Below are 115,343 nucleotides of genomic sequence, written 5' to 3'. Positions count from 1 at the left end.
GAAGATTATCATCAGAACGCTTGAGAAAATTGCGTTATACATGGAACTTAAAGGGGAAAACCCGTTTAAAGTATCGGCTTTCCGAAAAGCCGCACAGGCGCTTGAACTGGATCAGCGCAGTCTGGACGAAATCGAAGATGTCACCAAGCTGAAAGGCATCGGCAAAGGAACAGGGGACGTCATTCTGGAACTGATCAACGACGGCAAGTCCACGGTGCTGGAAGAACTTCAGGAAGAAGTACCGAAAGGCCTTGTCCCGATGATGAAGCTTCAGGGAATGGGCGGCAAGAAGATTGCCAAACTTTACAAGGAACTGGGCATCGATTCGATGGAAGCCTTAAAGGCCGCTTGTTTGAATGGAGAAATCCAGAAACTACCGGGATTTGGCCCGAAATCCGAAGAGAAGATCCTGAAAGAATTGAATGACTTCGAAACCAAGCCGGACCGCCAGCCAATCTGGAAAACAGAAGAAACGGTGGCGTTCATCGAAGATGTTCTGATTACCATTGCAGAAGTCACCGAGTTTTCTGTTGCCGGAAGTTTCCGCCGCACAAAAGAAACCAGCAAAGATCTGGACTTCATCATCGCGACAGCTGAACCCGCACGCGTAAAAGAGCAATTGCTGGCAGCCTTGCCGGTACAGGAAACGATTGCGTCGGGAGACACGAAAGTTTCAGTGACCGTGGATGTGCTGGAGCCGATTGACGTCGATTTCCGTTTAGTGGCACCTGAAGAATTCGTCACCGCGCTGCATCATTTCACCGGATCGAAGGATCATAACGTGAGAATGCGGCAGCTGGCGAAATCGCAGAACAAGAAAATTTCCGAGTACGGCGTCGAGCAGGAAGATGGTACGGTCACGACATTTACATCCGAACCCGATTTCTTCGCACATTTCGGCCTGCCTTTCATTCCGCCATCGGTGCGTGAAGACGGACGGGAACTTGACCGATTGGAAGAATTGCCTGACCTTGTGACGATTGAAGACATCAAAGGCGATCTGCATATGCATACAACCTGGTCGGATGGAGCCAATTCATTGAAGGAAATGGTTGAAGCTTGCGTAGCGAAATCCTATCAATTTATGGTCATTACCGACCATTCACAGTATTTGAAGGTTGCAAACGGCCTGACGCCGGAACGGTTGACCGAGCAGCATGGACTGATCCGTGAAATTAATGGGCAATACCCGACAATCGAAGTGCTGTCAGGTACCGAAATGGATATTTTGCCGGATGCCACATTGGATTTTGATGATGACATGTTGAAACAATTGGACTTTGTCATTGCCAGCATCCATTCAAGTTTCCAGCAACCGCAGGAACAGATCATGGATCGCATTTTGACGGCCATGAAAAATCCGCATGTCCACATGATTGCACATCCGACAGGCAGAATCGTCGGACAGCGCGAAGGCTATGATCCGGATGTCGAACAGATACTGGATTGGGCAAAGGAGTACGGCAAAATTGTTGAATTGAACGCCAGTCCGTACCGCTTGGATCTTGCAGTACCGTATTTGGTCATGGCACAGGAAAAAGGTGTGCCTGTCGCCATCGATACGGATGCCCATGCGATCGAAGGCCTGGAAGTCATGGAAACCGGTGTCAAGCATGCCCAAAAAGCCTGGCTGAAAAAAGACACCATCGTCAATACATGGTCGCTGGAAAAATTCAAAGCATTTTTGAATAAGAAAAAATAAAAATATATAAGTTGGACTAATAATTTAAATAGAATCGTTTCTGTTTTGGATATTCCATAAACCAGCTCCGCTTTCCTATGAGCTTGCACCGAACTAACTCGGGCTAAACGCCCGAGTGGATTTCTTGTATGTCGTTGCACTGCTCCCGCGGGAGTCTCCGCTGGTTTGCTTCATATTCTGTTGATCTGTTAGTGAAGACGATTAGAAGAAAGGGTGCAAGGCGGTGAAGGGCAGAGATGTGCTCCTGCATCGCTGCGCTAGCTTCGTCGCAAAGACTTGGTCTCAGCAGGCTTCGACCAATGCCTTTCCTGCGGAAGAGCTGAGTGATGAGACCCCGCAGGAGCTTGCGACGAGGAGGCTCAGCGCTTCGTCCGCGGAAAGCATCAGCCTTGAGCACTTTCTTCGTTAATTCACTCTTATTAAGTTAAAAAGAAAATTCATAAGTTCAACTTATATCGCTTCGTCTAATTGAAGCAGAGTTATCTTTTGCAATATCATTATCAATTTATCTGAAACGTTAGGAGGTTCTTCAATGATCGCAGAGCGCGCATTAAGAACACTTGAATTTTATAAAATCCGCGATGAAGTGGCACGTTTCTGTACTTCGTCACTCGGAAAAGCCCATGTGGATAAGCTTTTGCCATCCACAGACATCAATGAAGTCAACCGGCTGCTCGAAGAGATGGACGAAGGCGCCCAAGTATTGCGTGTTAAAAACAATGTGCCGATGGGCGGGATCTTCGATATCCGCCTGCATGCACGAAGAGCACAAATCGGCGGAAGCCTAAGCCCAATGGAATTGATGGAAGTTTCATCGACCATCCGAGCGAGCCGCATCCTGCGCCAGTTTTTCGAAAGTATTCAGGAAGAAGCGGTGATTCAGATTCCGCATTTTCTGGAGAAGAAAGAATCGATGCCGATTCTGACAGCTCTTGAACACGCCATCAATGTCTGTATTGATGACAATGGTGGGGTCTTGGACAGCGCCAGTTCAGAACTGCGCTCGATCCGTCAGCAATTGCGGACACAGGAGAGCCGCGTACGGGAACGCCTGGAAAGTCTGGTGCGTGGAAAAAATGCATCGAAAATGTTGTCGGATTCGATTGTCACGATACGCAATGACCGTTTCGTCATCCCGGTCAAACAGGAATACCGCAACCATTACGGCGGTATCGTGCATGACCAATCTTCTTCAGGGCAGACCTTGTTCATCGAACCGGATGCAGTTGTACAGGCAAACAATGAAGTGCGCCGCCTGAAGATGAAGGAAAAAGAAGAAATCGATCGGATCCTGCTCATGCTTTCAGCGCAAGTGCAGGAAGTTGCCCATGAATTATTCAATTTGGTTGAAGTGCTGGGTGAAATCGATTTGATCCTGGCAAAAGCAAAATACGGTGCAGCCCATAGAGGCACTAAGCCGACGATGAACACAGAAGGCTATATCAACTTGCGGAAAGCCCGCCATCCATTGATTCCGAAAGACGAAGTCGTGCCGAATGACATCGAATTCGGTGGAGATATTACCGCAATCGTCATAACGGGGCCGAATACAGGTGGGAAGACGGTAACCTTGAAGACTGTGGGACTGTCGACATTGATGGCTCAATCCGGACTTCCAGTACCTGCACTCGACGGTTCGGAGTTGGCGGTATTCGATCAGATTTTCGCAGATATCGGAGACGAACAGTCAATTGAGCAAAGCCTTAGTACTTTTTCTTCCCATATGGTCAACATCGTTGACATCCTGACCAAGTTCGATGAGAATTCACTGGTTATCTTCGATGAACTGGGAGCGGGAACGGATCCGCAGGAAGGTGCAGCGCTGGCCATTTCGTTATTGGATGAAGTCCATGGCAGAGGTGCACGCGTCATTGCGACGACGCATTATCCTGAATTGAAGGCATATGGCTTTAACCGGCCGGGCGTGGCGAATGCCAGCGTGGAATTTGATGTGGAGACATTGAGCCCGACCTATCGTCTATTGATCGGTGTTCCTGGCCGAAGCAATGCCTTCGAAATCTCCAAACGCCTCGGTTTGCCGGAGCATATCATCAAACATGCCAAGAGCTTTACGGGAACTGACAGCAAAGCCGTCGATTCGATGATCGCCTCGCTCGAGAAGAGCCGCCGTGAAGCAGAGCAGGACGCCGAGCGGACCAAAGAGGTTCTATCCCAATCGGAACAGCTGAAAAAAGAGCTGGCTCAGCAATTAGTAGAATATGAGCAGCAAAAAGAACGGCTGGAAGAAAAAGCGAAAGAAAAGGCGCGTAAAATTGTCGAAGAAGCCAGAGCAGAAGCAGAAGCTGTCATCTCGGATCTGCGTAAAATGCAGCTGAATCAAAGTTCTTCCGTAAAAGAACATGAACTGATCGACGCGAAGAAACGCCTCGAAAACGCCATGCCGGAAAACCGCATCCTGAAAAAAGCGGCGAAAGACAATGCGGCGAAGCCCTTGAAAGCCAATGACGAAGTCAAAGTGATTTCATTCGGCCAAAAAGGGACCTTGGTCGAGAAAGTTTCCAAAAATGAGTGGATTGTTCAAATCGGCATTTTGAAGATGAAATTGCCTGAATCCGACTTGTCTTATACCAAACCGGAAAAGCAGAAAGAAACGCGGACCATGGCGACATTGAAAGACCGGGACAGCCATGTGAAGATGGAACTCGATTTACGTGGTGAACGCTATGAAGATGCACTTGCACGTGTTGAAAAATACCTTGATGATGCGTTATTATCAAACTATCATCAAGTTTCGATCATTCATGGAAAAGGGACGGGTGCACTGCGCCAAGGCGTCCAGCAGTATTTGAAAAAACATCCACGAGTGAAAAATTATCGTTTTGGTGAAGCAGGTGAAGGCGGCTCGGGTGTGACCGTCGCCGAATTAAAGTAAGTTTCCGCAGAGGAGCATAAGAAATGACAGAGACTGGATTTTGGACACACCCGCTGGTGGAGTCAGCCGGCTATTTCAGTGTGGTGGTATTGTGCTTGATCGTCGCCATGGTGATTTTTGAAATGGTGACAAAATATAATAACTGGGAACAAATCAAAAAAGGGAATCTTGCAGTGGCGATGGCGACAGGCGGAAAGATTTTTGGCGTGACCAATATCTTCCGGTTTTCCATCGAACAGCATAACTCTTTGTTTGAAATGATCGGTTGGGGATTATTCGGTTTTACCTTACTGATTTTCGCCTATATTCTGTTTGAGTTCCTGACACCTAAATTTAAAGTGGATGATGAAATTGAACAGGATAACCGTTCTGTCGGTTTTATCTCAATGACCATCTCTGTCGGTTTGTCGTTTGTCATCGGAGCCAGTATTCAATAGGAGTTGGATGTCGTGGAAAACCTTATTAAGATTCTTTTCGTCTTTTGTGCAATCTTTTTGATTGTGGGAGTCATCTTTCTGTTCATTTTCTAATGGACAGAGCCAGCCTTTGAGCTGGCTTTTTTGTTGGAGTAAATTTATATTCTTATCGATCGCCAGGAAATGAAAAGGAAAGTTCTTGAATTTAAGACACATACAATCCATCTTTTAAAATTTATATTCAACTTATAAAAATAAAGTTTGAAAGCGGTATCATTTAACTCTATAATTAAAAATAGGAATATTCGCACGATTCTAAAAAAAAATAGGAGGTCTAAAGAATGACAGAAAAGCCTTGGCTTGCACATTATCCACCGGAAGTTCCGCATACGCTCGAATACCCAAGTATGCCTGTACAGGAATATTTAACAAAAGCTTATGAAAAATTCCCACAAAAAGTGGCGATCCATTTTATGGGGAAGGAACTTTCATATGAAGAACTTTATCAATCTTCCATGAAGTTCGCCAACTACCTTCAAAAACTGGGCATCAAGAAAGGCGATAGAGTTTCGATCATGCTGCCGAACTGTCCTCAGGCGGTTATCAGCTTTTACGGAATCCTTTATGCGGGAGGCGTTGTCGTCATGACAAACCCGTTATATACGGAGCGAGAGATCGCCTACCAGATGAAGGATTCAGGTGCAAAAGCTATTATCGGCTTGGACATTTTATTCCCTCGGATTTCGAAGGTATTGAAGGAAACGGATCTGGAAAATGTCATCGTCACGGGCATCAAGGATTACCTGACATTCCCGAAAAATCTGGTCTATCCATTCATTCAGAAAAAACAGTATGGCATGACCGTAAAAGTCGAGCACAGAGGCATTAATCACCTGTTCACTGAAATCATGAAAACTGCTCAACCGACTGTTAAGGAAACTCCATTTGACTTTGAAGAAGACTTGGCTTTGCTGCAATATACAGGAGGCACTACAGGCTCGCCGAAAGGCGTTATGCTGACGCATAAGAACATCATTTCAAATGCGACGATGTGCGACAGCTGGCTGTATAAAACCACAGACGGCGAAGAGACCATCATCGGAATCATCCCGTTATTCCATGTCTATGGTTTAACGACGGTGTTGATCCTATCCGTTATGCAAGGCAATAAGATGGTGCTGTTGCCGAAGTTCGATCCGGAAACGGCCTTGAAGACCATCAACAAACAAAAACCGACTCTTTTCCCGGGAGCCCCAACTCTATATATCGGATTGATGAACCACCCCGATATCGGCAAATATGACTTGTCTTCAATTGAAGCATGCCTAAGCGGTTCGGCGCCTCTTCCAGCGGAAGTACAGGAAAAGTTCGAAAAGCTGACTGGCGGAAAACTGGTGGAAGGCTATGGATTAACGGAAACGTCTCCGGTTACCCATTCGAATTTGGTATGGGGAGAGCGGACGAAAGGTTCGATCGGCTTACCGTATCCGGATACCGACTGCAAGATTTTCCAGACAGGTACGACGAATCCCGTGCCGAACGGTGAAATCGGTGAAATTGCCATTAAAGGCCCTCAAGTGATGAAAGGCTATTGGAATAAACCCGAAGAAACCGCTGCTACAATTGTAGATGGCTGGTTGCTGACTGGTGACCTTGGCTATATGGATGATGAAGGCCATTTCTTTATCGTCGACCGCAAAAAAGATATGATCATCGCAGGTGGTTTCAATATTTATCCGCGCGAAATCGAAGAAGTGTTGTATGAGCACGAAGCCGTGCAGGAATGTGTAGTTGCCGGTATCCCGGATCCGTATCGCGGTGAAACGGTAAAAGCATACATTGTGCTGAAAGAAGGCTATAATGTAACAGAAGAAGAATTCAATACGTACTGCCGGGAGCATTTAGCTTCATTTAAAGTGCCGCGTATTTATGAGTTCCGCAAAGAACTGCCGAAAACTGCAGTCGGAAAAATCCTGCGCCGTTCGTTGGTGGATGAAGAGATCGCTAAGCAAGACGAAGCAATCACATCGTAATCGGATAAAAACTTGACACTTTAACGAATAAACTATAATATGAAAATATGAATGAATCGCCATTCATATTTTCATATTTTTTTGGGTGGTGACAACTTGGTAAAAAAAGATAAGCCGAAATATAAGCAAATCATTGATGCGGCAGTTATTGTCATCGCTGAAAATGGCTACCATCAGGCGCAGGTCTCGAAAATAGCCAAACAGGCAGGTGTGGCCGACGGAACGATCTATTTGTATTTCAAAAACAAAGAAGACATCCTGATCTCTGTATTTCAGGAAAAGATGGGCGTGTTCGTCAGTAAGCTGGAACAAATCATCTCCCGCGACCTGGATGCATCGACCAAGCTCGGCCTTATGATTGAAAGCCACTTTGAATTATTGGCCAGTGACATCCATCTGGCGATCGTCACACAGCTTGAATTACGGCAGTCAAATTACGAAATTCGTATGAAGATCAATAATGTACTGCGTGAATATTTGAAGTTGATGGACAAGATTCTGGTCAAAGGCATGGAAGATGGCGAATTTGATGCAGCAATGGATATTCGTTTAGCCAGACAGATGGTTTTTGGTACAATGGATGAGACCATCACTACATGGGTCATGAATGATCATAAATATGATTTAGTCGAACTCGCACCACAAGTTCAGCGTTTGCTGCTGAAAGGTATGCAGGCTTAAGGGAAGGGGCTCATTGGATGGAATTTATCAGTTGGAAAAAAGAAGATGGAGTAGCTGTCGCGACGATTAATCGTCCACCGGCAAATGCACTGTCGCGTTCACTCATTTTGGAAGTCGATGAATTGTTGAACCAAGTGGAGAATGATGAAGAGGTTCGCGTCATCGTCCTGCACGGAGAAGGAAGGTTCTTTTCTGCAGGGGCTGACATCAAGGAGTTTACGCAAGTATCTTCAGGAGAAGAATTTTCAAAATTATCAGCGAGTGGCCAGGAAGTATTTGAACGAGTCGAAACTTTCCATAAGCCAGTCATCGCGGCGATCCATGGAGCGGCTTTAGGCGGCGGCTTGGAATTGGCAATGAGTTGCCACATGCGATTTGTTACTGAAAATGCTAAACTGGGATTACCGGAGCTTCAACTAGGGTTGATTCCCGGTTTTGCTGGAACACAGCGCCTGCCGAGATATGTAGGGGCAGCGAAGGCAGCAGAGATGCTGTTGACGAGCGATCCGATCTCCGGAACGGAAGCTGCTCAATATGGTTTGGCTAACCGTGCTTATGCAGAAGAAGACCTACTTTCGGAAACGCTTTCAATCGCGCGCAAGATTGCGAAGAAAAGTCCAGTTTCTGTGAAGGCGGCTATTCAGATGCTGCAGTACACAAAGCCTGCGTCTTATCATGAAGGTGTAGATGCTGAAGCTGCATCTTTTGGAACTGTTTTTGTTTCGGAGGATGCAAAAGAAGGAATCCAGGCATTTCTGGAAAAACGTGAAGCACAATTTAAAGGGAAATAATACTTGGGAGGTTTACGTTCATGAACATTTATGTATTGGTAAAACGTACGTTTGACACAGAAGAGAAAATTGTCGTTTCAGGTGGACAAATCCAGGAAGACGGCGCGGAATTCATCATCAATCCATACGATGAATACGCAATTGAAGAAGCAATCACAGTCCGTGATGCACACGGCGGCGAAGTGACAGTAGTCACAATCGGCAGCGACGAGGCTGAGAAGCAGCTTCGTACAGCTCTTGCAATGGGCGCTGACAAAGCGGTCTTGATCAACACGGAAGACGATATAGAAGAAATGGACCAGTTTACTTCTGCGTACATACTGGCTGAATATTTAAAAGACAAAGAAGCTGATTTGATTTTAGCGGGTAACGTAGCAATCGACGGCGGATCCGGCCAAGTCGGACCACGTGTTGCTGATTTGCTTGGCATCAACTATGTCACAACGATCACCAGCCTGAGCATTGAAGGCGAAACGGTTACCATCGTCCGCGATATCGAAGGGGATGCGGAAGAATTGGAAACATCATTGCCGCTTCTGGTAACAGCTCAGCAGGGCTTGAACGAGCCGCGTTATCCATCACTTCCAGGAATCATGAAAGCGAAGAAAAAGCCGCTTGAAGAATTGGAACTGGATGATTTGGATATCGAAGAAGACGATGTAGAAGCGAAAACAGAAACAATCGAAATCTACCTGCCACCGAAAAAAGCGGCTGGCCGTATTCTTGAAGGCGACATCTCCAACCAGGTAACAGAACTGGTAGGATTGCTGCGCAACGAAGCGAAGGTTATTTAAAGAAGTTTTAGTTTATTTATTTTTGCATAGGAGTCATAGGAAGAACTCGCTCCAGGCGGACGCTTTCCGCGGGCGGTCCGTGAGCCTCCTCAGGCTAGCGCCTTCTGGGGTCTCACCTGGACGCGCTTTCCCGCAGGAGTCGCCGCCTTCCACTCCTTCTTCTATGATGCTTTATAAATTAGAGCAATAAAAAATTAGATTGTTAAATTACTAGGATATGGAGCAAATCAGTGTAGACTCCCGCGGGATAGCGAAGTACCGAAATCCACTCGGGCCAGCCCGAGTTAGTTCGGTGCAAGCCCGCAGGAAAGCGGAGCTGTTTGCGGAATATCCGTAATAAAATTTGAATTGAAAAAATATTAGTTCAGTATAAATATTAAGTAAACCTTCATGATTTCTAGGAGTTATCTAACCCGTAAAGGCGGGAACATTTTTCACATCTACTTAGGGGGTAAACGGACTATGGCGAAAAAAGTATTGGTTTTAGGAGAAACGCGCGAAGGCGCTTTGCGTAATGTCTCATTTGAAGCAATTGCAGCAGCTAAGAAAATTTCTGGCGGCGGAGAAGTAGTAGGTGTTCTGATCGGTGATTCGGTTGCAGATTTCGGCGCTGAACTGATTGCATACGGTGCTGACCGCGTCGTAACGGTTGAACATCCGCATTTGAAATCGTATACATCGGACGGCTACGGCCAAGCATTCATGGCAGTCGTTGAACAGGAAAATCCGGAAGGTCTTGTCTTCGGCCATACGGCAGTCGGCAAAGATTTGGCTCCGAAAATCGCTTCCAAATTACAGTCCGGATTGATTTCGGATGTAACGGACATTGAAGGCGAAGGCGATGAGGCGGTATTCATCCGCCCGATCTTCTCTGGTAAAGCATTTGAAAAAGTGAAGCTGAAAGAAGGCATCGTTTTCATCACCGTGCGTTCGAACAACATTGCACCGCTTGAAAGACAGGAACGTTCAGGCGATGTCAGTTCGTTGTCGGTTGATATTACAAACCTTCGCACAATCATCAAAAACGTAGTGCGCAAATCATCTGAAGGCGTCGATCTTTCGGAAGCGAAAGTCATCGTAGCCGGAGGCCGTGGAGTTAAGAGTGCTGATGGATTTGAGCCGTTGCAGGAATTGGCGAATCTTCTTGGCGGCGCTGTTGGGGCATCACGCGGAGCTTGTGACGCGGATTATTGCGATTACTCGCTTCAAATCGGTCAGACAGGCAAAGTGGTTACACCTGACCTGTATATCGCAGCTGGTATTTCTGGCGCAATCCAGCACATGGCCGGTATGTCCAACTCGAAAGTGATCGTGGCGATCAACAAAGATCCGGAAGCGAACATCTTCAAAGTAGCGGATTACGGCATTGTCGGAGACTTGTTCGAAGTCATCCCGATGCTGACAGAAGAATTCAAGAAAGTAATGTAATTTTGAATGGCGGCGGGTCCACTGGGCCAGCCGCCGTTTTCTGTTTAACGCCCTCAGTTGCCGGGTATTGGAAGAGTAGGCAAAAAAATAGCTAGTGTTTTTAGCACATGCTATACTCTGTATATAGTTTGGTTCAATCATAAGGAGGAATTATTCATGGCAATCGTACACGGAACAGATCAGAACTTTTCACAAGAAGTATCAGAAGGACTCGTTTTAGTAGATTTTTGGGCAACTTGGTGCGGACCATGTAAAATGATCGCTCCAGTGCTGGAAGAATTAGACGCTGAAATGAGCGATAAAGTTAAAATCGTAAAAGTTGATGTGGATCAAAACCAGGAAACAGCTGGAAACTACGGCATCATGTCCATTCCGACTTTGTTGTTGATGAAAGACGGAGAAACAGTTGACAAAGTGGTTGGTTTCAGACCGAAAGAAGCTTTAGCTGAATTGGTTGAAAAACACGCATAATTCTTAACCGGGTCCAGCGATGGTGCCCGGTTTTTTAATAGGGTGAGATAAAAGATGGCTAACGAATTGATTCAGCATAAATTGGCAGTATTGCCTGGTCAACCAGGCTGCTATTTGATGAAGGATCGCCAGAATACCGTCATTTATGTCGGTAAGGCGAAAGTTTTGAAAAACCGCGTGCGCTCGTATTTCACGGGCAGCCACGATGCAAAAACACAGCGTTTGGTCAATGAAATCGAGGATTTCGAATATATCGTCACTTCTTCAGATAAAGAAGCGTTGATTCTCGAATTGAATTTGATCAAAAAATATGACCCTAAATACAATATTATGCTGAAGGATGACAAAAGCTATCCGTACTTGAAAATCACGGGAGAGCGCCATCCGAAGCTGATTACAACCAGACAGGTGAAAAAAGACAAAGGAAAATACTTTGGCCCTTACCCGAATGCTTACGCGGCAGCGGAGACGAAAAAGCTGTTGGATCGTCTGTATCCATTGCGGAAATGCCATACCATGCCGGATCGGGTTTGTTTGTACTATCATTTAGGGCAATGTTTGGCTCCTTGCGTCAAGCCTGTCGAAAAGGAAACCTATCAGGAAATGATCGACGGCATCACCAGATTCCTGAACGGCGGATTCCGGGAAGTGAAGCAGCAATTGGTCGAGAAGATGTCCGAAGCTTCAGAGAACCTGGAATTTGAACGTGCCAAGGAATACCGCGACCAAATTTCCATGATTGAAACCGTGATGGAAAAACAGAAGATGGCGATGAACGATTTCACCAATCGCGACGTCTTTGCCTATGCAGTCGATAAGGGCTGGATGTGCGTACAAGTCTTTTTTGTGCGTCAAGGCAAACTGATTGAACGCGACGTTTCGCTGTTTCCGCTCTACCGGGATCCAGAAGAAGAGTTTTTGACGTTTCTGGGGCAATTTTATGAAAAGGCCAACCATGTCAAGCCGAGTGAAATTCTGTTGCCGGAAGCGGATGATCCGGAGATGTTAAAAGAATGGCTTGGAGTCCGGGTACTGGTTCCCCAGCGCGGCAAGAAAAAAGATTTGGTGGCGCTGGCTAAGAAAAATGCCGAAATTGCCATCAAAGAGAAATTCCAGCTGCTCGAGCGCCAGGAAGAACGGACAATCGGTGCCTGCGTAGACCTGGGAGAAGCAATGAACATCGAAACGCCTTTGCGCATCGAAGCATTCGACAACTCCCACATTCAAGGAGCCGATGCGGTATCTGCGATGATTACGTTCATCGACGGCAAGCCTTCCAAAAAGGATTACCGGAAATACAAAACACGCAATGCTTCCAAGCCCGATGATTATGCAGCAATGCGCGAAGTTATCCGCCGCCGCTATTCACGAGTCCTGAAAGACGGTCTGCCTTTGCCGGATCTGATCGTCATCGATGGAGGAAAAGGCCAGATGGAGTCGGCGCGCGAAATCCTGGAGGACGAACTCGGTTTATCGATACCGATTGCGGGACTGGCGAAAGATGCAAAGCACCAAACTTCCCAATTGCTGTATGGGTCACCTGCTGAAGTTGTGCCGCTCAAGCGGACCAGTGAAGCTTTCTATCTGATGCAGCGGATTCAAGATGAGGTCCACCGTTTTGTCATCACTTTCCACCGTCAGCTGCGCGGCAAGAATTCGATCCAGTCGGCGCTCGACGGTCTTGAAGGAGTCGGACCGAAACGCAAACAGCAGCTGCTGAAGCATTTTGGATCTGTCAAGAAACTCAAAGAAGCCTCTGTCGAAGAAATCAAAGAGGCGGGAATGCCGGAAGCGCTGGCGTTGTCCATCAGTCAGCATTTTGGGGAAGACACATTGCCAAGCGAATCTTAACGTGTTATCGTAATAGAATAATTGAATCACTTGGAAAAGTGATGATAGAGGCGCGAACGTCAATAGTAAGCATTCGGAGATTTGCAGAATCTGAGATGAATGGTGAAAGGGGCGGTCGCCGAAGTGTGCGTGTTACTGCTGTTGCGCATGCTGGTTCTGCATTTAAGAAATGCAGAGCTGTCAGAGTCAATCTCTGGAGGGCTATCTCACATGGACGTTTTTCGTACATGATGAAAGAGGTAGTTTGCCGTGGTTGCGGTGAACTGCCTTTTTTTGTGGCCGGCTTTGCTGCCGGTCATAGTGAGGGCCACATACTAAATGTGGGAGTGGATGAAATGGAAACAATCGTCATGAAATTTGGAGGGACGTCTGTCGCAACTCCGGAAAAGATCATCGGAGTGGCTGAACGGGCCATCCGTGAAAAAGAAAAAGGCAAACGGGTTGTCATTGTCGTTTCGGCTATGGGCAAGACGACCGATACGCTGCTCGGGCTGGCCGGGGAAATTTCTTCTGAACCGCCAAAGCGGGAAATGGACATGCTGCTGGCCACTGGTGAGCAGATCACCATTTCGCTCTTGGCGATGGCCTTCAAAAAGCTGGGTCATGAAGCCTTATCTTTTACCGGTTGGCAGGCGGGAATCGAAACAGAATCCGTGCCCCGCAATGCACGCATTGAACAAATCCATACAGAGCGTCTTGAACGTGTATTGGAAAATGGCTATTTTTGTGTGGTGGCCGGTTTTCAAGGAGTCGATAAAATCGGCAATATCACCACGCTCGGCCGAGGTGGATCTGATACGACGGCTGTTGCACTGGCCGCAGCTTTAAAAGCGGAGAAATGCGAAATTTATACAGATGTCAACGGTGTCTATACATCGGATCCCCGGTTTGTCACAGGTGCACGCAAGCTGGAACAGATTTCCTATGACGAAATGCTGGAGCTCGCCAATTTGGGGGCAGGGGTCCTGCATCCACGCGCCGTCGAGTTCGCAAAAAACAATCATGTACCATTATCCGTCAGAGCAAGTTATTCAAATGAGCCTGGCACAATCATACAAGAGGTGATCACTGTGGAGAAAAACTTAATCGTCAGAGGTGTTGCATTTGAACCCGGAATCGCGCGTGTGACCGTCACTTATAAAAAACCATTCAACGGTTCCCTCGCCAATATATTTACAAAACTTGCTGAAAATCAGATTGATGTGGACATCATCGTCCAAAGCATCAGTGATGAATTTCCGCCATCGGTTTCATTTTCCATCTCTCAGGAAAGCCTGGAAGAAACGCGCCGTGTCCTCACAGACGCAAAAGATGAAATCGGCTTCCTGTCGCTGAACGTCGAGGTCGGTTTGTCGAAAGTGTCGATTGTGGGATCGGGAATGGTATCCAATCCGGGCGTAGCTGCACGGATGTTCGATATTTTAAGAAGCCAGGAGATTCCAGTGAAAATGGTCAGCACCTCCGAAATCAAAATTTCAGTAGTGGTGCAGGAATCAGATATGAGAAAATCGGCGAATGCTTTACATGATGCCTATGGTCTGTCTGAAGTCCAGTCTTCTTAATGCACAGCTCTTCAAGTAAAAAGGCAACATCCGCCAAATAATAATAGTAAGTGATAAAATTCACAATTTGTTCAAATTCTCAATAGCAATAGTGCAATAATGCTGTTATCACTACAATACGATGAATTAGGGTCAAAAAGCGATTCTCAATTAGAGAATCGCTTTTTGTCAGAATTCTATTAAAACGGTTACATTCCAAGCTGTTTTATTGCAGATAGGGCGTAATTCATCAATAAAATACTTAGTAACTATCTGTTCAAAAGAGTTTCGGTACCTTGACGCTCCTAAAGGGGGAGAGTACAATAAATATGTCATATTAATGTATCATGATGGTGTGCGGCTTCAGGTGCTTTCGTAATATATCGTTAGCTTTGAAAGTTGCCAATCAATGTTTTGAGGGGGGTAAAATTTTGGATAACAATCGTGAATTTTTAATGCGCAGGCTGCACTCATTGTTGGGGATCATTCCTATCGGTTTATTCTTAACGCAGCACTTAATCGTCAACCATTTTGCTACACAAGGGGTAGAGGCATTCAATAATGCATCTCACTTCATGGCAAATCTTCCATTCGTTATTTTCCTGGAGATATTTGTCATTTATTTACCGCTCATGTATCACGCATTCTACGGTCTATACATAGCGTTTACTTCGAAGAACAATCCTGGGCATTATAGCTATATGCGCAACATTTTGTTTGTCGCACAACGTTATACAGGGGTCTTCCTGGTAGTCTTCATCGCTTGGCACGTCTTTGAAACAAGATTCCAAGTCGCGATCGGAGCAGCAGCAGAAGCTGATTTCAATATGATGGAAAACATTTTAAGCAATCCATTCATGTTGGCCTTCTACATCGTCGGTGTGTTGGCAGCAGTTTTCCATTTCTCGAACGGAATTTGGTCATTCCTTGTTACATGGGGAATTACACAGTCCGAAGCATCACAGCGAAACGCAACTTATTTCACGCTTCTAGTATTTATTGTATTATCGATCATTGGTATCAGAGCATTGTTTGCATTCGTTTAAGAATGTTTCAATCATTGGTGAACTAAAAGAGGAGTGAATACTAACATGGCGAAGGGCAAAATTTCTATCGTCGGTGGTGGCCTTGCCGGCTTGATGGCAGCAATTAAAGTTGCAGAGGCAGGTTCTCCCGTCGATTTATTTTCAATCGTTCCCGTTAAACGGTCCCACTCAGTATGTGCACAAGGCGGGATCAACGGAGCGGTCAATACAAAAGGTGAAGGGGATTCCCCGGATATTCACTTTGATGATACTGTTTACGGAGGCGACTTCCTTGCGAATCAGCGTCCCGTAAAAGCAATGGCGGATGCAGCACCCGGAATTATCCGCATGTTCGACCGTATGGGCGTAATGTTCAACCGTACACCGGAAGGCCTTTTGGATTTCCGTCGTTTCGGTGGAACGATGTACCATAGAACAGCATTTGCCGGCGCTACAACTGGGCAGCAATTGTTGTATGCATTGGACGAGCAGGTTCGCCGCTATGAAGTGAGCGGACTGATCACTAAATATGAAGGCTGGGAATTCCTTGGTCTTGTTCTTGATGAGCAGGGCGTCGGTAAAGGAATCACGGCTCAAAATATGACGACCATGGAAATTAATTCGTTCCGTGCGGATGCTGTCATCATGGCAACCGGTGGACCGGGAATCATTTTCGGGAAATCGACGAACTCCGTCATCAACACAGGTTCAGCGGCTTCCATCGTCTATCAACAAGGGGCATACTACGCAAACGGCGAATTTATCCAAATTCACCCGACAGCGATTCCGGGAGACGATAAACTGCGCTTAATGTCAGAATCGGCTCGTGGGGAAGGCGGACGTATTTGGACTTACAAAGACGGCAAGCCTTGGTATTTCCTTGAAGAAAAATATCCGGCATACGGAAACCTGGTTCCACGTGATATCGCAACACGTGAAATCTTCGATGTCTGCGTTAACCAGAAGCTCGGCATTAACGGCGAGAACATGGTTTACTTGGATCTTTCACACAAAGATCCAAAAGAATTGGATATCAAATTAGGTGGAATCATCGAGATCTACGAGAAATTCACAGGTGATGACCCTCGTAAAGTACCGATGAAAATCTTCCCGGCTGTCCATTATTCAATGGGTGGATTATGGGTCGATGACCACCAAATGACAAGCATCCCTGGCGTTTTGGCAGCGGGTGAATGTGATTACTCTCAGCACGGTGGTAACCGTCTGGGCGCGAACTCATTGCTTTCAGCAATTTACGGCGGTATGGTCGCAGGACCGAACGCTCTTGAATATGTTAAAGGCCTTGAAGTATTGGCAGAAGACCTTCCTTCAGCTATTTTCGACAAAGCTGAAGCAGAAGAGCAACGCAAATGGGAAGAAATTCTGGCATTGGACGGCACAGAAAACGCTTACGTTCTTCACAAAGAATTAGGCGAATGGATGACCGACAATGTAACAGTGGTACGCTATAACGATCGTTTGCAGAAGACGGATGAAAAACTCCAGGAACTGCTTGAGCGCTTCAACCATATCAGCATCACCGATACTCAGCTTTGGAGCAACCAAGGCGCAATGTTCACACGTCAATTGCGAAATATGCTACATTTAGCACGAGTGATCACAATCGGGGCACTTAACCGTAACGAAAGCCGTGGCGCTCATTACAAACCCGATTTCCCGGAACGTAATGATGAAGAGTTCTTGAAAACAACGATGGCGAAATTTAATGGCTTTGATGCACCTATCTTCCATTATGAAGAAGTCGACACCTCGTTGATTCCGCCGCGTAAACGTGATTATTCAGCAAAAGCATAATATAGAAGGGAGCTAATTTACCATGGGTGAAGCAGCAAAAACGGTACTATTTGAAATCGAACGCAGAAACTCTACGGATGAAGATTCGTATTGGGAAAAGTTCGAATTGCCATATAAGGCGAATATGAATGTCATTTCGGCATTGATGGAAATTCGCCGTAACCCTGTCAACATGGAAGGGAAGAAAACCACTCCTGTAAACTGGGACATGAACTGTCTGGAAGAGGTTTGTGGCGCATGTTCAATGGTCATCAACGGCAAAGCGCGTCAATCGTGTACTGCTCTCGTCGACCAATTGGAACAGCCGATCCGTCTTCAGCCGATGAAAACATTCCCTGTTGTCCGTGACCTTGTCATTGACCGCAGCCGTATGTTCGACTCGTTGAAGAAAGTTAAAGCATGGGTGCCGATCGATGGTACGCATGACCTTGGAGATGGACCACGTATGCCTGAGCGCAAACGCCAGTGGGCTTACGAACTATCTAAATGTATGACTTGCGGCGTATGTCTTGAAGCATGCCCGAACGTCAACGATAAGTCCGATTTCATCGGAGCTGCACCACTTTCACAGGTTCGTTTGATGAACGCTCATCCGACTGGTTCTATGAACCGCGATGCACGTTTGAACGCGATCATGGGTGAAGGCGGATTAGCAAGCTGCGGTAACTCTCAAAACTGTGTAGAATCTTGTCCTAAAGGAATTCCTTTGACAACTTCAATCGCAGCCTTGAACCGCGACACTACTGTTCAAATGTTCCGCAACTTCTTCGGAAGCGACAGAATGGTTGACTAGTATTTAATGGAAACCCCGCTGCGGCGGGGTTTTTATTTTTGTCTATTGTTAGTGAGTAGGAAGAGCAGCGTAGTAAAGTCTACATAATTTCCTGCCCTTTCCTGAAGTTTTTGATATACTAAGAAAATGAAGAGTTTGAATTAGTGGAGGTTTCCTATGAAAGCGAGTTATATTGAGAATTTTGATCAATGGAGGCGGGAATTTACTTTTTCTGCTCCGGTGCAGGTGCGTTTCTCTGAAACGGACATGTTCGGGCATGTCAACAACACGGTGCCCATCGCTTATTTTGAGTTTGCGCGGATCGAGTTCATGAAAGAGATGGGCATGATGCAACGCTGGCTTGAGGAAGGTAACGAATTGTTTCCGGTCGTAGCCGATATGCAGGTGGATTTTGTCCAGCAAGTATTTTTCGATGAAAAACTGGATGTCCATGTCAAAATTGCGCGCGTCGGCACGTCTTCGGTTGATGTTCATTACTGGACGGTCAATGAAAAAGGGGAAACCTGCTTTACCGGAAGAGGGGCGATTGTCCAGATCTCAAAACAGACCGGCAAAGGGCATCCGTGGACAGAACAGGACATTGAAATGCTCCGGGCAGAGCAATTGGCTGCTGCAAAAAAGTAAGGGAGCTCTTGCTATATCAATAAAAAACCTTCACTATAGAAAGAAGAAGGTTTTTCAAGGAGTGGTAACTGGAAATGAATGATGACAAGCAAGGCTTCAGCCATGAATTAGAACGCATCGCCTTTATGGAAAAGGAACTGCGCTATATTTCTGGAATCATCAAGCAAAAAGGCCGGGAAATTTTGAATTCCTATACAATTACGCCGCCTCAATTCATCGCGCTGCAATGGCTGTTCGAACATGGAGACATGACCATCGGCGACCTGTCGAATAAAATGTATCTGGCGTTCAGCACCACAACCGATCTGGTTGACCGCATGGAGAAAAATGAGCTGGTTGTGCGCATCCGTGAAGAACAGGACCGCCGCGTCGTCCGGATCAAATTATTAAAAGAAGGCGAACGGGTTATCGAAGAAGTTATCCAAAAACGCCAGGAATACCTGCAGACCGTGTTAGCGGACTTTACAAAAGAAGAAGCGGAACAATTTGCAGCTTTACTTGAGAAATTGCATAAAAACATGAAATAGGATAGAGGCGATGACGTTGAATGCGCCAATTGGAGTAATTGATTCAGGAGTCGGTGGACTTACCGTCGCAAAAGAAATTATGAAACTATTGCCGAATGAGCAGATTTACTATATCGGTGATAATGCCAGATGCCCGTATGGACCGCGTCCGCTGTCGGAAGTGCGGACCTATACATGGCAAATGGCCGATGCATTGATGAAAAAGAATATTAAAATGCTGGTCATCGCCTGCAATACCGCAACAGCCGCAGCGCTATACTCCCTGCAGAGAAATCTGCCGATCCCCGTGATCGGGGTTATTTTTCCAGGGGCACGGGCTGCGATCAAATCTTCAACGACGAAAAAAATCGCCGTTTTGGGCACACTGGGAACAGTCGAGAGTGGAGCATACGAAAAAGCCATCCTGTCATTGGTTTCTTCATCGCACGTCGTGCAGTTGGCATGCCCGCGCTTTGTCCCTTTGGTCGAGAGTGATGAATATGAAGGCGAGTTCGCTCACCGGATCGTTCAGGATACGCTTGCGACGATTGCCCATGAGGATTTCGATACAGCGATTCTGGGCTGTACGCATTACCCGTTGCTGCAGGGCTTCATCGAAGAAGTCTTAGGCGACACAGTACATGTGCTGTCATCTGCAGAAGAAACGGCAAAGGATGTAGAGCGTTACTTGAGCTATAAAAAACAATTCGCAGAATGGAAGCAGCCGCCGGTGCATCATTTCTATACATCGGGATCAACGCAGATTTTCGGCTCCATCATCCACAAATGGCTGGGGATCGATGAACCGATCATCCATTCGATTCGATTTCCAAAAACCTGAGGGCTCACAGCCCTCAGGTTTTTGTCGTTATCACTGAAATATGGTAAGCTATTTGAGCATATACAAGGAGGAAATTTTATGACACGCATAGATAGTAGACAAACGAACGAACTGCGTCCCGTATCAGTGGACGTCGATTATTTGATTCACCCGGAAGGCTCGGTATTGATCACAGTAGGGCAGACGAAAGTCATCTGTACCGCTACCATTGAAGATAAAGTTCCAGGATTCCTTAGAGGGCAGGGCAAGGGCTGGATCACCGCAGAATATTCCATGCTGCCCCGTGCCACCAACAGCCGGAACCGCCGCGAGGCATCTGCCGGTAAAATCGGAGGACGCACAATGGAGATCCAGCGTTTGATCGGCCGCGCATTGCGTGCTGTGGTTGACCTGGAGAAGCTCGGTGAGCGTACTTTATGGATCGACTGCGACGTTATCCAGGCAGACGGCGGAACACGTACAGCATCGATTACAGGTGCATTCATCGCCATGACGATGGCTATCGGCAAATTAGATCTTCCGGCATTCCCGGTAACGGATTTTCTTGCGGCGACAAGTGTCGGTATATCTGCTGAAAACGGACCGATCCTCGACTTGAATTATGTCGAAGATTCAAGTGCGGAAGTGGATATGAACCTGGTCATGACAGGGGCAGGTCATTTTGTGGAATTGCAGGGAACAGGGGAAGAGTCGACTTTCACACGCGCTCAGCTTACTGAATTGCTGGACCTTGGGGAAGCGGGGATCAGCCAATTGATCGACATGCAGCGTGATGCCTTGGGCGATATTGCTGCTCGCGTTGGTGAAAAGGTGCCTGCACAACTATGAAAAGAATAGTAATTGCAACTCAAAACAAAGGCAAAGCCAAGGATTTCGAAACCTTGCTGGCACCTCTGGGTTATGAAGTGCTGACCCTTTTGGACGTGGCAGCGGATATGGATGTGGAAGAAACAGGTGTGACGTTTGAAGAGAACGCCATCCTGAAAGCGGAAGCGGTATCCAAAGCACTCGGCATTCCCGTCATCTCGGATGACAGCGGGCTGGAAATCGATGCCTTGAACGGCGAACCGGGTGTCTACTCAGCGCGCTATGCAGGCGCCGCTAAGAGCGACGATGCAAATATCGATAAAGCACTTGAAAAATTGAGTGGCGTGCCTGACAGCGAACGTACAGCGCGTTTCCGCTGTGTGCTCGCAGTAGCAGCTCCTGGACAAAAAACCGAAACCTTTTCCGGATCTTGTGAAGGGGCGATTCTTCATGAGCGCCGGGGCGACAATGGTTTTGGCTATGATCCGATTTTCTACGTGCCGGATCTGGACAAAGCAATGGCCGAACTCCAGCCTCACGAAAAAGCGGCAATCTCACACCGGGGGAATGCATTGCGCCAATTGAAAGAAAGCATGCCCGACTGGCTGAACGAACAGAAATAAATCAGCTGAAATTAATTTTAATGTTTTTTTAAAATAGCATTGACTTTTCTTTAAATCATTTCTATAATTAAAATTGTCTTTCGTTAGAAAAGCAAAGCCGTCCGCAACAGCAGGCGCCACCGTCTGGACTCTAAGAAAGCTTTGGTCTCAGTAGCTCAGCTGGATAGAGCAACGCCCTTCTAAGGCGTCGGTCGGGGGTTCGAATCCCTCCTGGGACATTATAGGAATGTACATAGTACAAAGAGAACCCTCTCCATCGTTCAGTGAACGGCGGGGAGGGTTCTTTTTTCTTTTTACGAATAGAAGTGGATATTCGGGAGCAACTTGCTTCTTCATCCAAATTGGTTGGGAAGAAGTAATTCCGCTTTAAATAAATGCAATTTACAGAAAATAAAGCAGAAAATTATAAATATGATACCATTATATCTATGTGTTTATAAAAGGCAAGGAGTTGCAGAATTACATGGAAACTAAAAGGCGTATCCGACCCGAACTGGAAGGCTTGCGTACAATCGCAGCGATATTAGTGGCAATTTATCATATATGGTTTAATCGGGTATCGGGCGGAGTGGATGTTTTCTTCGTGGTATCAGGCTTTTTAATCACTACATCGTTACTGTCGATGTATCGGAAAAACGGAAAGGTCTTGTACTTTTCCTATATTGTAAAGTTGTTGAAGCGGTTGTTGCCTACGGCTTGGCTGATCGGTATAACGGTTTTAATCGCCAGTCTATACATAATGCCGGCTTTCACAAAACAGCAAAACTTGAATGAGTTTTTAGCTTCTGTATTTTATTTTCAGAACTGGCGGCTTGCGGTCGATTCGGTCGATTATTTGGCACAGAACAATACGGCCTCACCGTATCAGCATTTTTGGGCATTGAGTATTCAATTCCAGTTTTATTTAGTTTGGCTGTTGGTCTTTTTTGTGGCCATCAACTTATTGCGGATTTTCTCAGGTACTCACATAAAACGTATGCTGATCCTGGTGATTTCGGTAATTGCGGTCGTATCCTTCGGCTATTCAGTTTATCTGACCACGGTCAATCAGCCATTCGCTTACTATCATACCTTTACACGGGTATGGGAATTCGGGATTGGCGGCATTTTGGCATTGACGATCCATAGGTTAGTGATTTCCCCACGGCTTGCCTGGATTTTCGGCTGGCTTGGGTTGATTGGACTGATCAGCTGTGCCATTATCCTGCAGGTATCCCAGCTGTTCCCGGGCTACGCGGCGCTATGGCCGGTATTATCCGCTGTCCTGATCATTGTGGCAGGGAATTACTCCACGAACTTCAGCGCTTTCAATTTGCTCAGCTGGAAGCCTTTAGTAAAATTCGGAAGCATCTCCTATGCGTTTTATCTATGGCATTGGCCGCTCCTAATTTTCTATTACGCTTTGTTTGAAGCAGAAACGGTTTCGCTAGCTCACGGCTTGCTGATCATGCTGGTCGCGTCGATTTTTGCTTACCTGACAATTTACGGCTTCGAGTTGCCGATTCGAAAGATCCAGTTGTCCGTTTGGAAGACAGCCAGCATCATCGTCGTTTTTTCCGGCCTTATCTGGATTACAGCCACTATGTACGAAGAGCAGGCTTTGGCGCTGCCGGAAATCAATTCAGAGCTGTTAAGTGAGAGTGCTGACACGCATCCAGGGGCAGTCACATATATGCAGGACGGCCGCTTGACACCTCTTTCAGAATTTGATGAGCCGTACCTTCCGAGCTTAGAGGTAGCGGAAATAGACAGATCAGTGATTTATGAAGAACGCTGCATGGTGGGGAAAGTGACCACTAAGGCGAAGGTTTGTGAATACGGCAGCCTGACGGATTATGATTATACGGTGGCACTTGTCGGCGGATCCCATTCTGCCCACTGGCAGCCGATGCTTGATGAACTAGGGAAAACGCATAATTTGAAAATCGTCACTTACCTGAAGAGCAGCTGCCGCTTTACGGAGGAAGTGGATCCGGATTTCCCTGAATGTGAGGAATGGTTCGCAAACATGAAGGCCGAAATAGCGGAAAATAAACCCGATCTATTGTTTACTGTAGGGAATGTCGGAAGCCAACAGGAAGAATTTGATGAAGTATCTGATGGATTCATTGAAGCTTGGAAGTATTTTGAAGACCAGGACATTCCGTTATTTATTGTGCGGGATACGCCCTGGTATAAACAGCACGTTTTGACGTGCCTTAGTGAAAACGAAAACGAACCGGAAAATTGCAAAGCCAAGCAAGCAGATATCATGCGAGAGGTGAACCCGATATCCGAGGTGGACTATATGCCGGAAAATGCCACAACGATGGATGTGACGGATTATTTCTGTGATGGGGAATACTGTCATTATGTAGTCGGTAATGTCGTCACGCATTTTGACGCCAATCATATGACCGCTACATTTTCCCGGAGTTTTGCCCCCGTGTTCGAAAAGCCGATTCTCGAGGCGCTGGAAAATATAGAATAGTATTTTTTAGCTGAACCAATGACCTGAAGGGGTTTCTTGGTTCGGCTTTTTTTATTTTCGTGTAAAGGTGAGACCAGAGGCACTCGCAGCAGCCAATCCTCTCATCCGACAACGCTGATTCAAGAAACGCTGAAACTAAACGCCACCCGTTACGTACTATAACTAAGGAGGCGTTTCTATGCCAATATGCAAAAGCTGTGGAACCCGGTGGACCCGGAAGCAATCATTCAAAGCCTCGTGGAAAATCAGAGGAGCGATGCGCTGTCCCCATTGCGGAAGCGATCAATACGCTACTGCAAAATCAAGGCAGCGTCTGACTCTCTTGAACTGGATCATTTTATTGCCGTTGCCGTTCGCTGCAATCTTCGACCTTCCCATGGTTTACACAATCGGAATGATTCTTGTGCTGTTTGCTGTGGCAATGGCGCTCATCCCAAAATCCTTGGAGCTGAGCAACGAACATAAACCCATGTGGTGAGCGGAAACATTATCCATGCAATAAGGTTTTTATTTTAGGTCAAAAGGGAATATGTTATGATTATGAGATACAAAAGAGGTGGTAGGATGCGAAAGAAATACAGAGATTTGAAACGCAAGGGGAACGTGATTGTCTTTCCGACGACAGTGAATCGGCTGCTGGCTGAAGGAATGACTTTTCTGAAAGAAGAAAAGTACGAGGACGCGCGGGATAGCCTGTATCAGGTGCTGTCGTATGAACCTGAGCACGCAGCTGCTTTAGGCGGCTACACTTATTGTCTGTATGAACTTGGGGAATTTGAAGAAGCCCTGGAAGTATGCAGGGAGTTATTGAAGGTCGGTCCGATCCATTACCTGGAGACGATGGAGCTATACATAAGTATTTTAATGCAAGTCCGCGAATTTGAAGAAGCGGAAAAGATGATCGAGGTATTAATAGAAGAAAAAGTATTGCCGGAAGAACGGCTTGAGCAGTTCCAGCAATTGCGTGACTTGAACGAGCGCATCGCAGCGAATGCATCATCCGAGAAGGTGGATGCATCCCTTTATGCCATTGATACGTTTCTGGCGCTGCACCCGGCTGAACAGGAGCAGTTGATCCTGGATCTGCCAACGACTTCCTATCAAGCTTTAAAGAAGAGGCTTCTGGCGATCATCGAGCATCCGGAAGCCGATTTGTTGACGAAGACATACATATTATTCATGCTGTTTCAGGAAAAGATTGAAGCGGAAGTTAAGGTTCAGAAATTCCATTACACCGGCACGTTCAACATCAGTGAACTGCCGGATCCTGTCAATAACGTCCGCATCCGAAAAATAACGGCTATTATTGAAGATGCATTGGCGAAAGATCCGACGCGCCTGGAACTGGTGAAGGAATTGTTCGAACGCCATATTTACTTGCTGTATCCGTTCATTTGGGATGATTACAGTGAAGCGGAAGTGGCACAGGGCTACATGGATTACACGGAAGGCCTGTTCAGTGGATTGACTTCATTTCATGAAGAAGAAAAGCTGCTGGAGTTGATCCAGCAGGCTGAACTATGGTTTGAAATGCGCAATGGGTAGAAATAGTTGAACCTGTGGACATGTGTGCTATAATATTGAAGTTGTCAAAATTCGTATAAAACGTAAAATGACTTTGTAGAAAATGTTTGGAGGGCTTATAATATGTCAGCAAAATGGGAAAAACAAGAAGGTAACACAGGGATTCTTACAATCGAAGTTCCTGCAGAAGAAGTAAACGCCGGTCTTGATAAAGCGTTTAAGAAAGTCGTTAAAGAAATCAACGTACCAGGATTCCGTAAAGGGAAAATGCCTCGTCAAATGTTCGAAAAACGTTTTGGCGTTGAATCACTTTACCAGGACGCTTTAGACTTCATCCTGCCTGACGCTTATGCGAATGCAGTTGAAGAAGCAGGGATCAACCCAGTTGACCGCCCTGAAATCGACATCGAAACAATCGAAAAAAATCAGCCGCTTGTATTTACAGCGAAAGTGATCGTAAAACCTGAAGTTGAGCTTGGCGAATACAAAGGTCTTGAAGCATCAAAACCTGATACTGATGTATCTGATGAAGATATCGAAAACCAGTTGAAAGAGCAGCAGGAACGTTTGGCTGAGTTGACTGTTAAAGAAGACGAAGCAATCGTTGAAGGCGATACAGCTGTTATCGATTTCGAAGGATTTGTAGATGGAGAAGCATTTGAAGGCGGACAAGGCAGTGACTACTCTCTTGAAATCGGTTCAAACTCATTCATCCCAGGATTCGAAGAACAATTGGTCGGCGTGAAATCTGGAGAAGAAAAAGACGTAGAAGTGACTTTCCCGGAAGAATACCACGCTGCTGAACTTGCAGGTAAAGCTGCAACGTTCAAAGTGAAAGTAAACGAAGTTAAAGGCAAGGAACTTCCAGAATTGAACGACGAGTTGGCTAAAGAAATCGACCCTGAAGTTGAAAGCCTGGAAGCACTTCGCACGAAGATGAAAGATAGCCTGATTGCTGAGAAGAAATCTGCTGCTGACGCAACACTTCGCGACGAATTGGTACAAAAAGCTGCTGAAAACGCAACAATCGACATTCCTCATGCAATGATCCATTCAGAAATGGACCGCATGATGAGCGATTTCGAACAGCGTTTGACTCAACAAGGGATGAACCTTGAATTGTACTTCCAGTTCTCTGGACAAGACGAAGCTGCACTTCGTGAGCAAATGCACGGTGATGCTGAAACACGCGTACGCGTTTCATTGACACTTGAAGCAATTGCTGAAGCTGAAAACATGCAAGTCACTTCAGAAGACATCGACAAAGAGCTTGAAAAAATGGCTGGTCAATTCAACATGGACATTGAACAGATCAAAACAGCTTTAGGTGGAACTGAAATGCTTGAAAATGATATCCGCATGCAGAACACAGTCGAATTCCTAGTGGAAAACGCTAAAATCTCTGAATAACACATAAGCAACATCATAACAAATAAGAAAACAAGGTGCGGAAACGCACCTTGTTTTCCACTACATAGAACATAGATTTTGGACCTACATTGCCGAAGAATTGACGGTGAATCTAATTAGTTGCTACAATTACGATAATCTTGTAAGATAATGGCTTGAATAGGGGTGAATACATTGTTCAAATTCAATGACGAGAAAGAGCATTTAAAATGTTCGTTTTGTGGCAAACCACAAGAGCAGGTTCGTAAACTGGTCGCAGGACCGGGTGTTTATATTTGTGACGAATGTATTGAGCTTTGTACGGAAATCGTAGAAGAAGAGCTTGGTACGGACGAAGAAGTAGAATTTAAAGAAGTGCCTAAGCCAAAAGAAATTCTGGACATTCTGAACGGTTATGTAATCGGTCAGGAAAAAGCCAAAAAATCATTGGCTGTAGCAGTTTATAACCACTACAAACGCGTCAACTCAAACAGCAAGATCGATGATGTTGAGTTGTCGAAATCCAATATCGTCCTAATCGGACCAACAGGAAGCGGTAAAACGTTACTTGCTCAAACTTTGGCCCGTATTCTGAACGTACCGTTTGCCATTGCAGACGCAACTTCATTGACGGAGGCCGGCTATGTCGGTGAAGACGTGGAGAACATCCTATTGAAGCTGATCCAAGCTGCAGATTATGATGTGGAGCGCGCAGAAAAAGGAATTATCTATATTGATGAAATCGATAAAGTGGCTCGTAAATCCGAGAATCCATCGATTACACGTGATGTTTCCGGTGAAGGCGTACAGCAGGCCCTTCTGAAGATTTTGGAAGGCACTACTGCAAGCGTACCACCTCAGGGCGGACGCAAGCATCCTCATCAGGAATTCATCCAAATCGATACGACGAACGTTTTGTTCATCGTAGGTGGAGCTTTCGATGGAGTGGACCAAATCATTAAGCGCCGTCTCGGCAATAAAATCATCGGTTTTGGTGCAGATCCGAACAAAGAAGAATTGGACGACAAATCATTGCTTAGCCAATTGATTCCGGAAGATCTTCTGAAATTCGGTTTGATTCCAGAGTTCATCGGCCGTTTGCCTGTATTGGCAAGCCTTGAGCAATTGGATGAAAAGGCATTAGTCGAAATTTTGACTGAACCTAAAAATGCATTGATCAAGCAATACCAGAAGATGATGGAGCTTGATGGCGTCAAATTGACTTTCGAACCTGAGGCATTGGTTGAGATTGCAAAACTGGCAATCGAACGCAAAACTGGTGCCCGCGGACTGCGGTCAATCATCGAGAACACGATGCTAGAAGTCATGTTTGACTTGCCGTCACGTGAAGATATTGTTGAATGTGTCATTACAAAAGAAACCGTTGCGGATAGCGTGCAGCCGAAATTGATCTTAGAAGATGGCTCAGAATACGTTAAAGGCAATAATGAGAAAACATCCGCGTAAATGAGTGGAACTTCACCCAGTGGAAAAAATCTCACTGAGTGGCAGTTGAACCAATCAAAAGGATGATACGGGCTGACTCTGATCGTGCGCATCCGCGCGTTCTGGAGTTGGTCCGTTTTTATTAGAAAAGCGGAAGCGGCCTTTTAGCTCCGACAAGCGCTGGAAGCCTTGCCGGTAATGGCGTTCTTCAGCCATTGCTGGAAAGGCTGACGCGACTCGAGGAGCTGGCCGCTGGAGCTGGACAAAAAGAAAAGCGGACGCGGCCGTTTAGCTCCGACAAGCGCTGGAAGCCTTGGCGGTACTGGCTTTCTTCAGCCATTGCGGCCAAGGCTGAAGCGACTCGAGGAGCTGGCCGCTGGAGCTGGACAAAAAGAAAAGCGGAAGCGGCCGTTTAGCTCCGACAGGTGTAAGACGATCTGGCGAAGCGGCGTTTCTTCAGCCGCACAGCCGGAGTGGCTTACATCCCGAGGAGCTGGTCGCTGCAGCTGGACAAAGAAAAGCGGAAGCGCCTGTTTAGAACCGACAGGCTTAAGGCAGTTTGTCGAAGCGGCGTTTCTTCAGCCGCACAGCCGGAGTGGCTTACATCCCGAGGAGCTGGTCGCTGCAGCTGGACAACGAAAAGCGGAAGCGCCTGTTTAGAACCGACAGGCTTAAGGCAGTTTGTCGAAGCGGCGTTTCTTCAGCCGCACAGGCAAGCGGACTTAAGACCCCGGGGTTCTAGGCGCTAGAGCTGGACAAAGAAAAGCGAAAGCACCTGTCAAGGCTCGACAATTCAAGTGCGGAAGCGAAAAAAGCAGTGCTTAAGGTTATATACATAGCTGGGCGCTGCAGATTCATGTTGAAAATATTCCCGGAGGTGACTTCCATATGGCTAAGAAAAAAGTAACTAAAAATGTACCTTTATTACCGTTGAGAGGGCTTCTTGTATTTCCGACGATGGTGTTGCATATAGATGTCGGCCGTGAACGGTCCATCGCAGCGCTGGAACAGGCGTTGCTGGAAGACAATATTATCTTTTTGGCAACTCAAAAAGACATGAGCACAGAACAGCCGGAAAAAGGAGATCTCCATAAAATCGGTACCTTGGCCTACGTCAAACAGATGCTGAAATTGCCGAACGGCACAATCCGTGTACTGGTTGAAGGTTTGGAACGCGGACAAATGAACAATTATGAGGAAGCCGAAAACTTTACCGTTGTTGAAGTGACTTCATTCCCGGATGAAACAGAAAGAGACGCAGAACAGGATGCCCTGATGCGTCTATTGCTGGAGCATTTTGAGAATTATGGCAAGAGTTCGAAAAAAGTCAGCACGGAAACCTACAATACGGTGGCGGATATTGAAGAACCGGGCCGCTTGGCGGACATGGTCGCTTCCCATCTTTCCATGAAAGTGGCTGCCAAACAGGAAGTATTGGAAACTTTTGATATCAGCAAACGCTTAGAATTGCTGATTACGCGCCTGCACAGTGAACAGGAAGTAGTGGATCTGGAAAAACGAATCAACCAGCGTGTCAAAAAAGCAATGGAACAAACTCAAAAAGAATTTTATTTGCGCGAGCAGATGAAGGCGATTCAAACTGAACTTGGCGACAAAGACGGCAAATCAGCTGAAGTAGTCGATCTGAAAAAACGGATTGAAGATGCGAAAATGCCGGAGTCCACCCAAAAAGTGGCGTTCAAGGAATTGGAGCGTTACGAAAAATTGCCTTCGGCAGCTGCGGAAAGCGGCATTATCCGTAACTACATCGAGTGGCTAGTGACGATTCCGTGGTCAGAAGCGACAGAAGACCGCCTTGATATTAAATACGCTGAAGAAGTGTTGGACCGGGACCATGATGGACTGGAAAGCGTCAAAGAACGCGTGTTGGAATATCTGGCTGTTCAGCAGATGACCAACTCACTTCGCGGACCGATTCTTTGCCTTGTCGGACCTCCTGGTGTGGGTAAAACCTCTCTGGCGAAATCGATTGCTGAATCATTGGACCGCAATTTCGTCCGTGTTTCACTCGGCGGCGTCCGTGATGAATCGGAAATCCGCGGCCATCGCCGGACGTATGTCGGTGCAATGCCGGGCCGGATCATTCAAGGGATGAAAAAAGCGGGTACTGTGAATCCAGTTTTCCTGCTGGATGAAATCGACAAGATGTCGAATGATTTCCGCGGCGATCCATCTTCTGCGATGCTGGAAGTGTTGGACCCGGAACAGAATAATTCGTTCAGTGACCATTACATTGAAGAAACCTACGATCTCTCCAATGTGCTTTTCATCGCGACTGCCAATGATCTTGGGTCCATTCCAGGACCATTGCGCGACCGCATGGAAGTCATTTCGATTGCCGGCTATACCGAAGTCGAAAAACAGATGATCGCAAAAAATCATTTAGCACCGAAACAATTGAAAGAACATGGATTAACGGACGAGCAGCTGCAGTTCAACGACGAAGCTTTGCTTAATATCGTCCGTTACTACACGCGTGAAGCCGGTGTCCGTGGCCTTGAACGCCAAATCGCTTCCATCTGCCGCAAAGTGACCAAGCAGATCATCTCGAAAGAGAAAGAGCAGGTTCATGTCGGTGCAGCGGAAGTGGAAGAATATCTTGGCAAACGCAAATTCCGTTACGGCATGGCTGAAACGGAAAACCAGATCGGCGTCGCAACAGGACTCGCCTATACAACGGTCGGGGGAGATACGCTTCAAATCGAAGTGTCCCTATCAGCTGGTAAAGGCAAACTGCAATTGACCGGTAAATTGGGCGATGTCATGAAGGAATCTGCGCAGACGGCTTTATCGTTTGTCCGCGCCCGTGCCGAATCTCTTGGAATCGATCCGAATTTCCATGAGTCGCACGATATTCACATCCATGTCCCTGAAGGCGCAGTTCCAAAAGACGGCCCTTCAGCGGGGATCACCATTGCTACAGCGCTGGTATCTGCCTTGACGAAACGTCCGATCCGCCGCGAAGTCGGCATGACCGGTGAAATTACGCTGCGCGGACGCGTTCTGCCAATCGGTGGAATTAAAGAAAAAACCTTGAGTGCCCACCGTGCAGGCCTCAAGACCATCATCCTGCCGCTTGATAACGAGCGTGACCTGGAAGATATCCCAGAAACAATCCGCGAAGAGTTGACCTTTAAACTGGTCTCTCAAGCAGATGAGGCATTGGAAATTGCCTTAGAAGGAGAAATTGAATGAAGGTTAACAATGTAGAACTAGTAATCAGTGCCGTCCGTCCGGATCAATATCCGGAAGACGGCCTGCCGGAATTCGCTTTAGCCGGACGCTCGAACGTCGGTAAATCGTCTTTCATCAACAAAATGATCGGCCGTAAAAGCATGGCCCGCATTTCATCCAAACCCGGCAAGACACAGACCTTGAACTTCTATAAAATCGAAGAAAAGCTGTTCTATGTCGATGTTCCAGGATACGGCTATGCCAAAGTATCGAAAAGCGAACGTGAAGCATGGGGCAAGATGATCGAACGCTATATCACAGACCGCGAACCCTTGCGCGCTGTCATCCAAATCGTCGACTTGCGCCACCCGCCAAGCCGAGACGATATCGCCATGTATGATTTCATGAAGCACTTTGAAATCCCATGCATCATCATCGCCACCAAAGCGGATAAAATCCCTAAAGGCAAGTGGGACAAGCACAAGAAAATTGTCCGCACTGCGCTCGACATGGACAAATCCGATCCATTGATCATCTTCTCATCCGAAACTGGACTGGGCAAAGACGAAGCATGGAAAGAAATCGAAAGCAGAATGTAACGAAACAAAGCGCAGCCTCCGGGCTGCGCTTTTTTGTAAGATATATTAATTTGATATGATATACTCCGCAAACTAACTTTTGAAAACCATATTTGTTCATCAATGCATTAGCTTCGTGAAGTGGCTGTTGGAGATTGCCATGCTGCTTTTGCGGGAGTCTCCGCTGATTTGCTCCAGATGCTTAGCGTACCAACGAGAAAGAGAATGGCTAATGATAGAAAAGCGTCCGCCTGGAGCGAATTTTTCCCGCTAAACAAAAGAATTCCCCATTATTAATCCTCTGAGTTAACAGGTAATTCCGACTAAGAGCGTTATACTTGTAGACAACAAAAGCCTTTGCTACTATTAGTTTATAATAATTATAAATAAGCCTTATATTCATGCCTTGTTCACAATTTCAAAAGCATAATAAACAAAATAAGTGGTATACTAAATTTATAGGAAATATTGAACGTGAAAGGTGTTTTGTACCCATGCATACATTAGTAGTCGGGGTGAATTATCGCTCTGCACCCGTGGAGATCCGCGAAAAGCTTTCATTCATAGAACATGAGCTGCCACAGGCGATGCAGGCGCTAAAAGAACAAAAAAGCATATTGGAGAACGTGATCGTTTCCACCTGTAACCGGACGGAAATCTATGCGGTCGTGGACCAGCTTCACACAGGAAAGTATTATGTGAAGCAATTTCTTGCTGATTATTTTGGCCTGCCCCAAGAAGCCATTTCTCAGTATTTATTTGTCTATGAACAGGACGAAGCGGTTGAACATTTGTTCCGTGTAACGGCTGGTATCGACTCAATGGTATTGGGCGAAACGCAGATTCTTGGGCAAGTGAAAAGCAGTTTCCTTGCTGGCCAAGAATATGGCACGACAGGAACCGTGTTTAACCAACTGTTCAAACAGGCCGTAACGTTGGCGAAAAAAGCGCATTCTGAGACAGCCATTGGCGAAAATGCAGTTTCTGTATCTTACGCGGCGGTTGAACTCGGCAAGAAGATTTTTGGCACGCTTAAAAACAAACATGTTGTTATTTTAGGCGCCGGAAAAATGGGCGAATTGGCCATCAAGAACCTTCAGGGAAGCGGGGCTGACCGCGTAACGGTCATCAACCGGACATTCGAGAAGGCAGAATTGCTTGCCGGCAAATTCGGCGGCAAAGCGAAGCCCTTGAACCAATTGCAATGTGCCTTGCTTGAAGCGGATATCCTGATTTCCTCAACGGGATCAGCAGACTTTGTCATCGACCTTGAGTTGATGCAGTTTGTAGAGAAGCTTCGCAAAGGCAAACCGTTATTCATGGTGGATATCGCAGTTCCACGTGATATGGATCCCCGCATCGGCGAATTGCCGAATGTGTTCCTGTATGATATCGATGACATGCAGGGGATTGTGGAAGCGAATCTGGCAGAGCGTGAACGCGCAGCTGGCCAAATTATGACCATGATCGATCAGGAAGCTCTTCAGTTCAATGACTGGCTGACAACGCTTGGCGTCGTACCGGTAATTTCTGCGCTTCGTCAAAAAGCACTTGGCATACAGGCTGAGACAATGGCGAGCATTGAAAACAAAATGCCGGATTTGACTGACCGTGAAAAGAAAATTCTCAACAAACATACCAAATCGATCATCAATCAGTTGTTGAAAGATCCGATTCTGCAGGCGAAGGAAATGGGTGGAGCGCCTAAATCACGTGAGCAATTGGAATTATTCATGCAAATTTTCGGTATTGAAGATGAAGTTGAGCAAGAGATAGAAAAACAATCGAAAGCACCACAAAAGAAAACGGATAAAGCCGTTCTTCAAACCCAGCAATCAACAACTGAAACTCCCAAATATTCATTTTAAGCTTTCTAAAAGAGGCGTTTTCGGATCTATATGTTAAAATGTAGAGACGGAACGCCTTTAACTATGGAAACGAAGGGGAATGGGATGGCTGATATAACAATGGCAAGGCTGCACGAAGCTATGGTTATACTATATGCTGTCAGCCTTGTTTTTTATTTTATAGACTACTTATATAAAGAGAAGAGAGCCAGCCGGATCGCCATGAGCTTGCTCGGCATTGTCTGGGTACTGCAAACGATCTTCCTGGGCTTGTATATCTTCGAGACCCAGCGATTCCCGATATTGACTTTGTTTGAAGGCATTTACTTTTATGCCTGGCTCTTAGTGACGCTGTCGCTCGTTCTGAGGATTTTCTACCGCTTTGATTTTGCTGTATTTTTCATCAATATCATCGGGTTCATCTTCATGACGATCCATACGTTCGCACCGGTCCAGATTGAACGGTCGCCTGTAGGGGAAGCATTGGTATCGGAATTATTGTTCATCCACATCAGCTTCGCGATTCTTTCCTATGTGGCTTTCTCCCTGTCGTTCGTTTTTTCGGCGCTTCACATGATTCTCTATAGAATGCTGAAGCAGAAAAAATGGACCAAGCAATGGGCAAATTTGCCATCACTTGGCCAAACGCAGCAATTCATGACGATTTCAATCCTCGTCGGAATTTCGCTGCTGTTCGTGTCGTTGGTGCTGGGGCTGCAATGGGCATTTATTTCGCTTGCTACGTTCTCCATATTCGACATGAAGATCGTTGGATCATTCATCTTGCTGGTGGTCTACAGCTTCGTGCTGTGGTGGCACCGCAAAGGTTCATTGAATGGGATGAATTACGCTCTGGCCCATACGTATGCATTTTTACTGCTGCTGATCAATTTCTTTTTAGGCAGCCGATTATCTGAATTTCATTTTTGGTATTAAAGAAGGGTAGGATTCATTTGAGAAAAATTATTGTAGGTTCAAGAAGAAGCAAGCTGGCGTTGACACAAACCAACCAGTTTATCGATAAGTTAAAAGCGGCGGGATCGCCATTTGAATTTGAAATCAAGGAAATCGTCACGAAAGGCGATCGCATTGTTGATGTTATGCTGTCAAAAGTCGGCGGCAAAGGTCTTTTCGTCAAAGAAATTGAACAGGCACTGTTCAATAAAGAAATCGATTTTGCTGTCCACAGCATGAAGGATATGCCTTCTGTATTACCGGAAACCTTGACGATCGGCTGTATTCCAGAACGCGAAGACCCGCGCGACGCGTACATCGCCAACGACCATGTGAAATTATTGGACCTTCCGATTGGAGCAGTTGTCGGAACAAGCAGCCTGCGCCGCAGTTCACAGCTTTTGCTGTTGCGTCCGGACCTTGATATCCAATGGATCCGCGGTAACATCGATACACGTCTTGCAAAATTGAAGGCGGGCGATTTTGACGCCATCATTTTAGCAGCAGCCGGATTGAAGCGGATGGGCTGGAAAGATGATTTGGTGACAGAATTCCTGGAAGTCGACGAGTGCCTTCCGGCTATCGGTCAAGGCGCGTTAGGGATTGAATGCCGCGAAGAAGACGAAGAACTGTTGGCTGAACTTGCTAAACTTAATCATGAAGAAACAGCTTTGGCGGTTAATGCAGAACGCAAATTCCTGCGTGATATGGATGGCAGCTGCCAAGTGCCGATTGCTGGATATGGAACTGTGAAGGATGGAGAAATCACATTTACAGGATTGATCTCTTCACCCGAAGCGGATCAGGTGTTCAAGGAAACAGCGATCAGCCGTGACCCGGTCGAAGCCGGCCGTGAAGTGGCTGAGAAAATCAGTGCACAAGGCGGCTACGACTTGATTCAACGCGTTAAAGCTGAGAGCAATGTCTGAGAAAGCTCTTTTGCTTCAAGGCGAAACCATCGTTTTCACCGGCTCCAGAGAACCGGAGGAAGCGGTTCACCTTGCACAATCTCTGGGAGCAAAGACGCTTTATGTACCGCTCGTCACCACTGAAGTCCGTCAGTTGGACAAGCCGGACCTCAATGGCTACGACTGGTTGATTTTCACAAGCCGGACCAGTGCGCAGGCATTTTGCCAGCTTGGTGAAAATGTGACGGCGAAAATTGCGGCTGTCGGCGACCAGACGGCTGCCGTACTGCAGCAGCATGGCTACACCGTTGACTTTATTCCACGGGTTTTTAGTGCCGATCATTTCATCCAGGAGTTTCCGGTGGTTTCCGGCAAAGTCAACTGCCTGTTCATCAAAGGCAATTTAGCGAGAAACACCATTGCTTCGATGCATATGCAAGTGGATGAATGGACGGTCTACGATACCGTGATGAATTTAAACAATGCAAAAAAACTGGTGGACCTGAAAAATGTCATCATTCTATTCGCCAGCCCTTCTGCCGTGTCGGCATACCGGCAGGCAGGGGGAGACTGGTCGGATATCCGCACCGCTGCCATTGGCCATGTAACGAAACAGGCCATTGAGGCAAACGGCGGAACTGTGGATTTCACTCCTAAAAAATATACTTATCTGGAAGTCATCAATGAAATAGCGAAAGGAAGTTTACCGAAATGAAAGAATTGAATTTTAACCGTCACCGCCGTTTACGCGGTTCTGCCAATATCCGGTCGATGGTCCGCGAAACGAGCTTACATAAAGAGGATTTCATATATCCGATTTTTGTCGTTGAAGGCGAGAACATCAAACATGAGATTTCATCAATGCCAGGTGTTTACCATTATTCACTGGATAAATTGGGTGAAGAACTGGACGAAGTTGTGGATCTTGGAATTCCTTCTGTCATTCTTTTCGGCGTACCGAACGAAAAAGACGCAGTCGGCACACAAGCTTATCACGATCATGGCATCACGCAGGAAGCGATCCGTTTTGCGAAAAATCGCCATCCGGAACTGGTGGTCATCGCTGATACATGCCTATGCCAATACACCGATCACGGCCATTGCGGCGTCATCGAAAACGGCGTTATTCTGAACGATGAATCCTTGGATCTGTTGGCGCGTACTGCAGTATCTCAGGCAAAAGCAGGAGCTGACATCATCGCCCCATCGAATATGATGGACGGTTTTGTTGCTGCAATCCGCTATGGCTTGGATCAGGCAGGCTTTGAAAATACGCCGATCATGTCTTACGGCGTCAAATATTCTTCCGCTTATTATGGTCCTTTCCGTGAAGCGGCTCACTCAACGCCTCAATTCGGCGACCGTAAAACCTACCAGATGGACCCGGCAAACCGCATGGAAGCTTTGCGTGAAGCAACTTCTGACGTTCAAGAAGGCGCAGATTTCATGATCGTCAAACCCGCATTGTCTTATTTGGACATCATCCGCGAAGTCCGCGATAATTTCGATATCCCGATTGTCGCTTATAATGTTTCAGGCGAATACGCCATGGTCAAAGCGGCAGCGGCGAACGGTTGGATCGATGAAGAGAAAATCGTTTTGGAAACCTTATTGAGCATGAAGCGCGCAGGAGCGGATATCGTAATGACCTATCACGCAAAAGATGCAGCACGCTGGTTGGAGGGAACTAAATGACATACGAAAAATCATCGGCAGCATTCACAGAAGCTAAAAAACTAATGCCGGGCGGCGTCAACAGCCCGGTCCGTGCGTTTAAATCGGTCAATATGGATCCGATCTTCATGCAATCCGGAAGCGGAGCGACCATCACAGACATCGACGGCAATACGTATATCGATTACGTCCTGTCATGGGGGCCGCTGATTCTGGGCCATGCCCATCCGGAAGTCGTCAAAGCGATTCAGGAAACGGCAGCGCTTGGAACATCATTCGGCGCACCGACTGAACTTGAGAACACCATGGCGAAATTGGTCATGGAACGCGTTCCTTCGATTGAAATGGTCCGCATGGTATCTTCAGGCACGGAAGCGACGATGAGTGCATTGCGTGTAGCACGTGGCTATACCGGCCGCGATAAGATCTTGAAATTTGAAGGCTGCTACCATGGCCACGGCGACAGCCTGCTGATCAAAGCAGGTTCAGGCGTCGCGACGTTGGGTTTGCCGGATTCACCGGGTGTTCCAGCGTCGATCGCTAAAAATACGATTACCGTTCCATACAACGACCTTGAAAGTGTCCGCATGGCTTTCCAGGAATACGGCGACGATCTGGCTGCCGTTATTGTAGAACCGGTTGCGGGCAATATGGGCGTTGTGCCGCCAAATGAAGGCTTTTTGATGGAGCTCCGCAATTTGACGCACGAAAACGGCACGATTTTGATTTTTGATGAAGTCATGACCGGTTTCCGTGTCGGCTTCAATTGCGCACAAGGCTATTTCGGCGTAACGCCGGACATGACTTGTCTCGGCAAAGTCATCGGCGGCGGATTGCCGGTCGGTGCGTTCGGCGGCAAACGTGAAATCATGCAGCAGGTTGCACCAAGCGGATCGATCTATCAGGCTGGAACCTTGTCAGGTAACCCACTGGCGATGCGTGCAGGCTTTGAGACGTTGTCCCGTCTGACGGAAGAAAGTTACGACGTGTTCATCGAACGCGGCGACCAGCTTGAAAAAGGTTTCCGTGAAGCGGCGACGAAATACAATATCCCGCATACCGTCAACCGTGCAGGTTCGATGATCGGGTTCTTCTTCACAAACGAAGAGGTAGTCGATTTCGAGATGGCGAAAACTTCGGACACGGAGTTGTTCGCGGATTATTACCGCTTGATGGCGGAAGAAGGCATCTTCCTGCCACCGTCCCAGTTTGAAGGCATGTTCCTATCGACTGCCCACACGGAAGAGCATATTGCAAAAACCGTGGAAGCATTCCATACTGTATTCGCTAAATTGGCACGTTAATAAAGTTTGATGGTATTTTTATTTGAGGATATTCCGCAACACAGCTCCTAAAAACCCAGTGCTCCTGCATCGCTGCGCTAGCTTCGTCGCAAAGATACGGCCCGAATTCCTTTCGGTCGTATCTTTCCTACGGGCTTGCGCCGAACTAACTCGGGCTAAACGCCCGAGTGGATTTCCTCTATATCGTTGCACTGCTCCCGCGGGAGTCTCCGCTGTGTTGCTTCATATCCTTTAGGTAGAAGTAATATAAGATGTACTGGCTTTACAGAATAGTTTAGGGTTTGTGGACATTAGGTAAGTTCGTTAATTAAAAATAGTTAAGAGCGTTGAAGCGTCTGGGTCATCCAGATGCTCCAGCGCTTTTTTTCGGTTATTGATAAATAGAAAGACTGCGGGTGGATAACATCTACTGCCCACGAATGGAGGTCTTTCGTGTAACATAGAAAGAAATAGCAGCGCTTGGAAAAAGGAGGGATGATTGTGAGGCCATTTATTATGACCGCGCTCATAGCGGCGGCAGCGGGAGCGGTGTTTGAAGTGGCCGGGATGTTCCTGCCTTGGCTGCTTGGGCCGATGTTCGCCTTGCTGTTGGTCAATCAATTTACGAAAATCCCTTTATACTGGCCAAAAATTCTGCGGACAGTGGGGCTGGTGATGCTCGGTGTGCAGATCGGTTCCTCGTTTACGCGGGATGCAGTGCTGTTGATGGTGGTGGATTTGCCGTACATGGCGTTCATGACGGTATCGGTCGTGGCGCTGTCGATTGGGCTCGGCTTATTGTTCAAGCGCATGGTCCATGAAAGCCTGGCGACCAGTTTGCTTGGATCGATCCCCGGCGGCTTGGCGCAGATGGTGGTTATTGCAGAAGACGTCAAGTCAGCGAACATCACCGTCGTGACGATGATACAGACGATCCGGATTTTCATGGTAGTGACCATTGTGCCGTTCCTGACGATTTTTCTGAACGGCAGAGGCGCAGGGGAAATGGAGCAGCAGCTCTTTGCGTTTTCACCGCTGTTATTCGTTATGGCGTTCGTTGTCGGATGGGCGCTTTACGCCGGCATGAAAAAAATCGGCTTTCCTGCTGCTGAACTGCTGGCGCCAATTCTCACAATGGCCGTCGTACAGACGGTTTCAGGCGATGTCCTGATCGATATGCCGTACTGGTTGATTGCGATCGCACAAGTGTGTATCGGAGCGAATCTCGGCTTGCAGATGGAAGGGATCGGCGATAAGCTGACGTTCCGTTTGGGTGCTGCGATTGTTTTGAATAATATCCTGCTGATCGGCTTTACTGTCTTGATTGCCTTCGTGTTAACGGCTTGGCTGCCGGAATACATATTCCTCGACTTCTTCTTAAGTGCAGCACCCGGCGGCATCGCGGAAATGGCGATCACGGCGCTCGCCGTTGGAGGAGATGTGGCACTCATCACCGGCTTCCAGCTGTTCCGTTTGTTCTTCATCCTGCTGGTGGCGGCGCCGCTTGTATCATTCATTGTAAAAAAACTTGACGCTAAAAGCGGATATTGAGTACAATAAGGGTAATTAGATAATCATGCGTTGAAGAGGATAGTAGAATGTGCGTGCATTTCAGAGAGAAGGCTGATTGGTGAGAGGCTTTCATGGACACATATTTGAATGTCACCTCGGAGCAGTTGCCGTGAACAGAGTAGCGGGAACCGGACTTAACATCCGTTATGAAACTTGAGAGCCAGGTCTGAAAATGGACCTGTGTATAAAGGTGGTACCGCGAAAAACTCCTTCGTCCTTTACAGACGACAGGAGTTTTTTGCGTTGTGCCAGAAATTAAAGGAGGAATTCCAATGACTGAACAGATGTCGACTAAGTATGATCCGCAATCGATTGAAAAAGGGCGTTACGATTGGTGGGTCAACAACAAATTCTTCGAAGCGAAACCGGAAAGCGGCAAAACGCCGTATACCATTGTGATTCCCCCGCCGAACGTTACCGGCAAGCTGCATTTAGGGCATGCCTGGGATACAACTTTGCAGGATATCATGACGCGTATGAAACGCATGCAGGGCTTTGATGCACTATGGCTTCCAGGAATGGACCACGCCGGCATCGCGACGCAGGCGAAAGTGGAAGGCAAGCTGAAAGAAGAAGGGCGTTCACGCTACGATTTGGGCCGTGAAGCATTTCTTGAAGAATCATGGAAATGGAAAGACCAGTACGCTGGCCATATCCGTGAGCAATGGTCAAAATTGGGCTTAGGCCTCGATTATTCCCGTGAGCGTTTCACATTGGATGACGGCTTGTCGAAAGCGGTGCGCGAAGTATTCGTGAAATTATACGAGAAAAAGCTGATTTACCGCGGCAAGTACATCATCAACTGGGATCCGGCGACGAAAACCGCCATTTCGGATATTGAAGTAATCTACAAAGACGTACAAGGTGCGTTCTATCATATGCGCTATCCGCTTGCAGACGGCAGCGGCCACATTGAAATCGCGACTACCCGTCCGGAAACGATGCTTGGCGATACAGCCGTAGCGGTTCACCCGAAAGACGAGCGCTACCAGCATTTAATCGGCAAAAAAGTCATCCTTCCGATCATCGGCCGTGAAATGGAAATTGTTGCGGACGATTATGTAGACATGGAATTCGGAAGCGGCGCTGTTAAAATTACGCCTGCCCATGACCCGAATGACTTTGAAATCGGCAATCGCCACAACCTGGAACGCGTCCTGATCATGCACGAAGACGGTTCGATGAACGAAAACGCCGGAAAATACGAAGGGCTTGACCGTTTCGAATGCCGCAAGCAGATCATCAAAGACCTGCAGGACATGGATGTTCTATTCAAAATCGAAGAGCACCTGCATTCAGTTGGCCATTCAGAACGCAGCGGGGCAGTTGTCGAGCCTTACCTATCGACACAATGGTTCGTCGACATGCAGCCTTTAGCTGCGGCTTCGGTGGAAGCGCAGAAAACAGATGCGGGCGTCAACTTCGTACCGGATCGTTTCGAGAAGACGTACCTGCACTGGATGGAAAACATCCGCGACTGGTGTATTTCGCGCCAACTTTGGTGGGGACATCAGATTCCAGCCTGGTACCATAACGAAACAGGCGAAATCTACGTAGGTCATGAAGCACCGGCTGACGCTGAAAACTGGACGCAGGATGAAGACGTTCTGGATACGTGGTTCTCATCTGCCCTATGGCCGTTCTCGACACTCGGCTGGCCGGAAGAAAATGATGATTTGAGCCGCTACTATCCGACCGATGCTTTGGTTACGGGTTACGATATCATCAATTTCTGGGTATCCCGCATGATTTTCCAGGCGCTTGAATTCACTGGTGAAAAACCGTTTAAAGACGTGTTGATCCATGGTCTTGTACGTGACGCGGAAGGACGTAAAATGTCCAAATCGCTCGGCAACGGCGTCGATCCGATGGATGTCATTTCGGAATACGGAGCGGATTCGCTGCGCTACTTCCTGGCGACCGCCTCATCACCTGGCCAGGATCTCCGCTATTCGAACGACAAAGTCGAGTCCGTTTGGAACTTTGCCAATAAAATCTGGAACGCTTCCCGTTTCGCGTTGATGAATATGGAAGGCATGACGTACGACCAAATCGATTTGTCCGGCAAGAAATCCGTAGCGGATTCATGGATCCTGACCCGTTTGAATGAAACCATCGAACAGGTGACGGAACTTGCAGAACGCTATGAATTCGGTGAAGTGGGACGCTCGCTCTACAACTTCATCTGGGACGATTTCTGTGACTGGTACATCGAAATGTCAAAATTGCCATTATACGGCGAAGACGAAGAAGCGAAGAAAATGACGCGTTCGGTTCTTGCCTATGTACTGGATAACACGATGCGCCTATTGCATCCGTTCATGCCGTTCATCACGGAAGAAATCTGGCAGAACCTGCCGCATCAAGGCGAATCGATCACAATCGCCGCATGGCCGACAGTGGATGATTCCCTGACGGACCAAAGCCAGTCTTCAAGCATGAAGCTGTTGATGGATGTCATCCGTTCCGTACGGACCATCCGTGCGGAAGTGCAGTCGCCGATGAGCAAGAAAGTGCCATTGACGATTTCAGCGAAAGACGCGAATACGCATGCCGTACTTGAAGCGAACGCAGCGTACATCGAACGTTTCTGCAACCCGGAAACATTGACGATCGGCCAAAACATCGAAGCTCCTGAAAAGTCGATGTCAGCTGTCGTGTCCGGTGCTGAGTTGTTCATGCCGCTTGAAGGCTTGATCGATATCGATGCAGAGCTTGCGCGTCTGAACAAGGAACTGGAAAAATGGGCGAAAGAAGTGAAACTCGTCAGCGGTAAGTTGTCGAATGAACGCTTTGTTTCCAAAGCACCTGAAGCCGTTGTTGCAGAAGAACGTGCGAAGCAAGCCGATTACGTGGAAAAACACGCAACGGTTGAAAAACGCATTGTAGAATTGCAGAACCTGTAACAGATGAAAAAACCGCTTTCCCAAATGGGAGAGCGGTTTTTGCGGTTTAGCGGCATTTTACAAACTATGATGTTGAAGTTATGGAGCGAAATTTTATACACCGCTTCGGACGTTTTGGGCATAGCTCCCGCAAAAAGCCAGGTAAAAAACGCCAGTCTTTTTGCTTCGCTTAGCCCTGGGACGCGCCGGCGCTAAAATACAATAAGAAAAATGTGAGCCTAATTCTTTTGCTGTTTTATTAAAGGATATGGAGCAACACAGCGGAGACTCCCGCGGGCAAGCTAGCGCAGCGATGCAGGAGCACCGGGCTTTTAGGAGCTGTGTTGCGGAATATCTAAAGGTGAAAAAACGAGTACGATTTATACAGCTACTACTTCGGCCGATCTTCCCGCCGGAAAGGTGCATACTTTTCAAGTTTCCGCATATGCTCCACTAATAGCTCGGCGATGTTTTCATCATGTGTTTCGTAAAAGGAACGGGCACCGACGGGATCTTCGATTTCATTGAACAGGTGCCGACCATCCTCGAGCAGCAGAAAGTCGATGCCGATATAATCGCTGTTCAAAGCGCGAGCGATCCGCAGAACATCTTTTTCCTGCGCGGCGCTAAGGACGGTTTTCTCGATGCTCCCACCAAGTGAGTAATTGGCCTTGAAGGAACTCTTGGCACTGCGTTTGACGGCACCGACGACTTCTGTGCCAATGACATAGGCGCGGACATCAGCCTGGTGCTCAACGACTGGCTGAAAAATAAGTGGGGAAGCGGCAGTTGGAATGTCTTCAGCCTTATCAACGAGCCATACCTCCGAACCGCCATGACCGTCAGCTGTTTTGGCGATGCACGGAAATTCCGTCGCTTCCCGGTGGGTCGGAACTGACGGTACACCAAGCAACAGGAACAACTGGTAGCTTTGCCATTTGTCGTTGGCGATGCGGTTGACTTCGGCCCGGTTCACCAGGTGGATGCCTTGGTCTTCCAGAAACCGGGCAGCTTCAGGGTGCCGAGCGCGAAACAGGACAGTTTCACCCTGCAACTTATCCACAAGCATTGCTTGGCCTTTTTCGCTCCAGTCGTCCCATTGGACCAGCCCGAAATCGCCAAAGCGCTGCAATTCTTCGATAAATCCATAGTTGCGTTCAGCATCCGCTGTTTCGTAGAGAAGTTTCATGTTAAGTCCTCCAGTATATAAGCAATCATGGCATCTGCGACATTGACTCCCGTGACATTTAGGATATTGCGGATATGGGCGGCAGCATTCACTTCACATACCAAGGGCTCTTCATCTTCGCCGAACAGCAGATCGACTCCGGCGAAAGTTGCACCGACTGCCTGAGCGGCTGCGAGTGCGAGTTCCTGCTGGGCTGCGGTCAGTTCGATGGGTGAAGCTACGCCGCCATTGGTGATGTTGGCGCGGAAATCGGTGTCCGAATGGCGATACATGGCAGCGACAATCCTTCCGCCGACAATATTGACGCGGATGTCACGGCCGCGGCTCGTAGCGATGAACTCCTGAAATACAAAATCGATTCCTCGAAGACTGTCGACTTTTTCGTAGAACTGCTCTTCGGTTTCGATCAAGTAGACCTTCATGCCGAATGAGCCATGGCCTTCCTTGATGATCATCGGCAGCTTCAGCCGGTCGATGATCTCTTCGAAATAACCGGAATCCATAATGGAGAAATTCGGGTAGACTTTTGGCGCGACAATCGTTCGTGGCATCGGCAAGCCTTCTGCAGCCAGCTGGACGTATTGTGTGGCTTTATTATCACATAAATCGATGACGGAAGGGTCGTTATAGACCGGTACGCCTCGACTCTTCAAAAAATATCCAAGCAAGATATCTTTATCCAATAATATTGCAAAATCAGGTATACTGAAGTTAACTGATAAATCCATCACGGTTTCGTAGTTTTTCTTGATCGTTACGGCGATGCCGGCTTTTTCTGCAGCTTCGGCGACAAGCCTGGCTTGGTCTGCAAACTTATCGGAAACCAGGCTTCCGTTGTAAATAACCCAACAACTCGTCATATCCATTCCACCTTCGTGCTATAATCATACTCAAAAAGTGTATCATGTTTACCGCGGAAAAGAGGCTTCTTATGATAATTGGACTTGAACAATACAAAAGCAAATGGAATATACATACAGATTCGGCGATCCATCCGGGACTGGAGGCCATAACGGCTGCGCTGGAAGAGCTGGGGAATCCCCACCAGAGCGGCAGGTTCATTCATTTGGCAGGAACCAATGGAAAAGGATCAACAGCTACGTTCCTGTCAGCCATCCTCCAAGCGCATGGCTATCGCGTCGGCAATTTCTATTCGCCCTGCATTGAAGATCTTCACGATCAAATCCAGATCAACGGGGAACCCGTCAGTCCGGCTGAACTTAGCCAAGTCATGGAACGCTTAAGCCGCTTACAAACGCCTTTGACGGATTTTGAGCTGTTGACAGCTGCGGCTTTCGTCGTTTTCCAGGAACAATCGCCTGATTTTGCGATCATTGAAGCCGGCATGGGTGGAGCGCTTGACAGCACCAATGTCATCGATTCCGAAATTGCCATTATTCCATCGATTGCTATCGACCATACCCGTTTTCTGGGGGATACAATAGAAAAAATTTCCCGCCATAAAGCAGGAATCATTAAGAAATGGAAGCCTGTCGTCATCGGCGAGCTGCCGGATCCGGCTATGAAAATCGTTCAGGAAACGGCTGACCGCCTGCACGCCGAAGTAATATGCCCTACCCAGAATATTGCTGTTCCATTGAAGTTAAAAGGGCCGCATCAGCAAAAAAACGCCTCATTGGCAATGGAAGCGGCTAAAGAACTGCTTGGACTGGATTTCAATGAAGACAAAGCGTTGCTCGGCCTCGAATCCGCAACACTTGCATACCGGTTTGAAGAAGTCTATCCAGGAGTCATTTTTGACGGCGCCCACAACAAGGCGAGCATCGATGCATTGGTTGCGACGATAAATGATACATTTCCAGGGCGGCCGGTCCACATCGTCATGGGGATATTCAAAGACAAGGATTATGTAAGTGTCCTGCGCAAACTGGAAACGGTCAGCGATCATTTCACCTTTATTGATTTTGATAATGAACGTGCGTTGCCAGCCGAAATATTATTTGATGAAAGTAAAAGTAAAAGAAAGACAATTACAAATTTATGTGATATATTACCTGTGTGCTACAAAGAAGAAGTGACTATAGTCACAGGTTCACTGCATCTTCTCGTTTTATTGCGCAATACCGCGAAATCCTTTTTTCAGCATTATCAAGCATAGTCTTTGAATAGCGCGAACATCATTTAATTCGTTTCAGAAAGGGAAGATGGCATGGGGAGAAATTTAACACGAAAAAAAATTCTTTGGTGCCTATGGGCCATAATAGTTCCAGCTGGCCTTGTGCTTGTTTATCATTTCTTCCCGCCATCTGTAGCCGACCCGTGGAATTTACTGGCGTATGTGCTGTTTTTTGTATTGATGAGCTTGATGCCGATGAACATCAACGGCGCTTCGACTTTTTTGGTGCAATGGGTGACGGTGGCCTTGTTCCTGAAGTATGGCCTTTTTATCGAAATGCTGGTGTCCCAAGCCTCGATGCTGATTGTGCTGTACCGAATCCGGACGAATGAAGAACAATCGCTTCGGATTCCATTCAACTCATTGATGTTCTTCCTGGTTTCCCTCATCGCTGGACTCGCTTATATCGGTGCTGGCGGTCAAATCGGATCCCTGGAATTGTCGCATGTCATTGTCTACGGCTTGATATTCCAAGTGGTTTCCGTTGTCAGCAATCAAGTCATCTATAAGTTATATGATTATACGACCGGCAATCGCAGCAAATTCTTTTCTATCGATGCCATCTGGGATTTTGCCTTGATGCTGGTAATTTTCCCATTTGCGGTTTCTTTGTACATCTTTGAATCGCATATTGGGGTTCCGGCACTTGTTTTACTGGGCGTTCCATTTTTTATCATGGCCGCTGTCATGAAGCGCTACACCAGCTCCGAACAAGTGAATATTGATTTGAAAAGAGCCGGAGCCATTGGCCATCAGCTTGCTGACCGCTTGGAAACCGATGAAGTGCTCGACCAGTTTGTCGTGCAGGTGGCTAAGATGTTTAAAGTTGAATACGCTTATGTCATCGATTACCGGGATGGCCAGCAACAGATGCTGCGGATTTATGAAAACAATCAGCTGCAGCCGCGTAAAATTGCTTCGATTCCTTATAATAAAGGAATTGCCGGCAGAGTTATCATCACCAATGAGGCTTATATTTATGACGAAAAAAGCCAGTGGCGGGACCTGAACACCGGAAACCTTCCGAAAGATACGGAAAGCTTGATGGCTACGCCGATTGCCCGTAATAACAAAACAGAAGGCGTACTGGTATTGGCATCGAGAAAGAGATACGCTTTTACTAAGCATCAGCTGCAGATTTTGGAAATCCTGAGTACGTATTTTGCCGTATCGCTGGAAAAAACCAGCTATATGCAAAAAGTCATCGCAAAAAGCGAACGTTGTGGACTGACTAAATTATACAATTACCGCTATTTGGATGAAAGTCTGGAAAGCTGTATCGCAGATATGCATAAAGGCAATCTGGAGCAGCTGTCGCTGATCATGATGGACATCGATCATTTCAAGAGCATCAATGATCGCTACGGCCACCAAAGCGGCAATGATATTTTGGTTCAACTGGCTGCTATCCTCACAGAGGAAATCGGCGAAGAAGGAACCATCGCTCGTTACGGTGGTGAAGAATTTGTAGTATTGCTCGCGGACTACAGCAAGGACCTGGCCATGCTGCTCGCTGAAAACTTGCGCAGACGCATCGAAAAACATGAATTCCTCATTGAGAGTGATCTGGGAGATGACCGGGGCAAACAGATTGTCCACATCACTTTAAGCATCGGGGTATCCACTGCGCCGGAAGACAGCGATGAAGGCATGTCGCTAATCCGGAATGCAGATAGAGCCTTGTATATTGGAGCCAAACAAGCCGGCCGCAATAAAGTAGCGGCCTATTCAAAATAAGACTACAGCAGGAGAGATTTCCTGCTGTAGTCTTTTTTCCTATTTTGAAAAGAGTTTTATTGTTATTTTTAACAATAAATTTTGAAGTTCATGATAAAACACTGTTCAATGGGGCGGAAAGAATGTAATAATGTAGCTAAGTTGATATTTAGATAAAAAGTTTCTTTTAATAGGAATAAAAAGGTATATATTCATGTACGTTTGAGGAGGTGAAGCCGATGAGTATGAATGATAAAGGATTAACCTTAGTCGAAGTATTGGCAGCGGTGGTCATATTAGGCATCCTGTTCGTCGGCATTATGTCCATCTTCCCTCAAATGACCTTATTTAACGCGAAAACAGAAACCAAACTGGATACCATGAACCTGGCGAGGCAGGAGATGGCTTCTTCTATAACATCGTCTAAGTGGGAAAAAATTTTAGTCACTAGTCCGACCGATCCAACATCACTGGAACCTCAGTTTCTTTCTAAAGAAAAAATAAAAACAGAGATGCAAGCTTTAGGGTACATCGAAGATAGTGAAAATTCGGTTGTTGCAACACCGTATACCATGGCCTCCTTTATTCGTTATAAGAAAGAAGGTGAGTATCGCTACGAAATGGATGTTTACCTCCAGTGCGAACCTTTTTTATTTAAAGATCCAGCTGCAAGTGGAGTGGGAAGCAAAATTCCATGTGCAAAAGGTGATCGCACTAAATTGCACAAAATTCATTTAAAAGTTTTTAGTAACAAAAGTTCCCTTAATGGAAGTTATCACATGAGTAGTGAGACTTATTCTTATATCCGGTATGTGGCTAAAAAGCCGGGAGGTGGATAAGTTGAAGTTGAATCAAAAAGGAGTCACCTTAGTCGAATTGCTTGCTGGGCTAGTACTGGTCTCTATCATAGCGTCCATTGCCTGGACTACACTGTCAATTGCTTTTAAACACTCAGCGGTAGAAACCAGCAAAACACAGCTGCAGCAAGAAGCAAACCTTGTAGTAACCAAACTCACCAATAAACACCGGAAAAATGACTATTATTATTTGAGAACAAGCGGCGCTATACCTGAAATAAAGACTTGCAATGATTCTGGAGCAGCTATTGTATGTGAAGGGTTCATGAACTTGACAGATACTAACTACCTTTACAGTGGAACAATTAATGGCATAGAGTTTGCAAATTGGGATCCGTCAACGAAAATCGATCCAAAGAACAAACATGTAGATTTGGTTTTAAAAGTTGCCGACCCTATCAAATCTACAAGGTCGGTTGAAGTCAAAACGACTCTAACAAGGATTTTGACCAATTAGGGCTAAAGGGGAGCGAGCGATGAAGTACAAGGGAAATGAAAAGGGCTACGCATTAGTTATCGTTTTATTGCTAGTCGTTTTGGTAATGGGTATCTCTGTAGCTTTTATATCTGGTTCTCTGAATAACGCTAAACAAGAAAAGACAGTTGATCTTTCCAATCAATCGGTAGCCGCTGCTGAGATGGGTATCCTCTACTATTCAACCGATTTCGAACGATCACTTGATTTGATCAAGCAAGAAGTATTAAACCAGACTCGCTTGGAGCTGGATAAAATTGTCGCTTGTTTGTATTCGAGCAATAAAACGGCCTGTGATACCTCAGCTGAACGAAAAGCGTGGGAACAAAATATCGACCTTCAAATGAAGCGGCTATATGTGGAAAAAATTCTGGTTAAAGTCAATGAATTAATCAAAATCAACGGAGTACCTACGGAACCGTTCACTTCGACCCAAACCAAATACACTCCAGAAACATGGAAGTTGATGAACGTCACTTATACAGATAATGAACTTAGATTGCTTAGCAACGTGTTAATCGATCGCATAGTGAGCAAGGGCAAACTAGAAGTGGAAATGGAAGTGAAAGGGACGTCACTGAGTTCTCCTAAAACCTTAAACTCTTTATTTACTGTAACTATTCCAACTTCATTTTTGAATCCGGGTGAAGTTTACAATGTAGATCAAGAAATCATTTCAGGCAATGAAAACGCTACTTATCAGGATATTTTCAAATTGACTCCGCCTACTCAATCCTGTGATACCTTGCTGGCAAGCGTCATTGCAAATACAGCGATTGCACCATATGAATGCAAAATGACCGGCGACGAAAAACTATCCGCGTTTATTGCAAAAGTTACGGCAGCTGGAAAAAATCCAGTTGACTTTTGGGTACACGTAGATGATTTTCAGAAGAATGTCTGTACATCCAACTGCAACTCTATTGATTTTTTAGGAACTAATGTTGTAGTAAAAGCAAGTGATACGGGGGCAACATCCAATATGAACAACTTGGTGAATGGAAACCTGATCATCAGTGGTACGTTAACCACAGAGCAGAACATGAACAACTTAGGGAAAAATATGTCTAAACAAACGATTGTTTTAAAAGAAATGAATGTTGGAGGTAACATCAAAAACTTGTACTATACCAATTTGATGGTCCTCGGAAATGATGCAGGCAGTGATTCACGTTTGTATGTAGGCGGACAATTTCAAATCGACAACTACTCAAGGCTCTGTATGGATATAGACAGAATTCGTCAAGCGGATTTGGATCGATTGGCTTCTACTATTGAAGTGACGAACAGCGGAATGATTATTTATTATTCTGCGGTTCCTGAAAAGACATTTAAACTTACAGGATTGGATGCGGAAAAACGGACCGCTTTGTTCGTGAAAAGAAATATCAATTATGCTACGTTCCTGGAGAATTGTGGCATCTCCATCAAAAGCACCCAAACCGTTCCGATCTCGTCACCCATAGTTGTCGATACAAATTTTGATTTTGAAGTCGATTATTAATACGAAAAACAACAAGGCATTAGGAGGACTTTTATGATACGCATACTGATTTTCATCATTCTGGCGGCAGTGGTTTTGCCGCTTACTTACCTACTTTTCAAACAGGTGCCGCTCGCTAAGCGGATGACCATTGCCGGAGGCGGACTTGCCGCTGCCGGGATTGCGATACTGATGCAGGGAGCGTATGCCTGGTACATCGTGGCTTTGGCTTTGCTGGGTGTGTCGTTTCTGGCCGCTTTCATCTTCATGAAGCTGGTCGAAAAAGAGCAAAACGAAAAGCAGCGCATGATGGAAGAGCGCCGCGAGCAAAAGCAGAAAAACACCAAAACCTATTTGGCGACAACAGAAGAAACGCCTGTTGCTGAAGCACCAATAGAAAAGCCGAAACCGTTCGGTATGCAGTCGATTGATGCCGATCGAGAGGAGATTACCCGTGGACAATAAATTATTTGGATTGACTTTTGCAGCCGTTTTCGGCTTAGCGCTATTCGTATTCGGAGCGACCAATGCGGGCGCTTATGCTGTGGATAACTGGCTGTTTCCGACAGAGGAATTCGGCGACAACACGTATATCGGCACGACCGATGTTTCCAATATGGAAGTGGCCTCAGCGAAAATGCTGTTTGCCGGCCAGTCAGAAACTTGGCGCGCAGATGCTGAACTGCATGTCACTTACCAGGATGCAACAGAACAGTACCCACTGGAAAATGCGCAGATTTTACTCGATGAAACAGTGGGCAGTGCAGAGACCGGTTCGCAGAACGGCTTTGTTTTCCAGCTGTCGCCGGATACAACCGGGGCGTTCTTAGCCGAGCATTTCCCCGTCGCCGCTTTTTCGGAAGCAGACGTAGAAGCTATCAATGAGAAGCTGGAAACAGCACTCCAGGTAGGGCAGACAAAAACGAATGTAGCAATCAGCGATGACAGCCTCAGCTTATCCCGTGAAAAAGTGTCGGATGTGGTATTTCCGGCAAGTTTCTCAAGCCTCAACAGTTCAACGGTCATCGATGCCCTGGACGGCATCCAATTAGCACCGGGAACACAGTTTTCATTTCTTGAATTTATTGCGGAGCTTCCGCTGACAGATATCAGTGATGGGGAGCTGACGCAAATCGCTTCAGCCATTTATGGCGCATTGCTGCAGACCAATTTCCAAATAGATGAACGCAGCATCGGTTCACAGGTTCCCGCTTCGATTCCGCTTGGACAGGAAGCGGCGATCAACCGCCAGCTTGCAATCGACTTTGTCTTCACCAATCCGAATGACAGTTCGTTCACGTTGAATCTGTCGAAATCCAGCGATTCAGTGAACGCATCCATCAGCGGTTATCCGTTCGTCTATTCCTACGCCATCGGCATTACGGAAGAAACGGATATCCAGCCGCGCTTGATCAAGCAATACAGTGCATTTGTCACGAGTGGCAATAAAGTCGAAGAAACAGGCTTGTCCGGCAAGCGGCTGAATGTCATCCGGACGATTCTGGAAGATGATGAACCATTGGAAGTCGAGACGGTATCGAATGATTTTTATCCGCCAGTCCACCGTGTGGAAGTCTATCCACTCACGCAGCCTGCAGCGCCGGAAGCTACAGTTCCAGTCGCCGGTGAACCTGGATTCATCGATGCCAATGGAGACGGCATCCATGACGGTACCACGACGACGCCTATAGCGGGACAACCGGGTTTTGTGGATGCGAATGGCGATGGGATCCATGATGGTCCGACAACACCGCCGACTTCCGGGCAACCCGGATTTGTCGATGCCGATGGAGACGGTGTCCATGACGGAACAACCGTACCGCCGACCGCTCCAACAGTCGGCCAACCAGGCTTTATTGATGAAAATGGCGATGGTGTCCACGACGGCACCGTTACTCCGGAAGTTCCGACAACCGGCCAACCAGGCTTTATCGATAGGGACGGAGACGGCGCACACGACGTGCCGGCACCAACTGATCCGGCAACCGATCCGGATAAACCCGATAAAAAACCGGTCTATGATAAAGGCGGCAAGATCGTAACAGAGTAAGTGCAAGGAAGGAGAGATCGAAATGGCGATTGTCAGAAGAAGGTTAGGCGACATCTTAGTCGAACAAGGGTTATTGACACAAGCGGATTTGCAGGAAACGCTGAACGGCAAACAGAACGATCAGAAGTTGGGTGATGCCTTGCTCCAGCGCGGCATCATCACCGAGCAGCAATTGATCGAAACACTGGAAGTGCAGCTCGGCATTCCACATGTCTCGCTGTTCCGCTATCCGTTCGATCCGATGCTGTTCAATGTGGTGCCGAAGGAGTTCGCCAAGCGCAAACTGCTGGTACCGCTTAAAACTGAAGGCGACCGGCTGTTTATTGCCATGAACGACCCGACGGATTTCATCACCATTGATGATCTTCGGCTGACGACCGGCTTCCAGATCGAACCGACGATCGCTTCAAAAGAAGACATCGTCAAAACCATTGCAAAATACTACGATGAAGAATCGTATGATGAACTGTTGGAAGAATTGCCGCAGATGGCAGAAGAGCAGCAAAGTGAATTGAACGACCTGGATGCGCCGATTGTCCGGCTGGTCAACCAGATCCTGTCGAACGCCGTTTCGCAAAAAGCCAGCGACGTCCATTTTGACCCGCAGGAAAACCGCATCCTGGTGCGTTACCGGATCGACGGCACCCTCCGCACCGAGCGGATCCTGCCGAAGACCATGCAGCAGATGATCACGGCACGCATCAAGATTTTGGCGAACCTGGACATCACGGAAAACCGCATTCCGCAGGATGGCCGGATCAAGACCACAGTTGATTTCCGTGCCATCGATTTGCGCGTATCGTCCCTGCCGACCGTTTTCGGCGAAAAGATCGTCATGCGGATTTTGGACTTGAGCCAAAACCTAACGGATATTTCGAAGCTTGGCTTTAACGATGTGAACATGGAACGCTTTATGCGCGAGATCGACAAACCGAACGGCATCATCCTCATTTCCGGTCCGACGGGTTCAGGGAAATCATCGACCTTGTATGCGGCGCTGAACAAGTTGAATTCCGAGGAAGTCAATATCATCACCGTTGAAGACCCGGTCGAGTACCAACTGGAAGGCATCAACCAGATCCAAGTGAACGCCAATGTCGGTTTGACGTTCGCGGCAGGGTTACGGTCGATTTTGCGCCAGGATCCCGACATCGTCATGGTCGGGGAAATCCGCGACAAGGAAACAGCTGACATTTCCATACGGGCTTCACTAACTGGGCATTTGGTGCTGAGCACGATCCACACCAACGATTCAATTGCGTCAATCACCCGCTTGATGGACATGGGCATCGAGCCTTTCCTCGTGACAGCTTCCTTGAACGCAGTTGTGGCACAGCGTCTCATACGCCGCGTGTGCCGTGACTGCCGTGAAACACAGGAAGCGACGGTTCGCGAAAAAGAGATTTTCGCCAAGCGCGGCATCCAGATCGACACCATCGCACGCGGCAAAGGCTGCCCGCAATGCAATATGAGTGGCTACAAAGGCCGCATGGCGATCCACGAAGTGCTGGTGGTGGACGAAGCCATCAAAGACGTCATCAACCGCGGCGGCACCGCAGCGGAAATCCGTGAAATCGCGATAAGAAATAAAACCATCTTCCTCATCGACGACGGCTTATTAAAAGTAAAGGAGGGCATGACAACGACGGAAGAAGTACTTCGCGTTGCCATGACAGACTAATATGACTACGACAACTTTCATCGACCATGTATTGACTGAAGCCAAAGAGCGGAATGTTTCCGATATCCATATGACCACCGGTATTCCTCCGATTTTCCGGATGAACGGCACCTTGATCCAGTTCGGTGACAAAAAACTGATGCCGGACGACACCATGGCGATCGCCAAAGCGCTGATGCCGGAATCCTTATGGGACACCTTCCTGGAAAAAGGCGAGATGGATTATTCCTACTCGATTCCCGGTGTGGCGCGTTACCGCGTCAACTCATTCCATCAGCGCGGTTCCATTTCCCATGCGTTCCGGACCATTCCGTCCCGAATTCCCACAATCGACGATCTGCAGATGCCGGATACCTTAAAAAAATTGGCGGATACGCACCAAGGATTGATCTTGGTGACAGGTCCGACCGGTTCCGGTAAATCGACGACACTGGCCGCCATGATCCGCTACATGAATGAACACATGACCAAGCACATCATCACGTTGGAAGATCCAATCGAGTATATGCACAAACACGGCACCTCGGTCATTGACCAGCGCGAAGTCGGCTTTGATACGAATTCATTTGCCAATGGCCTGCGTGCTGCACTTCGGCAAGATCCGGATGTCATCCTGGTCGGTGAAATGCGGGATCTGGAAACGATCACCACCGCGATCACCGCTGCTGAAACCGGCCACTTGGTCATGGGGACGCTCCATACGTCGAGTGCCGCATCGACCATCGAGCGGATCATCGACGTCTTCCCGCACGAACAGCATGCACAGATCCGGACGCAGCTCGGCGGCATCATCAAAGCGGTCATTTCCCAGCGCCTGCTGCCGACTTCTGACGGCAAAGGCCGCGTCGCCGCAACCGAAATCATGATTTCCAATCCGGCCATCGCCAATTTGATCCGCTCCGAGAAAGTCCACCAGATCCCGAACGTCATCCTGACGAACCGGGCGTCCGGTATGCACATGATGGAAACGTCTGTCCAGGAGCTGTTGAAAAAAGGCAAAATCACGCGGGAAATCGCCCAGCCATACTTGAAAGGAGCGGAATAACGTGGCCCGTTACAAATACGAAGGCCGCGACCGCAAGAAGATCCGCACCGGCATCGCTGTCGCCAACAGCCGGAAAGAAGCCGTCGCAAAACTGCGCGATGAAGGCATACGCGTCATCGAAATCCATGAAATGCCGGCAACCACATTGCAAAAAGACATCGTCATCGGCAACCCTGTCAAACGCGACCAGTTCATCATGTTCCTGCGCCAATTCTCGACTTTGATGCGCGCGGGCGTGACCATCGTCGATTCGATCCACATCCTGTCCCAGCAGGTCGAATCCAAAGCGCTGCGAAAAGCCTTGTCGGAAATCGCCGAAGAGCTGCGGAAAGGAAATTCCTTGTCCGACTCGCTGGCAAAATACCCGAAAATCTTCGAACCGCTGACGATCAACTTGGTCAAAGCGGGGGAGATGTCCGGGAATATTGATGATTCGCTGGAAAGTCTGGCAACGCATTACGACAAAGCCTACCAGACCAAACAAAAAGTGGTTTCAGCCATGTCCTATCCGGTCGTCGTTGGCATCCTGGCGATCGGTGTCGTCATTTTCCTATTGTCTTCAATCGTTCCGATGTTTGCGGATATGTTTGAAGGCTTCGGGGGAGAATTGCCGATGATTACGCAAATCGTTATGGGAGCTTCTGACTTTGTCATGGGCTATTGGTATTTGCTGCTGCTTGGAGCATTCGCGATTGCCGCAGTCATTTGGCTGATGCGCAAGGATCCAAGAGGCAATATGATTCTCGACACCATGCTGTTGAAGATTCCGATTTTCGGCAAAATCCTGCAGAAATCAGCATTGGCCCGTTTGACCAGAACCTTGAGCTCGCTGTTCTCCAGTTCGGTGCCGATTCTGCAATGTTTGACGATGACCGAAAAAGTCGTCGGCAACGCTGTCATGTCGAAAGTCATCTTATCGTCGCGTGATTCGCTCGAACGCGGCGGCTCGTTGACCGAGCCTATGCGCAAGCATTGGGCCTTCCCACCGCTCATTCCGCATATGATCGCCATCGGAGAACAGACCGGTTCACTCGATCACATGCTCAGTAAAGTAGCTGAGTTTTACGAAAAAGAAGTGGACGCCGAGACCGATCGCCTGAAGGCACTGATCGAGCCGTTGATGATTGTGTTCCTTGCTGCATTAGTCGGGACTATAGTACTGGCTATTATGATGCCGATGTTTGAAATGTTCCAGAACGTAGACAATTTGTAGGTTATTTATGTCTATTCGCTTTAAAATATTTTGTAAATAAACAAGAAAAGGCTATTGCTATAATTGGTACTATTGTTATAATTGAGCTGTACTCAAAGTAGTATATAAAAGTAAAAAAATAGGGGGAAAAGAAATGAAAAAATACTTGCAGAAGAAACTCAACAACGAAAAAGGGATGACGCTGATCGAGCTTTTGGCGGTTATCGTTATCATCGCGATTATTGCAGCAATTGCTATTCCGGCGATTGGGAATATTATTGATAATAGTAGAGTAGGGACTATAAAATCTGATGCTTTAAATGCACTAAGTGCATATGAAATGTATGTGCAAGATGAAGAGGTAGCTAGCACTACTGCAGTTACATCGAATGATATGGTACCAGATTACCTGGATGGCGTTGGAGCATTCGCAACTGCAGAAGATAATGAAGCGACTGCAGATGTAGATGAGTCAGCTGCAGGTGCTTTTTCTATTACAAATGGAGAGATTACCGGGGAAGCAGTTATTAGTGGTGTTACAGTATCTTTTAGTGGTGCCTCTAAAAATGAAATTAATTCTTTAGCTAACAATACTGATGATGGAGCCGGCACTGCTAACATAACAGTTACACGCTAATAATTAAATTCTTTTGTTATAGTTAGAAATATTAGGAGCTGAAAAAATGGCCTTATCGTTTTTATCGAGAAAAGCACGCGTCGTCACCATTACAATAGAAGAAGACGCGATCCGTCATGTCGACTTGAAATCCTCTTTGCCGATTGAGCTGAATTGCGCGGAAGAACACCTTCTTCCTGCAGGCATCATCGAAGAGGGCAAGATCGTCGACGCGGAAGCGCTGGCCTCGGTACTCGATAAGGCTGTCAATCAGTGGGGTCTCTCTAAGAAGTCAGTCCGCTTCCTCGCCCCTGACGAATTCGTTATCATCCGCAAAGTACCCTACCCCGACGATGTCGAAGCCGATGAACTGAAAGGCCATTTTTTCATTGAAATCGGTTCGACGCTTTACCTGCCCTTTGAAGATCCCGTCTTTGATGTGGTGCCGTACCACCCGGAAGAAGAAGAGCCGGAAGCGATCATCATCGCGTCCAAGGAATCGGTCATGCAGTCTTACGAGGACGTATTTGATCAGGTAAAATTAAAAGCGGTCGTGGCTGATATCACGCCGCTTGCCCTTTACCGCTTGGGCTACCTGCAGCATGATTTCCAGGAAGACGAGCACATCATGCTCATCGACCTGCAGTCGAAAAAGATGACCGTGTCGATTTTCCATGAACATTTCCCGATGTTCATGCGGCCGGTCGATCTGGAAGTGGAAGATCCCTACTCGGTCGACCGTACCGCTGTGATGGAGACGATTGAAATCGAAGCTGAAAAACTGGCGAATTTTTATCGCTACAATATGAACAGCGGCGAAATCGGCATTTCAAAAATCATCTGCAACGGTGAATTCTACGATTGGGAATCTTTCCAGCAAAGTTTGGAAATGCGTTTTCAGATTCCTGTCCTGCCGCTCGTCATCGACGTCATTCCGTGCGGCGACGAAAAAGATGTTCCAAGACGCTTTAACCGGGCCATCGGTCTTGCGCTGAAAGAGGTGTAACAGTTTATGTTGGTTGATATTAACCTATTGCCGCAAAAGGAACGGGATCGTCCCGCTTTTCTGATTGCGGCGATTTCGATTTTATTCGCAGCCGTCATCGTTTGGGTGGTCTTGGCGTTTCTAGCCGGCTCCCATGAACGGGAACAGGCAGTCCTCGCTGCGCAATCCTTGCAGGTCGCTTCTGAACAAGCGGCGATCCGCACCCAATTGGAAGCGGCGCAGGGCATGAATGAAGAACAGCAATTGAAAGCGACTGTCGACTGGGCGGAAAGCTACCAATTCGATACGGTTCCGCTGCTACAGGAATTGGTGTCCATCCTGCCGGCACGCGGCTTTTTTGAAAGCTTTTCCTATACCGGACTGGATCAGGCAATCTTGTCAGTCCAGTTTGATACCGCACGCGAGGCCGCTTATTATTTGGCGCAGCTGAAAGCGTCGGAACTGATCGAGTCAGCAACTTTGGACAGTGTCGCGCAAAATGAAATTGACACGGCTGAAACCACTGAAGAAGGCGTGGTCATCGAAAAAGCGATTATTGAAGAAATGCCCCGCTACATAGCAAGCTATACATTGATCTTTGTCGACGAGCGCATTCCGACAGACGATACCGCAGTTCCCGTTGAAGGGGAAGCCGCAGTCGAAGAACCGGCAGAAGAAGTGGTGGAAGAACCTGCCGAAGACGTGGATGTCGATGTTGAAGTCAATACCGAAACGGAAGCACCCGCCGACACAGTCGAACCGGCTGAAACCGCTCCAGCAGAAACGGGAGGGGATGGCCAATGAGCAGTTTATCGAAAAGCCAAAAAGAAAAAGGCCTGATCGTCTTATCCATCATCTTCCTGTTGGCGCTCGCAGCGTATTCCTACTTCACCCTGTACGCACCAGCCAAGGAATCAAGGCTGCAGGCCGAACAGACATTGAGCTCAGAACGCGACGTCTTGATTGCGCTGCAGACACAGCTGAAGGAATTGCCGGAAGGCGAGAAGATCAGCACCAGCGACCTGCAGCAAAAAGTGTCCGTCGAGTCCTTGACCGAACAAATCGTCCTTCAGATCGAGCAGGCTGAATTGATTTCCGGAACCTTGATCGACAACATCGGCATCACCGAAGGCCTGGTTTCATTGCCGGTGCCGGTCGAAGGCCTTGAAAACCTTCAGGAAGTTCTGACGACTGTCACCATCAAAGCAGATGACTACAAAGAAATCACCACGTTCATCACAGAAGTCGAAGCGATGGAGCGCATCATGATTGTCGAAGCCGTCGATTTTGGCTCCAACGAAGAAGTCACTTCGGCCGACCAAGTGGGCGAACCGCTCGATGTCAACCTGACCTTCTCTGCGTATTTCCGCCCGGACTTGATCGCACTCGCAGACACCGTGCCGAAAGTCGACGCCCCGGCGCCGGCTGGCAAAGTCAATCCGTTGCCGCAAAATGACGGCACGGCTCTAGTTGAAGAGGAAGAATCCGAAGAAGACGCAGACGTAGACGTGGATCTTGAAGTCGACATCGATGAAAACGCCGCAGCTTCAGATGAGGAATAGAAGAAAGAGAGAAATCACTGTGATTTCTCTCTTTTTGATAGAATTTGGCCGTTCTGCAAACAAACGATGATTTCGCGCAAACAAACTCAGTATTCCGCAAACAAACTCGAGTATTCCGCAAACAAACTCGAGTATTCCGCAAATAAAACAGTTATACCGCAAACAAAAGCTCTGTTCCCCGCTTTTCGCCTGCGAAAAGCATCCGTTCAGTTCTGTTTCTTCGGCATTATGACGGGTTGGACGCGCCGACGCTGAGATAGTCGTATAACTTGAACAATAGTAGAGTTTTTCGGCTATCACCTAAGAAATAATTTTTCCCACTACATAAAAAAAGAACAGAAGATGCCGAAAACCGTCTGCTCCTGCGTCGCGAAGAGACGGATCAAACTGCGTTTGGCCCGTCTCTTGTAAAACCATCCATTCAGTCCTGTTTCTCCAACAAAGTGTCGTGGGTTGGACGCGGTGGCGCTAGAATACTTGTTGGATCAGCTCAAGAATTTTCTTTCAATAAAAAACGAGTAAGTATTTGTTTTTATAACTTTATGAAAAATAGAAGAAAGAGCGAAAGGTGGCGACTGTTTTCTAAGCAGGCAAATTGGTGAAACACTGCTCCTGCATCGCTACGCTAGCTTCGTCGCAAAGAGATGGACCAAACTCCCTTTGGTCCATCTCTTGGAAAGCGTCCGCCTGCAGCGATTTCTTCAACCACAAAAAAACTATAGCAAAGAGGGTTTCTATGGTACTTACTTATTCTGTCTTCTTCTCGCTGTTCGGGCTGGTTTTTGGCTCGTTCTTCAATGTCGTCGGCTTGCGCGTGCCGAAAAAGGAATCCATCGCGTATCCGCCTTCGCATTGCACCAATTGTCAGCGGCGCTTGACCGCACTCGACTTGGTGCCGGTGTTCTCTTACTTGTTCCTGAAAGGCCAATGCCGGACATGCGGCTCGAAAATCCACTGGGTTTATCCGCTGATGGAGGCGGTCACGGCGGTTTTATTCGTGGCATCGTATTTGGTGTTCGGCTTTACGCCCGAGCTGATCGTCGCGATCCTGTTCGTTTCGATGCTGGTCATCATCACCGTATCGGACATCGCCTATATGCTGATTCCCGACAAAGTGCTCTTGCCGTTTGCGGTGGTGCTGCTCGGTTTGCGCATCGCGATTCCGCTTGACCCGTGGTGGGACAGCCTGCTCGGCGCGGCGATAGGATTTTCCTTGTTGTTCCTGATTGCCGTCGTCTCTAAAGGTGGCATGGGCGGGGGTGACATCAAACTGTTCTTCGTCATCGGACTGGTGCTTGGTACGGCCGGCACCTTGATGACCCTGTTCTTCGCATCGTTCATCGGTGCCATCGTCGGCATCATCCAACTGCGCGTCACAAAAAAAGGGCGCAAGACGCCGATTCCGTTCGGCCCGTCGATTGCGGCCGCAGCCGTCATCGTCTATTTCTGGGGAGACGGTATGCTCGCTTGGTATATGAATTTTCTGGGGTGAAGCTGAGGCTTCATCTTTTTTTATTGTAAAATTCGCATCCTGCGAGTCCGAAAGTATAGTTGTATTCGGAATGCCAACCCGAACTATTGCAAATCCGCATTACAAATAGCTCTATGCAGCGCTTTACAGGGATGGAACCAGCCAAATCTCATTTTTTGATCCCTCATATCTTGGCAAAAATCATTTATTGCCATTTGTTAACGACTTTCTGCAAATGGTATGATTCTTGAAAAAGGAGAGATACCATACATGAAATTCAAATCCGATTTCCCCATCGTTTTAGCTTCACAGTCGCCGCGCCGCCAGGAACTGCTTGGCATGCTTGGCGTCAGTTTCCAAGTCATTCCGAGCACCACGGATGAACCCGATCCAAAAGGATTCGAAACGGCACTCGGCTATGTGCTGGCATGCGCTGCGCAAAAAGCGCAGGAAGTGGCAGCTGGACAGAAAGAAGCTGTCGTCATCGGCTCCGATACCATCGTCGTTTTGGATGGCGAGATTTTGCTCAAGCCCAAAAATAAAGAACAGGCCAAAAGCTATCTGCAGAAACTGTCGGGCAATACGCACGAAGTGATCACGGCGGTGACGGTCGTGCAAGGCAACAGTGAGCTGTCGTTTCACGAAGCAGTCAAAGTGACGTTCTATGAGTTGCCGAAAGCGTGGATTGATGCCTATGTTGAAACGGAAGATCCGTATGACAAAGCGGGTGCTTATGGAATCCAGACGGTATCCGGACTGTTCGTCAAAGAGATCCAGGGCGATTACAACGCGGTGGTCGGCTTGCCGGTTGCGGCGTTGACGCAAAAACTTGCGGCTGCCGGTTTTATTTCCCTGGAAGGGAGCGGTGTCCGATGCTGAACGAAACGCCGTTGATGATCCGTGATGTCCATATTGCCGACCGCCCCCGTGAACGCCTGATCAACCAGGGGGCTGCGGCTTTGTCCAACCAGGAGCTGATTGCGATCCTGCTGCGGACCGGCAGCCGGCAGGAATCGGTGCTGCATTTGGCGAACCGCGTGCTGACGCATTTCGAGCAAATTCAGGAAATGAAGAATGCCACCATCGAAGAGATGGTGGCGATCAATGGCATCGGCCAGGCAAAAGCGGTTCAGCTGCTTGCCGCGGTCGAGCTGGGACGAAGGTTGTCCTCGAAACAGACCGATGCGAAATTCACCATCCGTTCCCCGAAAGACGCGGCTTCCTATTTAATGGCCGATATGACTTCCCTCAAGCAGGAGCATTTTGTGGTGCTGTTCCTCAATATCAAAAATCAGGTGATGCACCGGCAGACCATTTTCGTCGGCAGCCTGAATGCCTCCATCGTCCATCCCCGTGAGATTTTCCGCGAAGCTGTGCGGCGTTCTTCCGCTTCGATCGTCTGTGCCCATAATCATCCATCAGGCAACCCGGCGCCTTCGCCGGAAGACATCGATGTCACGAAACGGCTTGTGGAAGCCGGCAGCATCATCGGCATCGAACTGCTCGACCATGTCATCATCGGAGACCACCAATTCATTTCCCTGAAAGAAAAGGGGTTCATGTAGCACTGTTTATTTTTTTTCTTTTCGTCTATAATGAGTGGTATTGTGTCAACGCAATTGCCGAAATACCGGCTTGTTACAGAAAGGAAGAAAACCTGTGCTTGGATTTGGTTCGAAAGATGTAGGAATTGACTTAGGTACTGCGAATACATTGGTGTATATCAAAGGCAAAGGGATCGTTCTTCGCGAGCCTTCCGTTGTCGTTAAAAATAAAAAGACCGGCGAAATCGTCGCAGTCGGCAGCCAGGCCAAGAACATGATGGGCCGGACGGCAGCGTCGATCGTCGCCATCCGTCCGATGCGTGACGGCGTCATTGCCGATTACGACACGACCCTTACGATGATCCGCCATTATCTTGTCGAGGCGTCAAAAGCAGTCGGCAGCAAATGGAAAACCGGCAACGTCATGATCTGCGTCCCTTATGGCATCACTTCCGTCGAACAGCGGGCCGTTCTGGACGCTGCCCGCGGAGCCGGCGCGCGTGAAGCGTTTACGATCGAAGAGCCTTTCGCGGCGGCGATCGGAGCAGATTTGCCGGTTTGGGAACCTATGGGCAGTATGGTCGTCGATATTGGTGGCGGAACGACAGAAGTTGCAGTAATTTCACTGGGCGGCATCGTTTCAAGCGAATCGATCCGCGTCGCTGGTGACGCACTGGATACGGAAATCACCCAGTATATCCGCAAAACCTATAATGTGTTAATTGGCGAACGGACAGCTGAAGCCTTGAAAGTCGGAGTCGGATCTGCCGGTATTATGGAAGAATCCGAAAGAGACGTTTCCATGGAAATCCGCGGGCGCGACTTGCTGACAGGATTCCCGAAAACCTTGCAGGTCACTGCCGGCGAAATTGCGGAAGCCTTGAGTGAATCGGTTGAAGCCATTGTCGCAGGCGTCAAAGCTACGCTGGAAAAGACACCGCCTGAGTTAAGTGCGGATGTCATGGAAAACGGCATCGTTTTGACCGGTGGAGGGGCTTTGCTGAAGAACCTCGACCGCGTCATTTCAGCTGAAACGTCCATGCCGGTGTTCATCGCCGAAAATCCATTGGACTGTGTCGCACTCGGCACGGGCAAGGCGTTGGAGAACATGGACCAATTCCGCCGCCAGTTATCAATAAAATAAGGAGGATGGCGATATGCCACAGCTTTTAACGAACAAGCGGCTGATTTTGCTGCTGTTGGGAGTCATCCTGCTCGTTGCCTTAATTTCTTTTTCGCTCCGTGACCGCGGCAATGTGTCGCTGCCGGAACAAATCATAAAAGATGCAGTTGGAGCCGGGCAGTCGGTATTTTCACGCCCTGCTCATTTTGTCACTGGAATTTTTGATAATGTCGATTCGTTATTGAACACATTTGAGGAAAACCAGCATCTGAAAACGCGCTTAGAAGAATTTGCGGGCGTGCAGGCTGAAGTCAAGGACTTGCGTTCTGAAAACACAGAACTGAAACAAATCGTCGGGAAAGAAGAAGACCTGCGCGATTACAATCCGATCCAGGCGACCGTCATTGCACGGAATCCGGATCAATGGGAAGAAAAAATCATTTTGAACCGCGGCTCCAATGAGGGAGTGGCGGAGAACATGGCAGTCATGACCGCCAGCGGCCTGATCGGCAAAGTCACCTTGACGACACCGACCACATCCACGGTGGAATTGATTTCCACGCTCAACCCCAATTACCGCGTTTCGGCGATGGTCGTCGGCGGGGCGAAGGATGTCTACGGCCTGATCGAAGGCTATGATGCCGAGCGCCGTGAGCTGCTCTTGAAACGGATTGACGCTGATATCGAGCTGAAAGAAGGCGAACAGGTCATCTCCAGCGGACTGGGCGGCATTTTCCCGAAAGGCATCCTGATCGGCACCATCACCGAAATCACCATCGATGAATTCGGTCTGACGAAGCTTGCCTATGTCAAACCGGCAGCCGACTTTTCCTTATTGGACCACGTCATCATCGCGGACCGGGTCATGCCGGAAGTGGACGGTGAAGACAATGGCGTGACAGGAGACGATGAATCATGATCCGTTTCCTCATCCCGTTGATCTGTCTCGTCCTGTTTTTCATGGAACCGGTTTTCGGCCTTTTTTCACCGCTCAATATCGGCGGCGAACTGAATTACATCGTGCCGCGTTTCCTCATTATGTTCCTGATTTTCCTGACGCTTTATTATGACCTGAAGCATGCCATGTTCTATGGATTATTTTTCGGGCTCTTGTATGATGTCTTTTACATTGATATTATTGGATTATATTCTTTCTTGTATCCAGCCATTTGTCTGGCGGCAGCATTCGTTTTCAAGCGGATTCCCCGGAATCTGTTGACGTCGACGCTGCTGACACTCGCTTTATTGGCGATATTCGAATTTGTGCTTTACCAGTTTTTCCTGCTGATTTCATTGACGGGAATGCCGCTCGGCACATTTTTATCGACGCGGCTTTGGCCGACGATGGTCGCCAACTCCATTTTCCTGGTGATGCTCGGCTGGGTGTTCAAGTCGGTGATGGTCACGCAATTATCGGAGCGTGACAATAAGATAGGGTTATATTAATGAAAGCGCAGGTGACACATTTTTTGAAGAATCTCGTTACGATTAAAGGGAAAAATAAAGGGCTTGTGCTGTATCTCGATGACCAATGTGCCTACACGGATCTATTGGCCGAGTTGAAGGCGAAGGTGTCGGATCCTGCGCTGGACAGTGATACCGAAGTGACGGTGCATCTGAATAATCGCTATTGCACCGACAGCCAGATCCAGGAATTGAGCGAAGTCGTCGGCACCAATCCTCACCTGAAAGTGGTCGCGACGACGAGCGACATCCTGACCGTCGAAAAAAGCGATCAGCTGATCCGCGAAAGCCAGTCGGAAACGTATGTCGGCATCGTGCGCTCGGGGCAAGTCATCAAAGCTGAAGGCGACTTGGTCGTCATCGGCGACGTCAACCCGAACGGCCGTGTGGAAGCAGGCGGCAGCGTTTACGTGCTGGGCCGGCTGAAAGGTGCGGCGCATGCCGGAACCAAAGGCAACCGCGACGCCGTCATTGCCGCATCCTGGCTGGAAGCGACGCAATTGAAGATCGACAACGAATTGGAAACCATGACAGACGAATTGTCCAGTCTTTCGGAACAACCGGAAATGGAATGTGCTTATTTACATACAAACGGCACCATCATCATTGACCGTTTGCAGGAATTGCGGTTTATCCGTCCGCAAATTTCAACGTTTAAAGGAGGAAGCTAGTGTGGGAGAAGCTATCGTAATTACATCAGGCAAGGGAGGCGTCGGTAAAACGACGACAACCGCCAACCTCGGCACTGCATTGGCTCTTCAAGGGAAAAAAGTATGCTTGATCGACACCGACATCGGATTGCGCAACCTCGACGTCATCCTGGGGTTGGAGAACCGCATCATCTATGATTTGATCGACGTATTGGAAGGCCGCTGCAAAGTGCATCAGGCACTCGTCAAAGACAAGCGCTTTGAAGACATGCTGTACCTTTTGCCGGCTGCGCAAACGGCCGATAAAAACGACGTCAATCCGGAACAGATGAAGGAACTCGTGACGGAACTGAAGAAAGACTATGATTTCGTCATCATCGATTGCCCGGCCGGAATCGAGCAGGGCTACAAAAATGCCGTCGCTGGAGCAGACCACGCGATCGTCGTGACGACACCGGAAATTTCGGCTGTCCGTGACGCGGACCGCATCATCGGCCTGCTTGAGCTGGAAGAGAACATCGACGCTCCGCGTCTGATCATCAACCGGATCCGTCCACATTTGATGAAAGCGGGAGAAGCGCTGGACATCAATGAAATCACGACCCACTTGTCGATCGATCTGCTGGGCATCATCGCGGACGACGAACGCGTCATCTCGAGCTCAAACAAAGGTGAGCCAATCGTCATGGATCCATCCAACACCGCTGCACTGGGCTACCGCAATATCGCGCGCCGCCTGCTCGGGGAATCGGTTCCGCTGATGAGCATGGAAAAAGCACCGCCAAGTTTATTCACTAAAATCAAAGCTGTTTTCACGAAATAAGAATTTTTAGCCTCCGCTTTCGAAGCGGGGGCTTTTTTAAAACTTTGGGGAGGTGTTGTATGAACGATTTTTTATTGGCAGGGATGATTGCAGCGGAACGCTTGCCGGCAGCGCATGAAGCGAAGTCGGCCGTTTTATCGGAATTAAGGAATGCACTGGCGGGTGCCAGCGGCGAGCAGCGAACGGCCGCTTTATTGAAACGGGAATTGGATCTGCCGGGGGACACGGCATTTTTGCATGATGTGCACGTCCCCTATAAAGATGGCACGGCGCAAATCGATCTGCTGCTGGTTCATGCGGAAGTTGTCTGCGTGCTGGAAGTGAAGAATATGGTCGGGGAATTTTATTTCGACTCTGTGAATTTCCAGTTTCACCGAATCGTCGACGGCCGCAGGGAAGGGATGCGCAATCCGGAAGCGCAGCTGCACCGGGCAGTTCGTGCGGTCAGCGGCTTTCTCGGCGTCCCGGTGCATGGCGTCATCGTCCTCGCGAGCCGCTCCGGAAAAGTGGTGGAAGCGCCCAAGCAGTATCCGGTCATCTCACTCGACTACTTGCCGTTTCATCTTGAGCAGTTGGCGAAGGGCTCGAAACTTTTCGATTCGGCGGTGCTCGCTGCCAAACTAGAAAGCTTACCGGCGCGCAATTCGAGCCGCCACTGGCTCGAGCGCCATAACATCACCTTCGATTCATTGCGCCACGGTGTGAGCTGTCCAACTTGCCGCTGCTGTCCGTTGGTGTGGCAGGAGCGCAAATGGAATTGCGGCGTCTGCGGATTTACTTCGCGGGATGCGCATGAAGTCGCGCTCCAGGAATATGCCGTGCTGTTCGGTTGCGAACTCGACACAAAGCTTGCTTACCGTTTGCTCGGGGTGGAAGATAAATACATCCTGTACCGGTTGTTGGAGAAGACGGCTCCGCGGAGCGAAAAGCGCGGAAAGCGCCGGATTGTCGAGAACCGGGAGCTGCTGCATGCGTATTTCGGCCGCGTTTATCGCTGACCGCACCTCAAATGGGCTTAACCGCACCTCGCGAGTCGATAACCGCACCTCAAACACGAAAGACCGCACCTCGCACCACGAGTACCGCACCTCACGAGCCAAACACCGCACCTCACAATAAATCCATCAGCTGCCAGCAAGCAATTTCCCGAAACCTTACATTTTCTATTGACGCCACGGGTTCTCCCGTGGTATTATTCTAATGTTATGTTTGTAGCGTACCGTGCTGCAACCGCTCGAATCAGGTTGCTTTAAGAATTCGCTCCGGCGAGTCACCTGAATAGGCGAGTCTTAATCTAAGAGGAGGTGCAAGGATATGTACGCGATTATTGAAACTGGTGGAAAACAAATCAAAGTTGAAGCAGGCCAAGAGATCTACGTTGAGAAATTGAACGGAGAAGCTGGGGATGTCATCACATTTGACAAAGTTCTATTTGTAGGTGGAGAAAATACTAAAGTGGGTGTTCCTTTTGTTGAAGGAGCTACTGTTACGGCTAAAGTTGTAAAAAACGGCAAACAGAAAAAAATCACAGTATTCACATACAAAGCTAAAAAGAACTATCACAAAAAACAAGGTCACCGTCAGCCATACACTAAATTGACTGTCGATGCGATTAACCTGTAAGAATGATACGAGTAACTGTAAAAGAAACCTCAAAACGCATTTCGTCATTTGAAATGTCAGGCCATGCGGATTATGCTGAACATGGGCAAGACCTCGTATGTGCTGGAGCGTCCGCTGTCTCATTTGGAGCGGTGAACGCCATCATGGAGCTGACGGGAATCGAACCTGACATTCAGCAGGCAAACAGTGGCTTTTTAAAAGTCGGTTTTCCGGAGAACCTGGATGAGAAGACGGACGAGCAGGTTCAACTGCTTGTGCGCGCAATGATTGTTTCATTGAAAACGATTGAACAAGACTATGAAGAATATATTAAAATAACCTTCACAGCTTAGGAGGTGGGACAGAATGTTAAGATTAGATCTTCAGTTTTTTGCATCCAAAAAAGGTGTAGGTTCAACGAGAAACGGACGTGACTCTGAATCTAAACGCCTTGGCGCAAAACGTGCAGACGGCCAAGAAGTTACTGGTGGTTCAATTTTATACCGTCAACGCGGGACTAAAATTTATCCAGGTGAGAACGTTGGACGCGGCGGAGACGATACACTTTTCTCTAAAATCGACGGAGTTGTACGTTTCGAACGTTACGGACGCGATAAGAAAAAAGTTAGCGTATATCCAGTTGCACAAGAAGCTTAATACAAAACGAAAAGGGCTGCTTTCGCAGTCCTTTTTCTTTTGAAATTTATAAGCGCGGATCCGAGAACAGGCTCTACGCATTATTTTAGGAATTTACTCCAAACTCTTGGTATACTGGAATAAGAAGCTGAACCGGGACGTGACTTATGGAAAAGACAATTACAGTGGCACAATCGCTTCGGCATGCGCGCCATGATTTTTTAAATGAATTGCAATTGATCAAAATGAATTTGGACCTTGGCCGTCTCCAGGAGGCACAGGCGATTATTCGTTCGCATGCCGAAGCGGCTATGCATGCCAGCCGGCTGGCTGATATCGGGCTGCCGCTGACAGAAGAATGGCTGTTGACTGCAAATTGGCGCTTTCCCGGCTTTAATTTTCGAGTGGAGTGCCCGGCGTTGAAAGCACCTGTGCAGTTTGATGCAGACTTTCGGCGTTTTCTGGAGGCTTTCGTTGAATCCGCCAAAGGGCGCCTGTCACCCTATCAGGCTTTTTATGGCGTGATTACATTGACTTCGAGTGCGGCATCTTTTGAAATGAAAATTGAGTGTCCGGGAAATTGGCTGGATTTGGACATTTTGGAAACACCGGGATTTATGGTACGAAAAGAGTGCAGCGAAGACAGCACAATGATAGCTGTTCGTGCACAGATGGAGGGATAATATGTTTGTCGATCACGTAAAAGTTTATGTTAGAGGTGGCGACGGCGGGGATGGCATGGTTGCATTCCGCCGCGAAAAATATGTACCGGACGGCGGACCTGCCGGCGGTGACGGCGGTAAAGGCGGAAATATCATCTTTATCGTTGAAGAAGGATTACGGACGCTGATGGATTTCCGCTACAAGCGGATCTTTAAAGCCGAACGCGGAACACACGGCATGAGCGCCAATAAACACGGTGCCAAAGCTGAAGATACATTCATCAAAGTTCCACCGGGCACAGTCGTAAAAGACGTCGAAACTGGCGAAACGATTGCCGATTTGGTGGAGCATGGCCAAACAGCAATCATCGCTAAAGGTGGACGCGGAGGCCGAGGAAACTCACGTTTTGCGACGCCTGCAAACCCAGCACCGGAGCTGTCTGAAAAAGGCGAACCGGGCTTTGAACGCAATGTCATCCTGGAATTGAAAGTGTTGGCGGATGCCGGACTTGTCGGATTCCCAAGTGTCGGAAAATCGACGTTGTTATCGGTCGTTTCCGCTGCCAAACCAAAAATCGCTGAATACCATTTCACGACAATCGTCCCGAATCTCGGCATGGTTGAAACGGAAGACGATCGCAGCTTTGTCATGGCCGATCTTCCAGGCTTGATCCAAGGCGCCCACGAAGGAATCGGCCTTGGCCATCAATTCCTCCGCCATATCGAACGGACGCGTGTCATCATCCACGTCATCGATATGTCAGGTCTTGAAGGACGCGACCCTTACGAGGATTACGTCACCATCAATGAAGAATTGAAGCAATACAATATGCGGTTGACGGAACGTCCGCAATTGATCGTTGCAAACAAAATGGATATGCCGGATTCTGAAGAGAATCTAGCGAAATTCCGTGAAAAGTTGCCGGAAGATGCCCGCATTTTTCCGATCTCAGCATTATCACGCAAAGGCCTGAGCAATCTGTTGTTCGCCATTGCCGATGTGATTGAAGTGACGCCGGAATTCCCATTGATCGACGAGGCCGAAGAAGATTCAGAAAGCACGGTTCTCTACAAACACGAATCCGATGCAGATGGCTTCAACATTACGCGTGAGTCTGACGGCGCATTCGTATTGTCCGGTTATGCGATTGAACGGATGTTCAAGATGACCGACTTCTCGCGTGAAGATTCGATTCGCCGATTTGCCCGCCAGATGCGCGGTATGGGAATCGACGATGCGCTTCGTGAACGCGGAGCGGAAAATGGCGACACGGTTCGCCTGCTCGAATTCGAATTTGAATTTATGGATTGATGCGGAGGTAGCTTGAATGAAGGATATTTCGGAACAACGGTATTATTTAGTGCGTGAAGACGTTTTGACGGAAGCGATGCAAAAAACGCTCGAAGTGAAAAAAATGCTGCAGAATGACCGCATTTCCATCATGGACGCGGTCAACAAGACAGGTCTTTCGCGCTCTGCGTTTTATAAATATCGGGACGCTGTATTTCCGTTCCATTCGATTGTCAAAGAACGGATCCTGACGGTTTTCCTGCAATTGGAGGACCGGTCAGGGACGCTCGCGACACTTCTGCAGACAGTCGCTGAAAACGGCTGCAATATTTTGACCATCCACCAGACCATTCCGATCCAGGGGCGGGCGAATGTTACCTTGTCACTGGACGTAACGGCGATGGAAGGGGATTTGGACCTGTTTTTACAGCAGCTGAAAAAGCTCGATTTTGTCGAGTCGGCTGATGTGGTATCAAGTGGATCATCTTAATGGAGGAATGTTTAAATGACTGGACAATCTGTTGATAAACGAATCTCATATTTAGGGCCGGAAGCATCATTTACACACCTTGCGGCAAAAAAAGTTTTCCCTGAAGGTACCCTGGTGCCATTTACAACCATCCCCGAATGCATAGAAGCAGTGGCAGAGGGCAGCGTGGATTACGCTGTCGTGCCGCTGGAAAATGCGTTGGAAGGATCTGTTCCACTGACAGTGGATTATTTATTCCATGAAGCGCAATTGTATGTGACGGCTGAAGTCTTATCGCCGATCGAACAGCATTTGCTGGTACACCCTGAAAACCGCAACGCGGAAGCATTCGAAGCGATCTATTCGCATCCACATGCATTGGCGCAATGCCATAAATACCTTTTTTATACATATAAGAACACGCCTTTGGAACAATACAGTTCGACAGCTGCTGCGGCAAAAATGGTTTCTGAATTGCCGGAACGCAATATTGCGGCTATCGGCAATGAATTCTCCGCCCATAAATACGGGTTGGACATTCTGCAGCGTGATATCCACGATTTCCATTTTAACCACACACGCTTTTTCGTGCTGTCGAAATCGGACCATAAGCTGACAGATCCGGCGCATGACAATCAAGTCAAAACAACGTTGATGATCACGCCGCCGGACGACGACCGCTCGGGTGTCCTGCACCAGATCTTGTCCGTCTTTGCTTGGAGACGCTTGAACTTGAGTAAAATCGAGTCGCGTCCTTTGAAGACCGGCCTCGGCGATTATTTCTTCATCGCGGATGTGCTGGCAGACGAAGGAGACGCCATGATGCGCGGCGCCTTCGAAGAGCTTGCTGCACTTGGCTGTACGGTGAAAACTTTAGGTTCGTATTATACGTATAAATAAAACATGGAAGCCCTGCAGCGAAAACGCTGCGGGGCTTTAAGTTTGTAGAAGGAAAAGTGATTTATAGACTCTATAGCGAATCCTGCTCTCCAGGCGTAGCTATGCCCTATGCGACCGAAGCGTTTTGTAAAAGCTGACTCCGTAGTTCAACTTGCCTTTCCTACACGTAAACATTCAAAACAAAAACCCACAACCCCGCAAAATGCGGAATCATGGGTTCAATCAAATCCTATTCAGTTTCCTCCAGCAAAAATCCGTTGTCCCGCATCACGCTGACGGCTTTTTCAAGCGTTGCGTGATCTGATGCGGTGATGGTGTGGAGGTGTGTGCCGTCTGTCAGTTCCAGCAGATAGCTGGCGCCTGTGTCGTGGACGCGTTTCATGAAGGCTTCGACTTCCTGGGCGTTCGCGACATGGATACCGGCTGTCAGTTCACCGTAGACTGGATGCTCGATCGAGACGTCTTTGACCGTGACGCCTGACTCGACCAGCAGCTTCAGTTCACGTTCGGTATCTTCGGGCTGGTGGCGGCAGGCGATGCGCCGGCTGGCTTCTTGTATGGCGCGGTCAGCGAGATACAGATAGCCCTGGCTGGTGGCGAGAATCGGCTCGCCTTTTGCCTTCAGCAGGGTCATGTCGCCGACGATGACCTGGCGTGACACACTCGTAAGCGCAGCAAGTTCGCTGCCGGTCATCGGTTGTGCCGAAGCTTTGATTTTTTCCAGCAGGAATTGGCGCCGCTGTTCGCCGAATAATTTTTTCATGTGGATCCCTCGCTTATCGACTCGTTATCTTTATCTTAACATGTGCCGAATAGCAACGGGTTTATTTCGTCTAAAGCAGCCGAATATGGTATAATCGTTAAGTTGAATTAAAGGAGAGACTGTCCATGTACGATTACATAAAAGGCAAGGTTACACGCATAACGCCTGAATATTTAGTGATAGAACAGCAGGGCATCGGCTGGCAGATTTTTGCGCCGAATCCGTACTCGTTCGGCTCGGACGAACTGCAGGTATTCCTGCATCATCATGTCCGGGAAGATGCGCAGCTATTGTTCGGATTTCCGACACTTGAGCAACGGGAATTGTTCCGCAAGCTGATTTCGGTGTCAGGCATCGGCCCAAAAGGCGCGCTGGCGATCCTGGCAAGCGGACAGCCGCAGCATGTCATCGAAGCAATCGAACGGGAAGATGAATCCTATCTGGTGAAATTCCCGGGCGTCGGCAAAAAGACGGCCCGCCAGATGATTCTGGATCTGAAAGGCAAGCTGACCGAGTTTTTCGGCGATCCTTTCGATCCGGAAGAAACGAACACACTCTTGTCGAACGACCAGGGAGAACTGGAAGAAGCGATGCTGGCACTGGGAGCACTGGGCTATTCGGAACGCGAAATCACCAAAGTCAAACCGCAGCTGCGGGATTTGGATCTGGATACAGAAGGCTTCATGAAAAAAGCCTTGCAGCTGCTGCTTAAACAAAACTGATGAAAGGAGGCGAACGGCATGGAAGAACGCATCATAGACAGTGAGGTATCGGAGTTCGATGAACGCTTTGAGCAATCGCTCCGCCCTCAATTGCTGGGCCAGTATATCGGCCAGCATACAGTCAAACACAATCTGCAGATCTTCATCGAGGCCGCGAAAATGCGCCAGGAAAGTTTGGACCATGTGCTGTTGTACGGGCCTCCTGGACTCGGGAAAACCACACTCGCTGCTGTTATCGCCAATGAAATGGAAGTCAACATCAAAATGACCAGTGGACCGGCCATCGAGCGCCCGGGTGATCTGGCGGCGATCGTGTCGTCATTGGAGCCTGGAGACGTGCTGTTCATCGATGAAATCCATCGCTTGAACCGTTCGATCGAGGAAGTGCTGTATCCGGCGATGGAAGATTTCTGCCTGGACATCGTCGTGGGCAAAGGGCCGACCGCACGCTCTGTCCGGCTGGATCTGCCGCCCTTCACTTTGATCGGGGCAACGACGCGTGCAGGTGCTTTATCTGCGCCGCTGCGCGACCGTTTCGGCGTCTTGTCCCGCCTCGATTATTACGACACGGAAGCTTTGACGGATATCGTCATGCGCAGCTCAAAATTATTTGAAGCGGATATCCATCCGAATGCCGCTGTCGAAATCGCCCGACGTTCCCGCGGGACTCCGCGTATCGCCAACCGTTTACTCAAACGCGTACGCGATTATGCGCAAGTGCGCGGAACCGGCTCCATCACCATGGAGATGGCGGAGCAGGCACTGGAAATGCTGCAGGTCGATCCGCTTGGATTGGACCATATTGACCATAAATTATTGACGGGCATGATTGAGCGCTTCCGCGGCGGTCCGGTTGGCCTGGATACCATTGCTGCGAGCATCGGGGAAGAGTCGACGACGATCGAAGACGTCTACGAACCGTATTTGCTGCAGATCGGATTTATCCAGCGTACACCGAGAGGCCGCACCGTAACGCAGCTTGCCTACGAACACTTTAAAATGGAGATGCCTGAATGACTAAATTGAACACACCACCCACAACCTTAAATGTACAGGATTTTGATTTTGAACTGCCGGAGGAATTGATTGCCCAAACGCCGTTGCTTGACCGTACGTCGAGCCGTCTGTTGGTCATGAATAAAACCACCGGTGACATCGAACACCGCCATTTCCGTGACATTACCGAACATCTGCATGAAGGCGACACATTGATCCTTAATGATACACGCGTGCTTCCCGCCCGCTTGATGGGCGTCAAGGAAGACACAGGCGCCAACATCGAACTATTGCTCTTGAAGCAGATCGAAGACGATGTCTGGGAGACCTTGGTTAAACCGGCGAAGAAAGTGAAAGTCGGTACGGTCGTTTCTTTTGGGGAAGGCTTGCTGCGTGCAGAATGCACCGGCATCCTGGACCACGGCGGCCGTCATTTCAAAATGATCTACGATGGTATTTTCTACGAGATTCTGGACCAACTGGGCGAAATGCCCCTGCCGCCTTATATCCGTGAAAAACTGGAAGATCAGAATCGCTACCAGACTGTTTTCGCAAAAGAGCGGGGAAGTGCTGCAGCACCGACAGCCGGGCTTCATTTCACCGATGAGCTGTTGGAGGAGATCCGTGCCAAAGGCGTCAATATCGCATTTATCACACTGCATGTTGGACTCGGAACATTTCGTCCCGTATCGGTCGATTCGATCGAAGACCACGAAATGCATTCGGAGTTTTACCGCATCACCCAGGAAACAGCCGATTTGATCAATCAAACCAGACAACAGGGAGGCCGCATCGTATCTGTCGGGACGACATCGACGCGCACCTTGGAATCGGTTGCCCAGAAGTTCGGTGGGGAGCTGCAGGAAGACAGCGGCTGGACCGATATCTTCATTTTCCCGGGCTACGAATTCAAAGCCATCGACGGCTTGATCACCAATTTCCATTTGCCGAAATCGACGTTGGTCATGCTGGTCAGCGCTCTTTCGAACCGTGACCACATTTTGACCGCCTATCAACAAGCCGTTGATGAACGCTACCGTTTCTTCAGTTTCGGAGATGCGATGTTCATCGAACCACAGAAAAAGGAGAATCACCAATGACAGCAGCAGTAACGTATGAACACATCAAGACCTGTAAACAAACCGGCGCGCGCCTGGGCATCGTCCATACGCCGCACGGTTCGTTCGAAACGCCGGCATTCATGCCCGTAGGGACGCAAGCGACGGTCAAGACCATGTCACCTGAAGAATTGAAAGCCATGAACGCCGGCATCATCCTCAGCAACACTTACCATTTATGGCTGCGCCCCGGCAACGACATCATCAAAGAAGCGGGCGGCCTGCATAAATTCATGAACTGGGATCGTCCGATCCTTACCGATTCCGGTGGATTCCAAGTGTTTTCGTTGAGTGAATTCCGTAACATCAAAGAAGAAGGCGTCCATTTCCGCAACCATATGAACGGCGATAAGCTGTTTTTAAGCCCGGAAAAAGCGATGCAGATCCAGAACGACCTGGGCTCTGACATCATGATGGCCTTTGACGAATGCCCGCCATTCCCGGCGACGCACGAATACATGAAATCCAGCGTTGAGCGGACCTCGCGCTGGGCGGAACGCTGCCTGGAAGCGCATGAACGCAAATCGGACCAAGCCCTGTTCGGCATCATCCAGGGTGGCGAGTTCGAAGACCTGCGCAAGCAAAGTGCCCAGGACCTCGTTTCGCTCGATTTCCCCGGTTATGCAATCGGCGGTCTGTCCGTCGGCGAACCGAAAGACGTCATGAACCGTGCACTTGAATACACGACGCCGTTGATGCCTGCCGACAAACCGCGTTACCTGATGGGCGTCGGTTCACCCGATTCCTTGATCGACGGTGCAATCCGCGGCATCGATATGTTCGATTGTGTCCTGCCGACACGTATTGCCCGCAACGGCACATTGATGACCAGTACGGGCCGGTTGAACATCAAGAATGCTGCTTTCAAGCGTGATTTCGGACCGATCGACGACAAATGCGATTGCTATACATGCAAAAATTATTCGCGTGCATATGTCCATCACTTGATTCGTGCAGATGAAACGTTCGGAATTAGGCTTACTAGTTATCATAACCTGCAATTTCTGTTAAACTTAATGGAACAGGTGCGTCAAGCGATTCGCGAAGACCGTCTGGGAGATTTCCGCGAAGAATTTTTTGAAGCTTACGGTTTCAATAAACCCAATGCTAAAAATTTCTGAGTCTGTACGAGAATAGAGAAAGTGAAAGGGGGAAAATGAATAATGGAAACTTTAATTGCGTTATCACCTTTACTATTAATGTTCTTGCTAATGTGGTTTTTCATCATCCGTCCTGCCCAAAAACGTCAGAAGGCAACGGCAAACATGCAGTCTGAATTGAGACGCGGCGACCGCGTTGTAACAATCGGCGGCTTGCACGGCCTTGTTGATGCAGTGGACGATGCAACTGTCTACATCACTGTAGCTGATGGCACACGCTTGCAGTTTGAGCGTCAAGCAATCGCTAAAGTAGTCGAATCAGCAAAATCGATGATCTAAAATGTAAAAGCTCGCCTTCGAACCTGAAGGCGTTTTTTTTAACTAAAAATAATGTCCTTATTCTAAATTTTCCAGTTACAGGGTACAATGGATACAGTACAAGGGAAAGGAGAACACGCATGACGAGTTATCCAGATCATTTTGAACTCGTATTGCCGGCGCTTCAAAGCAAATGCAGCGAATTTCATTATTTCCAATACGATACTTTCACCGAAGAAGACCTATGGGATTTTTGTATCAAGAAAAAATGGCGAAAAAAAAATATAAGCAATATGCACTTATATGAAATGATCAACGACATCATGGACATGACCGCTTCCGACTTTCTGGCCTACCACCAAGTCGAAGCGTTGAAGAAGGCGCGCTGGAACGACGACAGCACACTCGAAAACATCGAGCACCTCCTGCGTCCATCTCCGAAAAAACCGAAGTAAGTTGATTAGTTTATTTATAAAAATTACCTTTCTGAAATGGATATTCCGCAAACCAGCTCTGCTTTCCTACGGGCTTGCGCCGAACTAACTCGGGCTAATGCCCGAGTGGATTTCGGCACTTCGCTTGCCCGCGGGAGTCTCCGCTGGTTCGCTCCATATCCTATTATTTACAAATCATATATTTATTTTTTAATTCGTATTTGCATGATTATTAGAAGAAAGAGTGGAAGGCGGCACATGCTCCAGTAAAGCGAGTTGCGATAATACTGCTCCTGCATCGCTGCGCTAGCTTCGTCGCAAAGGCATTGTCCGAACTGCCTTCGCCCAATGCCTTGTCCGCCTGGAGCGAATTCTCCATACAATGAAAACTGTTTTTTTATTCAACTCACCAAGTTCAATTTGACAGCAATCAGCGGCTGTTTCATAATGATAGTGCTTATGTTTTACACACCCGAGGAGGAAGTTTACATATGAAAGCAAGAGGTCGCATCATTGCCTTTTTCTTACTGGTTATTGTACTGATAGGAATCATTGGCACCACGAGTTTACCCATCGCAAAAGACATACGGTTAGGGCTTGACCTGCAGGGCGGCTTTGAAGTGCTCTACGAAGTGGAAACCTTAGATGGCAAGGAAGTTACAGAAAGTGTGCTGACGGATACGACGGACGCGTTGATGAACCGGATCAACGTTCTCGGTGTAAGTGAACCGGTCATCCAGATTGAAGGGGAGGACCGGATCCGGGTCCAGTTGGCGGGAGTCGAGGACCAGTCGTCGGCGCGTGAATTGCTGTCGACGGAAGCGAATCTGACTTTCCGTGACGCGGAAGACAATCTGCTGCTTTCGGGAAATGATTTGAAGCAAGGCGGCGCAACCGGAACTTTCGACCAGAACGGCAATCCGATTGTCACGCTGGAATTGAATGATCCCGGCAAATTCGCCGAAGTGACAGAAGAAGTTTCCCAGATGCCGGCACCGGACAATGTCTTGGTCATCTGGCTGGATTTTGAGGAAGGTGTGGATTCCTTCGCGGAAGAACGCATGAAGGCGGATCCGAAATTCGTCTCGGCACCGAGTGTCCAGCAGCGGATTTCGTCACCATCCGTTGAAATCTCGGGATCGTTCTCTGTAGAAGAAACACAGAATCTGGCAGGCATCCTGAATGCCGGTGCTCTGCCGGTTAGTCTGGAAGAAATCTATTCGACTTCTGTCGGCGCCCAGTTCGGTGAACAGGCGCTTGACCAGACTATGGTCGCTGCAGCTGTCGGTATCGCATTAGTGCTGGTGTTCATGCTGGTTTATTACCGCTTGCCGGGTATGGTCGCAGTCGTTACGTTATCGGCGTATGTGTACCTGATCCTGCTGGTGTTCGAATGGATCGGCGGCGTTCTGACGCTTCCGGGAATCGCGGCGATCATGCTGGGTGTCGGGATGGCAGTAGATGCCAACATCATCACCTATGAGCGGATCCGTGAAGAGATGCGAGTCGGGAAATCGGTTCAAGAAGCGTTTAAAGTCGGCGCACGTTCTTCTTTCTCCGCAATCATCGATGCCAATATCACGACATTGCTTGCGGCCGTCGTGCTGTTCTATTACGGGACAAGCTCGGTTAAAGGATTTGCGACATTATTGATCATCTCCATTTTGGCCAGCTTCCTGACAGCTGTTTGGGGATCTCGCCTGTTGCTTGGTCTGTGGGTCCACAGCGGTGTGCTGGACAATAAATTCGGGTTGTTCGGTTTGAAGAAATCGGCCATCCATGCAAGAGAAGAAGAGTTGGAAATCACGGATCTTTCAACCCGCTTTGACCGTTTTGATTTTGCGGGCAACCGCAATAAATTCTTTTTGGCTTCGATCGTTCTGATTGTGGCGGGGATGGCTGTTATTGGCGTGTTCCGCTTGAATCTGGGCATTGACTTCTCAAGTGGTACCCGTGTAGAAATCACTTCAGAAGCGGCATTGACGAAAGAAGAAGTACAAAGCTTCCTGGACGGCGCCGGCTTTGAAACGGATGACATCGTCATTTCGGGTGATGCATCCAATATCGGGGTAGCCCGTTATAACGAGGAATTTAGCCAGGAAGACATCAACAGCCTGAAATCGGTAGCGACAGAAGAGTTCGGTGCAGAGCCGAACGTTTCGACTGTATCGCCGACAGTCGGCCAGGAACTCGCGAAAAACGCGTTGTATGCCTTGTCGATTGCGGCAATCGGCATCATCATCTATGTAGCCTTCCGTTTTGAATGGCGTATGGGTGTGGCTTCCGTCGTCGCATTGATCCATGATGCATTCTTCATCGTTGCCATCTTCAGCCTTCTGCGTCTGGAAGTGGACATCACCTTCATTGCGGCTGTCCTGACGATTGTCGGGTATTCGATCAATGACACCATCGTGACATTTGACCGAATCCGTGAAAACATGAAGCGCATGAAGAAAATCGATTCTGTCGAACAGTTGGAGAAAGTGGTCAATGTATCGCTCCGCCAAACACTCGGCCGTTCCGTCAACACAGTATTGACCGTGCTGCTGGTGGTCATCGCATTGTTGATCTTCGGTGCACCATCGATCACCAACTTCTCCATCGCGTTGCTTATCGGGTTGATTGCCGGTACGTATTCTTCGATCTTCATCGCTGCCCAGTTATGGCTGGTTTTGAAGAAAGGCGAGCTGAAGAAAAAAGGACCGATCGACATCGAGAAGAAAGAACAAGAAAGCAAATGGGGTTCTGACGAGCCTGTCGTATAAGTTTAGGTTGGAATTGGAACAGGGTATAGTTATTATGACCTTGTTCCATTTTTTTATTAGTTTGAAAGGAGACTATACGATGAAATTACAATGGCTTATTTTAATCGGACTTGTTTTTGCAGTCATCATTGCGGTGTTTGCCGTTGTCAATGTGGATGAAGTGCCTGTCAACTATGTATTCGGCGAAGCTGAATGGCCGTTGATCCTGGTGATTCTGGCTTCTGCGCTTCTCGGGTTTCTGCTCAGCGGTGTGCTGGCGATCCTTCGCAACTACCAGATGCAGCGCAAAATAAAATCGCTGCAGAAAGAGATGGCGGTCAAAGAAAACCTGATCGCGACCCAACAGAACGAAATCGGCGAATACCAGAAAGCTGGTGTGGTGCCGGACGCTCAAGTCGTCACCAGCGAAGAGCGGACAAAAGAGGAAATCTGAAAAATGAACCTTTCGGTGCAGTTGCCGAAAGGTTTTTGTCTGCGATTTTTTACTGTATAATGAACCGGTGAGGAAGTGATACGATGATTGAATCCAAAAAAAGATGGCGTTTGACGACGCCGGACGAACAGGCAGTACAGGAAATCCAAAAGGAATTGAAGATTTCATCCGTATTGGCCAAGATTTTGGTGACGCGCGGTTTGGATACTGTGGAAGCAGCCCGCGTGTTTATGGAAATGGACGTCAGCGGCATACATAATCCCTATTTGATGAAGGATATGGATGTGGCAGTGGAACGCATTCGCGCAGCCATCGACCGCCAGGAGAAAATTGTAGTTTATGGCGATTATGATGCAGATGGTGTGACAAGCACCACGGTCATGATGACTGTTTTGCAGGATTTAGGGGCAGATGTGTCCTTTATGATACCGAACCGCTTTAAGCATGGGTACGGACCGAACACGGAATTGTTTCAACAGGCTTTCGATAATGGCACAAAATTGATCGTCACGGTGGATAATGGCATTTCAGGCATCGAACAGGTCGATTTCGCCAATGGGTTGGGGATGGATGTCATTATCAGCGACCACCACGACATCGGAGAAACCTTGCCGAATGCTTTGGCGGTTGTCCATCCGCGCCATCCTGAAGGGAATTATCCGTTCGGGGAACTGGCCGGAGTCGGTGTAGCTTTTAAAATGGCACATGCCCTTTATGAAGAAATGCCGGATCACCTGATCGAACTGACGGCGATCGGTACCGTTGCCGATTTGGTTCCGCTTCACGGCGAAAACCGTTTATTTGTCAAAGAAGGACTGGCGGCGCTGATCGATTCGCCGAGCCCGGCGGTTGCGGCGCTATGCGAAGTGGCGGGCGTCAAGCAGCAGGACATTACGGAAGAGACGATTGGCTTCATGTTCGGTCCGCGCATCAATGCAATCGGACGGCTTCAAGACGCTGATCCCGCGGTTCAGATGTTCTTGACGGAAGACCCGGCGGAAGCGCGTTCACTGGCTTCCGGACTGGACGTCTTGAACAAAGAACGCCAGGCCATCGTCAAGCAGATTGCAGAAGAAGCGATGCAGCAGGTGGAACAGCGTTATCCGGACGGGTCTCCGCGCGTGATCGTGGTCGCTCAGGAAGGCTGGAATCCGGGAGTTGTCGGCATTGTCGCGTCGAAACTGACTGAAAAATTCTACCGCCCGTCGATCGTCCTGTCGCTGAACCCGGATACCGGAAAAGCGAAAGGCTCTGCCCGCAGCATTGAAGGCTTCCATCTGTATAACGAACTGGCTAAGAACCGGGACATCCTTCCGCATTTCGGTGGACACCCGATGGCAGCCGGCATGACGCTCGAAGCATCTGACGTCGATGATCTGCGTGACCGTCTCAACAAACAGGCGGAAACCAGTTTAACGGAAGAAGACCTCTTGCCGGTCGTGGAAATCGACATCCCGCTTCGCCTGGATGAAATCGACATCACGGCCATTGAATCAATGCGTCTTCTGGCCCCTTTCGGCATGGGCTTCGCCAAGCCGAAGTTCTATCTGGAAGGCGTCAAAGTGGCGTCGATCCGTAAAATCGGTGCAGCGCAGAACCATTTGAAAATGGAACTGACGCAGCATGCAGCTTCGCTGGACGCTGTCGGTTTCGGCATCGGACCAGTCGGTGACGAGCTGACACCGGACGTCAAAATAGACGTCATCGGCGATCTGCAGATCAATGAGTGGAATGGCCGCAAAAAGCCGCAGCTGATGGTGGAGGATGTCCGCACGGATCAATGGCAATTATTTGATATCCGCGGCATTCGCCAAGTATCGCGCTGGTCCAAGCTCATTCCTCAGGAAAACCAGGTATATTTGGCTTTCAAAGAAGAAACGCCTTCTATCTTCCAGTCGTTTCTGTCACAGCCGATCTGCATGGCTGACAAATTGGATTCATTGGCAGGCAACAAGCATCACTTGGTGCTGTTGGACCTTCCGGAATCGGAAGAGCAGTTGGCCTCGGTTCTCGCGACATTGAAACCGCAGCGGATCTATGCGCATTTCCATGCCAAGGATTCGCAGTATTTTGAGCAGATCCCGACGCGTGAGCAGTTTAAATGGCTGTTCGCTTTCCTGAAGAAACGCGGTACTTTTGATTTCAATAAACATTGCGACGAGCTGGCAAAACATAAAGGCTGGACGCGTGAATCATTATTTTTCATGCTGCAGGTGTTTTTTGAACTCGGTTTTGTTACACTTAACAATGGCATTACCGAGATTGCACAATCGCCGAGCAAAAAGGATTTGTCGGAAGCGCCGATCTACAAGAAGCGCGAGCAGCAGATTGCACTGGAGCAGAAGCTTTTGTATGCATCTTATAAAGATTTAAAAGAGTGGTTCGATGCGAAAGTGTCTGCCAAGGAGGAAGAAATATGGATTTGAAGAAGTACATCACTATTGTTGAAGATTGGCCGAAACCAGGCATCCAGTTTAAGGACATCACTTCGTTGATGGACGACGGAACTGCCTATAAGTATGCGACGGATCAAATCGTTGAATACGCAAAAACAGTGAATGCTGAAATTATCGTAGGACCGGAAGCGCGCGGTTTCATCATCGGGTGTCCGGTTGCCTATGCGCTTGAACTTGGCTTTGCCCCAGTCCGTAAAGAAGGAAAATTGCCGCGCGAAGTAATCCGTGCCCAATATGGCCTTGAATATGGAACAGACGTATTGACGATGCATAAAGACGCCATCAAACCGGGTCAGCGCGTTTTGATCACCGATGACTTGCTTGCGACAGGCGGCACGATCGGTGCGACCATCAATTTGGTTGAACAAATGGGCGGCATTGTAGTCGGCTGCGCATTTTTGATCGAGTTGACTTATTTAGACGGCCGCAAGAATTTAGACGGCTATGATGTAACGACATTAATGCAGTATTAATAGTGAATCTCTTCGCCTTTTCGGGTGGAGGGATTTTTTTCTTGCATCAAGGGTATGGACACAGTAAAGACAAATAGGAGGTGACCGGAATATGAAGTTGGAAAAAGAGCACAACCCCCGATTAAATGCTGCATGGATTGACCACTACCTGGACAACCGTACACCTCTAGAGAAAATCACCCGCGAGACAGAACAATTCTTCAACGCCATCAAAAAAGATTTTGCCGTCAGCAAACATGCCCGGCGGAAATCCAGCCTCACTGAGAAACTATGGTCTTTATTCGCAGAAGAATTCATTCCCGAAGACGAACATGGCTTTGGGACCCGTGTGTCCGGACAGCGGCTTTATCCGGAATGGAAAGAACGGCTGGACAGTGAATACCGCAAATTGGATTCAACCATCCAGCGCCGCGTCAACGTCCGGGATTATGGCGCTTTGGGCGACGGGGAAACAGACTGCACCGAAGCTTTTAAAAAAGCTTTCGGCAAAGGCGCGGTCGAAGTAAAGGTGCCGGCAGGCGTTTATGTGGTAGAAGGCCTTCGGCTGCCGTCGTGGACCCGCCTGATCGGAGCGGGGAAAGGCCGTACCACCATAAAGTTGCATCCGAAAGCGCCGCGGAAGGCAAGGCTTTTGACCAATAGCCATCACCTGTCGGGCAACCGCAATATTTCCGTGGAGAAGCTGACGCTTGACTGGCATGTCGAACGCCTCGGCGAAGTCGAGAACACCAGCGCAGGCGGCAATCATTCCAGCTGCCTGACCTATGCGCACGTCACCTATGGCTGGGTCAAGGACGTGGACGCGCTCAATCCGGGCCTGCATTGCTTCGATATCACGGCGCCTCTTTATAATTACGCCGGAGACGGGCTGCGGGGCAAAGGCGGCAGCCGGTTTGTCTGGCTCGACGGCGTCACCGGCTCCGGTTTTGGCGATGATGGACTGACGACGCATCACAGCGATTATATTTTCGTCTCCAATTCGCATTTCAGCGACCCGAGCGGCCGGGCGCATCAAGCTGGCTTTTCCAACTCCAATGGCTTTGAAGTGGATGACGGCTCCCGCCACGTTTGGCTAGTCGACAATTCCAGCACCCGCTGTTTCGGAGGCATCGAGATCAAAGCCCACGCCAATTCCTCGGCAGCATCAGGGGTCTATATTTCGGGGCATCTATCGGTCCACGACAACCGGTCGTTCAATTTCCGCCATATCGGCCATCATAAAAAAGACGATCCTGAATCGCGGTCAGCGTTCAATATAAAAGCGCAGCGGCTGGTATCCATCGAACCTATTGAAACATCCCTCTACGAAGGGTCGCCACCGCGAAGTTTGGTGGTGTCCGGCTATCGGAATGTCGCCATCAACCGCTTTTTGTTTATAGGAGATCCCGATACTGATTATAAAAAGCAGCCCGCTGCCGCGATTCAATACCGCGCCGCATGCGTGTCGTTGACCAATGGCGTCATCCGGGATTTCACAACGGCAAGCGCTGATGTGTCGATCGCCGGTGGCGAACAAAGCGCGCGGAGTGTGCGGGTGGAAAACTTGATCTGCCTGGGTTCTGCCGAACAGGCGGTGGCTGTCGGAAAAGGCAGCGAACTGGTCCGTTTGGAGAGTGTCAGAAAACGTAGCAGCCATTTACTTTAAACTATACGAGGAGGCAATAATATGAGATTGACTGGAAAGAAAGTGTTGAGTTTCATTCACCATGAATTCGAGGATCTGGAACTTTGGTATCCGATTTTAAGATTGCGTGAAGAAGGGGCAGAAGTGGACATCGCAGGAGAGGAGGCAGGTGTCGATTATATCGGCAAATACGGCGTTCCGGCAAAATCGGATATGACTTATGGCGAAGCGCTCGCCAAGGAATACGACGCGATTCTTGTTCCAGGCGGCTGGGCACCCGACAAAATCCGCCGCTTTCCGGAAGTTTTGGAGATGGTCTGCCATATGGATGACCAGAAAAAGCCGATCGGGCAAATTTGCCACGCCGGGTGGGTGCTTATTTCCGCCAATATTTTAAATGGCCGAAAAGTCACCAGCACGCCAGGCATAAAAGATGATATGGTCAATGCCGGCGCGGAGTGGCTGGATGAAGCCGTGGTGGTGGATGGGCACTTGGTGTCAAGCCGCCGGCCACCGGATCTGCCGGATTATCTCCGTGAATTCATTAAAGTGATGGAGAAGGGCTAACAAAGCTTTACATTTAACCACTTTGTTTTTTATAATAGAAAGATATACTTTTGGAAAAATTTAAAGCAAGGTGGGCAATTATGGCGAAGGATCAAGTGAGAACAGCTGAAGATGTATTCGAGATGGTTGCGTCTTATATGAATGCCGATCATGTGAAAACGATTAAGAAGGCGTATCAAGTTGCGTACGATGCCCACATGGGACAGTTCCGGAAATCCGGAGAACCGTATATTGTGCATCCGGTGCAGGTGGCCGGGATCCTGGCAGAGCTGCAGATGGATCCAGCCACTGTGGCAGCGGGCTTTTTGCATGATGTCGTGGAAGATACGGAAGTCAGCCGGGAAGACATCGTCCGTGATTTCGATGAAGAAGTGGCGATGCTGGTCGACGGCGTGACCAAGTTGAGCAAGATCAAGTATTTGTCCAAAGAAGAGCAGCAGGCGGAAAACCACCGCAAGATGTTTGTGGCGATGGCACAGGACATCCGTGTCATCCTCATCAAACTGGCTGACCGTCTGCACAATCTCCGGACCCTGAAATACCAGTCTGTTGAAAAGCAGCGCATCAAAGCCAATGAAACCTTGGAAATCTTTGCCCCGATTGCGCACCGGCTTGGGATCAATACCATCAAGTGGGAACTGGAAGATACGGCATTGCGCTATTTGAACCCGCAGCAGTATTACCGGATCGTCAATTTGATGAAAAAGAAACGGACCGAACGGGAAGAATATTTAAATAAAGTTATGGGTGAGATCCGCACACAGCTCGACGAAGTCGACATCAAGGCGGATCTTTTCGGCCGGCCGAAACACATCTACAGCATTTACCGGAAGATGGCCATCCAAAATAAACAGTTCAACGAAATCTATGATTTATTGGCAGTCCGCATCACCGTGGAAAGCATCAAGGACTGTTATGCGGTACTGGGCATCATCCATTCCACATGGAAGCCGATGCCGGGCCGCTTCAAGGATTACATCGCGATGCCGAAACAGAACCTATACCAGTCGCTGCACACGACCGTAATCGGTCCACAAGGCGATCCGCTGGAAGTGCAGATCCGCACCGAAGAAATGCACCGTATCGCCGAATATGGGGTAGCGGCGCATTGGGCCTATAAAGAAGGCAAAACCATCGACAAGCCGAAAAGCTCGGTCGATTCACGCCTGTCGTGGTTCCGTGAAATCCTGGATTTCCAGAACGAATCCGACAACGCGGAAGAATTCATGGAATCGTTGAAATACGATCTGTTTTCCGATATGGTCTACGTCTTCTCGCCAAAAGGCGACGTCATCGAAATGCCGGCAGGCTCCTGCCCAATCGATTTCGCTTACCGTGTCCACTCGGAAATCGGCAATAAAACCATCGGCGCCAAAATAAACGGCAAGATGGCACCGCTCGATACGGAGTTGCATACGGGAGACATCGTGGAAATTTTGACGTCGAAGCAATCTTTCGGTCCAAGCCGTGACTGGCTGAAAATCGCCAAATCGACGCAGACGAAAAACAAGATCAAGCAATTCTTCAAAAAGCAATTGCGTGAAGACAATGTCCAAAAAGGCCGGGACTTGATCGAAAAAGAGATCAAATCCCAGGAGTTCCCGATCAAAGAAGTGCTGACGAACGAAAATATCAAGCGCGTCTGCGATAAATTCAATTTTGCAGGCGAAGACGATATGTACGCAGCGGTCGGCTTTACCGGAATTACGGCTCAACAGGTCGTCAACCGCCTGGCAGAAAAAATGCGCAAAAAACGTGAGCAGGAAGAAGCACTTGAAAAAATCACCGTTGAAATGAAATCCAATGTACCGAAAAAGCAGACGGAATCAGGCGTCATCGTCCGAGGCATCGACAACATGATGATCCGCCTGTCGAAATGCTGCAACCCGGTGCCGGGCGACGACATCATCGGCTTTATCACTAAAGGCCGAGGCGTTTCCGTCCACCGCACCGATTGTCCGAACATCCACTCCGAAGAAAACGACCGTCTGATACCGGTTGAATGGGAGAATGAGGGGTCGCCGGACAATAAATCGTACCAGATCGACATTGAAGTGCAGGCATACGACCGCACCGGTTTGATCAATGAAGTCATGCACATGGTCAGCGAAACGAAGACGACCATCACCGCCGTGAGCGGCCGTGCGGATAAAGACAAGATCGCGACGATCAATCTGTCGATCATGATTCCGCATATCTCGCACCTGAACCGCGTCGTCGAACGGATCAAATCGATTCCCGATGTCTACTCGGTCCAGCGTGTGACGAATTAAGGAGGCAGCATGAGAGTAGTTCTGCAACGATCCAAAGGAGCATCGGTGACGGTCGAAGGCGACATAACCGGCGCCATCAGCTCCGGCTATGTGCTGCTTGTCGGCATCACCCATGAAGATACAGAGAAAGATGCCGATTATCTGGCCGGCAAAATTGCTCAGCTTCGCCTGTTCGAAGACGAAGAAGGCAAGATGAACCGATCGATTCTCGACAACGGGGGCGAGATCCTGTCGATCTCCCAATTCACGCTTTACGGCGATGTCAAAAAAGGGCGTCGGCCAAGCTTCATCTCGGCGGCGCGGCCGGAAACGGCAGAACCGCTTTGGCAGGCCTTTAACGAGGCGCTGCGAAGTCATGGCCTGGTTGTCGAAACCGGCACCTTCGGCGCCATGATGGACGTCCAGCTGGTCAATGACGGCCCCGTGACGATCCTGGTGGAATCTAAATAGAAATTTGAGGAGAAGTGCAGGCGAGTTAGCCTGTGCTTCTTTTTGGTTTGTCCAACTTATCCCTACTTCCCGCACGATACGCACGTTCGCGGCCAGATACGCACGCTTTTTTCAAAATACGCACGCTCAGCAGATATTGCGCACGTTCGGAAAGAAATATGCACGAAACACAAAAATCCACACAAAAAAGCACGGAGAATATTTTCTCCGTGCTTTTTTTATTCGCCCAGCTGCGCATCAAAGTAGTTGATGATGCCGGTGTAGAGGCCGAGCGCCGCCTGTTCGCGGAATTGCTTAGTGGTCAGGACGCGTTCCTCGTTGAAATTGCTGAGGAAGCCAAGTTCGACGAGCACGGCCGGCTGCTGATTTTCACGGAGCACGAGGTAATTGCCGTGCTGGACGCCGCGGTCATGCAGGGTCAATTTGTCGCCGAGTCCCGAGTTGAGGTATTCGGCTAATTCTTTTTGGTAATCGTGCTGGTAATAGGATGTGAATCCAGATATGCTGCTGTCGTCGGTGGAATCATAGTGGATGCTGACAAAGGCGTCGGCTCCAGCCTGCTGGCTGCTGGCAACGCGCTTGCGCAGGTCGACATAGGTGTCGGACTGCCGGGTCATGACGACTTCAGCTCCAGCTGCGTTCAGATGATGGGACAGGGTTTCTGCCGTCTTCAAGGTCAATTCTTTTTCTTCTGTTTTGCGGACGCCGACGGTACCGCCGTCATTTCCGCCATGGCCCGGATCGAGCACGATGGTGATACCGTTCAAGGTGCCTTTCTTGCGGTCAGGCACTTCTGTCTGCTCTTCTTCTGCGATCGCGTCTTCTGAAGACACGACCCATTCAGCAACAAAGGCGGCCTGGCCATCCGGTAATGAAACCTGATACCATTCGCCTTGCTTATCGAGGACCGGCAAGTTATCTCCGGCATCTGCGCGGCTGGCAACTTCAGATGCAGTTGTCGCTTCGGTCCGCAGGTTTGTACCGTCGGTCAGGATGGTGACGGACTCTTGTGTATCGTTCGAGCGCGTTTCGGCTGTCTCGTCGGATAATTGGCCGTGGAATGCATATGCCCAGCCGTTTTTGCCTTCAGCCAATTGGATTTCCACCCAATTTCCTTTCATGGACACGACAGGGAAGACTTGCCCTTGGTTGACTGTCTGTTGGATCTTCGAGCTGAGGTCAGGTTTTGAACGGACATTCAATGCGCTGACGGCAATTTCAAAAGATGAGACTTTGGAAAGCGCCTCTTTCTTTTCCTCTGTTTTCTCGGCGTCAGCCGGCTGATCTGTTTCGGGTGCTCCATCAGCCACGCTTATGTATTGCTTGGAGACAAATCCCCGGGTATTGCGGAAATTGATTTCCAGCCAGTCTCCTGCTGCGCTGATCACTTCAGCCTCGTCTCCGGCTTTCATCTTCGTCAGCACAGCTGCTGAGAGATCGGGTTGTGCACGGACGTTCAGGCCGTTGACCGAAGATACGGCTGTTTGGCCGGATGCCGTTTGTTCTTCATCCTTGGATGTCGTCAGCCAGGAAGCGATCCAGCCTTCCTTGTCATCCACACGGACTTCCAGCCAGTCGCCTTCTTTGGAAATGACGGAAGCCGTCTGTCCCTGCTCCAAGTCGCCGGTTACGCTGTATGACAATCCAGGGCCGCTTCTGACATTGACCGTAGTGCCGGAAATTTCGACGCTGCCGGTATCGGCTGATGCATGATCTTTATCGAGCAGCGGCAAGCTGCCGGCTATGAATAAAAAGAATAAAATAAGTACGATGAACCATTTGCGTTTCATGCCATTCCCCCTAAAGAAACTTCTCTCCCATAGTATCAAAAAACGGGCGCCTTGTGTCAAAAAGGTTGACAAGCTATCGGGGAGTTATTAAGATTGATTTATCCCGCTTTAACGGGCAGTAGGACTCCCGCTTATAAAAGAGGGAGCTCCACTGCCCGTAAAAGTCCGATTGGGTCAACTAACACTCAGTGGGGGATAAAGAATCCCCACTGAGTGAAGTTTCTCTTTATTATACTTATATATTTGCTGACGACGGAGAAAGTAATTGCATGATTTGGCTGAAAAGAGAGGGAAAGTCTCAGGCTGTAAACTTTCCTGCAGACAACTGCGACGAAAAACACTTTCGAGGCTTTTTTCTGAAAAGCGTAAGCCGCTTATTAGGAAAAAACGGAACCGGCCGTTACCCGGAATGAGAGGATGCATCTTTTTGCATCAACTAGGGTGGAACCGCGGAAGCTTATACAGGCTCTCGTCCCTTGCGTAAAGCAAGGGGCGGGAGCTTTTTTGTATGGAAAAATAGAGGAGTGAAGAGAGTATGAACATTCAAGCACCACGCGGCACGTATGACGTGCTGCCCGACCAATCCGCCAAATGGCAGGAAGTCGAACAAAAAATCAACGACTTGTGCAGGCTCTACCAATACAAGGAAATCCGCACGCCTATTTTCGAACACACGGAATTATTCCAGCGCAGTGTCGGTGACACGACGGATATCGTCCAAAAGGAAATGTATACATTCCAGGACCGCGGCGACCGTTCACTGACGCTGCGTCCGGAAGGCACAGCGTCCGTTGTCCGATCTTATGTAGAAAATAAATTATTCGGCATGCCGGACCAGCCGGTGAAATTATTCTATACCGGCCCGATGTTCCGCTATGAACGTCCGCAGGCAGGCCGCATGCGCCAGTTTGTGCAGTTCGGTGTCGAAGCAATCGGTTCCAAGGATCCGGCAATCGACGCAGAAGTGATTTCACTTGCTATGGACCTATACCGTTCTGTCGGCCTGAAGCAATTGCGTCTGGTCATCAATTCACTCGGCGACACGGAAAGCCGTGTGGCGCATAAAGAAGCGTTGATCAAACATTTCGAGCCAAGCATCGATGAATTCTGCAGCGACTGCCAGATCCGGCTCAAGAAAAATCCATTGCGCATCCTGGATTGCAAAGTGGACCGCAACCATCCGTTGATGGCAACTGCGCCGTCCCTTAATGATTATTTGAACGAAGAATCACAGGCTTATTTTGATGAAGTGCAAGCGTACCTTTCGAGCATGGACATCGACTTTGTCGTGGATCCGAATCTGGTCCGCGGACTTGATTATTATAACCACACCGCTTTTGAAATCATGAGCGAAGCGGAAGGCTTCGGCGCCATCACAACTTTGGCCGGCGGCGGACGCTATAACGGCCTCGTCGAAGATCTCGGCGGTCCGGAATCTCCGGGAATCGGCTTTGCGATGAGCATCGAGCGCTTATTGTTGGCGCTTGAGATGGAAAAAGTCGAAATCGGCCAATCGAACAACCTGGAGGTTTACGTGGTGGCGATGGACGAGTCGAGCAAGAAAAAAGCATTTTCGGTCGTACGCGATCTACGTTTGAACGGCATTTCAGCGGATATGGATTTCAACGGCCGCAAAGTGAAAGCGCAGATGAAATCCGCTGACCGCAAAGGCGCCGGCTTCGTCATCGTCATCGGCGAAACGGAATTGGCAAGCGGAAAAGTGGCATTGAAGGAAATGGCGACGGGTGAGCAGCAGGAAATGGCATTCGAAGAAATCGCCCAAACCATATTGAAAAAGAAATCACTGGAGGAATAATTATGTCTAGAACGCATTATTGTGGGGAAGTCAACGAAACTGCCATTGGGCAGCGTGTTACATTAAAAGGCTGGGTACAAAAACGCCGGGACCTTGGCGGCTTGATCTTTGTCGATGTCCGTGACCGTTCAGGAATTGTCCAAGTGGTCTTCAATCCGGAAATTTCAACAGAAGCCGCCGCGATCGGTGAGTCGCTGCGCAATGAATTTGTGGTTCATATCGATGGTCTGGTTGTAGAACGAACTGAAGGACAAGTAAATGCGGCCATGAAAACCGGGAAAATCGAAGTGCAGGTGGATCATGCCTCCATTATCAATGCAGCGAAAAATCCGCCATTCGCGATCGAAGACAATACCGATGTCAATGAAGACCTGCGCCTGAAATACCGTTACCTGGACCTGCGCCGTCCGGCGATGTACGAAACATTCAAAATGCGTTCAGACGTCACCAAATCCATCCGCCGCTTTTTGGATGAAGAAGGTTTCATTGAAGTGGAAACACCAATTTTGACGAAATCAACTCCTGAAGGCGCACGCGATTATTTGGTGCCAAGCCGTGTCCATGACGGAGAATTCTATGCCTTGCCGCAGTCTCCGCAGCTCTTCAAGCAGATGCTGATGGTGTCCGGCTTCGATAAATATTACCAGATTGCCCGCTGCTTCCGTGATGAAGATCTCCGTGCAGACCGCCAGCCGGAATTCACGCAAATCGACATGGAAATGAGCTTCCAGACGATGGAAGACATTATCGGAATGAATGAACGTTTGATGGTCCAAATGATGAAAGACGTCAAGAAAATCGACATCGAGCCGACGTTCCAGCGCATGAGCTATACAGAAGCGATGGACCGTTTCGGTTCGGATAAACCGGATGTGCGCTTCGGCCTGGAATTGGTCGACGTCTCGGATCTGGTGAAAGATTCAGCATTCAAAGTCTTCACCGGCGCCATCGAAAACGGCGGCCAGGTTAAACTGATCAACGTCAAAGGCCAGGCTGCCAATTATTCACGCAAGGACATTGACGCACTTGGTGCTTTCGCTGCCGTTTACGGCGCAAAAGGGCTGGCGTGGCTGAAAGTCGAAGAAGAAGGCGTCAAAGGGCCGATCGCCAAATTCTTTGAAGGCGAAGCGGCAACTGCTTTGACCGAACGTGCAGAAGCGGAAGCTGGAGATCTACTGTTGTTCGTGGCAGACAAGCGTACGGTTGTAGCCGATGCCCTTGGCGCACTTCGTCTGAAGTTCGGCAAAGAGCTTGGCTTGATCGACAACTCGATCTATAAATTCCTGTGGATTACGGACTGGCCGCTGCTTGAGTATGATGACAAGGACGGCCGCTACTACGCTGCCCACCATCCTTTCACCATGCCGTTTGAAGAAGACCTGGACAAATTGGCGACAGAACCGCAGAACGTCCGTGCACAAGCTTATGACCTTGTCTTGAACGGCTATGAGCTGGGTGGGGGATCTTCCCGTATCTACCGCCGCGAAATCCAGGAGCAGATGTTTGAAGTGCTGGGCTTCAGCAAAGAAGAAGCCAATGAGCAGTTCGGTTTCCTGATGGAAGCATTCGAATACGGAACGCCTCCGCACGGCGGAATCGCTTTCGGTTTGGACCGTCTGGTAATGTTGCTGGCAGGGCGCACGAACCTGCGCGACACCATCGCATTCCCGAAAACGGCCAGTGCCAGCGACCTGCTGACAGATGCACCGAGCCCGGTTTCCGGCGCGCAGCTTGAAGAATTGAGCCTATCGCTGAACATTCAGAATAATAAAAAAGTATCAGAGTAAAAAGCTTGTCTAAATAAAAAAGGTATGCTAACATACGGGTATAGAGAATCCTGATGTGTTCGTTTTAAGCAATTCGATTTTGACCCAACATTATGTCGTCGGGAGATCGGATTTCACCATGGCTAACATGCCTTAACGGGAAGTTATAAGTGGTGAAGAGGTCACCCACCTGCTTTCAGCGGGTTCAAACGATGCGCACCAACAAAGACGGCACGATTGGGATTCCTAATAAAAAATCATTTTTATCCCTTCGACAATTATTTGTCGGAGGGATTTTTAATGTGTATAATCCCTATTATGCGTATCAATATTGAAAGGCAGTGGCTTAATGTTACACCAATTCTCGAGAAATGAATTAGCAGTAGGTAAAGAAGGAATCGATTTATTGAAAAATGCAACGGTTGCCATTCTGGGCATCGGAGGCGTGGGGTCATTTGCGGCGGAAGCGTGTGCCAGAAGCGGCGTCGGCACCATCATTTTGGTGGACAAAGACAATGTCGACATCACCAATATCAACCGCCAGCTGGTCGCCAACCTGTCAACAGTGGGGCAGTCCAAAGCAGGCGTCATGAAAGACCGCATTGCTGATATCAATACAGAGTGCAAGGTGATTTCCCTGCATATGTTCTATACGGAAGAAACGTACGAAGAATTCTTCAGCTATAACCCGGATTACGTCATCGATGCTTCCGACACCATGATCTACAAAGTCCATTTGATGGAGGAATGCTATAAGCGCGGAACCAAGATCATCGCGAGCATGGGAGCGGCCAACAAGACCGATCCGACCCGATTTAAGATTGCGGATATCTCCAAAACGCATACTGATCCACTGGCGAAAATCATCCGCAAGAAATTGCGCCAGGCCGGAATCTACAAAGGCATTCCTGTCGTCTTCTCAGACGAAAGCCCAATCATCGTCCGTGAAGACGTGGTCGGAAATGTCGGCAAGCCCGATGCAACCATCCGCAAAGCACAGATGCCGCCGTCCTCGAATGCCTTCGTGCCTTCCTCAGTCGGCTTGATCGCTGCCAGCTGGGTGGTCAATGACATCACCAAGTCCATTCCAATTACACGTGTCCGCATGAATTAAACGAAAGCCGGCTCTTTTCATGAGCCGGTTTTGGCTTTTAGCCAAAAGATTATTAGTTAGAAGTATGAACGAGTAATCAGTGGGTTCTATATTAGATCCTTCACTACAGGCGGACGCTTTCCTACGGGCTTGCGCCGAACTAACTCGGGCTTTGCGCCCGAGTGGATTTCGGCACTTCGCTATCCCGCAGGAGTCGCCGCCTTGCGTTCCGGATTCTGGAATGCATATGTTAAAATTTGGTTTTTTCTTTTCTAGCTAGTTAAGGAATAGAAAAAACGGATTGGATTCGTCACCCTCATTAAGCGTGATATCAATAACGAGACTGGGTGTGAGTCTCATGTAGTGTGGAATCAATTCGGGCTGAATATACCTGTGAGAAGAAGTTATCAGGGCAAATACCTGTTTCTGCCTACTCATTTTCCGTAGACTTTATCTGCAACCAGCTGCTGGCTCTTTTCATGAGCCGGCTTTTCTGTGCTGTTTTCAATAAATCCGTGCATTAAAAAAGCCACCTCCGTTTAAGGAAATGGCGTTGCTTAGAACATATTTATTTTTTATTTTTACGGAAGCTCTTCAGCTTTTCGTAGATTCCGGCGAATTTCTTCTCTTCGCCGGCGACAACCGGTTTGTAGAACTCGGTCGATTTCACTTCTTTCGGCAGATAATCCTGATCAGCCCAGCCGCCGAATGATCCGATCGGCGTGTCATGCGGGTAGCGGTAGCCCCCATGTCCGAGGTCAGCGCTGCCGGCGTAATGGGTATCCCGCAAATGCATCGGGATATCGCCGACGTCGCCTTTGTTGATGGAAGCGATGGCTGCGTCGATGGCTTTATAAGCCGAATTGGATTTTTCGGACAGGCACATTTCTGCGACAGCCTGAGCAAGCGGAATGCGGGCTTCCGGCAAGCCGAGGCGGTCCGCTGCCTGGCATGCCGCGAGTACATGGCCGCCGACAGCTGGGTTGGCAAGGCCGATGTCTTCATAGGCCATCACCAGCAAGCGGCGCGTCACTGCGGTCAAGTCGCCATTTTCCAGCAAGTGCGCCAAATAATACATAGCCGCGTTGACATCGCTGCCGCGTACCGATTTTTGCAGCGCTGACAGCAAGTTGAAGAAATGCGATCCTTTTTTGTCGCCGAAGACGCCGACGCGCTTGATCATCTGTTCGACCATCTGATCTTCGACGATGAATTTGCCGTCGCGTTCGTCAGAGGCAATGACAATCGACTCGAGCATCGTCAACGCTTTTCGGGCGTCGCCGTTGGTGCCTTCTGCGATGCGTTCAACCTGCTTCTCTGAAATATCGATCTGCTCGCTGCCGAGGCCGCGTTTCGGATCGGCCAATGCGGAATTCAAGAGCTGGACAATATCTTCATGCGACAGCCGTTTCAGCTGCTTGATTTCACCGCAGCGCGAGCGGATGGCCGGGTTGACATCGTGGAACGGGTTTTCCGTCGTCGCGCCGATGAGGACGATCGAACCGCTTTCAACATGCGGCAGCAAAGCATCCTGCTGGAGTTTATTGAAGCGGTGGATTTCGTCGAGGAACAACAGGACTTTTCCGGTCATGCGTGATTCCGTCACGACTTCTTCGACATCTTTCTTGCCGGAAGTGGTGGCGTTCAACGCGATGAACGGCAAATTGGACGTGCCGGCGATGGCGTGGGCGATGGACGTCTTGCCGATTCCCGGCTCGCCGTACAACAGCATGGACGGCACGTGGCCGTTGTTGATCATTTTATATAGAGCCGTATGCGGACCGATGACATCTTTTTGTCCGACGACTTCATCGATCGTCCGTGGCCGCATACGGAAAGCTAAAGGTTCGTTATGCATAAGAAAACTCCTTCCGTACATTCGTTCTATCAGTATAGCGTTTGAAGTTTCAAAAGTCATTGCAAGTCCATTCGGCTCAAATTATGCTATACTGTTTTGAAGAATATTGGTATTTATATAGGTGATTTATAGAAGACGTATGTGAATGAAACTGAATCGTTATTCTGATCATACAATTTTGTAAGAAATTATTTTGTATTAATTTTCAATTTAAAGATATGGAGCAAACCAGCGGAGACTCCCGCGGGATAGCGACGTGCCGAAATCCACTCGGGCAAAAGCCCGAGTTAGTTCGGCGCAAGCCCGTAGGAAAGCGGAGCTGGTTTGCGGAATATCCAGTAGCCAAGAAATATTCGTTCAATTTATCAAACTTAGAGGTGTAATGATGAAAATATCAACCAAAGGCCGTTACGGTCTGACCATAATGATCGAATTAGGAAAACTATACGGGGAAGGCCCTGTGCCGCTGCGGAAGATTGCAGCGGAAAATGAGTTGTCCGAAGCCTACCTGGAGCAGCTGGTGGGACCGCTCCGCAACTCCGGGCTTGTTAAAAGTGTCCGCGGGGCATACGGCGGCTATATGCTGACGCGCCACCCGAAAGAGATTTCCGCTGGAGACGTCATCCGCGTCTTGGAAGGCCCGATCCAGCCGGTTGAAGGCATCGAAGATGAAAAGCAGCCTCAACGCGAGTTGTGGGTGCGCATCCGTGATGCTGTGAAGAATGTTCTCGACACCACCACGATCGAAGATTTGGCGAATGCCAATAACGGTGAAACTGAAAATTATATGTATTATATATAAGGGAGTTAACAGATCATGAATCGAATTTATCTAGACCATGCGGCGACTTCGCCGATGCATCCGGAAGTTGTCACGACTTTTTCCGAAGCACTCGGAACGGTCTACGGCAACCCGTCAAGTATCCATGGGACCGGAAGAGCTGCACGTAAGGCACTGGACGATGCGCGTAAATTACTGGCTGAAAGCATCCACGCTGAGGACAATGAAATCATTTTCACCAGCGGCGGAACGGAAGCGGATAATTTCGCGATCTTCGGAACGGCCGCTAAAAAGAGCGGCAAACATATCATCACGACAGCAATTGAACACCATGCCGTTTTGCATGCCTGCGAGAAGCTGGAGCGGGAAGGTTATGACGTGACGTATTTGCCGGTTGGTGAAAATGGGCGTGTGCGAGCAGAAGACGTGAAAAATGCGCTGCGTGACGATACAATTCTAGTATCGGTCATGCTGGGCAACAATGAAGTCGGCACCCTGCAGCCCATCGCTGAAATCGGCGAATTGCTGAAAGGGACGGAGGTCACTTTCCACACGGATGCTGTCCAGGCATACGGGGTGTTGCCGATCGATGTCGATAGACTGAATGTCGATTTATTGTCTGTGTCCGCACATAAGCTCAATGGCCCGAAAGGCGTCGGTTTCCTGTACCAGCGCAAAGGAACGGCATTGACGCCGCTCCTCTACGGCGGAGAGCAGGAACGCAAACGCCGCGCGGGCACGGAAAACGTGCCGGCGATTACGGCATTTGCCAAAGCTGTAGAGATTTCTTTGGCGACAATGGAAGAAAAAACAGCGGCTTACGAGCAATACAAAACCATCTTCAGATCTGCTTTGGATCAGCAAGGCATCGACTATAAAGAAAACGGCAGCAACCAAATGCCGCATATTTTAAATCTCAGCATTCCGGGCATTGAAATCGAGTCGTTTCTGGTCAATCTGGATTTAGCGGGAATTTCTGCCTCCAGCGGGTCAGCCTGCACGGCGGGATCGATCGATCCTTCCCATGTGCTGGTTGCGATGTACGGGGAACAGGCGGTAGAGAGCCGCAATTCCATCCGCTTCAGTTTCGGCATCGGTTTGATGCCTGAAGATATTAAGCAAGCTGCCGAAAAGACAGCTCAAATCAGCCAGCGTTTGGCGTTAAAATGAAAAGGTGAGAAAAAATGACTGCAAAAGCACCACACGATACACGCGTTGTTGTCGGCATGTCCGGAGGGGTGGACTCTTCGGTTGCCGCTTATTTATTGAAAGAACAAGGTTATGATGTCATCGGCATCTTCATGAAAAACTGGGATGATACGGACGAGAACGGTGTCTGTACGGCAACAGAGGATTACGAAGACGTGATCCGGGTCTGCAACCAGATCGGCATTCCGTATTATGCCGTCAATTTCGAAAAACAGTATTGGGATAAAGTCTTCACCTATTTCCTGGAAGAATACAAAGCGGGACGCACTCCGAACCCGGATGTCATGTGCAATAAGGAAATCAAATTCAAAGCTTTCCTTGAGCACGCGTTGAGCCTAGGCGCGGATTATTTGGCGACCGGCCATTACGCACAAGTCGAGCACGCGGAAAACGGCGAAACGAAAATGCTGCGCGGCAAAGACAACAACAAGGACCAGACCTATTTCCTGAACCAATTGGATCAAGGCCAGTTGTCCAAAGTGATGTTCCCCATCGGCCATATGGAAAAGAAAAAAGTCCGTGAAATCGCATTGGAAGCTGGGCTTGCCACAGCGACGAAAAAAGATTCCACCGGCATCTGCTTTATCGGCGAACGCAATTTCAAGGAATTCCTTGGGCAATATTTGCCTGCACAGCCTGGCACGATGGAAACCTTGGAAGGCGTCAAAATGGGCGCGCACGACGGCTTGATGTACTACACGATCGGCCAACGCCAGGGACTTGGCATCGGGGGCGCCGGCGACCCGTGGTTCGTCATCGGCAAAGACCTGAAAAAGAATGTGTTATACGTCGGGCAAAATATCCATCACGATGCTCTTTTCTCGGATAGCCTGACGGCGGTAAACTTAAGCTTCACGTCAAATACAGCACCAACCGGAACGTTGGAATGCACAGCGAAATTCCGCTACCGCCAACAGGACGTCGGCGTGAGCGTGGAATTCAAAGGTGAAGAAGCCATTGTGACATTTGCAGAGCCGGTCCGTGCTATTACGCCTGGCCAGGCAGTCGTTTTCTATGACGGCGAAGAATGCCTCGGCGGCGGAACCATCGACCGCGTCTTTAAAAACGGCGCGCGTTTGGAATATGTAGGCTAATGGGAGAGACAGCGATGAATTACAACGAAATCGGCATACAGGCATTACAGGAAGGCAACACGGAAGAAGCGATCAAAGCTTTTACACAAGCGATCGAAGAGCAGCCGGACAATCCGCTTGGCTATATCAATTTTGGCCATGTGCTGACTTCTATGGATGAAATCGACCGCGCAGAGCGGTTTTTCCAAAAAGCGATCGTGCTGGATGAAACATCGGCGACGGCTTATTATGGCCTCGCCAATCTGTATTTCAACTCGGAACGTTACGAGGAAGCGTTGAAATTATACGAAAAAGCCCTCCAATACGAACTGGAAGGCGCGGATGCGCATTTCATGATCGGCAAATGCTTCGAAAAACTGGAGCAGCCAAAATTGGCGCTGCCCTATCTGCAGCGCGCAGTGGAACTGGATGAAACCGATGTCCAGTCCCGTTTGAGCTTCGGCATCACGTTGGCATCATTGGAATTGTTCGAACTGGCAGAGCCGCAATTTTTGCAGGTGCTCGAACAGGATCCGAACCATTCGGACGCCCATTACAATTTGGGTGTTCTTTATGCGGTTTCCACAAACCGCAAAGAAGATGCCATGAACCACCTGAAACAAGCCTATACGCTTGATGAACGAAACGAAATGGCGCGATACGCCTACGATATGATTGCAACGACACTGGAATAGCCACGTGAAAGGGAGACGACAGAAATGACCGGACAAATCGATTTATTCCAAGAAGAAAAACAGTTTGTATTAGGGCGTCCTGTCGTCTCGATATTTCACAATCCCCAAAATTTATTCTCCATTGCGAAAGTGAAGATCCAGGAAACCAACACCCCGTATACCGAAAAGGAAATTATCGTGTCGGGCTATTTTCCGATGCTGTCCCTTGAAGAGCAATACCGTTTTACCGGCGCCGTGAAAAACCATCCGCGCTACGGCGTTCAGTTCCAGGTGGAAACTTTCACCAAGGAAGTGCCTGAAACCGAACAAGGAATTATCCATTATTTGTCAAGTGACATGTTCAACGGCATCGGCCGGAAAACAGCGGAAACGATCGTCAAAAAACTTGGCAAGGATGCCATCAAAAAGATTTTGGAAGACCCGGATGCACTGGACAAAGTGCCGCGCCTGTCCGACGAAAAAAAGGACACGATCCGTGCAACGCTACAGATGAATCTCGGGCTTGAGCGTGTCATGATCCAGCTCAACGACTGGGGCTTTGGCCCACAAGTTGGCATGAGGATCTACCAGGCCTACCGCGAGGAAACCATCGACATCCTGACGAAAAACCCGTTTCAGCTGATCGAGGAAATCGAAGGAATCGGTTTCCAGCGCGCTGATGAACTGGGCATGAAGCTCGGTATCACAGGCAGCCACCCGGACCGCATCAAAGCATCGATCCTGCATATCCTCAACCAGGCCTCGCTGTCTGAAGGCCACGTCTATGTGGATGCCAAGGCTTTGATTCCCATGGTCAAAGAGATGCTGGAATCACGCCAACAAGAAGAGATTCCGATCGATGCGATTTCCAAAGCGGCGATTGAGCTGAATGAAGAAGGCAAAGTCGCTGGAGAAGAAACGCGGCTTTATTTGCCATCGCTGTATTATTCGGAAGTCGGCATTGCGACAAAATTGGAAACGCTGCTTGCAGAACAGGAAACCCGGACGAAGTTTCCGAGTTCTGAAGTGCGGAAGGCACTCGGCGAAGCGGAAGAGCGGCTGGGTGTCAGCTATGCCGAAACGCAGGTCGATGCGATCGAAAACAGCATCAATTCATCCGTCATGATCTTAACCGGCGGACCGGGTACCGGCAAGACCACCGTCGTCCGAGGTTTGGTAGAGATCTATGCAGAGCTGCACGGGCTGTCGCTGGACCCAAAAGAGTACGCCAAGAAAAAAGAGCCGTTTCCGATCATCCTGGCAGCACCGACAGGACGTGCAGCGAAGCGGTTAAGTGAATCAACGGATTTGCCGGCCATGACCATCCACCGTCTGCTCGGCTTTAACGGGCAGGAAAAAGACGAAGAAACCGAAAAGGAAATCGAAGGCAAATTGATCATCATCGATGAAATGTCGATGGTCGATACATGGCTCGCGCACCAGCTCTTAAAAGCGGTGCCAGAAGATGCCCAATTGATTTTTGTCGGGGACCAGGACCAACTGCCGCCGGTCGGACCGGGGCAGGTGCTGCGGGATCTGCTCGAATCAAAACGGATTCCCACTGTGGAATTGACCGAAATCTATCGGCAGTCGTCGGGCTCATCAATCATCGAGCTGGCCCACCAAATGAAAAAAGGCCAATTGCCGGATGACATCACCGCAAAAACGGCAGACCGTTCATTCATCAAAGCGGGCATCGACCAGATTCCGTCTGTTGTTGAAAAAGTCGTCAAGAGCGCTTTATCAAAAGGCCATTCAATCAAAGACATCCAGGTGCTGGCGCCGATGTACAAAGGACCGGCAGGAATTGATGCCTTGAACCGCATGATCCAGGAAATGGTCAACCCGAATCCGGATGGCAAACGAAAAGAACTGGTATTCGGCGACATCACCTACCGCATCGGCGACAAGATTCTGCAGCTCGTCAACCAGCCGGAAAGCAATGTCTTCAACGGCGATATGGGGGAAGTTGTGGCAATCCTGAAAGCGAAAGAGACCGTCGAAAAGCAGGACATGCTGGTGGCGTCGTTCGACGGCATTGAAGTGACCTACGAACGCAGCGACTTGAACCAGTTGACGCTGGCCTATTGCTGCTCGATCCATAAATCACAGGGCTCCGAATTCCCGACCGTCATCATGCCCGTGGTCCGCGGCTATATGAAAATGCTGCGGCGCAATTTGCTGTACACCGGCATCACCCGAAGCAAAGATTTCCTCATCCTCTGCGGCGACCCGAGCGTTTTCCGCTACGGCGTCGAACGCACAGACGACGCGCAGCGGATGACGACTTTAAAGAATCGCTTAGCAGTCGCAGCGGAAGAACCGAAAACCGAACAGCAAACACAGCAAAAAGCTGAAGCCAAACAAAGCGGACCCGTCAGCCTGACCAACGAAAACGTCCACGCCATCCACCCGATGATCGGCATGGAAGGCATCACGCCACAGAAGTTTATGGAAGCTTGATGTGAAAAGTTGAAAAGGTAGATTGGGCTTCGATATTCCACAAAATAGCTTTGCTTTTTCCTATACCGGTTGCTTGGAGTGCAGGTGCTCGACTCCTGCGGAATAGTGAGACGACCGAGACCCCGCAGGGAGCGAAGCGACTGAGGAGGCTTGGGCGCGAACCCGTGGAAAGCGAGCGCCGGAACGGAAAGCAGCCATTTCAATGAAAAGATGCTTGATTAATGTTAAGAAGCGCATGGAGCGATTTCTTAACCCTTCTATTGACATCACCCAAAGCTTTTTCTATAATTCAAATTAGACTGATAGACAAACACATTGATGGAGACAGTATAAAATCGCATCCGGACAGAAACGGGACCCCTGGCTGAAAGGCCCCGACGAGATCTGATTTTAGAAAGCTACTCCGGAGTGCAGCTAATCCCTGCCGTTGAACCGCGTTAAGGTGTTCGAGAGACACGGAGCTTCATGGTCCGTGTAACTAGGGTGGTACCGCGAAATAAAGCCTTCGTCCCTTTTTTGGGATGGGGGCTTTTTATTATGCTGAGGAGGAAAAACAGATGAAAAATTTGAAAGCTGAAGACATCAGACAATTGTATCTCGACTTCTTTAAAGAGAAAGGCCATGACCAGGAGCCGAGCGCACCGCTTGTGCCTTTTGAAGATCCTTCCCTGCTGTGGATCAACAGCGGCGTGGCGACCTTGAAGAAATATTTTGATGGTCGTGTCATTCCTGAAAACCCGCGGATTGTCAATGCACAAAAATCGATCCGTACGAATGATATTGAAAATGTCGGCAAAACGGCGCGCCACCATACGTTCTTTGAAATGCTCGGCAACTTCTCGATCGGTGAATACTTCAAGACCGAAGCAATCCACTGGGCTTGGGAATTCCTGACGGACGAAAAATGGATCGGTTTCGATGCTGATAAATTATCGGTGACGATCCATCCGGAAGACGAAGAGGCTTATGGCATCTGGTTGAACGAAGTCGGCATTCCGGCTGAGCGCATCATCCGTCTGGAAGGCAACTTCTGGGATATCGGAGAAGGCCCGAGTGGACCAAACTCTGAAATCTTCTATGACCGCGGCGAAAGCTACGGCAATGACATGAATGACCCTGAATTGTACCCGGGCGGCGAAAACGACCGTTACCTGGAAATCTGGAACCTGGTCTTTTCACAGTTCAACCACAACCCGGACCATACCTATACACCGCTTCCTAAGCAGAATATCGATACAGGCATGGGCTTGGAGCGCATGGCTTCTGTTGTACAGGACGTACCGACCAACTTCGATACGGATCTGTTCATCCCGATCATCCGGAAAACCGAAGAGATATCGGGCAAGAAATACGGCGAAGATGCTGATATGGACATGGCTTTCAAAGTGATCGCCGACCATATCCGTACCGTGGCATTTGCGATCGGTGACGGCGCGCTTCCATCGAATGAAGGCCGCGGTTACGTATTGCGCCGGCTGTTGCGCCGGGCTGTCCGTTATGCGAAGAAACTGGGCGTCGAGAAACCGTTCCTGTTTGAATTGGTACCGGTTGTCGGCGACATCATGAAAAACTTCTACCCGGAAGTGAACGACAAGCAAGACTTTATCATCCGTGTCATGAAACTCGAAGAAGAACGTTTCCACGAAACGCTTCACGATGGTTTGGCAATTTTGTCGTCAGTAGTAGAAAAAGAAAAAGCTGCTGGACTTACGGAAGTCCCGGGCGAAGATGCATTCCGCCTGTATGATACGTACGGCTTCCCGGTGGAGTTGACAGAAGAATACGCAGAAGAAGAAGGCATGACGATTGACCACAAAGGCTTTGAAGCAGCGATGCAGGCTCAACGTGACCGTGCGAGAAATGCACGCCAGAATGTCAATTCGATGCAGACGCAATCCGAAGTGCTGGGCGATATTAAAGAAGCGAGCGAATTTATCGGCTATAACCAGACGGTATCCGATGCCAATGTTCTGTTCATCATCAAAGACGGTGAACTGGCAGACAGCGCGCACGAAGGTGAAGAAGTTCAGGTCATCCTGGATGAGACGCCATTCTACGCTGAAAGCGGTGGACAGATTGCGGATCACGGGACATTGCGCAACGACTTTGCAAGCGTAGCTGTGCTCGATGTCAAAAAAGCGCCGAATGGCCAGAACCTGCATTCCGTGCGCGTAGAAACCGGTGAATTGACGAAATCGGCTGTGCATGCGCAAGTAGATGCATCCGAGCGCCGCCATACGGTGAAAAACCACACGGCGACACACCTATTGCACCAGGCGCTAAAAGATGTTCTAGGCACACACGTCAACCAGGCAGGTTCTTATGTAGGACCGGACCGTCTGCGTTTCGATTTCTCGCATTTCGGCCAGGTGACGAAAGAAGAATTGGAGACAATTGAGCAAATCGTCAATGAAAAGGTTTGGGAAGGCATTGCGGTTCAAACCGGCTACCATAACCTGCAGGAAGCGAAAGAAATGGGTGCTATGGCTTTGTTCGGAGAGAAGTACGGTGATGTTGTCCGTGTCGTTGAAATCGGCGGCTATTCACTGGAGCTTTGCGGCGGTGTCCATGTGGTCAATACGTCTGAAATCGGGTTGTTCAAAATCGTTTCAGAAGGCGGCATTGGAGCTGGCATCCGCAGAATTGAAGCGGTAACCGGTAAAGGGGCATACGAAAGCCTGAAAGACAGCGAACAGATTTTGGAGCAGGCGGCAGGACTTCTGAAGGCCAATCCAAAAGACATGGTCCAAAAAGTACAGTCTGTCCAAGCCGAAATCAAATCACTGCAGCGTGAAAACGAATCCCTGCTTGCGAAGGTATCAAATGCACAATCTGCCGGCATCTTGGATCGCGCGCAAAAAGTCGGCGATATCACTGTGTTGTCAGTCAAAGTAGAGGCCAAAGACAACAACCAATTGCGCCAGATGCTGGATGATTTGAAAACGAAAATTGACAAAGCAGTCATCGTTTTAGGTGCAACAGATGGAGACAAAGTCATGCTGGCTGCAGGTGTTACGAAAGATTTGGCTGGCGGCGATTATCATGCTGGGCAAATCGTCAAACATGTGGCAGAGCTATGCGGAGGAAAAGGCGGCGGCCGTCCGGATATGGCGATGGCGGGTGCAAAAGATGCCGGGAAATTGGAATCGGCGCTCGAATCCGTTTACAGCTTAGTGAAATAGGTTTAATAAATCCACGCTATCGGTTATAATGGTAATCAGACAGCAGGAGCAATTATTCCTATTTAAAATCCGAAAGCGAGGTGCTTGTCGTGAGTTCATTTGATCGAACTATGAAATTCGATTCTTCTGATGAGTCGATGGAGCAGGAAGTGAAGCAAGTGATGCTTCAGGTCCATTCTGCACTTGAAGAAAAAGGCTATAACCCGATCAATCAGATTGTCGGATATTTGTTATCAGGTGATCCGGCTTATATTCCTCGCCATCAGGATGCGCGAAATATGATTCGCAAACTGGAACGGGATGAAATTCTGGAAGAGCTTGTAAAGTTCTATATTAAGAAGAATAACGGGGAATAATGAAATGATGCGTATAATGGGACTTGATGTCGGTTCGAAAACGATCGGAGTCGCAATCAGCGATCCGATGGGCTGGACAGCCCAAGGAATCGAAACCGTCAAAATAAATGAAGCGATCGAAGAATTTGGAATGGACCGCCTCGGTGAACTGATCAAGCAATATGAAGTGACCGAAGCGGTTGTCGGCTACCCGAAAAACATGAACAATTCAATCGGGCCGCGCGCTGAAGCATCCGAAAGATTTGCAGCTTTGCTGAAAGAAGCGTATAGTATACCGGTGGTCCTATGGGATGAACGGCTTACGACGTCGGCAGCAGAGAAGATGTTGATCTCCGCAGATGTCAGCCGCAAAAACCGCAAAAAAGTGATCGACAAGATGGCGGCAGTCATGATTTTGCAAGGCTATCTTGATTTTAAAAAATAATGAGGTGACACAAATGGAACACGGACAAGAGCACATTACAGTCGTTGATGAAAACGGCAACGAACAATTATTTGAAGTATTGTTTACATTTGAATCAGCAGACTTCGGAAAATCATACGTTTTGTATTTCCCGGTAGGCGCTGAAGAAGATGAAGAAGGCGAAATCGAAATTCATGCATCTTCCTTCACTGAAAACCCTGACTCGGACGAAACTGTAGGCGGCGGAGAACTTCGCCCGGTTGAAACGGATGCTGAATGGGACATGATCGAAGAAATGTTGAATACCTTCCTTGACGAAGAAGAAGAAAACGAAGAGCTTTAAAAATGGAGGACGGAATTGATTGCTGATTCCGTCTTTTTCTTTTGTGCGTTTTTCTTGTATACTTAAAGAAGTTGAACAGCTAAGGTCCAACTTTTGCAGAAGAGAAAAGCTGGGGGGGGGAACCCGTGGAGAAACAGTCAAAAAAAGACATCATGTTTGAACGCATGAAAGAAAAAAAGAAGGAAGTGAGAGTCGTCCGACGCATCGTATTAATAGTCGCGCTGATCCTATTGGTCATTATCGGGATCGCAGGCTTTCAAGCCTATAATTACATCAGCAGCGCCCTTGCGCCGGTAGATCCGGATTCAGAGGAAGTGGTGACCGTTGAAGTCCCGATCGGTTCAAGTCTGGACAGCATTGCGGCATTGCTTGAAGAAAACGGAGTCATTGAAGATGCACGCATCTACAAATACTATGTGAAATTCAATAATGAATCCGAGTTTCAAGCTGGAACTTATGATTTGCTGCCGTCCATGACATTGGATGAAATTACGGAAAGCCTAAAAAGCGGTAAAGTCTATCGCGAGCCGCTGTTTACGATCAACGTTCCAGAAGGCTTGACGGTGGAAGAGATTGCCGAAAACGTCATTGCGGAAAAAACTTCGCATACGGCTGAAGAATTTTTAGCGAAAATCGAAGATCCGGCTTATATTGAAGAGCTGATGATCAAGTATCCGGAGTTATTGACAGATGAGATATTGGGCGATAATATCCGTTATGCACTTGAAGGCTATCTGTTCCCGGCCACTTACGCCATTTACGAAGAAGATCCTTCACTGACATTGCTCATTGAACAGATGCTTGATACGACTCAAGCCAATGTTCTGCAGTATCAAGCCGTTTTGGAAGAAAGCGGAAGATCGCCGCATTGGTTGTTGACCTTCGCTTCGCTGTTGGAAGAAGAAGCGACAGCGCAGTCTGATCGCCAAACCATTGCCAGCGTCTTCTATAACCGTTTGGATGATGATATGCCGTTGCAGACGGATCCAACCGTCATCTACGCAATGGGTGAGCATAAAGACCGCTTGTTCAATACGGATTACGAATTTGAACATCCATACAGCACTTACCAGAACAAAGGTCTGCCGCCTGGTCCGATCGCGAATGCCGGAGGATCTTCAATTGAAGCAGTGCTCGATCCTGCTGATACTGACTACTTCTACTTCCTGGCTGATTCGGAAGGTACGAATCATTTTGCCAAAACTTATGAAGAACATTTGGCGAACCGCGATGAATATATCGGAAATTAACACCTTCGAGAAGGAAGCGTCCTCGCTTTCCTTCTCTTTTTATGGTAATATTTGAAGTAATTTTTGCTTAGTCGAAAAGGAGCTTTCCAGTATGGTGAACAATCAATTAGCAACGACGCTTGAAGAGATGCGAACATATGCAGCTACGCATCATGTGCCGATCATGGAAGATCAGGGAATCCGGGAACTGCTGGATCTGCTGAAACAGCAGCAGCCCGAACGGATTTTGGAAATTGGTTCGGCCATCGGCTTTTCGGCGATAAAAATGGCAGAAGCCTTGCCCGCTTGCACAGTGGACACCGTTGAACGCGACGATTCCCGTTATCGGAAAGCGGTCGAATTTATTGCGCAATCAGGTTTAGGGAACCAGATCCGAATATTCCATGCAGATGCATTGGAGCTCGAACTGGCAATTCTGAAACCGCAATATGATGCTATTTTCATCGATGCAGCAAAAGGGCAATATGAGCGCTTTTTCGACAAGTATGAACCTTTATTGCCAAAAGGCGGAATCATATATTGCGATAACATGGCCATGCATGGACTTTCAGATATCCCGTTATCTGAAGTGCCCAGAAGAAAGCGCACGATGATCCGCAATCTGGCGGCCTTTAAAGAACATATGCTCAGTCACTCCGGTTACGACACGGAATTATTGTCTTCGGGAGACGGCATTATGATCTGCAAAAAAAGATGAATACACTAAAAAGAGATTTGCAAGGAGCTAAACAACATGTCGAAGAAACGGCCGGTCGTTATTGGGATCGCAGGGGGTTCGGGCTCGGGGAAAACGAGTGTAACGAACTCCATCTATGAAGTATTTAAAGAAAACTCGGTGGTGGTGATCGAGCAGGATTATTATTACAAAGATCAAAGCCATTTGGCTTTTGAAGAACGCCTGGAAACGAATTACGACCATCCATTGGCATTTGATACAGACCTGCTGATCGAGCACATCAACGAATTGCTGGAGCGCCGCCCAATCGAAAAACCGGTATATAATTATGCGCTACATACGCGTGCTGAAGAAACGGTCGTAATCGAACCGAAAGATGTCATTATCCTGGAAGGGATTTTGGTGCTGGAAGATGTCCGGTTGCGTGAATTGATGGATATCAAATTATTCGTCGACACGGATGGCGACTTGCGCATCATCCGCCGTCTGCTGCGTGACATCAACGAACGTGGCCGGACCATCGACTCGGTCATCGAACAATACTTGACCGTCGTACGTCCGATGCATAACCAATTTATCGAACCGACCAAACGGTATGCAGACGTCATTATTCCAGAAGGCGGACAAAACGAAGTGGCGATTGATTTAATGGTCACAAAAATCAAAACTATTCTTGAATAGATTGTCAATCTATAATATGATGAGACCAGACTGACGGTTGCACACGTGCATCCAGGTCAGCAGTTGAAGGAGTGGAAACAATGGCTAACGAAAAACAATTTCCAATGACAGCTGCAGGAAAGCAGAAGTTGGAAGATGAACTGGACTTTCTAAAAACGATTAAACGCAAAGAAGTGGTTGAACGAATTAAGATCGCGCGTGATTTCGGTGATTTATCCGAGAATGCTGAATATGATTCTGCGAAAGAAGATCAGGCATTTGTAGAGGGCCGTATCTCAACACTCGAATCGATGATCCGCAACGCGGTTATCATAAATGAAAATGAATCGAACAAAGACATCGTCCGCTTAGGGACGACCGTTACATTTATAGAAGTTCCAGATGGCGATAAAGAATCCTACACAATCGTCGGGTCAGCTGAAGCGGATCCTTTGGAAGGCCGTATTTCAAACGATTCTCCAATTGCAAAAAGCATGATCGGCCGCACAATCGGTGAAAATGTCAAAGTACTGACACCTGGCGGAGAAATGGAAATCAAGATTCTTTCAATCACGTAATGGAGACGGCCGTTCTGTAAAAGGGATGGCCGTTTCTCATTATTTTGACTTTTACTGAAACGAAATTATCGCTGAAACGTCAAATTTGTCATACTGGATTTATGGTAAACTATTAAGAAAGGGGGACATCCAATGACTAACGAAGAAAAACCTTATCCCTCTCGTTTGAAGAAAAAGAAAAACCGGTCAAATTCCATTTTGAATATAATGATCGGCTTGGTATTTGCATTGATTCTCATTATCGGGGTTTCCATGCTGTTTAGTGGAGGGGACGATCAGGCTCAAGATCTTGAAGCGGTGACGATTTCACCTGAAACCGAAGACCAAACGAGTGGCACTGGAGACAGTGAAGAAGGAAGCGCAGGCACCGATGAAGATGCTGAAGCCTCTGAAGAAGAAAAAGAAGCAGCTAAAAAGGCTGAAGAAGAAAAAGCTAAAGAAGAAGCTGAAGCTAAAAAAGCTGAAGAAGAAAAAGCTAAAGAAGAAAAAGCCAAAGAAGAAGAAGGATCTGTCACAAAAGGCGGAACCATCACACGAGAAGATTCCAGTGACCCGATAGTGGAAGAAACAGTCATCAATACGAGCTGGGAGCCGGTAGGCACTAAGCAAAAAGGTGATCATGTCTCTGTGTACCAGAAGGATTCTGTGGATTGGAACGAAAAAGTCAATGCGGTAGCTTATGCGACTGGCCTTGATGCCAACAATATGTATGTCATGATGATTAAAAACGGCGGCGGTCCTCAGAAGTCGATTGCGACTGTTCAGTCCAAAGACGAATCTGAAAAATATCGTGTCCATATGGAATGGGTAGACGGCGAAGGCTGGAAACCAGTGAAAATGGACGTGCTGAAAACATTGGAAGGCGCCTATTGATAAAGGCGTCTTTTTCTTTGGTATAATATAAGTTGAACTAAAGAAACCGTCTTTTACACAACGCTTCGGACGCTTTGAGTAGGGTTCCTAAAGTAAGAGTTGTAAAACCTCTGCTTCTGCATCGCTCCGCTAGCTTCGAAGCAAAGAAAATAACCTAAACTTCCTTTGGTTTATTTTCTTGCCTAGCCCTTGGGCGCGCCGGCGCTAAGAGATGTAGTGAATTTGAAGCGAGCCTCTGTGTTACCACTGTATCCATAATAGATTTGCGGAATATCAGCAGGCGAAGATTCTTTGTACAACTTATATATAAAAGGGTATTGAAACAGGAAAGATAAATTGACGCTGGAATGGGGAATAGCAAAATGAAAATCGGTGTAATTGGTGCGATGGAAGAAGAAGTTCAACTATTGAGAAGCGGTCTGGAAGATTCCCGGACAGAAGAAATTGCCAAATGTGAATTTACTTTGGGTACATACGAAGGGCAGGAAATCGTCTTGCTGAAAAGCGGCATCGGCAAGGTCAATGCCGCCATGTCAACAACAATCCTTTTACAGCAGTACCAGCCGGATATTGTCATCAATATCGGTTCGGCAGGCGGCTTTGATGAAGAACTCGAAGTTGGCGCGGTAGTCATCTCTGACGAAGTCCGTCACCACGATGTGGATGTTACAGTCTTCGGCTATGAAATGGGGCAGGTGCCTCAAATGCCGGCAGCATTCACTTCCAACGAAGAATTGATTGAACTGGCAATCAAGGCAGTCAAGGAAATGGGGCAGCATGATTACGCAGTCGGCTTGATTGCGACAGGCGATTCCTTTATGAATGATCCCGAACGTGTGGCAAAAGTCCGTGAATATTTTCCAACGATGAAAGCAGCTGAAATGGAAGCGGCTGCGGTTGCGCAGGTCTGCTATCAGTTCGACGTGGCATTCGTAGTCATTCGGGCACTGTCTGATATCGCCGGAAAAGAATCTTCTGTATCATTTGATGAATTTTTGCCTGTGGCAGCCAAGCATTCAACGGAAATCGTCTTCAATGTAATCAGCCGGTTGGCAGCGCGCATCTAACTTGAACTATGGAATTGCCCAAAATAAAAAGCTGAGGACGTTTTCTCAACGTCACTCAGCTTTTTTACACTTTTCTTAAAGAGAAGGTACTGACCATCAATAAAGAACAAAGGATGAACAGGAACATATAGGCGACTGGCGAAACCATCGTCAGACCAAAATAGGATAATGTAATGACCGTACCGGCCGCTGTAATCGGCAAACCGGTGAAATAACCGGTGGCATCCGAAATATTGAAACGCGCCAAACGAAAACCACCACAAGAAATATAGATGACTGTAAAAACCATTCCGATAAAACCGAAGTCCGACAAGACAAGCTGGTACATTAAAATTGCAGGGGCAACACCAAAGGATAATATGTCGCTCATCGAATCGAGCTGCTTACCGAGTTCAGATTCCTGATTGAACTTTCTTGCCACCATACCGTCAAAGCGGTCCAAAAAAGCCGCAATAAATATAAATAGCACGCTATAGCTATAAGATCCATTTAAAGTGGCCATAAGTGAGGCACCGCCAAACAGCATATTGCCGATTGTGATGGTGTTAGCGGTCTGTGACCTCAGCTTTTTTATGGTGTGATCCATTCTTTCTGTAATTAACAATGGAAAACACTCCTTCTTTTTTGTAAACTTGTTCACTCTATTATACTGTGAAAGGTAAAAAAATGGTAGACTATTTTAGCAACGGAGGCATCTCTATGAAAAAATATCTATACCAGCGTTCAATTGAACTTACAAACGGAGCTTTTACTTCCAATCTGATCCGCCAATTCTCTCAATCCAAAAACAGCCGAAGGTTTATTCCTGGCTATATCAAAGCCTATCAGATCTTAGTGGATGATGTCGAAGAGCCTGTGGATTCCTTTCCGACACTCCATGATTTCTTTGTCCGTAAACTGACGGCATCGAGCCGTCCGATCGCCAGTGCCCCTGTGGTTTCTCCAGTCGATGGCAAAATAGAAATTGCCGGAGATATGCAGGTAGGCATCACGTTCCTGGTGAAAGGCCAGCAGTATTCTTTGGCTGATCTCCTCGGGGATAACGCCTTGGCTGACCGCTATCAGAACGGAAAATATGCAGTGCTGTATTTATCGCCTGCCGATTATCACCGGATCCATAGTCCGGCTGATGGCAAAGTAGAGAAGCAATACGTACTCGGAAAAAAATCATACCCAGTCAACGCAGCTGGGTTGCACTACGGCAAAACGCCGATCAGCGGCAACTACCGCATGATCACCGAGCTGGAAACGGCGTTCGGCAGGATGCTGGTTGTCAAAGTCGGCGCCATGTTCGTCAATTCCATCAAGCTGACGGAAACCGGCAGTGAATGGCAAAAAGGCAGTGAAGTGGGCTATTTCAGTTTCGGATCCACAGTTGTGCTGTTCTTTGAGGAGAATTCCATCAAATTTGTCGAAGATATGTCGGATGGACAACGGATCAAGGTGGGAGAAGCGCTAGGAATTATGGTATAATCAATAGCATTAAGTTCGGAAAACAGGAGTGGGTTGCAGTGTATCAGAATTTTGTACCAAGCCAATACGTGAAAGACGTATTTGACATCAAGCCGGAAACATTGATTGAAAAGAATATTAAAGGCATCATTACGGATTTGGATAATACGCTTGTGGAATGGGATCGACCGGATGCGACACCGAAATTGATCGAGTGGCTGAAATCGATGAAGGACGCCGGCATCCAGGTAGTCATCGTTTCCAACAACAAGGAATTGCGCGTCAAGTCATTTGCGGATCCTTTAGGGATTCCGTTTATTTACCAGGCACGCAAACCGATGGGCCGCGCCTTCCGCAAAGCGCTCCGGATCATGGAAGCGAAGCGCGACCAGGTGGTGGTGATCGGAGATCAGATGCTGACGGATATTTTCGGCGGCAACTTGAATAAGATGCATACGATCTTGGTATTGCCAGTGGCTCAGTCCGATGGCTTTTTTACGCGTTT

The 115,343-nt window shown here is 48.4% G+C and carries 104 protein-coding genes, 1 tRNA gene, 1 other RNA gene, 1 riboswitch and 4 other annotated features (2 of these 111 running past the window's edge); of the genes, 100 read left to right on the top strand and 6 right to left on the bottom strand.

The genetic code is table 11. The features are described 5' to 3' along the window. From polX to K8U60_RS10485, 35 genes are all read left to right on the top strand, one after another. Positions 1-1,702, top strand: partial view of a DNA polymerase/3'-5' exonuclease PolX gene (gene polX / locus K8U60_RS10655; protein ID WP_223638366.1) — the 3' portion only. 8 nt of this gene lie to the left of the window's left edge; 1,702 of the gene's 1,710 nt are visible here — the last part of the coding sequence; its start codon lies beyond the left edge, outside the window; the stop codon is at positions 1,700-1,702. Between the two features lie 532 nt (positions 1,703-2,234). Further along, the gene (locus K8U60_RS10650; RefSeq protein ID WP_223638363.1) at positions 2,235-4,595 is read left to right on the top strand and encodes an endonuclease MutS2; all 2,361 of its coding nucleotides are present in this window, start codon (positions 2,235-2,237) and stop codon (positions 4,593-4,595) included. Positions 4,596-4,618: 23 nt separating this feature from the next. Next, positions 4,619-5,032: a DUF350 domain-containing protein gene (locus K8U60_RS10645; protein ID WP_223638360.1), complete on the top strand. Its 414-nt coding sequence runs from the start codon at positions 4,619-4,621 to the stop codon at positions 5,030-5,032. Between the two features lie 320 nt (positions 5,033-5,352). Next, positions 5,353-7,044 carry an AMP-binding protein gene (locus K8U60_RS10640; protein ID WP_223638357.1) on the top strand — a complete coding sequence of 564 codons (1,692 nt, stop codon included), beginning with the start codon at positions 5,353-5,355 and terminating at the stop codon, positions 7,042-7,044. A 96-nt stretch (positions 7,045-7,140) separates the two neighbouring features. Then, on the top strand, positions 7,141-7,725 hold the full coding sequence (locus K8U60_RS10635; protein ID WP_223638354.1) for a TetR/AcrR family transcriptional regulator: 585 nt from the start codon (positions 7,141-7,143) through the stop codon (positions 7,723-7,725). 17 nt (positions 7,726-7,742) lie between these two features. Further along, entirely contained in the window at positions 7,743-8,516 is a 774-nt protein-coding gene (locus K8U60_RS10630; protein ID WP_223638351.1) for an enoyl-CoA hydratase, read from the top strand. Positions 8,517-8,536: 20 nt separating this feature from the next. Next, the gene (locus K8U60_RS10625; RefSeq protein WP_223638348.1) at positions 8,537-9,310 is read left to right on the top strand and encodes an electron transfer flavoprotein subunit beta/FixA family protein; all 774 of its coding nucleotides are present in this window, start codon (positions 8,537-8,539) and stop codon (positions 9,308-9,310) included. Positions 9,311-9,772: 462 nt separating this feature from the next. Then, positions 9,773-10,738: an electron transfer flavoprotein subunit alpha/FixB family protein gene (locus K8U60_RS10620; RefSeq protein WP_223638345.1), complete on the top strand. Its 966-nt coding sequence runs from the start codon at positions 9,773-9,775 to the stop codon at positions 10,736-10,738. 156 nt (positions 10,739-10,894) lie between these two features. Next, positions 10,895-11,209: a thioredoxin gene (gene trxA / locus K8U60_RS10615; RefSeq protein ID WP_008431421.1), complete on the top strand. Its 315-nt coding sequence runs from the start codon at positions 10,895-10,897 to the stop codon at positions 11,207-11,209. 54 nt (positions 11,210-11,263) lie between these two features. Then, positions 11,264-13,060, top strand: coding sequence for an excinuclease ABC subunit UvrC (uvrC, locus tag K8U60_RS10610; protein ID WP_223638337.1), 1,797 nt, complete (start codon positions 11,264-11,266; stop codon positions 13,058-13,060). Between the two features lie 37 nt (positions 13,061-13,097). Then, a riboswitch (Lysine riboswitch) is annotated at positions 13,098-13,272 on the top strand. 123 nt (positions 13,273-13,395) lie between these two features. Then, positions 13,396-14,622: an aspartate kinase gene (locus tag K8U60_RS10605; protein ID WP_223638335.1), complete on the top strand. Its 1,227-nt coding sequence runs from the start codon at positions 13,396-13,398 to the stop codon at positions 14,620-14,622. Between the two features lie 410 nt (positions 14,623-15,032). Continuing rightward, complete coding sequence (locus K8U60_RS10600; RefSeq protein WP_223638332.1) at positions 15,033-15,647, top strand: succinate dehydrogenase cytochrome b558 subunit; 615 nt, start codon at positions 15,033-15,035, stop codon at positions 15,645-15,647. Between the two features lie 45 nt (positions 15,648-15,692). Then, the gene (gene sdhA / locus K8U60_RS10595; protein ID WP_223638329.1) at positions 15,693-17,441 is read left to right on the top strand and encodes a succinate dehydrogenase flavoprotein subunit; all 1,749 of its coding nucleotides are present in this window, start codon (positions 15,693-15,695) and stop codon (positions 17,439-17,441) included. 22 nt (positions 17,442-17,463) lie between these two features. Further along, positions 17,464-18,234 (top strand): succinate dehydrogenase iron-sulfur subunit, encoded by a 771-nt coding sequence (gene sdhB / locus K8U60_RS10590; protein ID WP_223638326.1) that lies wholly within the window; start codon positions 17,464-17,466, stop codon positions 18,232-18,234. Positions 18,235-18,390: 156 nt separating this feature from the next. Then, positions 18,391-18,858, top strand: coding sequence for an acyl-CoA thioesterase (locus tag K8U60_RS10585; RefSeq protein ID WP_223638323.1), 468 nt, complete (start codon positions 18,391-18,393; stop codon positions 18,856-18,858). A gap of 74 nt (positions 18,859-18,932) precedes the next feature. After that, entirely contained in the window at positions 18,933-19,385 is a 453-nt protein-coding gene (locus K8U60_RS10580; protein WP_223638320.1) for a MarR family winged helix-turn-helix transcriptional regulator, read from the top strand. Between the two features lie 16 nt (positions 19,386-19,401). Beyond that, a complete protein-coding gene (gene racE, locus K8U60_RS10575) occupies positions 19,402-20,205 on the top strand; it encodes a glutamate racemase (protein WP_223638520.1) in 804 nt (267 codons plus the stop codon). 78 nt (positions 20,206-20,283) lie between these two features. Then, positions 20,284-21,033 carry a ribonuclease PH gene (gene rph / locus K8U60_RS10570; protein WP_223638317.1) on the top strand — a complete coding sequence of 250 codons (750 nt, stop codon included), beginning with the start codon at positions 20,284-20,286 and terminating at the stop codon, positions 21,031-21,033. Continuing rightward, on the top strand, positions 21,030-21,635 hold the full coding sequence (locus tag K8U60_RS10565; RefSeq protein WP_223638314.1) for an XTP/dITP diphosphatase: 606 nt from the start codon (positions 21,030-21,032) through the stop codon (positions 21,633-21,635). Before rph ends, K8U60_RS10565 begins: the two co-directional genes overlap by 4 nt. 144 nt (positions 21,636-21,779) lie before the next feature. Beyond that, positions 21,780-21,853: transfer RNA gene (locus K8U60_RS10560), tRNA-Arg, on the top strand. Between the two features lie 245 nt (positions 21,854-22,098). Then, positions 22,099-24,105 (top strand): acyltransferase family protein, encoded by a 2,007-nt coding sequence (locus tag K8U60_RS10555; RefSeq protein WP_223638311.1) that lies wholly within the window; start codon positions 22,099-22,101, stop codon positions 24,103-24,105. Positions 24,106-24,283: 178 nt separating this feature from the next. Further along, positions 24,284-24,583 (top strand): TIGR04104 family putative zinc finger protein, encoded by a 300-nt coding sequence (locus K8U60_RS10550; protein WP_223638309.1) that lies wholly within the window; start codon positions 24,284-24,286, stop codon positions 24,581-24,583. A gap of 86 nt (positions 24,584-24,669) precedes the next feature. After that, positions 24,670-25,650 carry a tetratricopeptide repeat protein gene (locus tag K8U60_RS10545; RefSeq protein WP_223638306.1) on the top strand — a complete coding sequence of 327 codons (981 nt, stop codon included), beginning with the start codon at positions 24,670-24,672 and terminating at the stop codon, positions 25,648-25,650. Positions 25,651-25,752: 102 nt separating this feature from the next. After that, positions 25,753-27,039, top strand: coding sequence for a trigger factor (gene tig, locus K8U60_RS10540; RefSeq protein ID WP_223638303.1), 1,287 nt, complete (start codon positions 25,753-25,755; stop codon positions 27,037-27,039). Between the two features lie 174 nt (positions 27,040-27,213). After that, positions 27,214-28,485 (top strand): ATP-dependent protease ATP-binding subunit ClpX, encoded by a 1,272-nt coding sequence (gene clpX, locus K8U60_RS10535; RefSeq protein WP_223638300.1) that lies wholly within the window; start codon positions 27,214-27,216, stop codon positions 28,483-28,485. A gap of 867 nt (positions 28,486-29,352) precedes the next feature. Beyond that, a complete protein-coding gene (gene lon / locus K8U60_RS10530) occupies positions 29,353-31,680 on the top strand; it encodes an endopeptidase La (protein WP_223638297.1) in 2,328 nt (775 codons plus the stop codon). Continuing rightward, positions 31,677-32,258, top strand: a complete 582-nt coding sequence (gene yihA, locus K8U60_RS10525; protein ID WP_223638294.1) for a ribosome biogenesis GTP-binding protein YihA/YsxC — start codon at positions 31,677-31,679, stop codon at positions 32,256-32,258. Before lon ends, yihA begins: the two co-directional genes overlap by 4 nt. Before the next feature lie 473 nt (positions 32,259-32,731). After that, positions 32,732-34,105: a glutamyl-tRNA reductase gene (gene hemA, locus K8U60_RS10520; protein ID WP_223638292.1), complete on the top strand. Its 1,374-nt coding sequence runs from the start codon at positions 32,732-32,734 to the stop codon at positions 34,103-34,105. 84 nt (positions 34,106-34,189) lie between these two features. Continuing rightward, positions 34,190-35,020 (top strand): cytochrome c biogenesis protein CcsA, encoded by an 831-nt coding sequence (ccsA, locus tag K8U60_RS10515; RefSeq protein WP_223638290.1) that lies wholly within the window; start codon positions 34,190-34,192, stop codon positions 35,018-35,020. Between the two features lie 17 nt (positions 35,021-35,037). Further along, entirely contained in the window at positions 35,038-35,967 is a 930-nt protein-coding gene (gene hemC / locus K8U60_RS10510) for a hydroxymethylbilane synthase (RefSeq protein ID WP_223638287.1), read from the top strand. Beyond that, entirely contained in the window at positions 35,960-36,661 is a 702-nt protein-coding gene (locus K8U60_RS10505) for a uroporphyrinogen-III synthase (RefSeq protein ID WP_223638284.1), read from the top strand. The genes hemC and K8U60_RS10505 overlap by 8 nt, the downstream gene beginning before the upstream one ends. Continuing rightward, entirely contained in the window at positions 36,658-37,641 is a 984-nt protein-coding gene (hemB, locus tag K8U60_RS10500) for a porphobilinogen synthase (RefSeq protein WP_223638280.1), read from the top strand. Before K8U60_RS10505 ends, hemB begins: the two co-directional genes overlap by 4 nt. Further along, a complete protein-coding gene (gene hemL, locus K8U60_RS10495; protein WP_223638277.1) occupies positions 37,638-38,924 on the top strand; it encodes a glutamate-1-semialdehyde 2,1-aminomutase in 1,287 nt (428 codons plus the stop codon). Before hemB ends, hemL begins: the two co-directional genes overlap by 4 nt. 474 nt (positions 38,925-39,398) lie before the next feature. Continuing rightward, positions 39,399-40,454: an AbrB family transcriptional regulator gene (locus tag K8U60_RS10490; protein ID WP_223638274.1), complete on the top strand. Its 1,056-nt coding sequence runs from the start codon at positions 39,399-39,401 to the stop codon at positions 40,452-40,454. A gap of 21 nt (positions 40,455-40,475) precedes the next feature. Further along, positions 40,476-40,697 (top strand) — a binding site (T-box leader). A 50-nt stretch (positions 40,698-40,747) separates the two neighbouring features. Continuing rightward, positions 40,748-43,381, top strand: coding sequence for a valine--tRNA ligase (locus K8U60_RS10485; RefSeq protein ID WP_263298641.1), 2,634 nt, complete (start codon positions 40,748-40,750; stop codon positions 43,379-43,381). A gap of 370 nt (positions 43,382-43,751) precedes the next feature. Here K8U60_RS10485 and K8U60_RS10480 read toward each other — a convergent pair whose 3' ends face one another. Next, on the bottom strand, positions 43,752-44,549 hold the full coding sequence (locus tag K8U60_RS10480; RefSeq protein ID WP_223638271.1) for an ATP-grasp domain-containing protein: 798 nt from the start codon (positions 44,547-44,549) through the stop codon (positions 43,752-43,754). Continuing rightward, positions 44,546-45,409 (bottom strand): ATP-grasp domain-containing protein, encoded by an 864-nt coding sequence (locus K8U60_RS10475; RefSeq protein ID WP_223638268.1) that lies wholly within the window; start codon positions 45,407-45,409, stop codon positions 44,546-44,548. The genes K8U60_RS10480 and K8U60_RS10475 overlap by 4 nt, the downstream gene beginning before the upstream one ends. Before the next feature lie 71 nt (positions 45,410-45,480). Between K8U60_RS10475 and K8U60_RS10470 the strand changes: the two genes are divergently transcribed. The 30 genes from K8U60_RS10470 to pheA all read left to right on the top strand — a co-directional run bounded on the left by K8U60_RS10470 (position 45,481) and on the right by pheA (position 72,983). After that, positions 45,481-46,668: a bifunctional folylpolyglutamate synthase/dihydrofolate synthase gene (locus K8U60_RS10470; protein ID WP_223638265.1), complete on the top strand. Its 1,188-nt coding sequence runs from the start codon at positions 45,481-45,483 to the stop codon at positions 46,666-46,668. Positions 46,669-46,719: 51 nt separating this feature from the next. After that, positions 46,720-48,423 (top strand): sensor domain-containing diguanylate cyclase, encoded by a 1,704-nt coding sequence (locus tag K8U60_RS10465; protein ID WP_223638262.1) that lies wholly within the window; start codon positions 46,720-46,722, stop codon positions 48,421-48,423. Between the two features lie 218 nt (positions 48,424-48,641). Continuing rightward, positions 48,642-49,241, top strand: coding sequence for a type IV pilus modification PilV family protein (locus tag K8U60_RS10460; RefSeq protein WP_223638260.1), 600 nt, complete (start codon positions 48,642-48,644; stop codon positions 49,239-49,241). Position 49,242: 1 nt separating this feature from the next. Next, complete coding sequence (locus tag K8U60_RS10455; RefSeq protein WP_223638258.1) at positions 49,243-49,716, top strand: PilW family protein; 474 nt, start codon at positions 49,243-49,245, stop codon at positions 49,714-49,716. 19 nt (positions 49,717-49,735) lie between these two features. Continuing rightward, the gene (locus tag K8U60_RS10450; RefSeq protein ID WP_223638256.1) at positions 49,736-51,238 is read left to right on the top strand and encodes a hypothetical protein; all 1,503 of its coding nucleotides are present in this window, start codon (positions 49,736-49,738) and stop codon (positions 51,236-51,238) included. Positions 51,239-51,271: 33 nt separating this feature from the next. Beyond that, positions 51,272-51,682: a hypothetical protein gene (locus K8U60_RS10445; RefSeq protein ID WP_223638253.1), complete on the top strand. Its 411-nt coding sequence runs from the start codon at positions 51,272-51,274 to the stop codon at positions 51,680-51,682. Then, the gene (locus tag K8U60_RS10440) at positions 51,672-53,267 is read left to right on the top strand and encodes a VanW family protein (RefSeq protein WP_223638250.1); all 1,596 of its coding nucleotides are present in this window, start codon (positions 51,672-51,674) and stop codon (positions 53,265-53,267) included. The genes K8U60_RS10445 and K8U60_RS10440 overlap by 11 nt, the downstream gene beginning before the upstream one ends. Positions 53,268-53,289: 22 nt before the next feature. After that, complete coding sequence (locus K8U60_RS10435; RefSeq protein WP_223638240.1) at positions 53,290-54,948, top strand: GspE/PulE family protein; 1,659 nt, start codon at positions 53,290-53,292, stop codon at positions 54,946-54,948. A gap of 1 nt (position 54,949) precedes the next feature. Beyond that, positions 54,950-55,993 (top strand): type IV pilus twitching motility protein PilT, encoded by a 1,044-nt coding sequence (locus tag K8U60_RS10430; protein ID WP_223638238.1) that lies wholly within the window; start codon positions 54,950-54,952, stop codon positions 55,991-55,993. Between the two features lies 1 nt (position 55,994). Next, a complete protein-coding gene (locus K8U60_RS10425) occupies positions 55,995-57,206 on the top strand; it encodes a type II secretion system F family protein (protein ID WP_223638236.1) in 1,212 nt (403 codons plus the stop codon). Between the two features lie 133 nt (positions 57,207-57,339). Further along, a complete protein-coding gene (locus K8U60_RS10420; RefSeq protein ID WP_223638232.1) occupies positions 57,340-57,822 on the top strand; it encodes a prepilin-type N-terminal cleavage/methylation domain-containing protein in 483 nt (160 codons plus the stop codon). A 46-nt stretch (positions 57,823-57,868) separates the two neighbouring features. Next, positions 57,869-58,807 carry a type IV pilus biogenesis protein PilM gene (gene pilM / locus K8U60_RS10415; RefSeq protein ID WP_223638229.1) on the top strand — a complete coding sequence of 313 codons (939 nt, stop codon included), beginning with the start codon at positions 57,869-57,871 and terminating at the stop codon, positions 58,805-58,807. A 6-nt stretch (positions 58,808-58,813) separates the two neighbouring features. Then, a complete protein-coding gene (locus K8U60_RS10410; protein WP_223638226.1) occupies positions 58,814-59,590 on the top strand; it encodes a PilN domain-containing protein in 777 nt (258 codons plus the stop codon). Then, a complete protein-coding gene (locus K8U60_RS10405; RefSeq protein ID WP_223638223.1) occupies positions 59,587-60,348 on the top strand; it encodes a pilus assembly protein PilO in 762 nt (253 codons plus the stop codon). Before K8U60_RS10410 ends, K8U60_RS10405 begins: the two co-directional genes overlap by 4 nt. Positions 60,349-61,084: 736 nt before the next feature. Next, positions 61,085-61,840 carry a prepilin peptidase gene (locus tag K8U60_RS10400; RefSeq protein ID WP_223638221.1) on the top strand — a complete coding sequence of 252 codons (756 nt, stop codon included), beginning with the start codon at positions 61,085-61,087 and terminating at the stop codon, positions 61,838-61,840. 249 nt (positions 61,841-62,089) lie between these two features. After that, complete coding sequence (locus K8U60_RS10395; protein ID WP_223638220.1) at positions 62,090-62,698, top strand: Maf family protein; 609 nt, start codon at positions 62,090-62,092, stop codon at positions 62,696-62,698. Next, positions 62,692-63,384, top strand: coding sequence for a RadC family protein (gene radC, locus K8U60_RS10390; protein ID WP_298830398.1), 693 nt, complete (start codon positions 62,692-62,694; stop codon positions 63,382-63,384). The genes K8U60_RS10395 and radC overlap by 7 nt, the downstream gene beginning before the upstream one ends. A gap of 94 nt (positions 63,385-63,478) precedes the next feature. Next, complete coding sequence (locus K8U60_RS10385) at positions 63,479-64,507, top strand: rod shape-determining protein (protein WP_223638218.1); 1,029 nt, start codon at positions 63,479-63,481, stop codon at positions 64,505-64,507. Positions 64,508-64,520: 13 nt separating this feature from the next. Then, a complete protein-coding gene (gene mreC / locus K8U60_RS10380; protein WP_223638216.1) occupies positions 64,521-65,405 on the top strand; it encodes a rod shape-determining protein MreC in 885 nt (294 codons plus the stop codon). Continuing rightward, entirely contained in the window at positions 65,402-65,932 is a 531-nt protein-coding gene (gene mreD, locus K8U60_RS10375) for a rod shape-determining protein MreD (protein WP_223638214.1), read from the top strand. The genes mreC and mreD overlap by 4 nt, the downstream gene beginning before the upstream one ends. Next, positions 65,932-66,621: a septum site-determining protein MinC gene (gene minC / locus K8U60_RS10370; RefSeq protein ID WP_223638200.1), complete on the top strand. Its 690-nt coding sequence runs from the start codon at positions 65,932-65,934 to the stop codon at positions 66,619-66,621. Before mreD ends, minC begins: the two co-directional genes overlap by 1 nt. Before the next feature lies 1 nt (position 66,622). After that, positions 66,623-67,423: a septum site-determining protein MinD gene (gene minD / locus K8U60_RS10365; protein ID WP_223638198.1), complete on the top strand. Its 801-nt coding sequence runs from the start codon at positions 66,623-66,625 to the stop codon at positions 67,421-67,423. A gap of 44 nt (positions 67,424-67,467) precedes the next feature. Beyond that, positions 67,468-68,421, top strand: a complete 954-nt coding sequence (locus K8U60_RS10360) for a nuclease-related domain-containing protein (protein ID WP_223638195.1) — start codon at positions 67,468-67,470, stop codon at positions 68,419-68,421. Positions 68,422-68,641: 220 nt separating this feature from the next. Then, positions 68,642-68,723, top strand: a sequence feature (ribosomal protein L21 leader region). A 14-nt stretch (positions 68,724-68,737) separates the two neighbouring features. After that, complete coding sequence (gene rplU / locus K8U60_RS10355; RefSeq protein ID WP_223638192.1) at positions 68,738-69,046, top strand: 50S ribosomal protein L21; 309 nt, start codon at positions 68,738-68,740, stop codon at positions 69,044-69,046. A 2-nt stretch (positions 69,047-69,048) separates the two neighbouring features. Further along, the gene (locus K8U60_RS10350) at positions 69,049-69,378 is read left to right on the top strand and encodes a ribosomal-processing cysteine protease Prp (protein ID WP_146557531.1); all 330 of its coding nucleotides are present in this window, start codon (positions 69,049-69,051) and stop codon (positions 69,376-69,378) included. 13 nt (positions 69,379-69,391) lie between these two features. Continuing rightward, positions 69,392-69,682 (top strand): 50S ribosomal protein L27, encoded by a 291-nt coding sequence (gene rpmA, locus K8U60_RS10345; protein WP_006828764.1) that lies wholly within the window; start codon positions 69,392-69,394, stop codon positions 69,680-69,682. Between the two features lie 146 nt (positions 69,683-69,828). Then, positions 69,829-70,344, top strand: coding sequence for a Spo0B domain-containing protein (locus K8U60_RS10340; protein WP_223638189.1), 516 nt, complete (start codon positions 69,829-69,831; stop codon positions 70,342-70,344). 1 nt (position 70,345) lies between these two features. After that, positions 70,346-71,635 carry a GTPase ObgE gene (obgE, locus tag K8U60_RS10335; RefSeq protein ID WP_223638186.1) on the top strand — a complete coding sequence of 430 codons (1,290 nt, stop codon included), beginning with the start codon at positions 70,346-70,348 and terminating at the stop codon, positions 71,633-71,635. Between the two features lie 16 nt (positions 71,636-71,651). Then, a complete protein-coding gene (locus K8U60_RS10330) occupies positions 71,652-72,104 on the top strand; it encodes an ACT domain-containing protein (protein WP_263298639.1) in 453 nt (150 codons plus the stop codon). 15 nt (positions 72,105-72,119) lie between these two features. Then, positions 72,120-72,983 (top strand): prephenate dehydratase, encoded by an 864-nt coding sequence (gene pheA / locus K8U60_RS10325; RefSeq protein ID WP_223638183.1) that lies wholly within the window; start codon positions 72,120-72,122, stop codon positions 72,981-72,983. A gap of 229 nt (positions 72,984-73,212) precedes the next feature. Here pheA and K8U60_RS10320 read toward each other — a convergent pair whose 3' ends face one another. Further along, positions 73,213-73,746, bottom strand: a complete 534-nt coding sequence (locus tag K8U60_RS10320) for a transcription repressor NadR (protein WP_223638180.1) — start codon at positions 73,744-73,746, stop codon at positions 73,213-73,215. A gap of 125 nt (positions 73,747-73,871) precedes the next feature. Here K8U60_RS10320 and ruvA point away from each other — a divergent pair, with 125 nt between their 5' ends. The 14 genes from ruvA (at position 73,872) to dtd (ending at position 89,475) form a co-directional block, all read left to right on the top strand. Then, on the top strand, positions 73,872-74,468 hold the full coding sequence (gene ruvA / locus K8U60_RS10315) for a Holliday junction branch migration protein RuvA (protein ID WP_223638177.1): 597 nt from the start codon (positions 73,872-73,874) through the stop codon (positions 74,466-74,468). Between the two features lie 18 nt (positions 74,469-74,486). After that, complete coding sequence (ruvB, locus tag K8U60_RS10310; protein WP_223638174.1) at positions 74,487-75,485, top strand: Holliday junction branch migration DNA helicase RuvB; 999 nt, start codon at positions 74,487-74,489, stop codon at positions 75,483-75,485. Next, the gene (gene queA, locus K8U60_RS10305; RefSeq protein ID WP_223638171.1) at positions 75,482-76,564 is read left to right on the top strand and encodes a tRNA preQ1(34) S-adenosylmethionine ribosyltransferase-isomerase QueA; all 1,083 of its coding nucleotides are present in this window, start codon (positions 75,482-75,484) and stop codon (positions 76,562-76,564) included. The genes ruvB and queA overlap by 4 nt, the downstream gene beginning before the upstream one ends. Continuing rightward, positions 76,561-77,703 carry a tRNA guanosine(34) transglycosylase Tgt gene (tgt, locus tag K8U60_RS10300; RefSeq protein WP_223638168.1) on the top strand — a complete coding sequence of 381 codons (1,143 nt, stop codon included), beginning with the start codon at positions 76,561-76,563 and terminating at the stop codon, positions 77,701-77,703. The genes queA and tgt overlap by 4 nt, the downstream gene beginning before the upstream one ends. Before the next feature lie 42 nt (positions 77,704-77,745). Further along, positions 77,746-78,021, top strand: coding sequence for a preprotein translocase subunit YajC (gene yajC, locus K8U60_RS10295; RefSeq protein WP_223638151.1), 276 nt, complete (start codon positions 77,746-77,748; stop codon positions 78,019-78,021). A 119-nt stretch (positions 78,022-78,140) separates the two neighbouring features. Further along, the gene (locus tag K8U60_RS10290; RefSeq protein WP_223638149.1) at positions 78,141-78,455 is read left to right on the top strand and encodes a post-transcriptional regulator; all 315 of its coding nucleotides are present in this window, start codon (positions 78,141-78,143) and stop codon (positions 78,453-78,455) included. 470 nt (positions 78,456-78,925) lie between these two features. Continuing rightward, positions 78,926-81,199, top strand: a complete 2,274-nt coding sequence (gene secDF / locus K8U60_RS10285) for a protein translocase subunit SecDF (RefSeq protein WP_223638147.1) — start codon at positions 78,926-78,928, stop codon at positions 81,197-81,199. A gap of 79 nt (positions 81,200-81,278) precedes the next feature. Beyond that, positions 81,279-81,632 carry a LapA family protein gene (locus K8U60_RS10280; protein WP_223638145.1) on the top strand — a complete coding sequence of 118 codons (354 nt, stop codon included), beginning with the start codon at positions 81,279-81,281 and terminating at the stop codon, positions 81,630-81,632. Positions 81,633-81,715: 83 nt separating this feature from the next. Further along, complete coding sequence (gene recJ / locus K8U60_RS10275; RefSeq protein ID WP_223638144.1) at positions 81,716-84,058, top strand: single-stranded-DNA-specific exonuclease RecJ; 2,343 nt, start codon at positions 81,716-81,718, stop codon at positions 84,056-84,058. After that, positions 84,049-84,561, top strand: coding sequence for an adenine phosphoribosyltransferase (locus tag K8U60_RS10270; RefSeq protein ID WP_223638143.1), 513 nt, complete (start codon positions 84,049-84,051; stop codon positions 84,559-84,561). The genes recJ and K8U60_RS10270 overlap by 10 nt, the downstream gene beginning before the upstream one ends. A gap of 91 nt (positions 84,562-84,652) precedes the next feature. Further along, the gene (locus K8U60_RS10265; RefSeq protein WP_223638142.1) at positions 84,653-86,206 is read left to right on the top strand and encodes a glycoside hydrolase family 55 protein; all 1,554 of its coding nucleotides are present in this window, start codon (positions 84,653-84,655) and stop codon (positions 86,204-86,206) included. 21 nt (positions 86,207-86,227) lie between these two features. Beyond that, the gene (locus K8U60_RS10260) at positions 86,228-86,752 is read left to right on the top strand and encodes a type 1 glutamine amidotransferase domain-containing protein (protein WP_223638141.1); all 525 of its coding nucleotides are present in this window, start codon (positions 86,228-86,230) and stop codon (positions 86,750-86,752) included. Positions 86,753-86,832: 80 nt separating this feature from the next. Further along, on the top strand, positions 86,833-89,025 hold the full coding sequence (locus tag K8U60_RS10255; protein WP_223638140.1) for a RelA/SpoT family protein: 2,193 nt from the start codon (positions 86,833-86,835) through the stop codon (positions 89,023-89,025). Positions 89,026-89,034: 9 nt separating this feature from the next. Beyond that, positions 89,035-89,475, top strand: coding sequence for a D-aminoacyl-tRNA deacylase (gene dtd / locus K8U60_RS10250; protein ID WP_223638139.1), 441 nt, complete (start codon positions 89,035-89,037; stop codon positions 89,473-89,475). Between the two features lie 218 nt (positions 89,476-89,693). Here the strand turns inward: dtd and K8U60_RS10245 are convergent, their stop codons facing one another. Beyond that, complete coding sequence (locus K8U60_RS10245; RefSeq protein WP_223638138.1) at positions 89,694-91,265, bottom strand: SH3 domain-containing protein; 1,572 nt, start codon at positions 91,263-91,265, stop codon at positions 89,694-89,696. A 240-nt stretch (positions 91,266-91,505) separates the two neighbouring features. Continuing rightward, positions 91,506-91,745, top strand: a binding site (T-box leader). 55 nt (positions 91,746-91,800) lie between these two features. On the opposite strand from K8U60_RS10245, the gene hisS reads away from it, so the two are divergent. The 4 genes from hisS (at position 91,801) to K8U60_RS10225 (ending at position 95,961) form a co-directional block, all read left to right on the top strand. Beyond that, a complete protein-coding gene (hisS, locus tag K8U60_RS10240; protein ID WP_223638135.1) occupies positions 91,801-93,081 on the top strand; it encodes a histidine--tRNA ligase in 1,281 nt (426 codons plus the stop codon). A gap of 2 nt (positions 93,082-93,083) precedes the next feature. Beyond that, entirely contained in the window at positions 93,084-94,868 is a 1,785-nt protein-coding gene (aspS, locus tag K8U60_RS10235) for an aspartate--tRNA ligase (protein WP_223638132.1), read from the top strand. 44 nt (positions 94,869-94,912) lie between these two features. Further along, a non-coding RNA gene (gene ssrS, locus K8U60_RS10230) (6S RNA) lies at positions 94,913-95,095 on the top strand. A 101-nt stretch (positions 95,096-95,196) separates the two neighbouring features. Further along, on the top strand, positions 95,197-95,961 hold the full coding sequence (locus K8U60_RS10225; RefSeq protein ID WP_223638130.1) for a tRNA threonylcarbamoyladenosine dehydratase: 765 nt from the start codon (positions 95,197-95,199) through the stop codon (positions 95,959-95,961). Positions 95,962-96,508: 547 nt separating this feature from the next. Here K8U60_RS10225 and K8U60_RS10220 read toward each other — a convergent pair. Beyond that, entirely contained in the window at positions 96,509-97,798 is a 1,290-nt protein-coding gene (locus K8U60_RS10220) for a replication-associated recombination protein A (RefSeq protein WP_223638127.1), read from the bottom strand. 385 nt (positions 97,799-98,183) lie between these two features. Between K8U60_RS10220 and cymR the strand changes: the two genes are divergently transcribed. From cymR to mtnN, 15 genes are all read left to right on the top strand, one after another. Further along, positions 98,184-98,600 (top strand): cysteine metabolism transcriptional regulator CymR, encoded by a 417-nt coding sequence (cymR, locus tag K8U60_RS10215; RefSeq protein ID WP_223638501.1) that lies wholly within the window; start codon positions 98,184-98,186, stop codon positions 98,598-98,600. Positions 98,601-98,615: 15 nt separating this feature from the next. Further along, positions 98,616-99,749 (top strand): cysteine desulfurase family protein, encoded by a 1,134-nt coding sequence (locus tag K8U60_RS10210; RefSeq protein ID WP_223638124.1) that lies wholly within the window; start codon positions 98,616-98,618, stop codon positions 99,747-99,749. A 14-nt stretch (positions 99,750-99,763) separates the two neighbouring features. Next, the gene (gene mnmA / locus K8U60_RS10205) at positions 99,764-100,882 is read left to right on the top strand and encodes a tRNA 2-thiouridine(34) synthase MnmA (RefSeq protein WP_223638123.1); all 1,119 of its coding nucleotides are present in this window, start codon (positions 99,764-99,766) and stop codon (positions 100,880-100,882) included. Positions 100,883-100,896: 14 nt separating this feature from the next. Next, a complete protein-coding gene (locus K8U60_RS10200; RefSeq protein ID WP_223638119.1) occupies positions 100,897-101,556 on the top strand; it encodes a tetratricopeptide repeat protein in 660 nt (219 codons plus the stop codon). A 24-nt stretch (positions 101,557-101,580) separates the two neighbouring features. Then, on the top strand, positions 101,581-103,998 hold the full coding sequence (recD2, locus tag K8U60_RS10195) for an SF1B family DNA helicase RecD2 (RefSeq protein ID WP_223638116.1): 2,418 nt from the start codon (positions 101,581-101,583) through the stop codon (positions 103,996-103,998). A 306-nt stretch (positions 103,999-104,304) separates the two neighbouring features. Next, positions 104,305-104,514 (top strand) — a binding site (T-box leader). A 41-nt stretch (positions 104,515-104,555) separates the two neighbouring features. After that, positions 104,556-107,180 carry an alanine--tRNA ligase gene (gene alaS / locus K8U60_RS10190; RefSeq protein ID WP_223638113.1) on the top strand — a complete coding sequence of 875 codons (2,625 nt, stop codon included), beginning with the start codon at positions 104,556-104,558 and terminating at the stop codon, positions 107,178-107,180. Positions 107,181-107,269: 89 nt separating this feature from the next. Further along, a complete protein-coding gene (locus K8U60_RS10185; protein WP_223638110.1) occupies positions 107,270-107,536 on the top strand; it encodes an IreB family regulatory phosphoprotein in 267 nt (88 codons plus the stop codon). Positions 107,537-107,543: 7 nt separating this feature from the next. Next, complete coding sequence (ruvX, locus tag K8U60_RS10180; RefSeq protein ID WP_146557809.1) at positions 107,544-107,960, top strand: Holliday junction resolvase RuvX; 417 nt, start codon at positions 107,544-107,546, stop codon at positions 107,958-107,960. 13 nt (positions 107,961-107,973) lie between these two features. Then, the gene (locus K8U60_RS10175) at positions 107,974-108,282 is read left to right on the top strand and encodes a DUF1292 domain-containing protein (RefSeq protein WP_223638108.1); all 309 of its coding nucleotides are present in this window, start codon (positions 107,974-107,976) and stop codon (positions 108,280-108,282) included. Positions 108,283-108,407: 125 nt separating this feature from the next. Further along, positions 108,408-109,532: an endolytic transglycosylase MltG gene (mltG, locus tag K8U60_RS10170; protein ID WP_223638105.1), complete on the top strand. Its 1,125-nt coding sequence runs from the start codon at positions 108,408-108,410 to the stop codon at positions 109,530-109,532. Between the two features lie 91 nt (positions 109,533-109,623). Beyond that, a complete protein-coding gene (locus K8U60_RS10165) occupies positions 109,624-110,229 on the top strand; it encodes an O-methyltransferase (protein WP_223638102.1) in 606 nt (201 codons plus the stop codon). Positions 110,230-110,244: 15 nt separating this feature from the next. Further along, a complete protein-coding gene (gene udk, locus K8U60_RS10160; RefSeq protein WP_298830550.1) occupies positions 110,245-110,889 on the top strand; it encodes a uridine kinase in 645 nt (214 codons plus the stop codon). A gap of 80 nt (positions 110,890-110,969) precedes the next feature. Further along, positions 110,970-111,446 carry a transcription elongation factor GreA gene (greA, locus tag K8U60_RS10155; protein WP_215098774.1) on the top strand — a complete coding sequence of 159 codons (477 nt, stop codon included), beginning with the start codon at positions 110,970-110,972 and terminating at the stop codon, positions 111,444-111,446. Between the two features lie 132 nt (positions 111,447-111,578). Then, the gene (locus tag K8U60_RS10150; protein WP_223638096.1) at positions 111,579-112,319 is read left to right on the top strand and encodes a DUF1510 family protein; all 741 of its coding nucleotides are present in this window, start codon (positions 111,579-111,581) and stop codon (positions 112,317-112,319) included. Positions 112,320-112,681: 362 nt separating this feature from the next. Next, entirely contained in the window at positions 112,682-113,386 is a 705-nt protein-coding gene (gene mtnN, locus K8U60_RS10145; protein WP_223638093.1) for a 5'-methylthioadenosine/S-adenosylhomocysteine nucleosidase, read from the top strand. Between the two features lie 64 nt (positions 113,387-113,450). Here mtnN and pssA read toward each other — a convergent pair whose 3' ends face one another. Then, on the bottom strand, positions 113,451-113,990 hold the full coding sequence (pssA, locus tag K8U60_RS10140; protein WP_223638090.1) for a CDP-diacylglycerol--serine O-phosphatidyltransferase: 540 nt from the start codon (positions 113,988-113,990) through the stop codon (positions 113,451-113,453). 95 nt (positions 113,991-114,085) lie between these two features. Here pssA and K8U60_RS10135 point away from each other — a divergent pair, with 95 nt between their 5' ends. Together K8U60_RS10135 and K8U60_RS10130 are read left to right on the top strand one after the other, a co-directional pair. Continuing rightward, on the top strand, positions 114,086-114,859 hold the full coding sequence (locus K8U60_RS10135) for a phosphatidylserine decarboxylase (RefSeq protein ID WP_223638088.1): 774 nt from the start codon (positions 114,086-114,088) through the stop codon (positions 114,857-114,859). 38 nt (positions 114,860-114,897) lie between these two features. Beyond that, on the top strand, positions 114,898-115,343 hold the 5' portion of the coding sequence (locus K8U60_RS10130) for a YqeG family HAD IIIA-type phosphatase (protein WP_223638075.1). Its footprint extends 76 nt past the window's final position; the window shows 446 of its 522 coding nt (coding positions 1-446); it begins with the start codon at positions 114,898-114,900; its stop codon lies off the right edge, out of view.

The sequence above is a fragment of the Planococcus circulans genome, assembly GCF_020023385.1.
In the GTDB taxonomy this organism is placed as follows: domain Bacteria; phylum Bacillota; class Bacilli; order Bacillales_A; family Planococcaceae; genus Planococcus.
Note: the sequence above shows the minus strand (reverse complement) of the source record. Positions and strands in the feature narration are given on the sequence as shown.

Bases quoted from the DNA above. Each gene is read 5' to 3' on its own strand.
- sdhA (WP_223638329.1), top strand. From the start codon at position 15,693: ATGGCGAAGGGCAAAATTTCTATCGTCGGTGGTGGCCTTGCCGGCTTG.
- mreD (WP_223638214.1), top strand. From the start codon at position 65,402: ATGATCCGTTTCCTCATCCCGTTGATCTGTCTCGTCCTGTTTTTCATG.
- K8U60_RS10605 (WP_223638335.1), top strand. From the start codon at position 13,396: ATGGAAACAATCGTCATGAAATTTGGAGGGACGTCTGTCGCAACTCCG.
- minC (WP_223638200.1), top strand. From the start codon at position 65,932: ATGAAAGCGCAGGTGACACATTTTTTGAAGAATCTCGTTACGATTAAA.
- alaS (WP_223638113.1), top strand. From the start codon at position 104,556: ATGAAAAATTTGAAAGCTGAAGACATCAGACAATTGTATCTCGACTTC.
- K8U60_RS10200 (WP_223638119.1), top strand. From the start codon at position 100,897: ATGAATTACAACGAAATCGGCATACAGGCATTACAGGAAGGCAACACG.
- queA (WP_223638171.1), top strand. From the start codon at position 75,482: ATGACTAAATTGAACACACCACCCACAACCTTAAATGTACAGGATTTT.
- K8U60_RS10340 (WP_223638189.1), top strand. From the start codon at position 69,829: ATGGAAAAGACAATTACAGTGGCACAATCGCTTCGGCATGCGCGCCAT.
- K8U60_RS10410 (WP_223638226.1), top strand. From the start codon at position 58,814: ATGTTGGTTGATATTAACCTATTGCCGCAAAAGGAACGGGATCGTCCC.
- pilM (WP_223638229.1), top strand. From the start codon at position 57,869: ATGGCCTTATCGTTTTTATCGAGAAAAGCACGCGTCGTCACCATTACA.
- K8U60_RS10225 (WP_223638130.1), top strand. From the start codon at position 95,197: ATGTTACACCAATTCTCGAGAAATGAATTAGCAGTAGGTAAAGAAGGA.
- K8U60_RS10405 (WP_223638223.1), top strand. From the start codon at position 59,587: ATGAGCAGTTTATCGAAAAGCCAAAAAGAAAAAGGCCTGATCGTCTTA.
- K8U60_RS10650 (WP_223638363.1), top strand. From the start codon at position 2,235: ATGATCGCAGAGCGCGCATTAAGAACACTTGAATTTTATAAAATCCGC.
- K8U60_RS10245 (WP_223638138.1), bottom strand. From the start codon at position 91,265: ATGAAACGCAAATGGTTCATCGTACTTATTTTATTCTTTTTATTCATA.
- ccsA (WP_223638290.1), top strand. From the start codon at position 34,190: ATGGCTGATATAACAATGGCAAGGCTGCACGAAGCTATGGTTATACTA.
- dtd (WP_223638139.1), top strand. From the start codon at position 89,035: ATGAGAGTAGTTCTGCAACGATCCAAAGGAGCATCGGTGACGGTCGAA.
- mtnN (WP_223638093.1), top strand. From the start codon at position 112,682: ATGAAAATCGGTGTAATTGGTGCGATGGAAGAAGAAGTTCAACTATTG.
- recJ (WP_223638144.1), top strand. From the start codon at position 81,716: ATGATTGAATCCAAAAAAAGATGGCGTTTGACGACGCCGGACGAACAG.
- greA (WP_215098774.1), top strand. From the start codon at position 110,970: ATGGCTAACGAAAAACAATTTCCAATGACAGCTGCAGGAAAGCAGAAG.
- K8U60_RS10210 (WP_223638124.1), top strand. From the start codon at position 98,616: ATGAATCGAATTTATCTAGACCATGCGGCGACTTCGCCGATGCATCCG.
- K8U60_RS10260 (WP_223638141.1), top strand. From the start codon at position 86,228: ATGAGATTGACTGGAAAGAAAGTGTTGAGTTTCATTCACCATGAATTC.
- K8U60_RS10400 (WP_223638221.1), top strand. From the start codon at position 61,085: ATGGTACTTACTTATTCTGTCTTCTTCTCGCTGTTCGGGCTGGTTTTT.
- K8U60_RS10640 (WP_223638357.1), top strand. From the start codon at position 5,353: ATGACAGAAAAGCCTTGGCTTGCACATTATCCACCGGAAGTTCCGCAT.
- mnmA (WP_223638123.1), top strand. From the start codon at position 99,764: ATGACTGCAAAAGCACCACACGATACACGCGTTGTTGTCGGCATGTCC.
- pheA (WP_223638183.1), top strand. From the start codon at position 72,120: ATGACTGGACAATCTGTTGATAAACGAATCTCATATTTAGGGCCGGAA.
- K8U60_RS10445 (WP_223638253.1), top strand. From the start codon at position 51,272: ATGATACGCATACTGATTTTCATCATTCTGGCGGCAGTGGTTTTGCCG.
- K8U60_RS10485 (WP_263298641.1), top strand. From the start codon at position 40,748: ATGACTGAACAGATGTCGACTAAGTATGATCCGCAATCGATTGAAAAA.
- K8U60_RS10395 (WP_223638220.1), top strand. From the start codon at position 62,090: ATGAAATTCAAATCCGATTTCCCCATCGTTTTAGCTTCACAGTCGCCG.
- K8U60_RS10625 (WP_223638348.1), top strand. From the start codon at position 8,537: ATGAACATTTATGTATTGGTAAAACGTACGTTTGACACAGAAGAGAAA.
- rplU (WP_223638192.1), top strand. From the start codon at position 68,738: ATGTACGCGATTATTGAAACTGGTGGAAAACAAATCAAAGTTGAAGCA.
- K8U60_RS10460 (WP_223638260.1), top strand. From the start codon at position 48,642: ATGAGTATGAATGATAAAGGATTAACCTTAGTCGAAGTATTGGCAGCG.
- K8U60_RS10265 (WP_223638142.1), top strand. From the start codon at position 84,653: ATGAAGTTGGAAAAAGAGCACAACCCCCGATTAAATGCTGCATGGATT.
- K8U60_RS10430 (WP_223638238.1), top strand. From the start codon at position 54,950: ATGACTACGACAACTTTCATCGACCATGTATTGACTGAAGCCAAAGAG.
- K8U60_RS10505 (WP_223638284.1), top strand. From the start codon at position 35,960: ATGTCTGAGAAAGCTCTTTTGCTTCAAGGCGAAACCATCGTTTTCACC.
- cymR (WP_223638501.1), top strand. From the start codon at position 98,184: ATGAAAATATCAACCAAAGGCCGTTACGGTCTGACCATAATGATCGAA.
- radC (WP_298830398.1), top strand. From the start codon at position 62,692: ATGCTGAACGAAACGCCGTTGATGATCCGTGATGTCCATATTGCCGAC.
- K8U60_RS10480 (WP_223638271.1), bottom strand. From the start codon at position 44,549: ATGAAACTTCTCTACGAAACAGCGGATGCTGAACGCAACTATGGATTT.
- K8U60_RS10350 (WP_146557531.1), top strand. From the start codon at position 69,049: ATGATACGAGTAACTGTAAAAGAAACCTCAAAACGCATTTCGTCATTT.
- K8U60_RS10620 (WP_223638345.1), top strand. From the start codon at position 9,773: ATGGCGAAAAAAGTATTGGTTTTAGGAGAAACGCGCGAAGGCGCTTTG.
- mreC (WP_223638216.1), top strand. From the start codon at position 64,521: ATGCCACAGCTTTTAACGAACAAGCGGCTGATTTTGCTGCTGTTGGGA.
- yihA (WP_223638294.1), top strand. From the start codon at position 31,677: ATGAAGGTTAACAATGTAGAACTAGTAATCAGTGCCGTCCGTCCGGAT.
- ruvB (WP_223638174.1), top strand. From the start codon at position 74,487: ATGGAAGAACGCATCATAGACAGTGAGGTATCGGAGTTCGATGAACGC.
- rph (WP_223638317.1), top strand. From the start codon at position 20,284: ATGACACGCATAGATAGTAGACAAACGAACGAACTGCGTCCCGTATCA.
- K8U60_RS10255 (WP_223638140.1), top strand. From the start codon at position 86,833: ATGGCGAAGGATCAAGTGAGAACAGCTGAAGATGTATTCGAGATGGTT.
- yajC (WP_223638151.1), top strand. From the start codon at position 77,746: ATGGAAACTTTAATTGCGTTATCACCTTTACTATTAATGTTCTTGCTA.
- K8U60_RS10320 (WP_223638180.1), bottom strand. From the start codon at position 73,746: ATGAAAAAATTATTCGGCGAACAGCGGCGCCAATTCCTGCTGGAAAAA.
- obgE (WP_223638186.1), top strand. From the start codon at position 70,346: ATGTTTGTCGATCACGTAAAAGTTTATGTTAGAGGTGGCGACGGCGGG.
- K8U60_RS10450 (WP_223638256.1), top strand. From the start codon at position 49,736: ATGAAGTACAAGGGAAATGAAAAGGGCTACGCATTAGTTATCGTTTTA.
- tig (WP_223638303.1), top strand. From the start codon at position 25,753: ATGTCAGCAAAATGGGAAAAACAAGAAGGTAACACAGGGATTCTTACA.
- aspS (WP_223638132.1), top strand. From the start codon at position 93,084: ATGTCTAGAACGCATTATTGTGGGGAAGTCAACGAAACTGCCATTGGG.
- K8U60_RS10490 (WP_223638274.1), top strand. From the start codon at position 39,399: ATGATTGTGAGGCCATTTATTATGACCGCGCTCATAGCGGCGGCAGCG.
- K8U60_RS10175 (WP_223638108.1), top strand. From the start codon at position 107,974: ATGGAACACGGACAAGAGCACATTACAGTCGTTGATGAAAACGGCAAC.
- hemB (WP_223638280.1), top strand. From the start codon at position 36,658: ATGAAAGAATTGAATTTTAACCGTCACCGCCGTTTACGCGGTTCTGCC.
- K8U60_RS10280 (WP_223638145.1), top strand. From the start codon at position 81,279: ATGAAATTACAATGGCTTATTTTAATCGGACTTGTTTTTGCAGTCATC.
- K8U60_RS10550 (WP_223638309.1), top strand. From the start codon at position 24,284: ATGCCAATATGCAAAAGCTGTGGAACCCGGTGGACCCGGAAGCAATCA.
- K8U60_RS10645 (WP_223638360.1), top strand. From the start codon at position 4,619: ATGACAGAGACTGGATTTTGGACACACCCGCTGGTGGAGTCAGCCGGC.
- K8U60_RS10420 (WP_223638232.1), top strand. From the start codon at position 57,340: ATGAAAAAATACTTGCAGAAGAAACTCAACAACGAAAAAGGGATGACG.
- K8U60_RS10330 (WP_263298639.1), top strand. From the start codon at position 71,652: ATGAAGGATATTTCGGAACAACGGTATTATTTAGTGCGTGAAGACGTT.
- rpmA (WP_006828764.1), top strand. From the start codon at position 69,392: ATGTTAAGATTAGATCTTCAGTTTTTTGCATCCAAAAAAGGTGTAGGT.
- K8U60_RS10220 (WP_223638127.1), bottom strand. From the start codon at position 97,798: ATGCATAACGAACCTTTAGCTTTCCGTATGCGGCCACGGACGATCGAT.
- K8U60_RS10565 (WP_223638314.1), top strand. From the start codon at position 21,030: ATGAAAAGAATAGTAATTGCAACTCAAAACAAAGGCAAAGCCAAGGAT.
- K8U60_RS10465 (WP_223638262.1), top strand. From the start codon at position 46,720: ATGGGGAGAAATTTAACACGAAAAAAAATTCTTTGGTGCCTATGGGCC.
- K8U60_RS10470 (WP_223638265.1), top strand. From the start codon at position 45,481: ATGATAATTGGACTTGAACAATACAAAAGCAAATGGAATATACATACA.
- hemL (WP_223638277.1), top strand. From the start codon at position 37,638: ATGACATACGAAAAATCATCGGCAGCATTCACAGAAGCTAAAAAACTA.
- sdhB (WP_223638326.1), top strand. From the start codon at position 17,464: ATGGGTGAAGCAGCAAAAACGGTACTATTTGAAATCGAACGCAGAAAC.
- uvrC (WP_223638337.1), top strand. From the start codon at position 11,264: ATGGCTAACGAATTGATTCAGCATAAATTGGCAGTATTGCCTGGTCAA.
- K8U60_RS10435 (WP_223638240.1), top strand. From the start codon at position 53,290: ATGGCGATTGTCAGAAGAAGGTTAGGCGACATCTTAGTCGAACAAGGG.
- K8U60_RS10630 (WP_223638351.1), top strand. From the start codon at position 7,743: ATGGAATTTATCAGTTGGAAAAAAGAAGATGGAGTAGCTGTCGCGACG.
- tgt (WP_223638168.1), top strand. From the start codon at position 76,561: ATGACAGCAGCAGTAACGTATGAACACATCAAGACCTGTAAACAAACC.
- K8U60_RS10545 (WP_223638306.1), top strand. From the start codon at position 24,670: ATGCGAAAGAAATACAGAGATTTGAAACGCAAGGGGAACGTGATTGTC.
- trxA (WP_008431421.1), top strand. From the start codon at position 10,895: ATGGCAATCGTACACGGAACAGATCAGAACTTTTCACAAGAAGTATCA.
- hemA (WP_223638292.1), top strand. From the start codon at position 32,732: ATGCATACATTAGTAGTCGGGGTGAATTATCGCTCTGCACCCGTGGAG.
- lon (WP_223638297.1), top strand. From the start codon at position 29,353: ATGGCTAAGAAAAAAGTAACTAAAAATGTACCTTTATTACCGTTGAGA.
- recD2 (WP_223638116.1), top strand. From the start codon at position 101,581: ATGACCGGACAAATCGATTTATTCCAAGAAGAAAAACAGTTTGTATTA.
- K8U60_RS10270 (WP_223638143.1), top strand. From the start codon at position 84,049: ATGGATTTGAAGAAGTACATCACTATTGTTGAAGATTGGCCGAAACCA.
- K8U60_RS10150 (WP_223638096.1), top strand. From the start codon at position 111,579: ATGACTAACGAAGAAAAACCTTATCCCTCTCGTTTGAAGAAAAAGAAA.
- K8U60_RS10290 (WP_223638149.1), top strand. From the start codon at position 78,141: ATGACGAGTTATCCAGATCATTTTGAACTCGTATTGCCGGCGCTTCAA.
- K8U60_RS10555 (WP_223638311.1), top strand. From the start codon at position 22,099: ATGGAAACTAAAAGGCGTATCCGACCCGAACTGGAAGGCTTGCGTACA.
- K8U60_RS10585 (WP_223638323.1), top strand. From the start codon at position 18,391: ATGAAAGCGAGTTATATTGAGAATTTTGATCAATGGAGGCGGGAATTT.
- hisS (WP_223638135.1), top strand. From the start codon at position 91,801: ATGAACATTCAAGCACCACGCGGCACGTATGACGTGCTGCCCGACCAA.
- K8U60_RS10475 (WP_223638268.1), bottom strand. From the start codon at position 45,409: ATGACGAGTTGTTGGGTTATTTACAACGGAAGCCTGGTTTCCGATAAG.
- K8U60_RS10135 (WP_223638088.1), top strand. From the start codon at position 114,086: ATGAAAAAATATCTATACCAGCGTTCAATTGAACTTACAAACGGAGCT.
- ruvX (WP_146557809.1), top strand. From the start codon at position 107,544: ATGCGTATAATGGGACTTGATGTCGGTTCGAAAACGATCGGAGTCGCA.
- ruvA (WP_223638177.1), top strand. From the start codon at position 73,872: ATGTACGATTACATAAAAGGCAAGGTTACACGCATAACGCCTGAATAT.
- K8U60_RS10165 (WP_223638102.1), top strand. From the start codon at position 109,624: ATGGTGAACAATCAATTAGCAACGACGCTTGAAGAGATGCGAACATAT.
- K8U60_RS10580 (WP_223638320.1), top strand. From the start codon at position 18,933: ATGAATGATGACAAGCAAGGCTTCAGCCATGAATTAGAACGCATCGCC.
- secDF (WP_223638147.1), top strand. From the start codon at position 78,926: ATGAAAGCAAGAGGTCGCATCATTGCCTTTTTCTTACTGGTTATTGTA.